Consider the following 101740-nt stretch of genomic DNA (forward strand, 5'->3'; position numbering starts at 1 on the left):
GTTGACCAAACCAGTCACGGCGGCAGTTTTCAAAAAACACCAAGTGATTGGCATGGTAGACTATACCGCCAGCGTCTGTATGATTAATATAGACATTGTAGTCTTTGGCAAATAATGGTGTAGTTTCATTTGCTGCCGTTGATAAGGCGTTGGTAGTTTTGCTAATAGTGGTTGTCATAACAATGCTCAATAATTATTTTAATAAGTGTTCCGTGATAGCCATGATTCGATACACAAGATTTGATAGCAATCATACGAATAACAACTACTCTAGCGTAAGATATCAGGGCGCGCAACAGCTAGGTCAGTCTGCCTCTGTTATGATAGTGTTTTATGTATGGTCACATCCCAGATCTGTATATTAGCACCGTATTTTCATCAATTAGTATAGGATAATTTATGACCCGTTTTGTCAGTTTTAATATCAATGGTATTCGTGCTCGTCAACATCAGCTGGAGGCGGTACGTGAGGTAATCGATCCTGATGTGATGGGTCTACAAGAAACCAAGGTACATGATGAGCAGTTTCCACTAGAAAACATAGAAAGCCTTGGTTATCACGTAGAGTATTTTGGGCAAAAAGCCCATTATGGCGTGGCACTCTTGTCCAAGGTTGCGCCAATATTTGTACAAAAAGGTTTTCCTGGCGAAGATGTCGAGGCGCAGAAGCGTTTTATTCATGCACGATATGAGTTTGACGGTCGTGAAATCGACGTACTCAATGGTTATTTTCCACAAGGAGAAAGCCAAGATCATCCGACCAAATTTCCCATGAAGCGTGCTTATTATGCAGATTTGATGGCTTATATTGATGCTTTAAAGGCGGAAGGGCGCTCGCTCATTATCATGGGTGATATGAATATCGCCCCAGAAGATATCGACATTGGGATTGGCGAAGTCAATGCAAAGCGCTGGCTTAAGAATAGAAAAACCTCATTTCTACCAGAAGAGCGCGAATGGTATGCAGCCCTGATGTCACGCGAGCTGACTGACACATACCGTCTGTACTATCCAGAGAGTACAGAGTTATACAGCTGGTTTGATTATCGCAGTCGTGGTTTTAACGACGAGCCTAAGCGCGGTCTACGTATCGACCATATCTTGTGCACCTCAGACTTAGTCGATGACTGCGTCGATGCTGGTATCAGCTATGAGCTACGTGCCATGGAAAAACCGTCTGACCATGCACCGATTTGGTCGGCATTTAACTTAAGCAAACCCTAATAGTATTCTGTTTATAACTATGAAAATTGAAAAATAAGGATGTCTCTATGGCTGTTGGAAATATTGCAGTACCGAATACTATTTACCCAATTGACGGTATCAAGTTAAGTGCTACTGCCGCAGGCGTACGCTACAAAGATCGTGATGATTTGGTCGTGATTGAGATTGCTGAGAACGCAACCAGTGCGGTCGTCACCACTAAAAATACCTTTTGTGCCGCGCCAGTGCGAGTATTACGTGAGCATTTTGCTAAGGCTAGCCCACGTTATTTGGTCACCAATACTGGCAATGCCAATGCAGGGACGGGCGCTGATGGCAAGCGCCGCGCTGTTGATATCTGTACAGCGCTGGCTAGTAAAGCTGGCGTGGCTGTCAGTTCTGTATTGCCGTTTTCTACTGGAGTGATTGGTGAGCCATTAAACAGCGAGGCGGTCATCGCTGGTTTAGATGAGGCACTTGCCAGTTTAGCTGCTGATAATTGGCTGGCGGCGGCGAATGGTATTCGCACCACAGATACGATTCCTAAGCTTGCTAGTCAAAAAATCGACGTGGCGGGTGTCAGCTATCATATTACGGGCATGTCAAAAGGCTCAGGTATGATACGACCAAATATGGCGACTATGCTGGGCTATGTGGCAACAGATGCCAACATTGCTGCTGACTTATTACAAGAGATGTTGAGCGCCATCAATGAGCAGTCTTTTAACCGCATCACCGTCGATGGTGATACGTCGACCAACGACTGTTGTGTGTTGATCGCCACAGGTAGAGCTAGCTCAAATATTATCGACAGCTCAGAACATCCACATTATCAGCCTGTTTTTGAGGCATTAACCGAAGTATTTGTTCGTCTGGCACAATTAATCGTGCGTGATGGGGAAGGCGCTACCAAGTTTATGACTGTCAAAGTCACTGGCGGTAAGATGACGCAAGAATGCTGCGATGTGGCATACGCGGTTGCACATTCACCACTAGTCAAAACCGCATTCTTCGCCAGTGATGCCAACTGGGGTCGTATCCTCGCTGCAGTAGGTTATGCGGGTATCGAAGATTTAGATACCGAGCAAGTCGATGTCTATCTAGATGAAGTCATGATTTGCCAAAATGGTGGTGTTGCGCCTAGCTATACGGAAGCGGCGGGCAAAACGGTCATGAGCCGTCCTGAAATTACCATTCATATTGATTTGGCACGTGGCGACGCTAGTGATACCGTTTATACCTGCGATTTGTCTTACGATTACGTCAAGATAAATGCCGATTATCGTAGCTAATTATCGAAATGGACGTTAATTATGGCGTCCTCTTAATCTGAACGAAAGCGATTAAATGGTCGGAGTAATGATTACTTCGGCCATTTTTTTTGCAATGTCAAATATATATTGGATTGGTCTGCTTTTTAATACGTTTGACTAACATGAGTTGCAAAAGCTGACGTTACTTTACAAACCAGTCATAGAGGATAAGTCGCTTTGCGACATATACTAGTCTCAGTAAACAATAGACGATACTGCTGAGAAATTATCAGCTTTGTTTGGTTGTCTAAATTGACTTTGCCAGTATGGTCACAAATGCCTTACGTTTTGAGCGTCTATAAATGATTAAAACGAGTTCAAACGGGCAATAATGAATATTACTTAACTGAGGATTGAATAATGAAAAAATTAGCACTTGCCGCATTGATGACTACTTTCGCCCTGTCAGGTTGTTCTACTATGGGTATGGACAATGAGCGTACCATGGTCGTTGAAGGTCAGACTATGAATGTTAAAGTCATTAACATTCCAAGCTTTGAAGTAGAGATTGCACCGCGTAAAGCAGTTTGTGATCTTATGACTGCGAATGGCACCAAAGTTGAATCAGAGTGCTTACAGTATCGCCAAACTTATCAGAAAAACTATACAACTTTAAACGGTAATATCCAAGGCTTCACTTATGAGCCAAATTACCGCTATGTTTTAGACGTACGTCAAGAAGCGATGATGAATGAGACCACCAACATGGTTAAGCCAGTTTGGATTTTAAACGAAGTGGTTTCAAAAACTGCTGAGTAAATGATGACATGCCCTAGTCAGAATAAAAAAGACCTCTAACGAATTAGAGGTCTTTTTTTGTCATGAGTGTTTATGAAAATCACATCACGACAGTCTATACTGATATTAATTATATTAGCATTGACTATATTTTACACTGACACCATGACTTGCAGTGGGGATGCGGTTATCAGCATAAACAGCAAGACCCCCACGTGAGGTTTCTTTATACTTATCTAGCATATCAGCCCCAGTTACTTTCATCGTTTCAATCACCTTATCTAAAGAGACAAAGTGCTGACCATTGCCACGGCAAGCGAGACGTGCTGCATTGATCGCTTTTACCGCGCCCATCGCATTGCGTTCAATACAAGGGACTTGAACCAAGCCGCCAACAGGGTCACAAGTGAGACCTAAGTTATGCTCGATACCAATTTCAGCAGCATTCAAGCATTTGGCAGGATCGCCGCCCATAATCTCAGCCAATGCAGAGGCGGCCATTGCACATGCCGAGCCAACTTCACCTTGACAGCCAACCTCAGCACCAGAGATTGAAGCATTTTGTTTGATAAGGCTACCGATGGCAGTGGCATTTAATAAAAATTTATAGACGCCGCTTTGGCTGTAGCTTGGTAAAAAATCACGATAGTAATGTAGGACTGCCGGTATGATGCCAGCGGCACCATTGGTAGGAGCGGTCACCACTTTACCGCCATTGGCGTTTTCTTCGTTGACGGCGAGCGCATACAAATCAACCCAATCCATTGCTGCTAATTTATCGGTTTTTGTGATGGGTTGGTTCTTCTCCGCACACAGTTGTGAATATAGATCTTGCGCGCGGCGTTTGACATCTAAGCCGCCAGGCAAAATACCGCCATTTTCACAGCCCTGTTTGACGCAGTCTTGCATCACGTCCCAAATGCTATCTAAGTAGGCAAAAACCTCTGTTTGATCGCGGTAATGACATTCATTCGTGAGGACTAAATCACTGATACTCAGCCCATGCTGGCGACATTGCTCTAATAACTCGGCGGCGCTATTGAAAGGATAGGGAATACTATCAATGGTGGGGCTAGCATGGTCTTCATCTGGATTGGTGGCATTCTCTTCATTAATCACAAAGCCACCTCCAACTGAGTAGTAGGTCTGCTGATAACGAGTACCATCTACCAATAATGCTCGAAGCGTCAGAGCATTAGGATGATAGGGTAGGACGGTATCGTCGTACCAATAGATATCACGCTCTGTGTCAAAAGCAATCGTATGAGCACCTGATATGTTCAGACTTTTTTCTGAAAATATGGGTGCCAAGTAGTTGCTGGTCAGACGCGTATCGATGGTGCTGGGCGTATGTCCGAGTAACCCTAATAAAATGGCGGTATCCGTTGCATGTCCTTTACCGGTCGCAGCCAATGAACCATAAAGCTCAATCTCAATACTGTCTATAGCGGTCAGCTCTGATTGCTTGAGCAAAGACACCAAAAACAAGTTTGCCGCTACCATCGGACCGACGGTATGTGAGCTTGAGGGTCCAATACCAATTTTAAATAAATCAAAAACACTAATCATAATAAGCTACCAAAAATTTTAAGTGCATCAGCATAGGTTATCGATTGGCTTCAGCACTGGCATGAAAAATATAATAAACCGCCCCAACCAACAAGCACCGATAAGTGTTTAGTTTGGGGTGTTGTCTATGAATGTATGTAAACATGGAAGTACATGTGACGAGTGAATAATAACTTTTATTTATTATTAAACTCCGTTATGATGCTTGGAGCCAACGTTTATGTAACATCCTGTAAGTTGGTTGTCGCTGTGAAATACGTCAGGCAAAAATGATTTAGACGGTAGTTCAAGTAGAACATATCCGACCTTATACATCTAGCAAAACATAGCTATCATACCAAATAATACTTTTGGTTTGCTACCTTACAACATAAATGAATGAATTGGGTGACATATTATAAGAGGTATGGTGTTGAGTCTTGGTTTTTTATCATTATCTTTAGCCAGCTACTTCTATTTATTGACGTTCAACTTTAGCTCAGTTTTTATTCATCCAGTTATTTTAGCCTATTATTAGCTCCGCCCACATAGGACAAGCATGCATGACATCTCCCACCGATAACGCCTCTCAATCAGACAAAAGTGCTGAAGCATTACCTGCTCATAATGCATTAGAAGCGGCTGGTATTTCCTCAGCAGCCATGAACTATCCAAAAAATCCAGATTTTGAAAATGGTCGTTGGTTTCCGACTTGGCGACCTTATGGTGGCGATTTAGATCGTGATCCGGTCGGTATCAATGAATATTTGCCACCGTCAAAAAGCATATTACTGGGTGTGCAGCATACTTTTGCGATGTTTGGTGCGACGGTGCTTGCGCCACTGCTAATGGGTTTTGATCCTAACCTCGCTATTTTGATGTCAGGTATTTGTACTGTGATGTTCTTTATGATCACGGGTGGGCGCATGCCGAGCTATCTGGGCTCCAGTTTTGCCTTTATTGGCCCCGTCATCGCTGTGACTGCGTATGCAGGCGTAGGCTTTAATGACAACTTAAATGTCGCCTTGGGCGGTATTATGGCCTGCGGTATCATTTATGCTTTGATTGGGCTACTGGTGATGAAAACGGGCACAGGCTGGATTGAGCGTCTGATGCCACCTATCGTCACGGGTGCTATCGTCATGATTATTGGTCTAAATTTGGCGCCAGTGACCATTCAAGGAGTGTCTGCGAATCAGTTTGATGCTTGGATGGCTACTTTAACCGTGTTGCTGATTAGTGGTGTTGCTGTGTTTACGCGCGGTATGTTACGTCGACTTTTATTATTGGTTGGCTTGATATTGTCATACGTCGCTTATTTTGTGATGACCAATGTGATGGGTTTTGGTACGCCCATTGATTTTAGTGGGGTGTCTGCTGCTTCATGGTTTGGGTTACCAAGCATTCATACGCCTCGTTTTGAGATGAGCGCCATTATCTTGATCGCACCAGTGGCGTTTATTTTGGTCGCCGAAAATCTGGGACATTTTAAAGCAGTAGAAGGCATGACTAAGGCTCGTGTTACCCCTTATATGGGTCGAGCATTTTTAGCGGATGGCTTAGCAACGACTTTTTCAGCAGGATTTGGTGGTACAGGTGTCACCACTTATGCAGAAAACATCGGTGTCATGGCGGTAACTAAGGTGTATAGCACCACGATTTTTGTCGTAGCAGGTTTAGTGGCTATCATATTGGGGCTTTCACCAAAATTTGGCGCAATCATTCAGACGATACCAGCGGCCTTATTGGGCGGTGCTTCTATCATAGTATTTGGACTTATCACTGTTGCTGGGATCAAAATTTGGATAGACAGCCACATTGATTTTAGCAAAAACAGCAATCTCATCATCGCCGCTGTCACTGTCATCATGGGAACGGGTAATTTTAGCTTGCATTTAGGTGGCTTTGATTTGGGCGGTATCGGCACGGCTACCTTGGCAGCTATCGTACTCAATGCATTATTCAATCGTCAAAAAGACTGATTGATTGTCGTTTAAGCATCACGTTTCAAATGATGACACGCCCTCATTAAAGCTATACGCCAAATAAAACGTAAATATAAATAAGTGTACCTGTATAACTATTTATATTTACGTTTATAAAACCGTGAGAAAAACCGATAGCGACGTAGTGCGCGCGGCTTGGGTTTTAATGAGCCTAAGTAAATGGCAAACATCGTCAAGAGCGCGCCGCTCCATTGCAAAGTATTAATCGGTTTGTCCAGCCAAGTATAATCAATGACCAATGCGGCAATTGGTTCAGATAGCAGTAGTAATCCAGTCAGCGCCAAAGACAGCTTGGGGATAGAGTATGCAATCAGACCCCAAGCCAAGCACTGCATGACCGTACCATAAATAAGTACCCAAACAATCTCAGACCAACTGTTGGGCAAGATATTGCCCATGTCAAACAAAAACATCGGAATAATCATCGCCAGCACACCGCCGATACTAATCAATTGCATGAGCATAAATATCGGTGTTGGCTCGGTGTCATGCGTCTTACGAATAAAGGTCATCGACGCAGCCAGCATTGCCCCTGAGACGATACCCGAGATAAACCCCCAAGTTGCGGCACTGTTATGTGCAAACTCAGGGCTACCTATCATCGCCACTCCAGCCATCGCTAGAAATAGACTGATAAGCTGTAATATAGATTGCCGTTCATTAAAATATAAAAACCCAATCGCTGCCAAAAAGAAAATCTGTAAGCTATTAAGTAAGGTTGAAATACCAGGCCCGACAGCATAGATACTCTCGTGCCAAAGCGCCAAATCGAACCCCAAAAATGCGCCTGACAATAAACCATAAAAAATGGCACGTCTTGAGCGTGGCAAATGTTGTCCCATGATTTTTGCCAAGACAGCAAAGACCACTCCTGAGATGGCGAGTCGCCAAAACGACATGGCCCAGCCACCGATATCAACGTGCGCGACGATTAAACTGCCCAGACCAAAGATGATGCAACCAATAACCAAGCCAATAGGTGCAGAGCGTGAAGCGGCAATAGCCATAGGTTGTCCTTAGATTGATCACGTTTAAATGGGTGGCGTTCTTTCTTTAACATTACTGTGTTCACAGTACAATGCACATACCCCGTATTGTCGAGGTTTTAGACTTAAAATGAAATGGTTGAAACATAATTTATTCTTATGATGCTTCTGTTTTTGAAAGAACCAAGTATGGTAAGCGTGTGGGAAAATGGGCGCTGATAGTCAGCTAACGTTAACTATAGTGAGTGAAAAGTAATATCGATACATCACGCACTGCTGATATCCATTTTTCTTGCTTGCTGTGCCTGCGCAGACAGAGGCTACAAAAAATTAATATCAGCAATACCGTCGCGTTTTTAGGATATTTTGACTATATATAATAGTGCTTATATCATCGAGTCGTATCCTTACAGGAATAGCATTGGCGTGAAGGTCGCGATTTGCTAATCTGTCTTTCATTGTTCTCTTAAAGTGTTCAACATAGTTTCTACTACTTTTAGCCTAGGTTTATTTATGCATCGACGTACTCAATCAAAAAAGTCGCTTTCTTTGATATTTGGATCGCAACTAAAAATGGCACGATATGGCATTCCTATGGGCTTATTCGTTAGTGCGCTATTTATGATGCCAACTGCACAAGCTGCCAGCTGTAAAATACCCAAAAGCTATTATAAGAATGTCTCTTGTACCGCGAGTAGCGGTTATTTTTTGGCAACCAAGGACTTCGGTGCGCCAGTGGCGCTACTGAATAGTAAAGGCAAAAAAGTCGTTGATTTATCACGCTATCAAAAAGTCGATGCAGATAAGATAGCTGGTGGCTTATTACCCGTGCTGCGTAATAGCCACGTCGGTTATCTCAACATGCAGGGTCGTGAGGTGATACCGGCGACCTACGACATGCTAAAGGAAAGTCAGGGTTGGGCGCGTCCGGTATCTGATGGACGTATCGTGGTCAAAAGAGACGGCAACTATGGGGTTATCGATACAGCAAATAAGACCATCGTGTCGTTTTCTGCGTCAATCAGTGATATTGATGATTATCGTGGTGGTGTGACGCAAGTACGTAAGAACCAAGCGACCAGTTGGCTGGATAAAAACGGCAAAGCGACTAGCAATCCAAATGGTAGTGACAGTAATAGTAATGAGCCGTCGTCTGCAAAGCAAACCGCCAATAGTAGGTCTGCTACAGCGTCAGCACAATCTAGGCAAGCAGCGCCCAATCGTTTTACGACGTTACAGCCACGTCAGCAAGATGGTCGATGGGGTTTCGTCGATGAAAACAATGTGACGATGATTACTTATTCATTTGATGATGCTCGTCCTTTTTCAGAAGGACTAGCTGGCGTGCGCATCGATGACAACTGGGGTTTTATCAATTTGGGCGGTGAGCTGGTGATTCCTTTTCGCTTTGATAAGATGGGTGTGTCGAGTGGTGACAGTTACCAAGGCAAGCCTGCCTTTACATTTGCAAATGGTAAAGCGTGGATTGGCAATTTAAAAAATGGCAATAAGATGTGCATTGATAAAGAAGGGGTGAGTGTTGGTTGTGATTAAAGCGCTCACTCAAACTAAGAGACAAAAAAGCGTGCCATGCTTATGAGTGATACATAGCATGGCACGCTTTTTTATCGCCAATGATTGACGATGTTAACTGCGTATTAAGCCGATAGGTGATTGCGAATCAAATCAATCATATAAGGCTGATAGTACTCTGGGATATCGTGTGCCATGCCTTCGATTAAATGAAACTTAGCCTTGGGAATGGTCTTAGCGACCACGCGTCCTTGTGAAGGAGGCAATAGCCCATCTGCACTACCATGCAGGACGATAGTTGGTGCTTTGACTTGCTTGCTAAACCGGCTAATAGAGCCAGAGGCCAAGATCGCATTGAGCTGTTGCACGGTGCCAAGCGGATGGAAGTTGCGCTGATAACGTAACTTGGCAATTTCACGCACCATACGAACGTTGACGTGTCCTGGCGTACCAACTGTTTTCATAAACCAGACGCTATGGCGCACAATATCGCGCTCAGAATGACTTTCAGGGCGATTGATAAGCGTGTATAACTGCTTAGGCTTGGGTGGCTTTAGAAAAGCCCGATTGGTGGTGGTAAACATCAAGGCCATGCGTTGTACTAAGCTTGGATAGCGTGCCGCCACGATTTGAGCAATCATACCGCCCATAGAAGCACCCAGCAGATGTGTCTTACCCAGCTGCAATGCTTTAATCAAACGTGCGGTATCTTCTGCCATATCGGTCAAATTATAAGCAACCTGCGTACTCTTATTAGACAATCCGGTTTGCAAACGCATCATCATTTTTAACTGACTGATACGCGGTAAGCCGTCAATTTGTACTTTGGAAGACAAGCCAATATCGCGATTGTCAAAACGAATCACAAAAAATCCTGCATCAATAAGGCGCTTGATAAAATTGTTTGGCCAAAATATCATCTGCGAGCCAAGTCCCATAATCATCAGCAGTGGGGGATGATTGGGATTACCGCCTGCCTCAACGCACAACTCAATGCCATCACCGATATTTATCATCGCTTGATGGAGGTGTTCGCTAAGGTCTGATTCGCGCCATTGGTGTTGACCAAATCGTTGCCAGTCAGGAGTAGGGTATACTCCAGCATCTCCAGAGATTTTAAGCAATGCCGCATTATTGATATTATTGGATTTTGTCATGAAGTGTCCTAATTAGAGAGTCGTCTACTAAATCTCAAGCATCTCAAAATCAAGCTTGCCAACACCGCACTCTGGGCAAATCCAGTCTTCAGGGATGTCTTCCCACTTGGTGCCAGGCGCAATCCCTTCTTCAGGACAGCCAAGCGCTTCATCATATATCCAGCCACAGACGATACATTCATAACGTTTCATAAATAGTCCTATCGATCATTACCAGTGTTACAGGGTGTTTTTAGAGCGTCTACTGAGCATTACCGCTCATATTTGGACGGTAAAAACGCCCGTAGTTTAGCATATAACCGTTGTTTTGATAGTTAAGTTTACACTTGTATGTTGAGATGACTCAGCTTTTATCAAGTCCAAGATTGGCCTTTTATTGATTCAGGCGATTGTATGATTGTTTGTCTCGCCGCTATATTACACCAAATTATGTTATAGTAATCGCCACTAATTTCACGGTGATGTCTGTCATTTATCACCGTCAATTATTACCATCTAAGCCATATGAAATAAGGGTTATTATGAGCGTTAATGCTGCCGCTACATCTGCTAATACCGAAATTGATCTGTCTAATATACTCAATACTGACCACCCGTTTTGGCAGGTTATCCGCACAGTACCAGACTTTCCAAAAGTCGGCATTGATTTTTATGATATCACCCCGTTACTGCGCAGTCATATTAATGCGGTCATTGATGCACTGCTTGCGACTTTGCCAGAAGGGCTGATGGATGAAGTGGACTGCTTGGGTGCTGTAGAGGCGCGTGGCTTTGTGTTTGCAAGCTTGCTGGCGGGTCGCTTGGGTAAAGGCATGATTTTGCTACGTAAGCCGGGTAAGTTGCCACCGCCTGTTGCCAACAAAGCCTATGCGCTAGAATACGGTAAAGACACGCTTGAGATGCAAAATAACTTGCCACCTGAACGGGTATTATTGGTCGATGATATTTTGGCAACGGGCGGTACGCTGACCACCGCTTATGAGCTGTGCCAGTCAGCGGATCATACGGTCGTCGGTGCTTTGGTACTGTTGGATTTGGTTGAGTTGCATGGTGAATTCCCCGTGCCTGTTTATACGGTATTAAAAGCTTAGAGAAATGGTTTTTAGCATAATAAAAAAGCGCGCTGAATAGTTCAGCGCGCTTTTTTGGTATCAATATATTTTATTTGGTATTTTATTGGTCTTGTTGATAACGCTCACAAGTTTGCTCTACTACTTTTCGACCGATTGTTTTTGGCATCGTAACCTTAAAATCCTTGGTGGTCAAGATGGGTTTGTCGGATTGCCAAGATTTGATGACCTTGTTGTCAGTGCCATAATTGACATAGGCTCTTTTATAGTAACTGGCATCTTTGCAAGATATCAATAACTGCTGATCGCTATGATGAATATAGCTTTCTTTTTTGTCCTTTTTGCCTTTTTTATCCGTCTGTTGTAACTGCGGTGGATAGGTTCTGCGAATGGATACCGAAATGTTTTCGACGTTATGCTCGTCTATGATATTGATGTCAGAGCTTTCAATAGAGTCTGAATCTAAGGTGAAAATCGAACCAGAATCAGTCTCAGATATCTCTACCCAGCTGACTGCATGTGCACTAATCGCTAGCGCACTACCTGCTAATACCACTGATAGCCGTCTCATAATCAAGCCTTGCTTCTTGTTATTTGAAGTGGGTTATAATAACGAACTTACTATTAGCAGGCAAATTTCTTTTATTCGACAGTGTTTGACCATCCATTATCGAAACGATTAATTGCGCATCGCTGCCAATGCCTGAGCAAGCTCATCACGCGCATCGATAAAGCCATCAATACCCTTAGGTAATAAATCTTGAGTGACGGTATCTTTTTGATAAGCTTGACTAAATTCTTCATGCGTTAAACTCACTCGGGTCATATCATCTAACGCCATCGACATACTTGGTGACAGCTGACGAGGGACTTCTATATCCATCGCTGCCAACTCATCAATGAGGTTGGGGGCAATGGTCAACAGATCACAGCCTGCTAATGCCAATATCTGCTCAGTAGAGCGGAAGCTTGCGCCCATTACTTGCGTGTTGTAGCCATGCTGTTTGAAATATTGATAAATAAGCTTGACCGACTGCACGCCCATGTCATCAGAGACTGGTACGTTCTGACGGTTTTGCTGGCGTTTTTGCCAATCCAAAATGCGTCCAACAAAAGGTGATATCAGGGTCACGCCAGCATCGGCACAGGCAATCGCTTGATGTTGTCCGAAAAGTAGCGTTAGATTACAGTGAATACCTTGGGTTTCCAGATAACGTGCGGCTTCGATACCTTGCCACGTCGCGGCCATCTTAATCAATACCCGCTCTGAGTCGATACCTGCTTGTTGATAAGCTTCCATAAAGCTGAGCGCTTTATCGATAGTCGCTTGGGTGTCATAAGACAAACGTGCATCGACTTCAGTTGAGACGCGACCCTCAATCAACGATAAAATATCGCAGCCAATTTTTATGGTTAACGCATCAATTACCGCATCGATGTCACCGCGATGTCGACTCATGGTTTCTGAGAGCATGGCTTGATTGTCAGAGTGAATGAGCGCCTTGGTAATGAGACTGGGGTTGGTGGTCGCATCGACAGGTTTTAGGCGGGCAATAGCGCTAAGGTCGCCAGTATCAGCGACAATGGTGGTCATGGTGCGAAGCTGTTGTAATGCGCTCATCAGGTATCCTTGTGTGAATCAATTGACATGGTTATATTCTAAAGACTGGATCTGTTGTTAAACGTGTTTATATTTTTAAACATGCTTATGAAAGGTGCTTTTGACCATTAGTTTTGAACTGTAACATAGTTTTGAGGCGGTGTTCTCTCATAGTTGTGCCGCCTATCGCTGCCATATCAGATAACTGTGCTAATATTTATAGCCGTTAGCCAGTTTACACGCATTTACGAATGGGCACTGAGCGTAGTTTTTGCTATAGTAGAGCCGGTCGTGTCGTTGTCTGCTGTATTGGCTGATGAATCCAAGAATCGTGTAGGCGAGTAGGACATGATATTTTTGATAAACTGTTTTATTGAACAGTGACTAGTAATATGGTCAGAGCTAATCTCAAATAAGCTTAAGTATAGATAAAACCAAGTATAGATAAACCTAAAAGTCACACCAAATAGTTATAAAACTCAGCAATAATATTAGAAAAAGGATGGGCGGTAATGAGTGAGCAGTCACCAGAGCAAAAAATGGACAATCTAAATCAAACTAACGTAAGCGACCACTCAAACGAAAAAGAGTTTTTAGATCAGCTGCGTCATAGTATTGATAGCGTAGACTGCGAAATCCAGACATTGATTAATAACCGTGCCAAACTGGCTCAGCAAGTGGCGACGGTCAAAAAAGAACACATCGCAAAAAGTCCTACTGCTGAAAAAACCAATCCTATTTTTTATCGCCCAGAACGTGAAGCGCAAGTCCTAAAAGCGGTCATGGCGCGCAATACTGGTCCAATCGCTGATGAAAAAATGGCGCGATTGTTTCGTGAAATTATGTCGGTATGCTTAGATCTAGAAGCACCGCAACGTATTGCCTTTTTGGGTCCAGTGGGTACTTTTACTCACGCCGCTGCCCTCAAGCATTTTGGTAAAGCCGCTGATACAGTACCGATGACCACCATCACTGATGTGTTCCGTGAAGTCGAAGCGGGTACAGCGATGTACGGCGTTGTACCGGTTGAAAACTCTTCAGAAGGCGTGGTCAATCACACGTTAGACGGTTTCTTGTCTTCTACCTTAAAAATAATTGGGGAAGTTGAGTTACCGATTCATCAGAATTTCTTGGTTGCAGAGCATACCAAGCTTGACGGTCTCAGCCGTATTTATTCGCATCAGCAGTCGCTTGCTCAGTGCCGTCATTGGCTCGATGTCAATTATCCCAATGTGGAGCGCGTTGCCGTATCTAGCAATGGTGAAGCTGCACGTCGACTCAAGAATGAATGGCATTCGGCTGCGATTGCAGGGGATGTCGCTGCCGCAGAGTATGATTTGCATAAACTTTACTCAAATATTGAAGACAATCCAAGCAATACCACACGATTCCTTATCATCGGTCACGAAGCGATTGCGCCGTCAGGACAAGATAAGACCTCTATCGTCGTCTCAGCACATGACAAAGCGGGCGCGCTTATCGAAATCTTAAAACCATTGTCTTATCATGGCGTGTCGATGACCAGTATCGAGACGCGTCCTGAACGTCCTAATAAGTGGGCATACGTGTTCTTTATTGATATGGATGGTCATGTTAATGATCCAAATGTTAGCGCAGCCATTAATGATATTCGCCCATTGGTAAAAGATTTACGTGTACTGGGTTCATATCCCAAAGCGGTACTGTAAGCGTTTTAAAAGCTACACCCTTTATAGCAGATAGCTGTCATAAGCTCTTGTTATTATTAATAATAGATGGTTCATTACATCTAAGGATACAATATGCAGACAACGCCATTGACCGAATCAAGCTTATTACCACTCGTGCCAGCGTACGACAGTATATTAGAGCTGGCTCCTTATCAAACGGGCAAGCCGATTGAAGAGTTGACTCGCGAGTACGGCATCTCAGATGTGGTAAAGCTTGCTAGCAACGAGAATCCAATGGGCTGCTCACCGCGAGTGACGTTGGCAGTGACAGAGCAGCTCGGTCAGCTGGCGCGGTATCCTGATGGCAATGGTTACTATCTAAAGCAAGCACTGGCTGACTTCAATGATGTCAATATCGATCAGATTACGTTGGGCAATGGCTCTGACGACTTACTCGATATCTTGGCGCGTAGTTTTGTGGGTGCCAATGATGCTATCGTTTATAGTCAGTATGCCTTTGTGGTCTATTCGATGCTGGCAAAAATGCAAGGTGCTACAGATGTCGAAGTGCCCGCCCATCGATTCGGTCATGATTTAAAGGCCATGAGTCAAGCGGTTCAAGACAACCCTAATACCAAGATTGTCTTTATTGCCAATCCTAACAACCCAACTGGGACACAGCTTGAGCATAAAGAGCTGCGCCAGTTTGTTGCCAGTGTGCCAAGCTCGGTATTGGTGGTATTGGATGAAGCCTATATCGAATACAGCCCTGAAAGTAATAATAGGGCACTCATAGATGAGTTTGACAATGTGATCATCGTCCGTACTTTCTCTAAGGCTTATGGACTAGCAGGTCTGCGGGTTGGCTATGCGTTAAGCTCGGTAGCAGTGGCGGATTTATTAAACCGTATTCGTCAGCCATTCAACGTCAGTCGTATTGGGTTGGCGGCAGCAGCGGCGGCACTTGCTGATCAAGATTTTATCGAAAAAACTCGTCTGATGAATGATGAGCAAATGCGCTGGTTAGAGAAGCAGTTCGACGCATTAGGATTGGGTTTTATTAAGTCACATGCCAACTTTATAATGGTAGAGATGGATGATGAAGATGCGCTATTGATTAACCAAGCGTTGCTCGAGCAAGGAGTCATCGTACGGCCACTGTTAGGTTACGGCTTACCCACTTGGTTGCGCATTACGGTAGGCGTCGCAGAAGATAACATGCGCTTGATTGATACCTTGCGTTCTATCTTGACCGATGATTAAGCGCATCAATAGATGTTTTTTTAGTCAAGTTAATGATCTTAATTAGCCATTAAATTTTATAACGCTAAGATTGGCTTTACCCAAACTTGTCCTAGTGTGTTCAACGAGAAAAGCCGTGAGTAGTCAGAAAAAAAATAAAATTCAACCGTCTCCAAATATTCAGCTACCTATGTTTAGACAAGTTTGTGTGATTGGGCTTGGTCTTATTGGCGCCAGTTTTGCGCAAGCCATTAAAGACAGTGGCTTAAGTGAGCGTCTAGTAGCGGCAGACAGGCATGTACCCAGTATTACTGAAGCCATTGAACATGGTTTGTTAGATGCTGGTAGTGCTAACTTACAAGACGTCGTTGGTGGCAGTGATTTAATTATCATTGCAGTCCCAGTACAGGCGGTCCAAGCAGTATTTGTTGACATTAAGCAGGCAATGGATGACGGACAGCTTGCCACTGATTGCATCATGACGGATGTCTGTAGTACCAAGGTCAATATCATTGATGCTGCTAAAGCAGTGTTCGGCTCGCTGCCGATAGGACTAGTACCCGCGCATCCAATTGCTGGGGCTGAAAATTCAGGGTATCATGCTCGCCGCGCCAATTTATTTGTCAATCATAGCGTGATTATCTGTGAGCTACCTACCACAAGCAATGTAGCCATCACCAAGCTGCGGCTACTATGGGAAGCGGTGGGCGCAAATGTTATATCGATGGATGCTAATCACCATGATCGAATATTGGCGCACACCAGTCATTTGCCGCATCTGCTTGCCTTTAATTTGGTTGAGCAGTTGGCAAGCCATGATGATAATTTAGATATGTTTCGTTATGCAGCAGGTGGATTCCGTGATTTTACGCGTATCGCTGCCAGCGACCCTAAAATGTGGCATGATATATTTTTTGCCAATCAAAGCGCCATTGTGAGCGCCCTTGATGAGTATGGTGCCTATTTACAGACGATGCGCCAGCTTATCATTGATAAAGATTCAACCGCCCTGATGGGACTTTTGGGCCGCGCGCAAGCCGCACGGCGACATTTTGGCCATATGTTAGCCAGCACCCCTTATACGGATACTTCTGCCATGTCAGCTTCTTATAATATTACGCCTAGCAATACTGTCTCTGGCACCATTGCCATCCCTGGTGACAAATCCATCTCGCATCGCAGTATCATGCTGGGCAGTCTTGCCACAGGCGTGACGAATGTCACTGGATTTTTGGAAGGGGAGGATGCGCTTGCCACGTTGCAGGCGTTTCGTGATATGGGTGTGAGCATTGAAGGCCCTGATAAAGGAAGATTAACCATTCATGGTGTTGGTATGAATGGCTTAAAGCCAAGCAAAACACCTTTATACATGGGCAATTCAGGCACCAGCATGCGCCTGCTGTCAGGTATCTTGGCGGCACAATCATTTGATAGTGTGTTGACGGGTGATACGAGCTTAAATAAACGCCCGATGGAACGTGTGGCAGCGCCGCTACGCGCCATGGGCGCAGTTATTCAGAGCACTGGTCATAGTGGCACGGCACCGCTCAGTATCACTGGTCGTGATACGGTCGGCAAGCCACTCAAAGGCGTTGAATATGATATGCCAGTCGCGTCTGCACAGGTGAAGTCTTGCTTGCTATTAGCAGGTCTATGGGCAGAAGGTACGACAACGGTCACACAGCCTGAAGTCAGTCGCGACCATACCGAACGTATGCTATCCGCCTTTGGTTATCCGGTGACCGTTGATGGCAATCGTATCAGCGTTGAAGGCGGCGGTACATTGACAGGTGGTGATATCGCTGTGCCTGCTGACATATCCTCTGCGGCCTTCTTTATGGTAGCCGCTGCTATCAGTCAAGGTAGTGAGCTGACCTTGACGCAAGTGGGCATCAACCCGACACGTACGGGTATTATTGATATCTTAAAGCTCATGCAAGCAGATATTAGCTTGAGTAATGAGACGCATGTCGGCGGCGAGCCAGTCGCTGACATTACGATTCGTGGTTCAAACTTAGTTGGTATTGAGATACCAGAGCATCTCGTACCGCTAGCGATTGATGAATTTCCTGTATTGTTCATTGCTGCCAGCTGTGCGCAAGGTCGCACAGTATTGACGGGTGCCAAAGAGTTGCGTGTCAAAGAATCTGATCGCATTGCGGTGATGGCAGAAGGGCTACATACGCTCGGCATCGACTGTACTGTTACGGATGATGGACTAATCATCGAAGGTCAAGGTATTGGAAGTGAGAATGGTGATGTCAATAATAGCCAGCCTGTATTCGGTGGCGGTCACATTACGTCTCACCATGACCATCGTATTGCCATGAGTTTTTCTGTTGCCAGTCTGCGTGCCTCCAAGCAAATTACCATTGAAGGAGTTGAGACGGTCAATACCAGCTTCCCAGGATTTGCTGAACTTGCCAACCAAATCGGTATGTCTATCGAAGTGGATGCTGGCGCTGAATAAATCATTGAGTGCTGATTAATGTTCTTCTATGATTTGCACTGTAAAATATAAACAGATGGTGGCTAGCTGATCAAATAGCCACATTAGCCTAAAAATCTAATCTAACATCGTTAGCAATGTACTCATGTCACTATTGGCATGAGTACATTGCTTTTTAATTTATAATCTCACTGTAGTAACCCTGTGTTCTCGCCACTAAATCGATAATAATACTCAGAATTAGGTGAGGGCGCGCTTTGCTCTAAAAAGTTGTCCTATATTATGACTACCCAAAATGTCATCAAAAAACCCGTTGCCCCGATAACCACAACCAGACGCGGCATTATCACTGCGCTTATTGCGTTTTTTATCTGGGGCGGATTTCCGTTATACTTCAAACAATTATCCGATTATGATGCGACTGAGATCATTGGTCATCGCATCATATGGACATTCCTGTGTCTATTGATCGTGCTAGTAGTCACTAAGCGCTGGCAATGGATTGAAACGCTCAAACAAAACCCAAGATGGATAGCGCTGTCATTGATATCTGGTTTGATTATCGCAACCAACTGGCTGACCTATGTATGGGCGGTCAATCATGACCGTATTCTTGAGGCCAGTTTGGGATACTTTATAGGGCCATTGGTAGGTGTTGCGCTATCGATGATTCTATTTAAAGAGCGCTTACGACCTTTGCAGTGGGTGGCTATTGGATTTGCACTCTTGTCTGTCGTGATTCAAGTGGTGATGATTGGCAGTCTGCCATGGATATCATTGATTTTGGCATTTAGCTTTAGTACTTATGGCACTATTCAACGGCAAACCCCGTTGACAGCTGTCGATGCGATGTTTGTCGAAACAGCGATGCTAGTACCTTTATGTCTTTGGTGGTTTTGGCAGTCCGATGTGGTCAGTCATCAACTGAGCTTTTGGTTTAGCTCAAACATTTGGCTACTGATGATCGCAGGGCCGATTACTTTGATACCGTTATTGTTGTTTAATAAATCTACCAAGCTCGTCGCTTATAGTATTCTAAGCTTTATGAATTACCTGACGCCGACCTTTATTTTCTTCTTGGCAGTGTTTTATTATAACGAGCCATTTGATTTAAAACGCTTGGCAGTCTTTGGCTTGATTTGGCTAGGCTTGCTATTATTCAGCATTGACTTATGGCGTCATCGTCCAAGTAAAGCGTTAAAAGCCGCGCGTCTGCGTGAAGAGGCTTTGAAGCAAGTTAAATAAAGTTTAAATTGAATCTCTGAATTAAAAATGTAGCAAACAAGGATGGAAGCATGTTTCATACTGAATCTGATGTGGTATTTGTAAAAGGTTTAAAAGTCGAAGCCGTCATCGGTGTTTACGCGTGGGAGCGGGCGATCACGCAGCCGCTGCTGATTGATATTGCGCTTGAAACCGATATTAGCCGTGCTGCTGTATCAGATGATGTCAATGATGCGCTAAATTATAAAGCAGTCTGCGATGATGTCAGCGCGTGGTGCAAAGAGATTCAAGCAAAACTGCTTGAGCATTTGGCTGGGCAAATTTCTGATAAGCTGCTTGCAAAATACGCTTGTCATAAAATAACGTTAAGCGTTGCCAAGCCTACTGCCATTACACAAGCAGATGCAGTTGGCGTTCAAATCACGCGCTATGCGTCAACGTCAACAGATGAGCTAGCTATTAAAGAAGCTGCCGAAGAAGCTAATAATAGCCAAGCCGATGATGTATAAAACATCGATGTATTTGAATTTGGAAATGCTAACACAATGCGCACCTGAGACTTTGCAGGCGCAGCCCGTGGTAGAGATAATAATAGCGCTGGGTAGTAACTATCAAGCCGAAAAATATCTGCCACTTGCTCTAGAGTGTTTGGCAACGCTAGGTCAGATACGGCTATCTACTGCTTTTCAAAACCCTGATTTCACCGCAACCTTAGAACAACCAAAACCTGATTACACCAATCAATGTGTACATCTCATATTAGCAACACCGATGAGTCTGCAGCAACTACAGCAAACCTTTAAAAACCTTGAAGGAGATTGTAATAGATGTCGACAGACTGATTCGAACCAAGTACGGCGAGTGACAATGGATATTGATATTTTGCTAGTCAAGTTGGCTGAAGAAAAAAATAGCCTAAGCAATAAATCGATATCTAAAACAACGTCTAATTGGACTGTAATGGCAGATCGCTATCCATTTAAAGCACATGAGGCGGCAGGGATTGAAGAGCTTGCAGTGACTGGTGTTTGAAGCGGCTGAAATGCTGTTCACGTATGAGGCCTGTTTGCCAATGTAAAATGACTTGCGCTTTTGAGATATGTCGCTTCTTTTCTCCACTGTAGTAGTCGCTTTGGTTTTTTGGTTGTTCAATGCCTACTTATGCATCATCAAACATGCCCTAATATAGGTGGTTCCATTATGGCAGTCTATTTTAGGTGGTCTGTTAATAGGTTTGGAGGTCTGTTTGACTGGTTCCCTTGGGGTATACCTATGGCAAACCAATCAGGTGCTTTCACTTAAGGAAAATAATTCGACAGTTTGCCCAGCTTTAATAAGCTTTGGCTAAATATTCAAAGCAAAACTCAATAGCACGCGTTTACCAGACTGAATTCGTGACACACTGTGCTCATACTTATCGGGACGAAATAAATAAACTCTGTCAAACAGGTTTATAATGCAGTTTGAACACCTGAACACACCACCGACTTTAGGCTGAATTAAGATAAAGTTTAATTTGTAATAACGGCCTTTTTGCACGGGGTCACAGTGCTTCATAACGCTGTGGTTAGTAGGGTAGGTGACATAATTAATTGAAAAAATTCTACTACTGAAAATTGCTTTGTTGGTTACTCTTTCGGTCATATCTAATCCATTGTTTTACGTGTATTAAACGTCGCTTAACGCATCTCAAGCTAACTGTATTGGTTGTAATTTAGTTAAATACTAGCGCGAATAATGTAATGAAATGTTCTATTGAATCTGAATTTTCGACAATGAATACTTGATAGGCAAGCGAATCAGCAACTTATGGATAATTACATTAGTTTTGCCACAAAGAGATTATGAACCGCCCCAAATATATTGGAGAGTAGCTCTTTTAAAAGGTAATGGCAATTTGGGTATACTCTATAGAAAATTATATAACTAACGTTATTTCAGAAAAATTGATAGGGAAATAAAATGTACATCTTTAGAATAAAAGAACGACATTTTTTCCCTATGATCAAAGTCTGTGGTCAATTAATTTCGTACAATTTAGGAGGATAGACGAAGGAATGCTAATTATATAGCCACTACCTTCTGCTTTTTAGCATGAATTTTATCCATTACGCCAAAATATCTCAAAATAAAAGCTGGACAATATAAATGCCCAGCCTACATCATATCAGTTAATACAACTTTAGCGCCTTTCTTGATGTATGACGCGCATGAACACACGCCCGTACCTTTTATGTTTTCAGCAACTGTCTCAGCTATTTTTTCTCATCACTGATGTCATCTACATCAGCACGATCAATAACATCTAAATCTTCTAAGCACAGTTTATCGTATTGTTTTTTGCAAAAATCAGGATCGATCTGGCACATCGCTGATTGTAATTGGTCTAGGCGGTTCTCTGATTGCTGAATATGTTCGAGCATTTTAGCAAAGGCTTCAGCGACAGGGTCTTGTGAAGAAGGGTCGATACCATAAGCTTGAAAGGCTGTGGCACGTGCGGCACTGGTCGTATTGCTTTCAATATTGTCTTTATTTATCTGACCCGTTTGAGCCGCTTTTTCTTGTTGTTTGGCATCTTGCACTTTGGTCGCAATAGGATTGCCTTTTTCATCATGATAGTCTGAAATCATACGAGCCGCACTACCGACCATCGTGGCGTTTGCTGGTACGGGTTTGACGACCACGGCATTGGAGCCAATTTTAGCATTTTTGCCAACAGTAAACGGTCCCAATACTTTTGCCCCAGCACCGACCGTCACGCCATCTTCTAGGGTCGGGTGACGCTTGCCGTTATTTTGTGAGACGCCGCCGAGGGTGACGCCATGATAGAGCGTGACATCATTGCCGATTTCTGCCGTTTCACCAATGACCACACCAACGCCATGATCAATAAAAAAGCGCTTACCGATTTTGGCAGCCGGATGGATTTCAATACCGGTGATGATGCGCGAGCCGTAAGAAATAACGCGAGCTGCCAGCTTTTGGTCATGTTGCCACAGATAATGCGCACCGCGATGCAAAATAAGTGCATGGATGCCAGGGTAAGTCAGTAATACTTCTACGCTATTACGCGCTGCAGGATCACGGGTAAATACCGCATCAATATCTTCTGTTAGGTCTTTTTTGATGCTGGCAAGAGATTTGAACAGTTTGGCTGGCAATGACATAGAGCGTCCTATCTATTCGTCGGTAGAGTGTCGTTGCTAAAACAGCGATGCCTCTAATCTGTGGTCGTAAAGTTCGGATAATAAGGAATACATGTTTTCGCTAAGCTTCTGTAAGTTATAACAGCTTTATACTGCAAAATATAGTAAAAAGCTGTCAAATGAAGGCGAGCTGATAAACAATAACAATGACTTGTTTTAGTCTTTTGAGAGCTTGGCAATCAAAGCGCTCAATAGCTGATACTCTTTTTGATCAAGCTGTAAACGTGAGCCAAGTCTAGACAGTCGTGAGGGTAACGATTTTAAATGCTCGCTATTTGCTAGACCACGGTGCACCATCAGGTCAGTGGTACGCTGAGTAAGCTGTTGCAACTGCTGCTGAGTAATAGCAGGCTCATCCCATTGCTGACGTAAATGCACATCAAGCGTTGGCTGAGCAGTAGCACTCAAATTATTATCTAAATCATCTGCTGTCTGAATGTGCGTTTGGGCATAAGCAAAAATAAAGCTGGCAATCACTTGGACGGCTGAGGCGACATTTAAAACAGGATAAGCAGGATTGGCATCGATTTGGATATGATAATCAGCACAAGCCAACTCTTCGTTGGTTAGACCACGATCTTCACGTCCAAACAAGATAGCGATGTTTGGTTTATCGTTTCTATGAGCGCTTTGGTTATCGTCGGTATGGTTGCTTATAGTAAAAGCGGATTGTTTATCAAGAAAATCGAACATGATTTTGGCGGCTTGCGTGGGTGTCACCACAGGGCGCGGTAAGTGACGGCTGCGACTGCTGGCCGCGAATACCAACTGACAGTCTCCAATAGCAGACTCTAGTGTGGGCGCTATCAAAGCTGATGACAGTACCTCACTGCCGCCTGCTGCATGAGAGACACTGGTTTCATCGATTGGCAGTTTGGGATTTACAACGGTTAAACGCGACAGACCCATAGTATGCATTGCCCGTGCTGCCGAGCCAATATTGGCAGGCAAAGTCGTATTGACCATAACCACTTGTAGGCAATCAAGGTAGTCATTTACTGCTCGTGCAGAGTCGTTACTCATTATTGTCCCAATCTCTGATTAATTTCTTGTTCAGCACGGTGTAATGCAATGGCAATCTCTTCAATAAGCACAGCTTGCTCACCGACACGGCGTTCACGGCAGCGCTCTTGCAATTGACAGCTCAAGTTTATCAGTTGAGTGGTGCCCAAGTTGGCACTAGCGCCTTTTAGGGCGTGAGCTATCTCAAACCCAGCGGCATCATCGTTTTGTTGTTGAGCCGTTCGCAAGTTTGTGATGCGCTGTTTACTATCAGTGATATAAACCTGTATCAAGTCGGCAAAATCTTCTTCTAGCAAGTCACGCATGTCTTCGAACTGTTCGTGATTGATAATTTCTTCGTCAGTTTGTCCAATCATATTATTATTTGTAGTTTTGTCCATGGTTACTGTCCAATTTTTAAAAGTTAAAGCAATAAGATTACTATAATGAAGTTTCGAAAAGTAAGGTACGTCTTAGCTGTAATGGAAATGTAAGTTGTCTTCGCTCAGCATGTTCTTTAACTGCTGCAAATTATCATCGTTAGGGTAGACGCGCCAATGCTCGGATAGCCCCACATTAGCGATGCCAAATTCCTCATAAATGCTCAGTCCCAGTGGCAGACAATTATCATTAATGGAGGCGTCGGTATTGCTCAAAGCATTATTGGCATAACTTTGACTAGCACTATTTTGATTCATGTCATTTTCTAGCGCCAATAAATCATTGCCATTTTCATCAAACAGACTTCCGCCCATTGCAGCATCGTAACCACTATTGCCATTGAAGCTGCCACTTGGCTCGTCTTGCTCGTTGTCATAAGACATTTTTGGTGCTGGAATAATACTGGCTTGTGCAGACTTAAGTAATGGTTGCAGACGTGTCAGCAAATTAATATCGCTACCATGAATCTTAATACTGATTTTCTTCATCCATCTTAAACGGGCATCTACCATACTCATCGCATTATCAAGGCGCGCAAACAGGCGTCCATCACGCTCACGGATGCTGCCTTTAATGATGACGACTTCATCGATTTTCAACTGTTCTTTGACACGATTAAAGCGCTCTGCATAGCAGCTGACTTCCAGTCTTGAGGTTCCGTCATCTAAGATAATCACATTACGATTGCCAAAGTTGGCGATATCGATAATCAAACCTGCAAAATAGCAGCTGCCGTTATAGCCGGTATCCGTTAGCTTATCGAGACGTGTACCTGAGGTATAGCGTTTAATTTCCTCTAAGTATTCATTGATTGGGTGTCCAGTTAAGTACAATCCTAACGTGTTCTTTTCCGCTTTTAGACGGTGCTTGTCACCCCAGATCAGCTCTGGGGTCATCACCAACGGTGGCGCGGCGACGACACCATCCATTTCACCAAACAAATCCATCATACCAATTTCACGGTTTTGACGGTCTTGTTCCGCAGCTTGCACGGCACTTGGCAATTGACTCATTAATGCACCGCGAATCTCGTAAGCTTCATCGGCTGGCAAGTCAGGTCGTAAAGTTGCCGCAAAGTCATCAAAACAGCCAGCGTTTATCAGTCCTTCAAGGGTGCGCTTGTTGACCTTTTTGATATCGACGCGGCGGCAAAAGTCATACAAGTCTTTGAATGGGCCTTCACGTCTTCGTGCATCAACGATAGATTCGACCGCCCCTTCGCCAACGCCTTTAATCGCCCCCAAACCATAAATAATATTGGTCGGGGTATCAGCGACAAAATGCCACTCACTGCGATTCACCGACGGATTAACGACGGTTAACTCAAAGTTTTCACGGCAGTCATTGATAAAGAACACAACGTTGTCGGTGTTGTTCATATCTGAGGTCAATACCGCCGCCATAAACTCAGCAGGATAGTACTGTTTTAGATACGCGGTCTGATAAGCAAGCACGCCATATGCCGCAGAATGCGAGCGGTTGAAACCATAACCGGCGAACTTTTCCATCAAGTCAAACACGCCACCAGAGGTAACTTCATCAATACCTTGTGCCGTAGCACCCGTGACGAAAATATCGCGCTGTTTGGCCATCTCTTCAGGTTTTTTCTTACCCATAGCACGGCGTAGCATATCCGCACCGCCCAAGCTATAGCCTGCCATCACCTGTGAGATTTGCATGACCTGTTCTTGATAGACAATAACGCCATTGGTGTTTTCTAAAATTGGCTCAAGGTTGGGATGGTCATAAATGACTTCTTCGCGACCATGCTTACGGTCGATATACATCTCTACCATGCCTGCATCGAGCGGACCTGGGCGATACAGCGCACACATGGCGATCACGTCTTCAATGTTGGTCGGTTGTAATTTCGCCAGATACTTTTTCATACCCATACTTTCTAACTGAAAGACGGCAGTAGTCTTAGCGTCTTGCAATAGCTTGTAGGCTTTTTTGTCATCTAGTGGCAAATCTTCTAAAACGAGCGCATCTTTGCCTTCTTTTGCACGGCGCAGGTTGATATTTCTGACAGCAGCATCAATCACGGTCAAGTTACGTAGACCCAAAAAGTCAAACTTTACCAGCCCAACGGCTTCAACGTCATCTTTATCAAATTGGCTGACGCGGTGACCTTCATCATCACAATAAATGGCGCTAAAATCCGTGATTCTGTGCGGTGCAATCAATACGCCGCCGGCATGTTTACCCACGTTCCGGCAAATACCTTCAAGCTTGATAGCCATCTCCCATACTTCGATGGCATCTTCATAATCCATATTATCAGGATTGGAAATTAAGTCTTTCAGCTGCGGCTCTTGCTCAAGCGCTTGACTGAGGGTAATCCCCGGTGTTTTGGGAATAAGTTTAGACATTTTACTGGCAAGGAAGTAGGATTTACTTTGCGCGCGTGCCACATCTCGTACCACTGCTTTTGCCGCCATGGTACCAAAAGTGATAATCTGCGAAACCGCTTCACGGCCATAAGTTTGCGCGACATAATCAATAACGCGGTCACGACCTTCAATACAAAAGTCAATATCGAAATCGGGCATTGAGACACGTTCAGGGTTTAAGAAGCGCTCAAATAATAAGTCGTAATGAATAGGGTCGAGGTCGGTAATATTGAGCGAATAAGCAACGAGCGAGCCAGCACCAGAACCACGACCGGGTCCAACGGGTACACCATTGGCTTTTGCCCAACGGATAAAGTCCATTACGATCAGGAAGTAACCGGGGAAGCCCATCGATAAGATAACTTCCAGCTCGTATTCTAGGCGCTCATCATATTTTTGGCGAAAGTCACTCCAGTTATCAGTACGTGCTTCAACGGGAAACAGCTTGTCCAATCGATTATTAAGCCCACGTACTGACTCCGCGCGGAAAAACGTTTCAATCGTCTCACCTTCAGGCACAGGAAAATCGGGTAGTACGTTAATACCCAGCGTCAAGGTCACATTACAGCGAGTTGCTAAGCGCAAGGTATTATCAATCACCTGCGGAATATCAGCAAATAACTGCTGCATTTGCGCTTGGGTTTTTAGGTACTGTGCATCGGAATAAGTTTGCGGACGATTTTGGTCGGCAAGCACGTAGGAGCCTGCGATACAGACACGTGCTTCGTGGGCATCAAAATCATCTTGCTTTAAGAAGCGCACGTCATTATGCGCAATGATGGGGATATTGTGCTTAGCACCTGAGTGAATAGCCTCCCGAATAAAAGTGTCTTCGCCTGAGCGATTGGTGCGCTTGATGGCAAAATATAAGCGATTAGCAAACTTTGCTTGCCACTCTGTCAGCAGCTCGTCGGCTTTTTCTGGCATGGAGCCGACCAGTGCCTGACCCACATCTGACTTTTCGGTGAGGAGCACAATCACGCCAGCGGCATGCTCTAAAATATGACTACGCTTAACGACCGGCACCCCATGATTGGCATCGTCGGCGCGACCTTCGGTAAAGCCGAGCGAGACGATACGAGTGATGTTTTGGTAGCCCTCGTTGTCCATTGCGAGCAGGGTGAGCCGTGTGTCTTCATTTTCCATGATGACTTCGCTGCCGATAATTGGCTTGATACCAGCACCTAGGCAGGCACGATAGAACTTTACCGTGGCATAGAGATTGGACAAATCAGTTAATGCGAGCGCGCGCTGATTATCAGCCGCAGCGGCTTTCACTAGCGGCTTGATGCGCACGATAGAATCGGTAATCGAATATTCGCTGTGAATGCCAAGGTGTACAAATGCCATAGAGGACTCTTACTAGTACGATCAAAGGGGAATTAGCTACTAAGGAAATAAATTTATTATTATCAATGCTTTATGTTGACTTTTGGAAGAGGATAAGACGTCGATAGCCATATTTATTCATTTTAGATTTAGCTGTTAATAATAGCATTATTTGGCACAGACAACCACTGATTCAGGGGTATCAAATTGAATTGAGTGTTTTTGACAAGGGGTTTCATCATACAAAAAACCCTTCTATATCATGGTGATATAGAAGGGTTTTTTGTATGGGATAGCACTGATAGTTTAATTAACGCTTATCATATTTATCACTATAGGCTATCCAGAAGTCTGCGTTTTCAACGCCTGCTTTTCTAGGGTCAAAGATAGGATCGAGTCCCAGCTTCATTTGCTCGTCGTAGTCTTTTAGCACTTTTAGCGCCGTTTTACTGAGTAATACGATGGCGATGAAGTTAAGGTAACACATGCTGCCAAAACCAATATCACCTAGCGCCCACATCACGCCAACAGATTGCATGCTACCAGTAAAGCAAACTATTAAGAATATTATTTTTAATAATGGTTTTAAAACAGGGTAGCGCAATTTACTGTCTAAGTATACTAGCGTGGTCTCAGCAATATAGTAATAAGCAATCAAGCAGGTAAAGGCAAACAAGAAGATGGCGATAGCGACAAAGCCACTTCCATATTGGCTAAACACCGTCGAGACAGCGGCTTGGGTAAATGCCGTGCCCGCTTCGATACCTGGCATATTTTCGACCAGAGTCAAGCCCTCTTCTGGAATGACATTATACATACCAGTAGATAAAATCATCAATGCAGTAGCGGTACAGACAACAACCGTATCGATATAGATAGAAAAACTCTGTACCAAACCTTGCTTGGCAGGATGAGAAACCTCTGCAGCTGCTGAGCTGAAAGTAGCTTCGCCTGCACCAGCAACGTTAGAGAATACCGCACGGCGAACACCCCAAGATATGGCTAGACCGACGATACCGCCAAACACAGCATCCATACCAAACGCACTTTTGAAAATAAGAGCGAACATAGCAGGTAAGTTTGAGGCATTGAAGGCTAAGACGATAACCATCATCAAGATGTAACCAATGGCCATGAAAGGCACAACTTTACCAGCAAAACTGGCGATTCGTTTCACACCACCAAAGATAATAACAGCTAGCATAGCGACGATAATTAACCCTGTCACAGCAGGTGAGATGTTAAAGGCGGTATCGAAAGAATCAGCGATGGTATTGGCTTGTACGCCGGGCACCAAAACGCCATAAGAAAGACAAGTCACCGTAGCTACTAAAATAGCAAAGGGTTTCATCTTTAGGCCGCGCTCGATATAAAAGGGTGAGCCGCCACGATACTGGTCATCAACGGTATGCTTATAAACCTGTGCAAGGGTAGACTCAATAAAGGCGCTAGCACCGCCAAGCAGACCCATGACGATCATCCAAAAAACGGCACCAGGACCACCCGCTGCGATAGCGGTGGCAACCCCTGCAATGTTACCAACACCAATGCGACCTGATAACGCCATACAAAAGGCTTGGAATGAGCTAATGCCTTGGGTTGAGGTTTGTTTGTCAAACAACAGCCTAACCATTTCTTTGAGATAGCGAAACTGGACACCGCGAGTCATCACGGTAAAATAAATGCCGACACCGAGTGCCAAATAAACTAACGCATCGCTCCATATATAGCCGACGATGGTATTAATAATCGCTTCCATGGCCTTACTTCCCTGTAAATATGTGACTAAAGGCTTAAATCATTTAAGCTGTTGTTTTAATCGATGACTGTACTGACTGAATACGTTTGCTAATTAACCAGCCAAATGGTTTTGGTCTGTGCGTATTGTGCTAAGGCTTCTAAACCATTGTCACGACCGCCAAACCCTGATTGCTTATAGCCGCCAAATGGCGTGGTGATATCACCTTCTGAAAAGCCATTAATAGAGACCGTGCCTGCTTTAATGGACGATGCCACACGATAAGCGCGCTTGATGTTCTGTGTATAAAAAGAAGCGGCGAGTCCATAGTTGGTTTCATTGGCTAATTTGATGGCTTCTTCCTCCGTCTCAAAGCTTGTCACCGCAAGCAAGGGTCCAAAGACTTCTTCTTTAAACAAAGTCATATCGGCTGTAACATCATCAAAAATAGTCGGCTCGATATACCAGCCACTGCCCATGTCGTCATGAATGTTGCCACCTGCAACGATCGTTGCACCTTCCTCTTTAGCTGTCTTAAGATAATGACAAACCTTGTCAAAATGCGCTTTTTCAATCATAGGACCAATAGCCGTGTCGACATCGTAAGGTGAGCCGACTTTCCAACCTTTCAGACCGTTTTTTAGTTGCTCAAGTAACGCTTGTTTTTGACTGCTGTGGACTAATAAGCGTGAGCCGCAGCTACAGTTTTCACTCATATTCCAAAACGCGGCCGATAAGATATCGTTGATCGCAGCATCATCAAGTACGGCATCATCAAAGACGATTTGTGGGCTTTTACCGCCGCATTCTAAGACGATTTCTTTTAGATTGCTTTGCGCCGAATACTGTAAGAACAGACGTCCGACCTCAGTCGAGCCAGTGAAAGATACCATGTCAACATCCATATGTTGACCAAGCGCCGCGCCGACATTTTCACCAAGACCGCAGACCATTTGCAGCGCTTCTCTGGGCACGCCAGCTTCATAGGCAAGCTCAGTTAAACGGTAGGCAGATAAAGAGGTCAGCTCAGCAGGTTTAACAATAACGGAGTTGCCCATAATAAGAGCAGGGGCGACTTTCCATGCGTACATTTGGGCTGGGAAGTTCCAAGGTAATACCGCACCAACGACACCAATGGGCTCTTGTACGATAAGTCCTAAAGCTGCGTTACCTGTCGGTGCGACTTTGCCAAATACCTTATCAGCGGCCTCGGCATACCATTCAAAGGTCTCAATAGTCGCTGGCATGTCAGTGTTTAAGCATTCGGTAATTGGCTTACCTGCATCCACACAATCTAATGCTGCCAGCTCCTCGACGTGCTCATGCATGAGTGTACACCAGCGCTGCATAATAGCCTTGCGCTCAGCAGGAGCCAGACGACGCCATTCACCGTTTTCAAAAGCATCGCGAGCGACTTGCACGGCAGTATCGACATCATCGCTAGTACCTGACGCAATTTGACCGATAATACTATTATCAATGGGCGTGTAATTGTCTAAAGTAGCTTCTGATAGGCCATCCGCTGCTATTAAGTGACCCACCCATAATTGCTGCTGTTTTGCTGCTTCAAATACTTGTTGTTTGGTGGCTTGTTCTTTAGTGCTCATTTTTCTAATCCTTATCTGCTAAGTTTGATGCCATCGATTCGAGATTTGAATACGGCATCAAATTTAGCATTGGTTATCCTTAACATTGTTTTTACTAAGCTGAGCTGAGTGCTATTTAGACAGTAGGGCTAAAAACTCTGCTTTTTCATCTTCTGGCATGTCAGTTAGAGGCACGCGAACTGAACCAACATCCATGCTGCCGTTTAAACATCCCGCTTTGGCTTTTTGATTGTAGTTGCCAGATTCCATAGAATGGATAGCAGGATAGATCTCACTCATAATTTGCTTGGCTTTATCCCAGTCGCCTTGCTGGGTGGCGTTAAATAATGCGACTTGCTCTGCTGGGAAAACGTTCGCTGCGCCTGCGATCCAGCTTTTCGCACCCCAAAAGAAGAAATCAACCGGCTGATCATCACAGCCACAAACCACCTCAAAGTCATCAAAATTAGCTTGTAGCATGCGTAGCGCATGACTAAAGTCGCCGCTGCTTTCTTTTACACCGACGATGTTAGGATGCTTAGCTAGATGAGCAACAGTGTCAAATTCAATGGCAACGCCAACACGAGCAGGGAAGTTGTACATAATAATCGGCAGCTCACTAGCATCCGCGACTTTTTCGAAGTGAGCGATGATGCCATCTTGCTCGGGCAAACTATAAGGGGTGGCAGACAGCATCAGGCCGTCATAACCTAAGACTTTGGCTTGTGCGGCAAGCTCAATAGAGTGATCAGTCGATAAGCTGTTGATACCAGCAATCAGAGTGACTTTATTTTCAGCGCCTTTATTTTTTGCGGCTTCAGCGATAGTGGTCAATACCAGCTCACGCTCCGCTGCCGAAAACGTATAGTACTCACCTGTAGTACCGCAAGCAACGATACCAGCTACGCCTTTGTCGATAAAGGCTTCGACCAGTGTCGTTAATTTTTGCGCATCAACGTCGCCGTTATTGTCGAAAGGGGTGACGATTGGGACTAAAATTCCATTTATGTTCATGAGACTATCCTTATTGGGGTTGATATTGTTGGTGATTTAATGGGTAATGATTCAATGATGAATCGGTTGATTTTTACTTGGTTCATAACCGTTCGATAAGCACCTTATTTAAAGCGGGCCAGTTGATACGGTTTTGGATCGATCGTATGGTCTTCATCAAAATAGTATTCGGCAATCATTTGCGCACTAACGACAGCTTGCGTTAAGCCTAAATGCTGATGCCCAAAGCTTAAAAAGACGCGCTCGATTTTGTCGATGACTGGCAAGGAGTCTGCGGTCGATGGACGAAACCCCATCCATGACACGCTATCGCTAGCATCTAACGGCGCTTTTAACATAGGCTGCGCTTGTTGTAATAGCATATGTGCACGCTGCATATTGGCAGGCGCGTCAAGTCCTGCGTACTCCACCGTACCCGCCAAACGTAGGCCGTCTTGCATCGGAGTCATGACAAAGCGTCGATCCAAACTCGATACGGGGATCTGTAAGCGCGCGCCTTCATGAGGTAGCATTAAGTGATAACCACGTTCGGTATCTAAAGGGATGTTGACGCCCGTTAATTGCTTGGCCAAGGCTTTAGAGTGGGCGCCTGCTGATAGCATCACTTTGGACGCTGTCATGTCACCTTGACTGGTGGTCAAATGAATACCATCTGCATCATTGGTCGCTGCAAGGACGCTACAATGTTCAATGACATGACCGCCCAATTGCCTAAAGATATCGTGAAGTTGATTGATAACGGCTTTTAAATTGGTGATATGTCCTGTATTTGGGAAAAATAATGCTGCTAACTGGTTGTCTTGTAAGGCAGGCTCACGCTCTAATAAATCCTCTTTGCTCAGCAGCTCATTGCTCACATCAATGTCATTGAGACGCTTACCGTGTGCTGTTAGTAGCTCAAGACTACTAGGCTTTTCAACCGTTAATAATGAACCTTTCACCTGCACCCAATCGCCCAATTGCCACTGATCAGCAAAACCTTGCCATGCTTGCAGGCTGTTTTGATTTAAGCTTAACAACGCTTGATGAATCCGCTCAAATGGCTCAGGGCGCATATTCATGAGCAATTGCATTGCCCAAGGCATCAAACGCGGCAGATAGCGCCAGTCTATGCGCAGCGGTCCAGTCGGATTCAATAACATGGCGGGTACATGACGGAGCATGCTCGCATCAGCAATGGGGAATACTTGCTCGGTAGCGATATGACCGGCGTTACCTAATGATGCGCCTTGACCCACTTTATTGGCGTCCAGCAGTGCGACCTTTACGCCTCGCGCTTGCAATGTCACCGCAGCCGCTAGACCGATAATGCCGCCACCAATGATATGCAAGTCGACGTTTGAGGTAGTCATAATTTTTCTCGCTTACGTTCGTCGATTAAGCACTCTTGATAGTGTTTACGCGTTTATCAATAAATATGTCACTTAATAAGTTAAGCCACTTCATAAATCAGGTCATTTCATAAATCAGGTTATTTCATAAATAATGCTACGACCTCGTTAAGACGGGATGCCCCATTTAAAAGGATCGTCTTCTTGCACAATGAGTGTGGTCTCGGCACAAACATAAGCATGACCACGAATCGTTGGGATAATGGTCTGTGCAGGATAAGCCGTACCAGCTGCATTATTGAGCTTAGTACTAAGATCGGTATTCAACTCAGTATTAAGCTCAGTTGCATGCTGATAACTGCCAGTGAATACGCTGCCGACTATGCCTTGTTGCTGCCAAAGTTGTTCAGGTGCTAGACGGTTATCAGCCGCTAAGCAGGCAAGCTTGGCACTAGTACCGGTACCACAAGGAGAGCGATCGTAAGCTGAACCTGGGCATAAAACGAAGTTTTTACTATCGACTTGGTCATCATCGCTATCGGCAAACAACTCGATGTGGTCAATCTCGCCGCCGTTTTTGCCGGTGATATTAGCAGCGATTAGTGCTTGCTTAATTTGCATGGTTACTTGAGTCAATTTTTCGACATTATTTGCTTGAATGTCTTGTCCATGCTCACTGACTAAAAAGAACCAGTTGCCACCCCAAGCGATGTCGCCACGGATAAGCCCTAATTCAGGAACGTGAACGTCAACTTGCTTTTTATAACGGTAAGAAGGGACGTTTTGTACACTACAGCTGCCATCATCATGTAAGGTTGCTTTAACCAGACCGACAGGAGTCTCTAGCCAGTGCACGCCTGCCGATATCTTTCGTTGATAAGCCAATGAGACGATAACGCCAATCGTGCCGTGTCCGCACATGCCTAAATAACCAGCATTGTTAAAGAAAATAACGCTCGCTGTGGCTTTAGGATTGGTAGCAGGGAAGAGTAACGCACCGACAAGAACATCATTGCCGCGTGGCTCTAAGATGATACTTTGGCGCAGATGATCGAAGTTTTGTTTGAAGTATTGCAGCTTATCTTGAAGAGTGTCGCCGACGAGTTCAGGAAAGCCGTCATAGACCATACGAGTGGGCTCACCGCCCGTATGCGAGTCAATAATTTTAAAATTAAATAATATAGAAGACATGACCGACGCCCTAATTCATCCGTGAAAAAGTTATATTCCGCTTTTTATGCATGAGACCTAATGGTTTTAATTTAACAGCCAATAGTTGGTTGTTATTTGCTGAGGTCTATATATAGAGTGGACTTTTTTAGAGAGAGCGTCTTGCTGTTTTTTCATGGATAAATGCGTATTTCTGCATAGTGGCTCGGTGTACACTAGAGAAGTCTGTGCCTAAAAATTGGTAATAAAATAGTCAGTTCGAAATAAAGTCGATACGTTAATAGCCACGTGCTGCTGCGGTAAATTTTTCTTGCGTGCTGTTCGCCAGCGTGACATAGCCTGCGAGTTATGGATGTTTGGCTGAATGTAAAATTGATATGACAGGGATGAGATGCGATGACTGAGGTAATAACAGATATAATAGAAGATACCGCGCTTGCTATGCTTACCACATCATTGCAGCAGAGTATGACTGTCTATCGTCCCGATAGTCGTGAGGCTTTTATCGGTAATGTCTCATTATTACTGCCGCTGCTGAATACTTTGACCAATGTGGTGTTTTTTGTGAAAGATGAGCAGGCACGTTATCAGCTGGCAAACAAAACTTTGTTAAAACGCTGTCAGTTGAGTCAGCACGAAGATATCGTAGGGTTTACCACAGAAGAGGTGTTTTCGCATCGACAGAGTAGGGATTATATTTTGCAAGATATGAAGGTATTGAGAGAGGGGAAGTCTATCGTTGATAACTTAGAGCTGCACAGTTATGCATCCGGTCAGTTAGGATGGTGTATTACCGATAAACTGCCTATCTATAATAAGAGCCAACAAGTGGTCGCCATGGTTGGGATATCGGTCGATATTGATGAAGATAACGAGCGCGTTTTACGTAAACACGCGCGCTTGGCAGAAGTCGCTCAGTTTGTACGAGCGCATCTTGATCAAAAAATAAATATCGCACAATTGGCCGACTTGGCTAATTTGAGCGTGTCGCAGCTAGAGCGTACCTTTAAGGCCGTACTGAATATGTCGCCATTACAGTTTGTGCAAAAGCTGCGCTTGGAGTATGCGGTGAAGTTATTGGCTAGTCCTGAGGTGTCAGTGACTCAGATATCGTTGAACTGCGGCTACAGCGATCACAGTGCTTTTAGCCGTCAGTTCAAACAATTCACGGGTTTGTCACCCAGCCAATTTCGCCAAACGCATTTATCATAAAAAAATCAAATCAATACCCAACCACTGCCGCATCGACGATACGTGGATCAGAAGAACCGTAAACACCATTTGGAGTCAACATAATCGATTGCGTCGAACCCATGGCTGCTTTTGGACTGACCGTATGACCCATTGATTCAAGCTTTTTAACTGTATCAACATTCAGTGCCTTTTCCACTCGAATTTCATCAGGCAGCCATTGATCATGAATACGCGGTGCGTGAGTGGCCTCAGCGATATTCATATCATGATCGATGACATTGGATATGATTTGAGTAACGGTGGTGATGATGCGACTACCACCGGGGCTACCCGTGACGATATATGGTTTACTGTCTTTAAAGACCAGCGTCGGGCTCATCGAGGATAGCGGGCGTTTATTGGCTTCAACGGCATTTGCTTCACCGCCTAATAAGCCATAACCATTCGGCACACCGGGTTTGGCAGAGAAATCATCCATCTCATTGTTGAGTAAAATGCCCGTACCTTCAGCGACAAGGCCAGTTCCATAAGAGAAGTTGAGTGTATAAGTATTGGCTATCGCATTGCCGTCTTTATCCACGATAGAGAAATGCGTGGTCTGATCGCTCTCGTAAGGCAGAGGGTTGTTGGCTTTAATCGTCGAAGCTGGTGTGGCTTTGTCTGGATTGATTAAGGTGCGTAGTTTATCCGCATAAGCCTCTGAGGTTAAGCCGCTGGCAGGCACATCGATAAAGTCAGAATCACCTAAATACTCTGCGCGATCCGCATAAGCCAACTGCATGGCTTCGGCCATTAGGTGAATGGTTTGCGCGCTGTTTTGACCATAGTCTTTTAGCGGGTAGCCTTCTAAGATATTTAAAATCTGCACGATATGGATACCACCAGAAGACGGTGGCGGCATCGAGACAATCTCATAACCACGATAGTCGCCTTTAACTGGCTCGCGAGCGATGGCTTCATAACTAGCCAAATCCTGCAAACTCATGCTACCGCCAGCCTCATTGACCGCTTTGACCAACTTACTCGCGGTTTCCCCTTTATAAAATCCATCTGCGCCTTTTGCAGCAATTAATTTCAGCGAGCGAGCCAGTTCAGGCTGTTTTAAACGCTCACCGGGTTGATAGGCGCTGCCGTCAGGTTTAAAAAATATCTTTTTGGTGCTTGGCCATTTTTGTAAACGCTCGCTCAAGGCAGTGAGCGACTCGGACAAGCCAGCCGTGACTTCTATACCGTCCTCAGCCAGTGCAATCGCAGGTGCCATCACTTGCCCGCGACTCATGGTGCCGTGATCTTCTAACGCTTTAAGCAATCCTGCGACCGTCCCTGGCACACCGATGGCTAAACCATGATAACGAGACAAGTCGCTGACTGCATTACCATCTTCATCAAGATACATATCACGCGAGGCGCTACTCGGCGCTTTTTCACGGTAATCGAGTGCCACCGTTTTGCCTTGTTTGGCGTCATAAATCATCATAAAACCACCACCACCGATATTCCCAGCACGCGGCAAAGTCACTGCTAAGGCAAAGCCAACCGCGACCCCAGCATCAACCGCATTACCGCCGTCTTTTAAAATCTTGAGTCCAATATCAGAGGCGAGGGCTTCTTGGGTGGCGACCATACCGTTCTTTGCCCAAACCGGATGATGAATCGCATCTTCAGAATAAATGGCTTGATCGGCATTGGCGTTGTTCATCGTGGAAATGAGCGTATTGGTTTTGGCTCGTGTAACACGTTTGGTTTCAGACAACACAGTAGGATTATCAGCCATAATAGCGAGATTGATGGCGCTGGTATTAATAGATGTTGGGTTGATGGTAGTTGATTGATTGGTGGTTGGTTCAGCCGCATGAGCAGATAGCGATACTAAAAAGGTACTACTGATTAATAGAATAGCGGTTTTAATTTTTGCTCTGTTTTTAAAGTTATTTTGAGAAGCGTTAATTTCATCTTTTGATATTGAATGTTGCATTGTAAATTCCTTTTTGAGCAAGTGATGACACGTTTGGTCTGTAAAAATAAGACTGTAAAAATAAAGAGGCTTGAATGTTAAGGCGTGTCCTAATTGACATAATAATTGGCGCCACGTTTTTTAGATAAACAGTCTTATCAAAAATGCTGAAAATTTTTAAGAAATACGTTCTAATCTTACTAAATTGTAACTCATTGTGATATAAATAATAGTGCTAGAATTTATTCATTATTGTCTGTCTATTTATAAGAAGAAATTACTATGTCATCCAACCATACTCATAAACGCGACCAACAGCGTCACTCTGGCATGGCTCATCATCAGTCATCTGCCCATAACCATAACAATCATAACAAGCATTCATATCAGTCGCGCAAATTAACCTCTATTGCAGGCTGCGCATTACTGCTTGGCAGTACGTTTGGGTTGGTAGGTTGTCAATCAAGCCCGGCGGTATCATCGTCTACGGCATCAAAAAGTATGATTGATTTTAGTACCGTCGATAGCGCGCAGAGCCAAGCACAAGGACGCGCGTTTAATGCTAGCCGCACTGCCCAATCTGAGCGTTATCAACAATTATTTAACCAAGAAAAATATCCCAATACTGACAATCAAGCCAAATCACATTTACTGGCGGCTATTCGTCAGCATCTGGCAACAGAACACGTAGCAGTTGCGCAAGCCAATTATCAAGCCGCACCTTTCATTGATCCAGATAGCATCGATGCAGGCTCTAGTAGCTTGCTTAGAACGATTATAGAAACTTATGCCTATGAGCCTGACGGCGATTATGATGAAAGTGCTTATGATGAAAGTGCTTATGATGAAAGTGATCATGAGGACAGGCAAACTGAGGCTATGGCAGAGTTAGCAGCGGTAAGTATAGAGTCGAATAAATGCAATAAAAATGATGACGATGACGCTTATGAAGTTTGTGTTGTAGAGGATATTAATTATGATGAAGACGGTTACAGCGAATATGGCTACAATCGAGATGGTTACGACAGAGATGGCTATAATGAATATGGCAATGCAGAGGGCGGCATTCTCTCAGGGGTCTCGAACTTAAAGTCTAAAAATCTGTTAAAAAACTATGAAGCCATACAAATGGCAAAACAACAATCAGAGGCTGTAGAAGGTAGCCAATCATCAATGCCATCTACGGGCGTCATTGGTCAAATGCTGAGTATGTTCCATCGCACGCCGGAACAGATAGCTGCGTCAAATGCCTATCAATATCAAAATTTAACGTTTAATAGTGTCAGTCAGTACAAACCCAAACAACGACAACTACAGAGCGTTTATAGTTATGATTATGTGACTCCGACAATTAGCTCATCTGTACAGATACCGCTAGCGTTCGATTTTAATAACAGCAGCATCACGGTAGACCCATCGGCAATTATGCCTATCGTGGCGCTTGTCAATCCTGAAAACACCCCTTTACCTAACCAAATGACCTCACATACCGTCAGTTTTGGTTTGCCTGAGAGTATTACCGCGCAGCTACCGCCAGCAGTGCTTTATGATGCCGCCATCGCTGCCATACAGAGCAGCATGGCAGAGCTTGGGCCCGAGCACTTTAGCGCGGTAGATATTCGCAACGATGCCTTTGCCAAAGAAGTCGGGGCGAGCCGTGCGGTAAAAGTCTATTTTGGCAGTAAGCAAAGCGGTGAGATGATCGGCAAGACTTTAAAATACATGACAAAGTCGCTACAGGATTATGTCGATGCCAATCCACAGAAATATCCTGATGGCGCTATGCTAAAAACCGCGCTGGCGAAAGTGCAGCTATACAATAAAGGCTATCAAAGTGCGGATGTAGGTTCGCTGTTGCAGCTAATCGAAGCCATTGGTCCGATATCTTTCAATCAGATAAATTACTATTATTTAGACAGCTCAGATCGCCTGCTTGCCAAGCAGCAGCGGATAAATATCGGCGGCGATTTGATGGGCTCTACGACCAGCGTGCTAAACCAAATACGCTATGATAAAAGCAGCTTTAATAAACATGCACTAACGCCTTTATTGACCGAGTCTTTTGGTACAAATGCTAAAGCGGCTATCGATGGCAATGCATGGATGGCAGAGCAACGCCAACAAAAAGACAGGCTGAAAACGGCACGTTATGCTCGCTATGATTATAGTGGTCGCAGTGGTGATTACGATAACTACAATGATGACTACGATGATGATTATGGTAGCGATTATGCGGATGGTGATAGCAGCTATGAGGCAGCAGAATATGACAGTGTTGATCGTCAAGATGATAATGATATAGAAGACGATGTCACAGATGATGCTGACAACAGGGTAGACGATCAATAACGCTATCTTGTCATGTTCAAGCCAATATTTATTAAGGATAAAAAATGAGAACAGTACATCAAATCATTGCAAATCATCTTCCGTCAGCGAGCGCTGCGTCAGTTTTTAATGGCAATCATTTATTTGTTGGTGCATTGGTCACAGGGGCGCTATTGTTAACGGGTTGCCAATCTACCAGTCTTGACCAATCTAACGCGATGACTGCCAAGCAAACGCCAGTGGCAGCCAAGACAGCATTGGCAACGGCGTTACAAAAAAAGCGCCGCCAGTCTTTTAGTTACCATAGCAATCTGGAGATTAGTAATGAGCAGCAGTTTAATAATATAAATACTGAAATAAATGCCAAAGCGCCAGTCGCCTCAGGCTATATCGATGAATACTGCGAAGACACACACGATCAAGCATATACCGCCTTACTTACTCAAGCAGCAGCGCAAAATAAAGATATTTTGGTGGCAGATTATGACGCTGAGCGAACGACGCTGAAAGACCGCTACCTTGAGTGTACAGATGCCTATGAGGCATGGGTAGATAGCAATTATGATAGTGAGATCACTGTGCCAGTGTCTTACCAACAGTTATTTGACAATTATGATGACCGAACGACAGCGCAAGATGTCAAAAAGGCAAAGCTGCTAGATGCTTATGTGCTAAAGCCATTGTCTCTCAATGCACAAGGCGTCTATCAACCAATGGCTGGCAAGGCGACGATGTTGGCGAGCGTTCAGTATCACGCGCGCAATCATCAAAGCAGCGTTAATCAGCCTATTTATTTAGATTTGAAAAACGGTAATATTTATCTGTGGGCAGATAATTTTGCGATGTTTAATTCAGAAATGTTAGACGATAAGCTCGGTACAAAATGGCGCAATAAATGGCTAAAGTTAGCCATTGATGATGGCACCTTACCCAAAGGCTTTGGCAGTGAGTTGATAAAAAGTCACTTTGCAGCGTTAGATGCCACAGTTGATGCCGCACCTATTAGCCAGTTTGATTATGTCACCCCTAATACGCTAGCTTCGCTCTCTCCCAAGTTACCCGCGCATCAGCTACCAGCAATGCTGGCAAGTAACCAAGTTATTCGCCGTGTACAAAATACTGAGAGTTATGAGCAGTTTTATCAAGATTATATGCGCATCGTTTACGAGCGGATTAGCCAGCGATATCCAGAGCTAATCAAAGAAAGCGCGGCTTACGAGGTAGGCACCGCAGATGCTGATAAATTTACCAGTAAAGCGTTAATGCAGCAGATGCTAGCAATGATAAAGAGTGGCATGGATAGTGGCAGTGAGACAGTAGAGGAAACAATGGCAGAGGCAAAGGAAAAGACGGCAGAAAGTGCAATGCTAGTGAAAGCAGAGACGCAGCAGTTGTATGGATTTGATAAGCGTGGTCAGCTCAAATGGCAGCATCTGCGTAGTGAGCTTCCGAGCGAGACTGCTTCCAATAAAAACATGGTCATAGATGTTTTGCAGCAGTATTCTGCTATAAGCGCTACAGACATGGCATTTCCGAATTTACGAAGCGATGTACAAGTGCCCAATGCCAGTAATAGTATTGATATGCGCGAGTATGGTAGCGAGTTGATGCAGTATTATCGTGATGGCAATGGTACTGCGATAGGAAAGATGATGTTTAATGTCATGCCAATGGCTAAAGAGAAGTTCGGGACGATTGAATAAAAATGGATTAATCGTAGGTAAGTTTAGTTAGTCGTTATTGAAATTGAAAACTAAAAAGCGCACCGTTTATACGATGCGCTTTTTTATGTGTTCATAATCAGTCTTATAGGACATTCAGCATGAATGCAAAATAGCCTATTAATGACGAATTACATGCCTTGATGTGGTTTGCCATGCATTTTACCGTGCTCTGAGCCTTTATGACCTTTCGCCATTTTTTCAGCCTTCAATGTAGCAAGTTTGGCGCGTTGCTCAGCAGTCAATACCTGAGAGATAGCGTGTTGAGTCTGTACGCGCTCAATGAAGCGTTGCTTGGTTTTAGCCGCTTGCTGATCAGCTAAGCGGTTGACTGCTGCTGTATTTAGAGTGTTAGCATTGGTCAATGCTTGCATTTGTTGATGCATCTGCGCCCGTTCTGCTTTGTTTTTTGTGCGGTCAGCTTTACGGTCACCGTGTTGTGCTTGCATGATGGCTTTGATTTGCGCTTGTTGCGTTGCTGTTAGATCTAGTTGCGACATTGGACCTCTCATACCGTCTTTTTTCATACTACCTTTTTTCATGCCATCTTTATGCTGCATTTTGCTGGTCATTGTTGTGGTATCAGTAGTTGCATTAACACTGGTACAAGCCGTTACGGTGAAAATACTAGACATTGCTAATACTGAGCCCATTAATAATTTTTTCATCATCATTACCTTAATTTATGGTGCATACATTATTGGTTGCGAAAAAGTCAGTTTTTATCTGATCAGCTTATGAATGTTAAGTGTCCCGGATAGCCACTATCCATCACAGCTTGTTATCAGTATTTGTCGCTGATAGACGCTATATTACGACAGTTAAAGGTTACGAACATTTATGAAGTATTAAGAAAGGTAACGTTTATAGCGAATCGATAAGCAATTGACTGATAATATGGCTAATAAAGCGATCCAACGCTCAAGGAGAAAGATGTGCCACACATACTACTAGGCGATGATGACGAAGAATTGACCCAGTTATTACAAGAATACTTGCACAATCATGGGGTGACATGCGACTGCGTTCACGATGGCGAGGCTGTCATACAAAAACTCAAAACCGCGAGCAATAATGTGCTCAATGGCGCTGCTGCTTATGACTTGCTGGTGCTAGATATTATGATGCCAAAAATCGATGGATTGAGTGTCTTGCGTCAATTGCCCAATATCAGTGATATCCCTGTCATTATGCTGACGGCAAAAGGGGAGGAAATTGATCGTATTATTGGTCTGGAGCTTGGTGCTGATGATTATATTACCAAACCCTGCAATCCTAGAGAACTGCTGGCACGTATCAATGCCGTCATCAAGCGCACCAATGCGGCGGCATCAGAGCATACGCCGTTACCAGAGAGTCGTTTGCATTTGGATCAAAACCAGCGGCTTTGTCAGATAGATGGCATAGAGCTACAAGTTACTGGCACAGAATTTGATTTGTTGGTTGCGCTACTGAAACAAAAAGGCGAGGTGGTAAGCAAAGCATGGCTGTCAGAGCATGTCTTACAACGTGAATTACAGCCGTTCGATCGCAGCCTTGATGTGCATGTCTCGCGACTGCGCAAAAAACTCCAACCTTTTCACGAAGAGCCGATCAAGGCAGTTCGTGGTAAAGGTTATCAGCTGGTGTTGTAATGACGGACTTATCGATGAAGCCTCCAACATTTAAGATACGTATGACCCTGTTTTGGCGTCTGTTTTTAAGCTTATTAGTGACGATTCTGATAACCTCTATTTTATCCATTATGGTGGAGCGTTGGCTGGTCGAAAAAGCGCTAACCGCTCGTATGGATGTGCAAATTGATAGTTTATTGATTAAGCGCCAAGAAATGATTGAGGCGTTACAAGTGGGTGATTTAACCACTGTCAGGGAGATGTACCGTCAAGATCGGCGGCTTATGAATCAGATCAGAGTCTATGATGAGCAAGGTGCCATTATATTTCCACGTTATCGTGATAGAGATGGGCGTAGGCAAAAACCTATGAATAGCGATCGACAGGTCATGGGGTATTCATCAATGCTACCAATACAGTCAATGCCTAATGCGGATAATAAAAAACCTGATAATAAAATGTCTGGTAATCACGATGATAGAGTATCAAATAATGAACCGTCACTTTTAAATCATATCCTGTCACCGATGACCCCGAATCGCGCGAAGATGGCTGATCCTGATAGTCGTCCTGAACTGGCGGACATGACGGTCGTCTTACCAGATGAGCAGGCTGTGATCATACAATTGCGTCCGCATCTGCGCTTTTCAGACGTCGTAGCGCTGCAACGTGGCAATTTTCCCATACGTTTACTGTTGATTATTATCTTTAGCGTCTTGGTTTGTGTTTGGCTGAGTCGTACATTGACCCAGCGTATTCGCCGTGTGCAAAACACCGTACATCGTATGATTGACGGCGACTATCAAGCCCATCCAAATCTATCAAAAATGGGCGATGATGAATTGGGTTTGCTGGCTAAAGATGTGGCCAAACTCTCAACGCGGCTGGCTGAGAGTGAGCTGGCACGCAAGCAGATGCTCAGTGATATCTCGCACGAGCTACGATCGCCATTGGCGCGTCTTGACGTTGCGACTGAGTTGACTCGCGACTTTGCACCGAATGCCAGTCGTTACCTCGACCGTATCGATAAAGAGTCGGCGCGGATGAATGAGTTGATTGAGCAAATCATTCATATTCAGTCTCTACAAATGCAGCAATATACGATCGATAATATAGAAAACGAAGCGGTTGATCTCTCTGATATTATCAGTGAAATTGGTCAAGACGTTTGCTTTGAGTTTCAGCATAAAAACGTGCGCTGGCAATGGCAGCCGAGTCATACACGCGTGATAGATTCTTTATCAACGGCTTACTCAGCCACTCCTTGGACTGTGCTTGGTAACCAAGAGCAGCTACATAGCGCGCTTGAAAATGTCATTCGTAATGCTTTTATGCATACTGCCTCTGATTCAATAGTGATTGCTGATATTAAAGAAGTGGAGATGGAGGATAAGAAACCCGCGATTCAAATCAGCATAATGGACGAGGGCGGCGGCGTCGCGGATAAAGATGTAGAGCGTATTTTTCAGCCCTTTGTACGGCTGGATTCGGCTCGTCATCGTGAAACAGGTGGCTATGGTTTGGGATTGGCAATTGTCCATGCGGTTGTGATGGCGCATAAGGGTCAGATTCATGTCTACAATCGCCAAGATGGCTTACAAGGGCTGGTGGTACAGATAATTTTGCCTATTAAATAAATACCCTTTAAACACAAGGAGCTGACATAAATAAGCGTTACGTCAAATTGCCTTTATGAAGATAACTCGTTGTCAATTCATTAAAGCATAGTGGTTTGCCGTGCCTTGACTGAATGTTTGATATGCTTTGGTTATTTATTGAATAAATCGATATACAGGTTTGTTTTTAATGAGTATTCTAATCATCATGATACTACCAAATCCATTCACTCGTCCTCTCAATGCTTGGGTCACCATTTTTGTGGTTGCCTTGCACGGTGCCACGGTATGGGCAATGATGTCTATCGATACCCCGAAACCTCCCGAAATAAAAAATAAACCAGAGACCATTCAACTAGAGCTAATCACATTAGCGTCACCTCCTACCAATAGGCCAAGTACAGAACATCAATCCAAACCTGTCTCAGAAAAACAACCCGTCTCTGAGACTCAACCAATCAAACCATTAGAAAAAGTGGTAGCATCTGCTCAGACGTCATCAGCTGCAACATTAAAAGCTGAAACAAAAGAAGCGCCAATACCTTCAACAGCAAACACTGACGTGGCTAAAAAATCACCCAATTTAGAAAGCAATCCTGAAAATTCTCTCGAAACCCCCTCATCAGCGTCACCATTGACGACAGTAGAATCAAGAAAAATAGCGAATGTATCAGACGACACAGAGCAAGATCTATCGGCGATGATTCGAGCTGTGACAGCGCAGTTCAACCGTGATCAAGCCAGACAGAAACGTGAACTAGGAAAACAAATCAACCGAAAGCTCGCCGAACAAGAGCAATGGCGCATACAAGCAGCCAACGAAGCAATTGCCAACATGCTGAAGTTAGCCGCTGCCCAAGCCGAAAAGCAAGTCACTGATCAGGCCGCTATAGATGAGAAGGCTGATAAAAATGATAAGGTTAATAAAAGTGACGAGACTGCCACGTTTTTGGCAGATTATGGCAGCTGGCTCGATAAGCACGAACCGACGACTAGCTTACCATTGCTAATATGGCGTAGCATTGATACTGAGCTCGGTGATGTATTTATCGTCATGCTAGAGTTGCATGTCAATAAAGAAGGCTATATTACTGAGGTGCAACTGCTTGAACCCTCAGGCAGTCCAATAATCGATGCAATGGCAACCACGCAAGTCAGGACAGGGCAACTCAATCCACTGCAAAAAGATGGCAAGACAGTTGATGCGATTGTGCCGATGTCATTGGTATATGAGAGACCGACATTTAATAATTAACATAGAATTTGTAAGGTCTTTCACCGATGATAATGATAGCAGCTGTTTTTAAATGAACAATACGGTCTATCATCAGATCAATATAAAAAAACGGCAAGCGTAACATCCAGCTGGTATAAATTTCCTTGCTTGCTGTGTGCTTGGCACTTCAGAGCCTTAGAAAAACTCATCCCAGCAGCATGGTATTTTTTAAAGTGAATCTACTATAATTACGTCAAGATAATTACATTAAGATAGTCACGTCAAGTCACGTCAAGATAGTTACGTTAAGGAAGATGTATGGATCTTATGGATTATTGGCAATACACAGATATTATTACCAAGGCTTTATTTTTTGCACTTTTTGCGTTATCGGTTGCCTCTTGGGTCACAGGGATTTTGCGGCTGTATTATAGTCGCCAACTGGCCAAAACTGTCGCGGCTGATTTAGCGCAGCAATTACAAAAACAAGTACCGCCTAGTTTGCAAGCCAGTGCAGAGGAGCGCAGATTGATGACCGAGCAGACTTTATTGCAACTGATTGGTCGCTATCGACATCGGAGTGAGCAAGGATTGCCGCTACTAGGTACGACTGCCGCTATTGCGCCCTTTATTGGATTATTTGGCACGGTATGGGGTATATTTCATGCGCTACGCAGTATCGGTATGAGCGGGCAGGCAGGGCTTGCGCAAGTGGCAGGTCCAGTAGGTGAGGCGCTCATCATGACGGGGCTTGGTCTTGCCGTTGCGATTCCTGCTGTGATTTTTTATAACATTATTGCGCGTATGAATCGTCGAACGTTATTCTTAGCCAATGATATTGCTCACGGTCTCTTAGGTGCATCGATGCGTCCAGCGGTGACGACAGATAAAACGAATACAAATGTTTAGATCCTTGCAATTTATTGGCTATAAAAAAGGAGACACGCATGGCGTTTCATCTAGGAGATGATGACACTCAAGGTTTGAGCGAGATGAACCTGATACCGCTCATCGATATCATGCTGGTGCTGATGATTATCTTTTTAGTGACGGCGACAGTGATGAACCCAACTGTGCCATTGGATCTGCCCAAGACCAGTGCTACGATTAATGATTTGCCTGATGACATATTACAAATCAGTATCAATCAAGACAATGAGCTGTTTTGGGATGAAGAGTCGCTGTCATTGCCGCAACTACAGACACGGTTTGCGCAAGCAGCAAGTGATGGGCTAGATCCTAGTATTCATCTGCGCGCAGACAAAGACACTCGCTACGATATGGTAGCGCAAGTTTTGGCTGCTGCGAGCAATGCAGGTCTTACTAAAGTTGCTTTCGTCAATGAGTAAGCTTTTGGAATATCACCGTAAAAAATACGCCCTACCATCAAGAAGATGCTAGGGCGTATCATCAATCAGCACATTAATACATTTAGCCATTTCAAACTTCACAATCTAAATGATGACACGCCCTAGGGTTTATTTTTTGAATCAGCTTAAAAGGAAGAAAACGGCAATCATCTAAAATGCCCGTTCAAAAAACCACCACAGTGCCACTAAAATACTAATCAGCGAACCGATATAAAATATAATCCATTTATAAAATTGTGTGTGACGTAATAGTAGCGCTATGGGAAATACCAAAGCGATAAATACTAACTGTCCCATCTCAATGCCTACGTTGAAACTCAACAACGCTAATACACGTGCACTGGTAGCAAGTGGCAAATCTACCAATACATTGGCAAAACCAAAACCGTGAATCAGTCCAAAAACAAAGGCCAGATAGACCGCTCGTACCCGTAGTAATGGCACGACATTATTGAGCGCGGCAAAGGCAATAGACAGTGCAATCAAAGATTCGATAAAGCGTGGCGGTATGCTAACGATTTGCAGTGCCGCTAAGCTGAGTGTAATGGAGTGAGCGAGTGTGAACGAAGTCGCAATCCAAAACACTTCAAGCAGCGCCGCTTTTGGTTTAGTGACAGCAATCAATTGTTTCTGTTTGCGCACGTACACCGCAGGAATGAGCAGTACAAATAAGAATAACAGATGATCCCAACCAATCAGCAAGTGGTGTATACCGCTTTTGAGAAAATTAGTCGCGGTAGACATCCAGCCAGTATTTGCCTGCGACCCTAATGGGCTTTGGCCTACTGCCAGCACTTGTAGGGCGGTGTCATCATTAGCCTGAGTCAGAATCAATCGGTGGTTGGCATCAATACCTGCCAATATCTGGTAGTCAAGATTATCGATGGGCTGAGTACAGCTTAAGGCAAAATTGCTATATAAATAATTAAACCCGCCACGTGTATTAATGGCTAATGGCGCAAATTTTGTAATTTGACACGCTTGTGCGCTACTTTCTAGTTTTATTTTGGATTGAATCAGTTGCTCTATCAGCGATGTCTGTAACTTTACTTCTGCCCAACTGACTTGACTGTCTTTGTTTGGGTCTATATCAATCAGCAACGCTAAGTCGCGCAGTGAAAGCTCATATTCTGCATCATATTTACTCTCTGCCGTACTCTCAGAGTCGCTTAGATTGAGGTTTAAGTAGGCGGTACTAGACTCATGCGCTTGTGCCACTGAACACGTCAGCGCCAGTAACAGCAGCGTCAGGTAACGATAAGTATGACTTCCAATAAGTCTGCGAAGCGCATTCATAAAAGCTTCTCCTTATTCATACCTTGCGTGTTTACGGTTTGCGTGCTTTTGGCTTGAGTGTTGGACGTTTGCATAGTGGCAACTTGGCAATTTAGACAATCACTGATTTTACCTGAGCGTAGCGCTTGCTCTAGTGCAGGATATTCGAATTGCGTGTCTGTCATAAATTGGCGTATTAGCTTAATGTCTGCTTGGCTGCCAGCTTTGATAGCTGCGCTCGCATAGAGCACGATATCAGCCGTTTCACGCTGCTGTTGCCAATTATCTTGAGCCAATTTTAGTGCTGAGTCCACTTGATTGGCTAGCAAAGCATAAGTCGCTTGTTCGCGCATATGAGCATTTTCTTTACGTATCTGCCACACCTCAATGCGTTCTTTCATCAATGCTAAGTTTTTCTGTGCTTGAGGGTCGCCTAATTCCATTTGAGCAGTGATAAGGCGTAGTAGCAAGGCGTCTTTATCCGTATGCGCTTGGAGCATATCGCGCACCTTTTCATACTCGCCGATACTCAATAGCCAGTCAGCGCGAGCCATCAGCGCCGGTACGGTTTGATCGTCCATCACACTAAAAATCTGATTGGTAAGTGAAGTATCTTGGCTACGTAATGCGGCATCTGCTTGCATCAAGTATATCCAGCGAGCAGTTGATGCATCTAACCCAGGTGCGATCGCCGCCAGCCCACTGAGTGTTTGTTTTGCCTGTTCAAGCTGCCCAGTCATGCTCTGTATCTGAGCCTGACAAGCCAACTCATAAACACGCAATTCAGGATCATCAAGTTTGTTGCAGTAGCTCAAAGCGTCTTTAAACTGACCTTGGACGACCAGTAACGAAGAAAGAGTCAATAAAGCATCTGGATGAGTCTCTTCTTGTTCTAATATCTGCGTTAATAACGCTTTTGCTTGAGCAAATTTATGATCTGACTGCAATGCTCGTGCTCGTAGCATTAGCGTATCTATACTCTGGTCTGTGCTCTGATCTAACTGCGCGCGTGCCTGACCCAATGCTCGAGGATCGCCTTGTAGATAGGCACGCTCTAACAATTGACTGGTTTGTGCTGGGTTATTTGTGTGTGTGTCAGTTCGAAAGTCAGCAGCGTTTAGATAGCGCGGCGCTGGGGAATCTGTAGGCAGGGTCGCTAGAATTTGTTGATCGTCTTTTGGTATAAAGGGGGCAGCGTGAAGCAGTTGGCTGCTGAGAGGTAATAACAGTAATAATCCGATAGGGAATTTAATCCAATGCATAAAATATCTCGGCTCAAAACATAAAGAAACACCCAATCAGTAAACTGATTAGGTGCTTGGATAACTTCAGGTCAAACTACAGCGAGGCATTGGCGCCTGATACTGCGACAGGTTCTGCCAAATTGGCTTCAGGCAGCATCACCCGATCAATATCTTGAGGCTCATCAGTGTCGACATTATTACTAGCATCAATCACAGCAGAGGTATTATCAACGGCTAACTTCGCTTTCGCTTGGTCTGCCGCAACAGCATTATCAACCTGATTTGACGAGTCAAAGTCATTGTTGTCATTATCATTGAAACAACCAGAAAGTGCAGCTGATCCAGTGATCAATACGGCTAACATTATATAGCGCATAGTATTTCTCCTTGGGTTAGATTCAGCTTATCGGCTACCTGGGGTTGGGGTGGTTAGATAAGGGAATACTGAGTCAAATTCGGTCGCAGGTTTTAGCGCACCATCAGTGAATAGACCTTTACCGGCTTTAGCATCCTCAGGCACACAAGTGACGTCTGCAGGCAATCCAGCATGACATAAAGCACCCATAGACACTCTCAACGCAATGTCAGTGACATCATCACCAGGACGTCTACCGTTTGGAAAACCTGCCACATCTTTAGCATTAGCACTTGGGCGACCATCGTTCTGACCTGGAATAATACTAATCACACCCAAATCGTTTTGATTGGCAGCTGCAACAGCAGGCGTGCTAGTGTTAAGTCGTAACATATCTGCCGGCACTTGTTTTGGATTAGCAGGTTTGTTGATCGTAGGAACACCCGTTAAAAAGGCAGTGATTAAATCTTGACGAGGGAAGTTCGTTGGCGCTACTGCACCCGCATCTCCATACAAAGTTTCAATCAATGCTGGAAGCGTGGGGTACTGGACGTAGGGAGCAAATTTCGCTAAATCGTCTTTTGGCTCTGACGCATTGAATTTATCTTTATCTTTAAGTCCAATAACCACTTCATTGACCAATGGCATACCTAGTCGTGACACCTGAGTCCATGCACCGCCTTTTTTGGCTGTTGTACTGATGCCTGAAGCAGGATTGCCATTTACCAAGGTTGCTTGACGCACGCTAGCCGTTGTCCAAGCACCGATGACAGGATCGTTACCAGTCGCGTTGACTAAGCAAGCTTTAGGGACTTCCATGGCGATAGAGGTAATGTTTTTATCTGCCAGAATGTTAGTACCACCATTACGTGCACCTAATGGGTTTAGGTTGATTAAATCAAACACTCTACCCAAGTCAATTGCAAAGCTCTCAGCACGTTGACCAACGAATACTTTACCAGTACCACAGCTACCCAAGTTTAACGGCTTAATAAAGCTGCGTGCATAGGTAGGGTAGTCAGCAAACGATTTGGTACCGATATAGTCAAATGGTTTTTTGAAATTGCCCAAATCAGTGCGTGAGCCACTACGGCGATCGCCTTTGACCATAGTGACGTCATAGCTCTCACTGGTTTGTACGTTAGCAGCAACCGAAGCATCACCAGCGTTGGACAAAGGAATGGCGACCTTTTCTGTCGATGGGTTGCCATCTGAGTCGATTTCGATACTGTTTAAGTTTTGGGTAAAGTCGAACTGGAAGGTAATATCTTCGACCGCATCGCCGTTGTTATCGATATGGATTTCATACAAGGCATCGTCGTCTAATGCGAAGTAATTAGGTCCACCGTAAGCGTCTTGTAGCGGTAGATAGTTAGCAATAATCGTGACGTAATCGGCTCGATTATTTTCATAACTATTGAACATATAAAAGTCAGTGGCATCGACTTTAGGGGTTTTGGTAATTGAAGGGGCTTCACGGTGACTAGAGGCGACGGCGCTTGCGCTAACGCATAGAGTCATGGCGGCTATTAGAGCCTTTGTGGTGTGTTTCATACGGATCCTTGTAGAAAAACTTAAGTGATAGAGGCTGTGAAAATTTTATAGCATATGAACTTTGATGAATTCAATTAAATTCTAAAGTTTGATTAATTAAATTAAATAGTGTCCTTACCAAGTTCATTTAAACTATACACTGAATTAGCTCAAATTATTAGAACTTTTATCGGTTTTATCATACCAGTCGTCGGTTTTTTACAAAAAACTGCTTTGAAAACAATATCAAAGCAGTTGTACTAAAGTCAGTAACTATCGCCTATAATCAGTTCAAAATCAAGAGGGTGTATTAAAATAAGAGGAGTAATCAGTAAAAAGTAATATCGATACATCACGCACTGCTGATATCAATTTTTCTTGCTTACTGTGCCTGCGCAGACAGAGGCTTCGAAAATCAATCCCAGCAATGCTATGTTCTTTTTAAGCTGTGTTCTTTTTACATTGAATCGACTATAGAACCTATTTTGCAACGTGCTTATCCTTTCAATAACGGGTTCGTGATTTATTGAGGCTTAGGGGCATCGGGTTGCATCATAGGGTCAGCATCTGCAAAGGCTTTTAGCGTGCGGCAGTGGGCATCAATAGCGACGACGTTGGGATAAGCGCTGAGGTCTACTTTAAAACGGCGAGCGGAAGAAACTTGAGGAATCAAATAACAATCTGCAAAAGTAGGACTGTCACCATAGCAGAATTGTCCGCGATTTTTATCCGCCGCCAAACGTGTCTCTAAAGCGGCAAATCCTTCACTGATCCAGCGATTGCACCATGCAATCACATTTTCCTCATCTACTGATAACTCATTACGTAAATATTGTAAGATACGGCGATTGTTAAGCGGATGAATGTCGCAACCAATCATGGCGCTCAACGCGCGCACATGCATACGTCCAGCAGCATCTTTAGGCAATAATGGCTGCTCAGGGTAGACGTCTTCTAACCATTCCAAGATAGCTGGACTTTGGTATAATAGTAAGTCATTAACTTGTAGGACTGGCACCAATCCTTGCGGGTTAATCGCTTTAAAGGCAGTCTCTAACTGCTCATCTTGTGCCAAATTGATTGCGATATCGTCGTAATCTAAACCTTTTAGGTTCATAGCGATACGAGTACGGTAAGAAGTGCTACTGCGAAAGTAGCCATAAAGTGTCATCATTATTAATTCCTTTTATTATGATATGTTGTGAATGTTCAACACGCCTTAAAACAAGCGTGATGATGTTAAATCTTCATTCCAGCTTTAAATTGACATTTAACTAAGTAAATTATTCATTGAGCAAATCATGCCAGCAGCCAAAACCCTTTTAGATAGTTCTGTCACCAGTAAAAACCAAAGTGGCGTCCAGTCGCTTGAGATTGGGCTATCGATTCTAGATGTGCTGATCGATCGCAATGAGCCTATGATGCTAAAGGATATCGCTGAAGCCATGCAAATGCATCCGGCGAAGTGTCATCGCTATTTAGTCAGCCTCATTCGTAAAGACTATGCTCGTAAGCTCGATGATGGTCGCTATGGTCTTGGCGATAGAGTCAATGCATTGGCATCATTAGGACATACTGGAGTCAACCAAAACAATCTTTTGGCGCGTCTCACGCAGGTTGCTAATGAGATTAAAGACGCCTTAAATTGCGGGGTACAAATCGCCAAATGGTTTAGTGAAGGCCCTATTATCATTCAGTCGGTTGAGCCAGACAGTCCAATCAGTATCATTACTCGCATCGGTTCACGTATGCCACTGACGACATCGGCGACAGGGCAGTTATTTGCCAGTTATCAACCTGATGCCGTCATTCAGCCATTGGTCACAGCTGAATGGCAGACAGACAATGAAGCAATAATTACAGAAAAATGGCAGAATTTCAGTCACTTGCAAGCCAAAATTCGTACTCAAGGCTATGCAACAGTGACGGGCGATATGCTCATGGGCATTAATGCCATTACGATTCCTGTTATCTTACCGCAGCTTGCCAGTAGTGCTGCTAAACCATCTACGAGTAGTGACAAAGTTGCTAGTGAAGGTTTACCGTTAGAGTATGCCATTACTATTATTGGCACCACAGAGCAATTACCGATGAGTGAGCAACATAACGTGGTTGAGCAAATACTGGCGATAGCACAGCGTTATCAAATAGCGTAGCCAGTATGTGATTCTATAAGCTAGCTGACTATCGCATCAAAAGATTTATTTTCGAACATCCTCTAAACCATACAGGCACTACTGGCCGCTTTTGCTTTTTCGTATACGTTGTCAGCGTCTAGACCAGTGGCATTCACTTCATCAAGGTAATGTTGAGAGCCTTCTATTAATGGGCCTCTCCAATCTGGGTCATTGAGTGGATCAGGGATATCAATCATGATATCGCCTTTTTCTTTGGCAGCGGCCATCGCTTTGGCATTACTTACGTCAAATACTTTAGAGATATGTGCTGCCAGCTCTGCGCCAGAATTGTCATCAATCACTTTTTTGAGGTCATCAGGCAAGCTGTTATATTTCTCTTTATTCATACTGATAACAAAGGTAGAATTATAAAAAGGAATGTTGGTGTGCGTATTGATCAACTCATCAAGGCGAAACGCTTGAATGGGCTGCCAAGTAAAGCTGAGCCCGTCAATGACACCGCGCTGAAGCGAGGTATAAGTATCACTGGCAGGCATGCCGACAGGTGCAGCACCAGTAGCTTCGATAATATGGCTCGCAACCGCAGAAGGTTGGCGAATACGTAGGCCTTTCATGTCTGCTGGCGTGCGAATCGGTTTATCAACGGTATGAAGCGCGCCTTGTCCAGTCCCTATCAGCGCTAACAAGTGAGTGTCTTCGTATTCGTCTTTAATCACACCCTCGTCATATAGTTTATGAAGTATACAGCTCTGCTGCTGTGCAGTATTTGTGATACCTGGCAACTCTACGATTTGAGTCAAAGGGAATCGTCCTGCTGTATATCCTTGCGCTTGCATACCAATATCCACACTGCCTTTCGCCGTAGCGTCATAGGTAGCACCTGGTTTGCTGAGCGTCGCAGAAGGGTATATCTCAACCTTTAAGCGGCCGTTTGAATCGGCTTCAATTTTCTTCGCCCATGGCTCTAATGCTTCGGTGTTTATGTTGTCAGTGGCAGTCATAAAATGCGAGAATCGCAACGTTGTCACTTCACCTGCATCCGTAGATGCGTTGCCCGCTTGATCGTTATTGGAGCAGCCAGTCATCGCAAGCGAGGCAGCCAAGAGTATTCCTAAAGGAGTTTTTACTTTCATCATCGAATCCTTTCATGATGGTTAGATATGGTTTGCTATTCACCGACAGGCGCTATTTCGCGTGCTTCGGCCAGCTCTTCACTATGCAAAAACTGCGTATGTGCTGGCGCGCGTTTGGTACGAGACCACTCATCTAGCATGTCTTGCTTGATGGCGTCTGTAATCATAGAAACCTTGTCTTCTGAGGTTGGGTCATCATAGGTCAGCTCTAGACGATGACCATTAGGATCAAAGAAGTAAATAGAATGGAATATACCGTGATTGGTTACGCCAATGACATCAATGCCGCCTTGTTCCAAATGCTCTTTGGCAATCAATAGCTCATTACGGTCTTTGACCTTTAGCGCCAAGTGTTGCACCCAATTCGGGGTATTTGGATCAAAGCCCATTTCAGGTTGGTTGGGTACTTCAAAGAAGGCCAAAACATTGCCACTGCCAGCATTTAAGAAGACATGCATATATGGATCAAAGGCTTTGGTTGAAGGCACGTGATCTTCTGCGAATGCCAAAATAAAATCCATATTCAAATGCTTTTGATACCATTCGACGGTTTCTTTGGCATCTTTGCAGCGATAAGCCACATGATGGATTTTCTCAATTTGAAAGCTCATATCAAACTCCTTTTGATAGGGCGTAAATTTCATATTAATAGACAAACTGTCAGTACTTATAGACGGTACATCATTGTTGTCTGACAGTTTGAATCTACTTTTACGCCTTTTTTATATGCAGTTATTATTTATCAAAATCAAAGCTAAGCGCGGGTAGTACTTTGCCGCGTACTTCACCAAATCCAACACGAATGCCGTCTTTTTCGCTATAGCCTTTCATAATGACGGTGTCGCCATCTTCGATGAAGCTGCGCGTCTCGCCACCATCAAGCGTGACAGGTTTAGTCGCATTCCAAGCAATCTCTAGCATCGAGCCATAAGAGTCTGGCGTTGGCCCTGAAATCGTACCTGAGCCCATCATGTCGCCGACTTCGACTTTGCAGCCAGTGATAGTGTGGTGTGTCAATTGCTGTGCCATTGACCAGTACATATATTTAAAATTGGTCTCACAAATGACAGTAGCTGTCTCCGCATTTTCAGGTAGTAACTCAACCGAAAGATTGATGTCAAAGCTGTTATCGCTCGCTTTTTCATTTAAATAAGCAAGTGGCTTAGGTTCTTGTGTTGGGCAAGCCGTTTTAAACGGTGCCAATGCATCCATCGTGACAATCCAAGAGGAAACCTCAGAAGCAAAGGTTTTGGCATTGAATGGGCCTAAAGGTACGTATTCCCACTTTTGTATGTCACGGGCTGACCAGTCATTGAGCAGTACCATACCGAAGATATGATCAGAGGCTTCATCTACAGCGATTGGTTGACCGATATGATTGCCTTTGCCAACGACAAATGCAGTCTCTAACTCAAAATCCAAGCGCTTACAGGCAGAAAAAATAGGACGGTCATCAGGGTTGGGCTTTAGCTGGCCTGATGGACGTACGATATCAGTCCCACTGACGATGACGGTGCTGGCGCGTCCGTTATAACCAACAGGCATTTCAGTCCAGTTAGGTAGTAGGGCGTTGTTTGGATCACGGAACATGGTACCGACGTTGGTCGCGTGTTCTTTAGAAGAATAAAAATCGGTAAAGCCGGGCACTCGAACAGGTAAATGCATGGTGACATCTGCTTGTTTAAACAGCGCCTTTTTTTGCAAGTCTGCATTGTCACGTAAGGTGTCATTGTTGCTAGACAACAGCGTCTGAATGGTGGTACGTGCCTGCGTCCAATTGTCTCGACCAGAATCAATAAAAGCATTTAGCGTAGATTGATCAAAGTATGGTCCACCATCTAAGCTCAATAACCCTTCTGTCTCCAGTACGGACAAATCCAGTACATGTTCACCGATGGCAACACCAGCGCGGCGCTTGTTATTAGCAGCGTCTTTGGTATCGCTAAAAATACCGTAGGGGAGATTGTGGATTGAAAAGTCAGAATCGTGGGTAATATCGATAAATGAGGTGAGGCTTGCGTCAATCATTGACATGATTTGCTCCTTGCTAATATAAATTTATGATTACGTTATAATTAACTACTTACGTATAATGTAATTTATTGATATGTGGATTGCAAGTTTTTTGTGCAATGGCTTGGCGATATATCAGCTATAAAACTAATAGGCTTAGCATGATTGCTATTATTATTTTTACTAATTACACCAAAATGGAACACAAAAAAAGGCTGAGCAAGTGCTCAGCCTTTTTATCAAACCACATTTTTAGTTGTGTGATTTAATCAGTCTTTTAAAACCTTTACCATGGCATTGGCCACGTAATCAATGTTGTTGACATTTAAGCCTGCCACACACATACGTGAGTTAGATACCATGTAGATACCAAATTCGGTTTGTAATTGCTCGATTTGCTCAACTGTCAATCCGGTAAAGCTAAACATACCGTTTTGACGAGTAATATAATCAAAACTACGCTCAGGAAGTTTAGACTCTAATACCGACTTGAGCTTTAAGCGCATGGCTTTTATACGGTCGCGCATGCCATAAACCTCACTAACCCACTGCTGGTATAGTGCGTCATCATTCATGACGATATCGACCACACGTCCGCCATGCGATGGGGGACTGGTATAAATACGGCGAACGATGAAATTTAACTGACCAAAGACGCGTTCGGTTTCCTCTACGGTAGGGCAAACAACGGACAAACCGCCGACACGCTCTCCATACAGAGACAAGTTTTTCGAGTAGGAATTGCTCACGAATAATATGAGATCCATATCAACCGCTTTACGGATAGCATAAGCATCACTGTCCATATCCTCGCCAAACCCTTGGTAGGCAATGTCCATAAAGGGAATCAACTCACGCTGTTTTATCACCTCTAAGACTTTATCCCATTGCGCTTTGGTCAAATCCATACCGGTTGGATTATGGCAGCAAGGGTGCAACAACACGATATCTTGTTTATTTAAAGTTTCAAAAAAACCGATCATCTCATCGAATTTGATGCTACTGCTGGCTTTATCGTAGTAAGGATAAGTGCCAACTTCTACATCGCAGCCTTCAAAAATGGCGATATGGTTGCTCCATGTCGGGTCGCTGACATAGTACTTCGACTGCGGGAACCACTGATGGATAAACTCAGCCCCAACTTTTAATGCACCTGAGCCACCGAGGGTCGCTATCGTAGCCACACGACCATCAGTTAACACTTGAGCATTTTTACCAAACAGTAAGTTTTGGCAAGCGCTACGATGACCAGGCAAACCTGCCATTGGCAAATAGGGACGCGCAGAGATAGGGTCAGCAATGCGCTCTTCGGCTGTTTTTACACAGTCCAGTACGGGCAGTACCCCTTCTTCATCGTAGTAGATACCGATGCCCAAATTGACTTTATTGGGATTGGGATCAGCAGAAAACTTGTCCATAAGCCCTAGGATAGGGTCACCAGCATAATATTCTACACTTCTAAACATTCTGTATCCTTACAAAAAATATGAGTCGCGAAGCCAAAAAGCATAAATCAAATGGATAATTAACTCAACGTAAGATTTAGTCACATTGACTGACGACAAGCCAAATAATCTATAAAACGCTTAAAAAACACCAACATGCCCTATTTATTTTTTAACTATATTTATGGTTTCCGTCAAGGATTGAATAAACTTGGCTTACGTACTATGTAAATTAAGTACCGTGCAAACTAAGTATTGTGCAAACCATCAAAGTGATCGTTAAAATACGTTTGTAAGAATTTCTTGAAAGCAATAGTGGCAGGGGATAGCGCGCGTGAGGAGCGTTGATAAATAAAGAACTGTCGCATCTTAACAGGCTGAGACAAAGGTCGCATTTGCAAGCCGTTGGCACTGACCCAATCGATAACCTCAGGCATGTAGGGCAGGCAAAGCGTAATGCCAAATCCTTGACGGGTCATCTCAAGGGCGGTAGACATAAAATTGACCTTATATCGTGCCTGCTGGATATGGCTGGCGATCTGATCGTCCAGTTCTGCTGTCACTTGTTCAATGAAAGGACCTTGCAGTGTGATGAGCGGAATGTCTAATAAATCTTGCCACGTTATCTCACGTTTTCGCGCTAACGCATGGCTGTCAGGCATCACCACACAAAATGGCAGCTGATATAACAAATCAGCGTTGACATCGTCATCAGTCTCCATAAAACCAAGCTCAGTACCGACACCCAAATCGACTTCGATGTCTTGAATATGTCTAAGTAAGTTTTCTGCTGAACAGTCCAATAATGACACGCCAATCTCAGGGTGCTGTTTGGAAAACTGAGCGATAACTGCTGGCATGGATGAGGCTGCGAACTGCGAAACGGCTAGCCGTACTTGACCTTGCGCCAAGCTAGTCAAACTACTCGCCTCATTTTCGAAAAGCTGCATTTCATTCAAAATACGCCGTGCTTGCGGCAACAAATGCCGTCCAACTACCGACAAAGACAGCTGACGGGTAGTACGGTCGAATAACACAATACCGAGGCCAGATTCTAATTCTTTAATCAATCCACTAACGGCAGATTGGGTCAAATGCATTTGATCGCTGGCACGAGTAAAGCTACCGTTGTCAGCGACTTGGATAAAAGCGGTGAGTTGGCGAATGCTGATATTCATAAGTAAACCTGATAAATAAATCATAAAAAACAATTAGTCTTATAAATAAACCTAATCTAATATAAATGCATCGTCAATAAGAATTATTGATTGAGAGTGCTTTCTCATGATTAAGAGTGTTTTCTCATATTGTTTTTATGATTTTTAGACCACCAATTGAAATTAAGGATGATTACAATGGCAGATTTATTTGAAAATCCAATGGGCTTAAATGGGTTTGATTTTGTTGAATTCGCCTCACCTAAACCGGATGCTGTTGAAGCATTGTTTAAACAGCTTGGCTTTGCACACGTGGCCAATCATCGCTCAAAGGACGTTGCGCTATACCGTCAAGGTGACATTAACCTTATCCTGAATCGTGAGCCAAAAAGCCAAGCCAGTTACTTTGTAGAAGAGCATGGCGCGGGCGCTTGTAGCATGGGTTTTCGGGTACAAGACTCCAAAAAAGCCTACGAGCGTGCCATCGAGATGGGCGCACAGCCAGTAGACGTGCCAACGGGTGTGATGGAGCTGCGCCTTCCTGCTATCAAAGGTATTGGCGGTTCATTGATTTATCTGATTGACCGTTATAAAGATGGTGAATCTATCTATGACGTCGACTTTGAATTTTTTGCTGATGTAGACAGAAACCCTATCGGACATGGTTTTAAAGTCATCGATCATTTAACCCATAACGTTTACCGTGGTCGCATGGCTTATTGGGCAAACTTTTATGAGCGTGTCTTTAACTTCCGCGAAATTCGATTTTTTGACATCAAGGGTGAATATACGGGTCTGACCAGTAAAGCCATGACCGCACCTGACGGTAAAATTCGTATCCCGCTAAATGAAGAAGCGAAGCAGGGCGGTGGTCAGATCGAAGAGTATTTGATGCACTTTAACGGTGAAGGTATTCAGCATATTGCTTTGGCTAGCGATGACTTGTTTGCTAGTATCGATAAGCTAAAAGCGGCTGGTATTCCGCTCATGACCGCACCAAATGATACTTATTACCAAATGCTGGGCGAGCGTCTACCGGGTCATGGCGAGACTGTCTCTGAGCTACAGATGCGCGGTATCTTGCTCGATGGCACGACTGAGGGTTCTGTCCCACGTCTGCTGTTACAGATTTTCTCTGAAACTATTTTGGGCAGCCCAGTGTTCTTTGAATTCATCCAACGTAAAGGCGATTACGAAGATGGTTTTGGCGAAGGTAACTTCAAAGCCTTGTTTGAATCTATCGAGCGTGACCAAGTGCGTCGCGGCGCGGTTGGTCAGCCACAGACTGAAACGCCATAATTTACGCTACATTTAGAAAAGCTCATAAAAAAACGGGCAGGATGAAAGTACTTTATCTTGCCCATAATGAGCTCTGCACTTTGTAATGTCGTGAAGCCAATGTGATGGTTTAATCATAATTGAAAGCGACTGACAACATTTAAAGCGCTAACTGCAATAAAAGGAACGCAGGCATGGAACGCCTATCACATATAGATTCTCTTAATACTACCATCGGTGCCAATAGTGTCGCTTCTAAAACACTGAACAATGATGCTGCTAGCCACGATGACACTGCGCATAGAAAGAGTGATTCTACTCCTAAAAAACAACCTTATGTGTCGCATCAGCCAGACAGTCATGGTCATATTCACTATAGTGACGATGAAAATGGCATGTGGCAAGCGTTACTTGAGCGTCAAGCCGAGCAAATACCCAATCGTGCCTGCCCAGCCTATCTAGACGGTTTGAAAAAACTGGATTTGCCCGCCACCCGTATTCCACAGTTGCATGATATCGACGAGGTACTGCAAGCAACCACTGGTTGGCAAACTGCTGCTGTCCCCGCGTTAATAAGCTTTGGTAAGTTTTTCAAATTGCTTGCCAATAAGTCCTTTCCCGTTGCAACTTTTATTCGTCGATTTGATGATATGGATTATATCGAAGAGCCTGATATTTTCCACGAAATCGTTGGACATTGTCCACTACTGACTCATCCTGCGTTTGCGACTTTTAATGAGACTTATGGCAAGCTGGGTCTCAATGCCAGCAAAGAAGAGAGATGGTTTTTGGCACGGCTTTATTGGTTTACCATCGAGTTTGGTTTGGTTGGACAAAATCAAGATAACCGTCGAATCTATGGCGGTGGCATCTTAAGCTCACCGTCTGAGACCGTTTATGCGCTTAGCGATGCTTCTCAAAATAAATCAGAACATCAGTCTCAACATAAACCCCAGCCCCAACCAGAGCACCGAGCGTTTGACTTGCTTGATGTGTTACGTACTCCTTATCGTATTGACCATATTCAGCCGATTTATTATGTCATTGATGATTTGGATACGTTATTCGATATCGTTAATAGCGACATCATGGGAATGGTCAAACAAGCGATGTCACTGGGATTGTTTGAACCGGCTTATGCGACAAAAAATGCTTAGGGCGTGTCTTCAATTCACTCGATAGTCATCTGAATGGGCTAAAAATGGCTAAATCTTGCCAAACATCGTCAAATAGCTGGTTAATATCCCGATATTATCTGCACTATTTTTCTTGTTTGACGGCAATTTATCTCATTTTTATCACCATTTTTGAAATGAAGACACGCCCTAATGCATGGTTGGGAAGCACAGCATTATTTAAATCATATAGCAATAAGAACAGCGTCAACACGGACGTATATTTACTAAAAAAACAACGATCAACATAAAAGGAAATTATAATGACGACATTATCACAAGCCAGCTGCGAAGCCTGCCGTATTGGTGCACCAACAGTTGAGGATGCTGAGGCAAGCGAGCTATTACAGCAAATTCCGGATTGGTCATTGATTGACGTTGATGGCATCAAACAATTGCAACGCCAATATAAATTTAAAAACTTCGTCAAGGCGATGGCGTTTGCCAATCAATTGGCAGACATCGCTGAAGCAGAAGGGCATCATCCTGGCATCTTGGTAGAATGGGGCAAAGCCACTGTCACGTGGTGGTCGCATAGTATTAAAGGGTTGCATCGCAATGACTTTGTTATGGCTGCAAAGACCGATAGCCTATTTGGTAAGTGATGAGGGTAGCAATAAGCATTGCAACTCATTAAACTTGCCACACTCAAAGCCAACCTCTATGCCAGATATAGCTGGCAAGCTAAGGACGTGTGATGCCGCCAAAAATATTAACCCAAATTTCGCCTCAACTTGCTTTTATGATTTCTGCCATTGTCATCGCCATCATGGGTGTCACCATGATTGGCTTTGGCTGGGTACCACATTTATCATTGATTCTCGCTATCTGTGTCTTGCTGGGCATAGGTCTGTTCAAAGGATTAAGCTTTGATGATATGCAGTCGCAAATGGCATCAGGTGTCATGCGTGGTATCGGTGCCATTTATCTGTTTTTCTTTATCGGTTTAATGGTCGCCGCCTTGATGATGTCTGGTGCCATTCCAACGCTGATGTATTTTGGCTTTCAGCTGATTTCACCTGAGTATTACTATATCTCTGCCTTTGTGCTGACTTCTATTATCGGTATTGCCTTAGGCAGTAGTTTGACCACTGCCGCGACATTGGGCGTGGCTTTTATTGGGATGAGTAATGCGTTTGATGCCAACGTGGCGATTGCGGCGGGTGCTGTGGTATCAGGCGCATTTTTTGGTGATAAAATGTCGCCATTATCGGATACCTGTACCATTGCTTCATCGGTGGTGGGTATTGATTTGTTTGAGCATATTCGCAATATGATGTACACCACGGTACCAGCATGGATACTGACAGTCATCATTTTTTGGTTTTTCTCAGGTCAGACTGCTGGCTCTGATTTGAGTCAAGTGACTATTCTACAAGGGCAGTTGATTGAAAGTGGACTGGTACAAGGCTATGCGGTATTGCCTTTTGTCGTGCTGGTTGGATTGGCTATCTTTCGCGTCAATGCTATCTATACGATTATCTGTACCATTATTGCGGCATTGATTATTACTTATTTGCACAGCTCACCGAGCTTTGGACAATTAGGTGGGTATCTATTTGCAGGATATGCGCCCGCTGAATCATTAGAGCTGGGTGAAGTAGGGGGCATGCTATCGCGCGGCGGTGTGCAGAGTATGTTCTTTACCCAAGCGATTGTGATATTGGCACTCAGTCTTGGTGGACTACTAACGGCATTGGGTATTTTGCCAGCATTGTTATTAGGAATCAAAGACACATTAACCACATCAGGACGCGCCATATTTGCCGCTGCCATGTCTGCTTTAAGCATCAACGTACTGATTGGTGAGCAGTATTTAAGTATTTTATTATCTGGTACTGCCTTTCGTCCGACGTTTGAGCGTTTGAATTTACATCCTAAGAATCTGTCTCGTACGATTGAAGATGCCGGTACGGTTATTAATCCGCTAGTGCCTTGGAGTGTGTGCGGTGTGTTTATCAGTCAGGCGTTAGGCGTGCCCGTGCTTGATTATCTGCCTTATGCGTTCTTCTGTTATTTGTCGCTACTGTTGACGATATTATTTGGCTTTACAGGGGTGACTATCAGTCGAATAGAGAAGCACTAAATCGATAAGAATGTAATGACGTCAGGTTCTATTTTTATGAGCTGACTGCTTATGACTATCTCGACATTACATCATAATATCATTGATGACACGCCTCAAATATAGCCTCGTAGTGCAAGCTCACGAGGCTTTTTGCTAAGTTTTGGGCTGGTGTAGTCAGTGAAAAGTAATATCGATACATCAGCAATATCGTAGCTTTTCTGGGGTATTTTTACTATATATCGTGTTTGAGTGCAATGATGAATAACTCATAAAATCGTTTTGTTAGTGACAGCAATATGCATACAAAGGGATGCAGGTTTTTTGATCTTATATTGAGTTCACTTTTTGTCGTATTTTATATTTTTCGTCTATAAGGACACGCCCTAGGGTGAGTCTGCAATTTTAGAGCTTGGTTATGTTATCGAGGTTCGATAGTTTTGCTATGGTTAATGTGGTAAATTGCTTGGGCAGCTAAAATAATAAAAGTGGATTATTCATATCAATAAACAGCCATAGGTTAAGCAACTAAAATCATAATTTTACTATGTTACTCAATCATTGGTACTCACTCATTTAATAAGAAGGTTAAGGATGATACTAGATAATAATGTACTACGTAAACGCACCAGCTTGCTGGGTTCATTGCTTGGCAATGCCATCTCTCGCCAATCTGGTGAACAGACGCTAGATACGATTGAGACGCTGCGTAAAGGCTTTATTCAGCAGCGCCGTGAGCCTAACGAAGCCCATAAGCAGCAGCTCATTGACTTCATTGCTTCTTTGGACAATCAAACCTTAAAAAACGTCATACGCGGGTTTTCTATCTATTTTTTCTTAGCCAATTTAAGCGAAGAGAATTACTTGCGAGAGCAACGTCACGCGCAGCGCATGCAGTCTGAGCAAAGCTGGGAAGGCTCGTTTCGTCGTACGTTGCTTGAGTGTCGTGAGCGTAATATTGAGCCCGCTCAAATGCAAGAGCTGATTGATCAGCTGAAGTTTACGCCTGTATTCACCGCGCATCCTACTGAAGCTCGTCGCCGTACCACGATGAACATCTTACAAAGTCTATTCACGCATAGCGATGCCTTAAATAATTTGACCGAAAACAGTTTCGCTTACGAGCAGGCCAAAGAGCAAACGGCGCAAACGATTGACTTGTTATGGTCTTCTGATGAAGTGCGCACCCGTAAGCCACTGGTATATGACGAGATTAATAATGGCTTACACTATTTTAACGCCAGCTTGTTCAATGCCATCCCAAAAGTATATCGTAATATCAAAAAAGCCATCGTCGATATCTACCCAGAGCTGACAGACTATCCGTTACCTGCATTTATGAGCTTTGGTTCGTGGATTGGCGGAGATAGAGATGGCAATCCTTTCGTGACTTTTGAGACCACAGAGCTTGCCGTCTTAATGCATGCTGATACTGTGTTGCGTCACTACCAAGTACTATTAAAAAAACTGCGTCGCCAGCTCATCCATAGTGATACGACTGTCACCGTTTCACCTGACGTATATGCCAAAATCACCAGTTACGGTGAGCTTGATCAGCGTGTGTTTGATTACAATCTCGATGACTATGGCAATGAGCCTTATCGTCGACTGCTCTCTGTCATTCTTACTAAAGTCAAAGCGACCAATCGCCGCATTCAGAGCAAAGGCACTGATGTTGAGGCCGAGAAGGATGCTTATCGCAATCCAGAAGAGTTACTAGAGGACTTGCGCATTATCCGTCATAGCGTGAATACACACGATACGGCACATGCAGACGGGTTGTTGCTCGATATGATTCGTTTGGTCAAAACCTGTGGCTTTCATTTAGCAGCGCTCGATATCCGTCAAGAGTCCTCATACCATAGCGAGGTTATTGCTGATATTTTTGCCAGTGCCTCCAACCTACCAGATTATCAAGCGCTAAGCGAAACCGAACGTCAAGAGTGGCTGACACGCTTACTAGAAAAACCCGGTACGCCACTTATCTATACCGATAACTTAACAGACAAAACACGTGAGCAATTGTCACTGATGAATTCAGTCGCAATGTTACGAAAACTTGTTGGCGCTGACACCTTCGGCAGTTATGTAATTTCGATGACCAATAATGCCAGTCAGCTATTAGAAGTATTGCTATTAATGCGGTTTGCAGGCCTATGCAGGCTCGATGATGAAGGTCAATTGTCTGCTGACTTACCAGTGGCACCGTTGTTTGAAACCATTGAAGATCTTAAAAATATCGATAAAATCTTGCCTGCCGTGTTAGACAACCCACTGTATCGCGGCTTGCTGCAACACTCAGATAACACCCAAGAAATCATGTTGGGTTATTCAGACTCATCGAAAGATGGCGGTATTATTACCTCTGCGTGGCAGCTTTATAGCGCACAGCAAACCATTAATAGCATTGCTGAAAAATATGGCATCAAAACCCGCTTGTTCCATGGTCGTGGCGGTTCAGTGAGCCGTGGTGGTGGGTCAACGCACAAAGCCATTGCTGCGCAACCAGCGGGCACACTGCATGGTCAGATTAAAGTGACTGAGCAAGGTGAAGTTCTCTACGCTAAGTATGCCAATACCGATACCGCAGTATTTGAGCTGACCATGGCGATCACGGGCACACTCAAAGCCTGCTCCTCAAGGTTCGTGGTGCAACCCACTGAGCTGCCAAATTATGAAGACTTGTTTGCACGCTTAGCAGACGCGGGCGAGCAACGTTATCGTGAGCTGACCGATCATACTGAAGGGTTTTATAAATTCTACTCGCAGGTAACCCCAGTACAAGAAATCTCTTTATTAAATATTGGCTCACGCCCAGCCCATCGTAAAAAAGGCCTGCCAAGTAAGACGACTTTGCGAGCCATTCCTTGGGTGTTCGGTTGGTCATTGGCGCGCTTTACTTTACCTGCTTGGTATGGCGTAGGTAGTGCGCTGCATAGTGTCAAAGCTGACGAAGCACTAATGAAAGAGATGAATAAACACTGGCCATTTTTCAGCGTATTTATCAGTAATATCGAAATGGCTTTTACCAAAGCCAATATGAATATTGCACAGGCCTATAGCCAACTATGTGATGATGAACCGTTACGCGAACAGATTATGACAGCAGTCACCGATGAATACACGCTGACCAATTCAGGCTTAAACTCCTTGCTTGAACAAGACTCTTTGTTATCCAATCAACAAAACCTTGCGGCATCCCTGCAATGGCGAGACGCTTATCTAGACCCTATTAACTATATACAGATTGAGCTGTTAAAGCGTGCCAGACAACAAGATACGATGGAATATGCTGATCATGAGGATATTAACGTAGAAGACCCATTAATCCGTAGTATCAATGCACTGGCAGCGGGCTTACGCAATACCGGTTAGCACTGCTAAGCATTGATTAAGTTTAGGGTCTGTTGCGTTGATCTATGTAAAAAGCCCCTCAAACTATAAAGTTTGAGGGGCTTTTGATGTTTTAAGATATTATCTTTTTTTGCTATCGCGTTTAGGGCGTGTCCTTATTTTAAAATGAGAATATGCCCTAGTAGTAGCCGTGGTATTTTTATGGCTATTAATGCGTGCCGCGAATCGGGTAGTCATTTCCTCGAATATAAGACAACCCACTGGCAAGCGATTCAAGCTCAGGGCGCGCAAAAGGCGCGTTAGAGATGTCAATAATGTGGATGTCTCCTTTGGCATTGATAACGAATACACCAGGCTCTGCAAAAGGATGATCGGTCTCTTTTTCTGAGCGTGGATCAGAGATGTAAAGCCCTAGCGTGTTCATCTGCTCAACTGTCAAACCGTAAGCGATCGGGAAGTTAATGTTTAATTCTTCTAGATGGGTTTCTAACTGCTGCTTACTATCAGCTGATACGGCAATGATATCGACACCAGCGTCGGCAAATGACGTTTTGACCGTTTCTAACTGATTAAGATATTTAGTACAAATCGGGCAGTGCTTGCCTCGATAGACAACCACTAATTTCCAATCGTGACCATTTTCAGGCTTACCCAACGATTGCATTTCGCCATCTCGCATTTGTACCTGTAGATCAGGAAATTGAGAACCGGCGCGAAGCTTTTGAGAGTCATTTGATTGCATATTTTTATCCTTTGAATTTTTATAATAATGTGAATAACGAAAGCTAAAAGATTCGATTATTAAATCAAGCTTCTTATAGTCAGTCAATTATGATTTGTTTAGTGTTTATGAACGAGCTTTACATAAACCCCACCTAACGCTCCATTGGAGGCTAGTTGCCCTTACTTTAACTGGACTTGAGCAATCATTCAAGTTAAAATTGAATAATTACTCAAACGATACGATATAGCCATATTGACTTCATATAGGAGTCATGGCTTTGAGAAATTGGAAAATATTATGTCACGTACTACGCTATATAATCGTCAAGAAGCCTTAGAGCGCGCTATACAGCTGTTCTGGCAAAAAGGCTTTCATGCCACCTCTCTAAAAGATATCGAGCAAGTCCTCGATATGCGCCCGGGTAGTATCTATGCTGCATTTGGTAATAAGAATGGACTGTTTCAAGAAGCGCTAGAGCATTACGCCCATGCCGCACTGATGGAGCTTGAACGCGTACTAGCTAGCCATGAGTCACCTTTATTAGGTTTGGCAGCTTATATGCGTCAACTGGGTGGTATCCGCGACCAAAAAATACCAAGTCGGGCCTGTATGTTGGTCAAAAGCTTACTGGAGCTTGGGGCTCGAGAGCAGTCAGCATTAGATAAAGTAGAAAAACTATTGGCTGGCTTGGAGACACGCTTTACGGAATGTTTCATTGAGGCGCAGCGGCTGGGGGAGATTGATAGTGAGCTTGATGCGGTTAGGCTAGGACGTCGTTTGCAGGCAGAAGTCATGGGACTACGTGCCTTTGCTCAGCGTGATGTCGATAGTGCTGCGGTGCATGCGCTGGCGGAAGACATGGCATCTTCTATAGAAGAGATGCGCAATGACTCGTTTGCTAGCTGAGTATGTTTGCTAGGCTAAAAATCAATCAGCATTGTCCATTCATTTTATAAATGCATAAAACCTAAAAAGGGCTACTCGAAGTTTAAAGCTTCAAGTAGCCCTTTTATTTTAAATGAGGATACGCTCTAGTAGCTACGCTTTAAAAAAGACTTTAGCCCTAACGAGAAATACCAATTAATCTGGCAGTTCTGCTAGTTGCTGCAAGATGTTTTTGAAATTCTCAACGCCTTGTGCGCCGCTCACCAAATGTTTTTGATTAAAAATAACAGAGGGTACGCTTTGAATACCTTGTTGACGCCACTGCTGCTGGGATTGACGTATGTCTTCAGCAAAGCGTTGATCTGTTAGCACCGCTAAGGCTTCGCTACGATCCAAGCCAATCTCCGCTGCAATATCTGCCAGCACTTCTGTGTCAGCGATATTTCTAGCGTTGGTAAAGTGAGCGGCAAATAGAGCTTGCTTTAAATCATGCATTCGACCTTGTTGATTTGCCCAATGCAATAACTGATGCAAATCAAAGGTATTATAAGTGCGAGTTTCTTCGGTGAAATTAAACTCAAAACCTACTTCTGCACCAGCCTTAGTCATCATTGCGCGGCTAGCATCAGACTCTTCTTTACTTGATCCATACTTTTTAGCGATATGCTCACGCAAGTTTTGGCCTTCAGGTGGGGTGTCAGGATTCAGATCAAATGGATGCCAATGAATTTCATGGGCGGTGTTCGTTTGCTTGAGCGCTTCAGCCAATTGTCGATAGCCGATGACACACCAAGGGCAAACCACGTCCGATACGATATCTATTCGTAATGGTCTTTCTGAATTATTCATAGTGATTCCTTATCTTTTTAGTTTTTAATTAGGGTCTGTTGAGTATTCAAATGTGGAACTGGCAGTGGCTATTTTTTAGACAATACGCAGTGAAATTTTTGACGCCTAGTCGTTCTAGGTTAGACAATTTCGCCATGTATTGGCAAAAAATAGCTCTGCCCCTGCTTGTATACTTGGGGCTGATGCTAAAATCACCCCAAACGTTGTTGCAAACCTAGCTAAGGTCTCGACATTATCGTAAGTCTACGCCTGATTTGATAAAATGTTTGGGGTGATTTTAGCATCAGCAGTCCTAATATTTGAATGTTCAACAGACCCTAACCAGCTTTGTGCCATGCATATGTTTGAAAGATACTGTCTATTGGCATGTTAGCCAAATAGTTGGTGTATTTTCCGTGACTTTTTGAGCGGCAACAAAGACCGCTTCTAAAATTTGACGTCTGATGAATACGGTATTAAAGACTGCTTGTATTGCCTCGTCATTGACGTTACCACGATCACTAACGACCGATAAAGTAAATCATTTACTTTTAAGTGACTTATTTTTAAGTGAATTACTTTTAAGTGATTTATCTCTGAATGGCATTGCTAACAATTCCCATAGCGAGGCGTTTTGTTTGGGTGATAGATATTCTTTTAGCCCAATATCGAGCTCATTGTCCGGCTTCTGAGCGTCGCTCTTGTAGCTACCAAAGATCTTATCCCACCAAATCACGCTAAACCCATAGTTTGAATTAGTCTCAGACACGCGTTGGCTATGATGGATACGATGTAAAATTTGCGTCATTAATATTAAACGCGCAGGCTTTTCAATGGCAGGCGGCAGACGAATATTGGCATGATTAAACATCGCCAAGCCATTTAAGGCGATTTCAAATATCAATATGGCTACGGCAGGCACACCCAGCGCACTGACGACGAAGAGTTTAACCAATATACTTAAGACAATTTCAATAGGATGAAACCTAAGCCCTGTGCTGGTATCTACGTGAGCATCAGCATGATGGACTTTATGCAAGCGCCATAGAATGGGCACTCGGTGGAACAATCGATGCTGCCAATAAATAATGATGTCGAGCACGAGCAAGCTCAATACGATAGACACTAAAATGGATAAATCGAGCATATTGAACAAGCCAATTCCGTGCTGCTGATTATACAGCGCAACCGCCGTTAGACCTATTGGTACGGCCAAACGCGCCACAATTGATGATGCTAGCACCAAGCCAAAGTTAGCTAGCCAGCGCTTGTTGCTTTTGATCAGGGCTTTACGTGCTGGCATGCGCCATTCAATCAGCATCATAATCATTAATATGCTGAAAAAGAAGCCCAGTCGCCACCATATCTCATTCGTCATTGGCTACCTCTTTACTTATTCTGTTTATATGCTGTTTGAATGGCTGTCTGCTTCTAAACGTTTGAGGGTCTGGTAACCGCCATATATACGGGTAAAAATAGTAACAGCGCAGGCAGCCGCAAAAATACTGGCCAGTAAGACAAACTGCTGTGGCCAAATACAAAAGGCGACAAACAATGCGATGGTTTCAGTGCCTTCTGTGAGACCATTCAAATAATAAAAGCTTTTGTATTTAAACTGCGGCTTGTCTAATGCAAATTTTTCAGCAGCAATGGCAAACGCTAAAAAGCTAGAGCCAGTACCAATAAAGGCGGCGAGTAATAATGCCCCTGCAATAGCGTTTTGTTCAGGATTTGCCAAGATAAAGCCAAGCGGCACGGCAGCATAAAATAAAAAGTCGAGGGTAATGTCTAAGTAGCCTCCTGCGCTTGAGCTTTGATTGGCATGACGTGCGAGTGCGCCATCTAAGCCATCAAAAATACGATTCAGAGCAATAGCGATAAGTGCGCCAAACCAGAGCTGATTAGCCAGTAGTGGTAAAGCTAGCATGCCGATAATAAAACCGACCACTGTTAATTGATCAGCAGTAACGCCGCGCTTATGTAACATGATGACTATGGGCGTTAATATAGGCTTGATGACAGGTGTAATAAACTTATCTAGCATGCAACCACCTTTTTATGTTACCGCTAAAAACTAAAGTTAATAACTAAGATTAATTACCAAGATTAATGACTTTACCTTCTGCTGCTTCAGCATCACTATGATCGTGGGTGACCATGATAGCCGGAAGTTTATGGGTACGGATTTGATTGAATACTAACTGTTGGGTCTCGGCTCTAAGCTGGGTGTCGAGCTTGCTAAAAGGTTCATCGAGTAGGATGGCTTTTGGCTCACTCAATAGAGTGCGTAGTAGGGCAACACGTGCTTGCTGACCGCCAGACAGATTGTCAGGATGGCGATTGCTCATACCTGCTAAACCCACTTGCTCAAGGGCGTGTTCTATTTTTTCGAGGCGCTGTCCTTTATTACGCTGCTTATTGTCTTTGGGCATCGCAAAGGCAATATTACCCGCGACTGATAAATGCGAAAACAGTAGCGCATCTTGATAGAGCACGCCGATATGACGTAAGTGTGTCGGTAGATGGCTTACGTTTTGCTCATTTAGCCAGACATCACCAGTCGCGGTAAAGCCGTGTGGTAATGTGCCTGTCAGCCAATTCAATAAGCTTGATTTACCACTGCCAGATGGGCCCATAATAGTGAGTATCTCACCGCCTGCAATCTGCTCATCTAAGCTCAGTAATAGCGCGTCTTTTCGATACAATTGCAAATTTTTTATCTGTAAAGATGATGGCATCAAGAACCCTTTATCTGCGTTTTTATAGTGAGTTGTTGTTCAAAACCAGCGTTTTTCGAAACTATTTTTATTCAAAATAAACCATTTTAACGACTGCTATTTCTACCACTTTTAAAGAAATATTTTGGCAATACCCACGCCAATATAAAACCAATTAACGGTAAGGCCATTTGAATGATGGCATACACCGCACTGGTGCGCCTACTGGCACCATTGGCGAGAGTCACAGCTTCTGTGGTGATAGTGGCGATACGTCCGCCGCCTGCTAATAACGTCGGTAAGTATTGTCCAAAGCTAATCGCTAAACCAAGCGCGATAGCAATTAAAAGAGGCGCAAACAGCTGCGGTAATTTGACCTGCAAAAATACTTTGGCTGGCGTCGCGCCAAGACTGGCTGCCACATGAGCAAAACGAGGGTCTAGACGTCGATAGCTGCTAGCAAGCGATAAAAACACATAGGGCAGCACGAACAATAAATGCGTAAACGCCACATTAAAAAATGCCGTTTGATTATTGACCAATTGTTGCAACCATACCAAGCCAAATAAAAAGGCAATGCTGGGTACTAACAGCGGTAAATAGATGATTAAACTGGTAAATTTTGAAAGAGGCTTGCTACTTAGCTGTTCGGCTTCTAAGAACAATAAAGCAAGGACGATAGCAAATAAGGTACTTACGATACCGATAGTAAGGGTGTTAAATAGTGGTGTACCCATTTGCACAAAGGCGCTTTGAAAATGTAACAACACAAACTGCTCGGGCAATACGGCTGGAAAGCGCCAGAAGCCCGCCACTGACCACATAAACAGACCCATGAGTGCCAGTAATATAAAACCAATGACCACAGTGGTCAAAACTGCGGTCATTTTTTGCATTAAGGCGTCGGCATAGTTGCGCTTGCCATTAATCAATGACGGATTACAGCAAATTTTTACGGCTCTCTCAGCAGCAAGCCACAAAGCGATTAATCCGCCCGTCAAAGCCAGTTGCAATAACGCGCCTGCCGAAGCCCGTATACGTAGGTTTAGATCAACATCATTAAACCATTGCATAATTGTGACCGCGAGTGTGGGCGGTGTGTTTGGACCCAATATCAATGGCATCTCAACACTGGCACTGGCATAGGCAAGGACGGCTAAAATAGGCAGACGTAATACGGGATAGAGGATAGGGAGGACGGCTTTAAAAAAAGCAGTGATGGGGTAATAGCCGAGATTGAGCGCGACTTTATATTGCTGATGCAGCTTTTTACCCAGCTCAGGTTGTGCCAAAGCACCTAGTGCCATTAATAATAAAAACGGTAGCTCTTTTAAGGTTAAACCCAAAATGATACTAATACCATAAGGGTCATGTGGAAACATACCGTCCGGTGCCAACTCCCAACCGCTTAGCCACGGTGAGATGAGCCGTGAAAACATGCCAGAAGGCGCAATTAAAAACCCCACCGCAATGGCTGCCGCTGCATGAGGAATAACCAAAATTGGACTCAGCAAACGCTCAATACGAGTGAGCCAAATGCTGTTAAAAAACGCTGCCAATATCATTAAAGTCATGACGAAAGCGAGTAGCGTGCTTAGCAATCCAGTAGCGATGCTTAGCGCAGCCATTTGAGTAAGACCAGGCGTCTGCCAAAGATCGTTAAAGCCTTGTAGGCTAAAAGTCGTTTGCTCAAGTGCAGGCAGCCAACTAAACGCAGGCAGCAGTACGCTGACCAAACCACCGAGTACCGGCAATATCAGCAGCAGCAGCAAAAATTTTGGACTAAAAGATACGATACGCGTAAAGAGGTCTGTCTTATAAGATGCAGGCATTCTAGCGCTTGCATCAGTGGTTTTATCGTTAGAAACGTCACTCATGGGCTGACCCCATAACGTGTCTGCCAGCCTTGCATAATGGCATCAACCCAGCTTGGATGTGGTTCACTGACAGTGCGTTTGATACTATCAAAGGGCAGGGCACTAGGGTGTGGTTGTTTATTTTTAAATAAAGCTTGTTGTTCAGGGTCGAGTGTAGACTGGACGAGTACCGTTTTATCACCCCATATAGAAGGCGTTTGTTTTTTGGCCTGTGCTTCTGGGCTCATCAAGAAATTTGCGACTAACTGCGCCGCTTTCGGATGGCTAGCATTATATGGAATGGCCACAAAATGTGTGTTACTTAAGCTGCCATCACTCATTGCATAGCTACGAATACTCTCGGGTAAATCATAACGCTGCACGGCAGCTGGCACTTCAGGTGCAGAAAAAGTAAAGGCCAAGCTCAACTCGGTATCATCGACTAAGCGCCGCATCTGCGCGCCCGTTTGTACAAATTGCTCACCTTTGCGCCATAGTGTTGGATGCAAGTCATCCAAAAATGTCCATAGCGGATCTAATACCAGATCGGTATTTTGCTCAGTGGCTGGCAGGTTGAGCTGTGCCTTGGTATTTTCACCTGTTTGAGCATCATGTTGTTCGTGCAGCATGACTAAGGCGTATTTTAAAAAGCTCATTCCTAAAAAGTCTGGTGGCTTTGGGTAGCTAAAACGTCCAGGATTTTGTGCTGTCCAATTGACCAGCTCATTCAGCGTCGTTGGTGGGTTATCAGTCGATAAACGGTCGTAGTAGAAAGTCAGCGAGGCTTGTCCCCATGGTGCTTCCATGCCATTGGTGGGTACACCAAAATCAAAGTTCACCGTAGGGTTATTTTCTGGATTAGTAAGGGAAAAATTAGGTAACTTATTCGCCCATTGCTTGAGCAATAATGAGTTTTCACTCATGGTGGCAAAGTTTGCGCCATTAATCCAGATGAGATCTACACTGCCTTCATCATTGTTATTGGCTGATTTTTCCGCCAGCACGCGACTGACCGCTTCACTGGTGTCGCTTAATTTCACATGGACTAAATTGATATTATATTGATCATCTACTTGCTCGGCTGCCCACTGTAGATAGGCGTTGATCTGTGGGTCGCCGCCCCACGCATAGAAATAAACGTCTTGGTTTTTGCCAGTTTCTTGCACTTGTTGCCAGTGCGATAGATTCTTACTATCTGATACATTGGTAGTAGAGGCGGTACTGGCAGAAATACCCATACAAATACCAAGCGCCATAGCATAGATGATGCTATAGCGGCTTAGGTTTTTTAAGGTCGATGAGGCTTGCAAGGACTTGATAACGTGCATTTGAGTTTCCGTTATGATGATATATTCTCAGCACAGTTGATAAAAACCCAACTAACCTCGACGCCATGTATGGTACTTTTCAAGCAAGTTTAATACTTTTTCAGGCGCATGATTACGTTTCCACTCACCAGCTGCATACTTATTACCTTCCGCCCATGTCGGGTACATGTGAATGGTGCCGAGTATTTTATTCAGCCCTAAACCATGCTTCATGGCCAGTATAAACTCAGGCATGATGTCTCCAGCATGCTCAGCGACGATGGTCACGCCGAGTATTTTATCTTTGCCTTTAGGCGTAATTATTTTGATAAAGCCGACATTGGCGCTTTCAGTCACCGCACGATCTAAGTCTTTAAAGTCGTAGCGGGTAATCTCAAAATCGATGCCTTTTTCGATAGCTTCTTGCTCATTTAAGCCAACACGTGCGACTTCTGGATCGATAAAGGTTGTCCACGGAATCACGCGATAATCGACCTTGAATTTCTTTAGATGTCCAAACAAACCGTTTACCGCGGCGAACCATGCCTGATGGGAAGCCACATGGGTAAATTGATAAGGGCCGACGACATCACCTGCGGCGTATATATTAGGATAAAGAGTTTCTAGGTAATCATCGGTATTGATAGTACGATCCGTTTCGATGCCCAACGCTTCTAGGCCGAAGCCTTCGAGGCGAGCACTACGCCCAACGGCACAAAGCAACTCATCATATTCAATAGCAATCTCTTGCTTATTTTGACTGTCTTGCTTATCTGTATCGTCGTCTAATTGCTCAACGATAATGAATTTTTTACCATCGCGAGTCTCACAGCGAATCGCTTGATGCGAGGTTAAGACATTCACGCCACTCTCGACGAGCACTTGCTGTGCAAATTCAGAGACTTCCACGTCTTCTTTTTTCATCAGACGCGCGCCTCTTTCGATCTGGGTCACATCGGAGCCTAAGCGGCCAAAGGCTTGCGCCAGCTCAGAGCCGATTGGTCCGCCGCCAAGTACGACGAGCTTTTTCGGTGCTTCTTCCAATTCAGTAAACTTATTCCATAGCGTATCGCTCGTCACATAACCCGTCTCTTCCAAACCTGGCAAGTCTGGGATAAATGGACGGGCACCAGTGGCGACAACAATGGAACGTGCGGTGAGTCGCTGCGTGCCGCCATCGTTTAGCGCAATTTCTACCGTCCATGGGTCGATAAATTTAGCATAACCTTTTAATACTTCGACACCCAATTCCGTATAACGCTCGACGCTGTCATTTGGCGCAATATCAGCGATGACTTTATGGATGCGTGTCATGACATTTTTGAATGAAAATTCTGGTTGAATATTATTGAGACCATAGCGTTCGCCATTGCGCATCTGTTCTGCGACTTTCGCGCTTTTGATAAGGGCTTTACTGGGTACGCAGCCGTAGTTTAAGCAGTCGCCGCCCATCTCACCCGCTTCAATCAGCGTGACTTTTGCTTTGACGGTGGCCGCGATATAACTGGTGACTAGGCCGCCAGCACCTGCACCAATGACAATCATATTGCGATCGAATTTCTTTGGTTTGGTGTAATTTTTATAGACGCGGCGTTTTTTTATCGTATTTAAGATGCCTTTAGCTATCAACGGGAAAAACCCTAGTAGCGCGAATGAGGCAATCAAATTGAAAGATAAGATGCCTGACAAGCTCTCGATTTGTGCCAACTGCGTACCTGCATTGACATAGACGAAAGTACCAGCGAGCATACCTACTTGGCTGACCCAATAGAAGGTTCTTGCCTTAATCGCGGTGACACCCATCAATAGATTGATTAAGAAAAATGGGAAGATTGGAACGAGGCGTAAGGTAAATAGATAAAAGGCCCCTTCTTTTTTTACGCCTGCGTCAATAGAGTCGAGACGCTCAGGGAACCGCTGCTTGATAGAATCGCGCAGTAAATAGCGTGAGGTCAAAAAGGCCAGTGTGGCACCAATACTTGAGGCAAAAGAGGCGACCAATAAGCCTTGAACCAAGCCAAACAACGCCCCAGCTGCCAAAGTCATAATGGCAGCGCCAGGTAAAGATAATGCCGTGACTAATATATAGACTAAAAAGAAGCCACCAATAACCAACCATGGTGACTGCGCTTTATATTGGTCGAATTGATTCATCGAGCCCTTTAAACCCTCAAGTGTCAATAATTGGTTGAGGTCAAAGTAAAAAAAGCCAATGACTAACATCAATACGGCTAATATTAAAACTATTTTCTTAATCATGGATTATCCAGCTAAATAATAATGCAAAGGGGTGTGTGAGTGATAGGATCTAAAAAAGTCTTATATACAAACACATAGCGATGTCATCAGTCCTACTATAATCTACTTTTTCGTTGTTCGTAGCGATATATTCGTTTTTAGTAAACTATAGTGATATTCAGACTGATTATCAACTTTCTTAGGATAAAGTCGGTGACGTCTTTTTGCCTAAGCTTAAAGTATCCCAATCTCTCATCAAAAATAAGGCGATGCATGCTGCCAACATCGGCCAAGCAGCAAAGAATAACAAATTGTCAAAAGGCGTGAGGTATAGTCCAAAAGTCGAAAAAGTTGACATGGCATGGAGCAATAAAATTGCACCATAAGTCCAAGTTTTGAATAGACCGACAGCAAACATTAGAATAAGCATCAATTGAGCGACACCGATAGCAATGAATATTGTCTCACCCATCGCTTCGAGACCATAGAATTTTGAGAAAACATTTGCCGCGTGATCGGGGTGAAAAATCTTATCTAATGTCCAAAATAAGAAAACAATAAAAATGCCTATTCGAAGCAACAGTAAAGACAAAGGGAGATGTTTTGGCATAAGTTATTTCTTTTTAATAAAGTTTGAAAGCGAGTTCAAAATAGGGTGGGTTAAAGTGAGGTTTTTACGCCTGTTATTAGAAGGTTTTTATGTGACAGACATGAGTAAGAAGTGTGTGTTTTATGTTGAGTGATTGCTCAATTATAGCTGTCAGATGTTACAAAATAATGCGAGGGCGCATTGTGATGGTTTTTGAACGCTTGTTTTAATTTATCTATATTATATAGGGCGTGTCATCGATTGAATTGAGGACACGCCCTAGTTAAGGTCTCGACATTATCATCGGTTTACGCCTGATTTGATAAAATGTTTGATGCGATTTTAGCGATCAGCAGTCCTAATATTTGAATCATCAAACAGACCCTCAACATAACAAACAACAAAACAGCCTTTAAATCTTAGATCTAAAGGCTGTTTAAGACTATCGAGAGAACGATAAGATATATAGCTGGCTCACCATAAAAGTGCTACGGCGCTAACCTAGCTAACCCTGCAAATTATATTTGACCGTCACATCGCTCCCATCATGATCAACCTTATAAGTGTTGAGTATGATACTTTCATCATCTAAACATTGGCCTGTTACCAGATTAAAGCGCTGCTTATAAATAGGTGAGGCTACATACAGTACTGCTTCACTAAGGCCAGCCGCATTGGTAATGGTAGTGCCACCGATTAAACCTCTAGACAATACATTGGCCTGACTAAAAGGGTCATAATTATCAAGCGCGAACAGCTTAGTTTCTTTGGTGCGAAAGATAGCCACTTGTTTGCCATCTATGAGCGCACAAACACCAGTCTCAGGGAGAATGTCTTCTAATCTACAAACCGTATATTGAGTCATTGGGTTATCCTTATTCGTATATTATCGGAGAGTATAGGCAGTCCTAGATAAATCAGAGACGGTGTTAGGCTAGCTCGATCGACTATTGATAGTGCTGTCATTCGCCTTCCTAGTTTATTAATTGTCTCTTCATTATCTTAAACCGACTATCTTGGGCGTTGATTAAGCCAGCTCAGTCACTAGGATTTGAGTTTTTTCAGTATCGGTTGCGGGGCGAATTTGCTCGCGCTCGGTGACAAAGACCACATTGTCATCTCCTTGCTCACTATTGACGAAATGACGGAAACGTTTGAGCTTTTCGCTATCGGTGATGGTGGCTTTCCACTCACACACATAGTTGTCGATCAGCAGCTGCATCTGCGCTTCTAGCTCGTCAGCGATGCCTAAGCTGTCTTCAATAATGACTGCTTGTAGATATTCTAATCCACCTTCTAAGCTCTCGCGCCATTTTGAAGTTCGTTGGAGTTTATCTGCTGTTTTTATATAAAACATAATAATACGGTCGATGTATTTGATGACCGTGTCGCTATCAAGATCGGTGGCAAACAACTCGCCATGACGCGGGGTCATACCACCATTACCACAGACAAATAAATTCCAACCATTCTCGGTGGCGATAATGCCAAAGTCCTTGCTTTGTGCCTCTGCACACTCGCGTGTACATCCGGACACGCCCATCTTTATCTTATGCGGTGAACGTACTCCTTTATAACGATCTTCTAAGGTGAGTGCCAAGCCGACACTGTCATCGACGCCGTAGCGACACCAATTATTACCCACACACGATTTAACAGTTCGCAGTGACTTACCATAAGCGTGACCAGTCTCAAAGCCAGCTTGCACCAATTGTGTCCAGATATCAGGCAATTGGTCTAAACGTGCCCCAAATAGATCCACGCGTTGACCACCTGTGATTTTGGTATACAAATTAAACTCTTTGGCGACTTGTCCGAGGATGATCAGTTTATCGGCGGTGATTTCACCACCCGGCACACGAGGTACGACAGAATAGGTGCCGTCTTTTTGTATGTTGCCCAGATAATAGTCATTGCTATCTTGCAACGGTGTCAGTTCAGGCTTGAGCACATAGTCATTCCAGCATGAGGCCAAGATGGAGGCGACCGTAGGTTTGCAAATCTCACAGCCATGACCATTACCATGCTCATCCAACAGAGCATCAAAGGTTCTAATACCATGGACACGAATCAAGCTATAGAGCTCTTGACGAGTATAAGCAAAGTGCTCACATAAGTCGTTATTGACCTCAAACCCAAGGGTCGTTAACTGGTAGCTTAAAGTGTCTTTCACCATAGGCGCACAGCCACCACAGCCTGTACCTGCACTGGTACAAGACTTCACTTCGGCAATGGAATACGCACCGTTCTCGACCGCCGCGCAAATATCGCCTTTGGTGACGTTGTAGCATGAGCAAATCGTGGCACTATCTGGTAAATTTTCTATACCCATTTTCGGTTTTTCAACGTTGGGTAGTATGAGGCTTTCAGGGTGGGCAGGTAGGTCGATGTCGTTGAGATATAGCTGTAATAGATTATTATAGTCTTCGGTATCGCCGACCAATACCGCGCCAAGCAAGCGTTTGTTATCAGGCGTTGTGACCAGTTTCTTATAAATGCCCTCAGCAGGGTTTTGGTACAAATAGCTCAAGCTGTCCGCGCTGTTGCCATGGGCGTCGCCAATACTACCAACATCGACGCCCATCAGTTTGAGCTTGGTGCTCATATCAGCGCCCGTAAAGGTTTGCGACTGATCTCCTGTGATTTGTGCCGCGCAAATACTCGCCATGCTGTAGCCTGGTGCTACTAAGCCAAATATCTTGTTATCCCACACCGCGCATTCGCCAATAGCGTAGACATGCGCAGCATTGGTGCGGCATTGTTCGTCAATTAAAATACCACCTCGTGCACCTATCTCAATGCCGCACTCAGGATTGTTTTTGATAATGCCATCTTGCGGACGAATACCCGCACTAAAAACGATCATATCGGTATCAAGCGAGGTATCATCGGTGAATTGCATGGTTAAATGGCATTGATCTTCACTGGTGTTATTCCTGTTTTTAGACAGGGCATCGGTATTGTCAATAATGGCTTGGGTATTCTTGCCAGTTAATACTTTGACCCCAAGGGCTTCAATTTTTCGTTTCAAAATCTCACCGCCAGCAGCATCAAGCTGAACACCCATCAGTTGTGGGGCGAACTCTACAACATAAGTCTCTAACCCTAAAGTGACCAGTGCTTTTGCTGCCTCAAGTCCCAGCAGTCCACCACCCACGACCACGCCCTTTCTGACTGTTGGGCGCTCAGCAATGGCAAGAATGTCATCTAAATCGGCAATGGTTCGGTATACGTGGCAATGCGGATGTTCACGCCCTGGAATGGGTGGTACAAATGGATAGGAGCCTGTCGCCAGCACCAGCTCACCATATTCAATCTGCTCGCCAGCTTCAGTGATGATGTATTGATTGGTTGCATCGATATCTACAATGCGCTGATTCAGGTGCAATTGAATTTGGGCGGCGGCATAGGCGCTCAAATCAACCAAATTTAGCTTACTGATATCTTTATGCTCAAAATAGCTCGATAAATACACACGATCATAAGCCGGACGGTCTTCTTCTGCAAACACATGAATCTCAAATTTATCATGTAGCCCTTGCTCTATGGCTCGCTCAACGAAATGGTGCCCGACCATACCGTTACCAATCACCACTAACTTAGCTTTATTTGTCGTACTCACTATAGTGCTGCTCATGCGCTTATCCTTAGTAATGGGGTTGTCTAAATATCGTGATCTAAACGTTATGATGGTTAGCAATATTTAGTGCCTACACCAATTACACCTTCAATAACTGTGCCAAGCACTGTTATATAGCGCTTTGTATTAAAGGGGATTGCTAAAAAATTCAGACGAATACGTATGACGCTCATCGCGTATTTACAAGGTCGCAAGGCATTTATGAGGAGGTTGATGATGATGGTAAATAAAACATTAATCGATCATTTGGCAATGAGGTGATAAGTATTGATGCACTAAAGTGGACAGAGTCATGCACCAATTTGATTACATTTATAATGAGTGGCATTTTTTTATGTTTCTCAATGATACAAGGGCATCATGTTTTTTAAGAGATGAATAGGCTTGTGATAGTCGCCTGTAAGTCTGCTATTACAAAGCATTGACGCTTTCACCAAAGACAATGGTTTGCCTCCACAATGATTTTTATGACGGCAAATGGCACAGCCATTGCACCCCCTTAAGTGTTCTAACTGATCATTCTGTTTAACATAACTTGTTCTTATAACTTTTTATGTTGGCCCTAAAGTTTGCCATTTAAGGAAATCGCTTATGTCGTCATCGCCACCATCGAACCCCGCTGTGCCAACTAAAAACAAGCTTAATATTTTATCTTTTACAGGTAAGAATAAAATTCTCCATCTTGGTTGGATGGCTTTTTTTCTGACCTTTTTTGTGTGGTTTAACCACGCGCCTTTTTTATCCGCGATTGGGGAGACGCTTAACCTTACTAAAGATCAAATCAAAACCTTACTGATACTAAACGTCGCCTTGACGATTCCAGCTCGAGTCATTATCGGTATGCTAACCGATCGTTTTGGCCCGCGCCTCGTCTATACCGCCATTTTGGCGATTGGCGCCATTCCCTGTTTTACTTTTGCCTTTGCGCAAGATTACAACACGCTAGCGTTGTCTCGGTTCTTACTGGGTTTTGTGGGTGCAGGGTTTGTGGTGGGTATTCGTCTAATGAGTGATTGGTTCCCTGCAAATGAGCTGGGTACGGCTGAAGGTATTTATGGCGGTTGGGGCAATTTTGGTTCCGCTGCTGCTGCCTTGCTATTACCGACAGTGGCTATCATTGCTGCCGCTATAGTTGGTGGTGATGAGGGCTGGCGTTATGCGACGGCTACTTCAGGGGTGGTCATGATGCTCTACAGTGTGATTTTTTATAAGATGGTGCGAGACACGCCAAAGGGTGCAACGTATTTTAAACCCAAAAAGTCTGGTGCCATGATGGTGACTTCAGCAGGTGACTTTTGGCTGATGATGGCGTTTAAGCTGCCAATGTATTTGGCTTTGGCTCTTTTGGGATGGAAATTATCGCCCGCTGGTGTCAGCTTGCTTAGTCAGGACAGCGTGACTATCGTCTATATCGGATTGGTCGTTTTATATATTTATGAGTTTGTGAGTAGTTATCGCTTTAATAAAGAGATATTTACTACGCCAGTTCCAAAAGCACATCAGTATGATTTTAAACAAGTCGGTATCTTAAATATTCTCTACTTCGCTACTTTTGGCTCAGAGCTGGCGGTGGTGTCTATGTTGCCGCTTTTTTATCAAGAGACATTTAGCCTATCGATTGTGATGGCAGGGGTATTGGCATCAAGCTATGCGTTTATGAATTTGATGTCACGTCCGGGCGGCGGTTGGCTCAGTGACAAGTATGGACGCAAGATCACGCTGCTGATTTTGACTGCGGGTTTAGCCGTCGGTTATTTATTGATGGGAATCGTTGATTCAACATGGCCGATTGCGTTGGCATTGTTAATCACGATGTTTTGCTCATTCTTTGTACAGGCAGGCGAGGGCGCAGTGTTTGCGGTCATTCCACTGATTAAGCGTAGTATGACTGGACAATTCGCTGGCATGACTGGTGCTTATGGCAATGTTGGTTCGGTCGTTTATTTAACCGTACTGAGTCTCGTCTCCTATCAGGTATTTTTCTTTGTGATCGCTGCCACCGCAGTGGTTGGCTTCTTAGCACTATTCTTTTTAAAAGAGCCTGAAGGCGTTATCATCGAAGAGATGCCAGATGGCAGTTTTGCCCAAATTAAAGTGAGCTAAGTATGAAAAAGGGCGACACACAAGACTTTAAGACCACTGACAAAACCAGTCACCATAGTGCGGATAATGCACTATGGTTGCTTGATTTTTATACCATGCAAGGGCGCAAATCCGAAAATCAAGACAGCTTGCTGATAACAACATGCTTGCCGTATGGACAGTCCACAGCAACCATCAACGGCAGCGTTCAGTGTCCTCATGCGCCTTTATTGGTGCTGATGGCGGATGGTGTCAGTGCCTGTCAGTTCCCTAAGCAAGCCAGTCAATTGGTCGTCAATACCATCACGCATCACCTTACTTTAGCGCTTGAAAATCTGGTGAGGACAGAGTACGAGTCGGCATCAGAAAATGAGTCACAAGCCAATGGTCAAAAGGCACTGATAAGCTTTGATGATAATCAAATTGCTATATTAATTAAGGAGGCGGTAAACAGAACCAATGATGTGCTCTATTTCCCGCAAGTCTACGAGCGAGTACCACCGCTGTTATCGACCCTATCAGGCCTACTGTGTATCGGTGACCGTATCCATCTGTTTCATACGGGTGATTCACGTATTTACCGTATAGGTATGGATAGCATGGCGGTGCTCACTAAAGATCACCGCATCCATCGTGGGCAAGATAAAGGTGCGCTGTCGGCTGCTGTTGGCGCTGATACAAGAATTCAGTTACAGCAATCGGTATTTACATTGCATCAAAACGAGTGCTTAGCGCTAATGACTGATGGCGTCTATGAATCTATTACCGCCTCAGAGCTTCAGTTTGAACTGTGTGCCGCCGCAAGCGCGCTAGTCCAATCGACGACTATTATTGATCAAGATCCTGTTGACCAACAGAGAAGTGATGTTGGTATCGGTGAAAGCTCAGGTGTCGGTGAAAGCTTGGATATCAGTAAAAGCTTGGATATCAGTAAAAGCTTATGCGAGCAAGCGTTTAGCGAAGGCAGTTACGACAACTTAAGTATGATGATGCTCGGTATGAATACGCCAATGCTCCATAAGCAAACGTTTAAGGCACAAATTTACAAGACAGATGACAATGCTAGCTCTCACGATATTCATCGTTATCAGTTGCCAACGGGTTTGGAGATTGGTGCGCAGATTGACGGTTTTACTGTCAAAAACATTATAGCCCGTACTGCTCGTAGTGAAGTGTACTTGGTAGAAGATAGCAACCATCATGCCTTTGTCATAAAGTCGCCAAGCCTTGATACGATTACCGATGGGTATTATCTGCGCGAGTTTTTAAAAGAGCGAAAAATAGGGTTGAGCTTATCTAAGCACAGCCGTGCTGGCGAGCCTGCTTACAATCAAGCGGACCCTAATGATTTGTCGAGCGATAACAGCCTTATCAGCATCAAAACCAATCAAAGCGCGAGCTCAGCGCTTAGTTCTTCAGGATTGCTACGTTATTACCCCGTACCAGCGAGTAGTACTTATTTATACCATCTGACCGAATATATTGAGGGCGAGAGCCTCAGAGATTTTATGGATCGCCATGCCCCTTGCGACGTATGGCAGACATATGATTTATTAACCAAAATAGGCATGGCGGTTCGGGTGATGCATCGCAACTATCTATTGCATCAAGACATCAAGCCAGAAAATATCCTATTGACCACCTCAGGCGCGGTCAAGTTAATTGATTTTGGTTCGGCCAGCTCTTTAATACTCAAAGACAGCACTCGACCACCGAACGGTGATTTGCACTACGCTGCACCAGAATATTACAGCGATGCACCAAAAGGAGTTTATTCTGATTTGTTTTCCATAGCCGTAATCGGTTATGAGCTACTAACCAATGAGTTGCCGTTTAGTTCGCAAGATTTGATGAGTTCGCATCAAGCAAGTCATACGTTGACGCTGCCTGCTCAATCATTACGTCAGCACCGCGTACCCACTGCTAGCCAGCAAGCGTTAATGCGTGCGCTGCATTCCAACACCCAAGCTAGATACCAAGCAATTGGTGAGTTTTTACAAGATTTTAACCCTGACAACACCAGCAATATCCGCGACCCTGAGCCGCTTATCATACGCCATCCGTTACTGGTATGGCACAGCATTTGCTTCATTCAGTTTGTCATCATCTTATCATTGCTGGCTTATTTTCTATAAGTTTGCTTCAACAAAAACATGATATGACACGCCATTTATTTAATGCTGCACGTTGCGGCTAAGGGATGCTCTTCTTATGTCGCCTTTTGTACCACACCTTAATGCACAGTCAACAGTAGTCAATAGCCAAAATCCTAAAATAGCGTCAATGCTACCTTTGAGTGCTGGTATCGTCATTATTGGTGCTGGCATGGCAGGCAGCCGTTTTGCTATTGAGTTGGCTCGTGCCCAACAGCAAGGCAGACCGGAAAACCCTCACATCCATCTGCCAATTACGCTTATTAGTAAAGAACCACAAGTCGGCTACAACCGAATTATGCTATCGCCTGTACTGTCAGGAGATTCTATATTTGAAGATACTTATCTATACGAGCAATCAGAGTATCAACAGCTGGGTATCACTGTATTGGCTGGAATTTCGGTTGACACAATAGACATCAAACAGCAATCCATTGAGCTGAGCAATGGACAAACGATCGCTTATAGCAAGCTGGTTATTGCGACGGGCTCCAGTGCTCGAATCATTCCTTTTCCTAATTACGATGCTAAAGGCGTGCACGTGTTTCGAGAAGTAGCCGATGTAAATGTGCTAACCGCATATGCACATCAAGGGAAAAAAGGTCTGGTGATTGGGGGCGGGGTATTGGGGTTAGAGGCCGCGTGCGCTTTGGCTTCTCAAGGAGCAGATATGACGGTTGTTCATGTGGACAGCTATGTACTGAACCGACAGCTTGATTTGCCCGCCGCTGAGCTATTGCAAGCAGAGCTCAGCTGTCGAAATGTCGGACTTGAGGTATCAGCGATCACTGAATGTATAGCGGTCAACAACCAGCATGAAGTATGCGGATTATTGCTAAAAGATGGGCGCACGTTGCCAGCAGATTTCGTGGTCATGGCAGTGGGAGTGGTACCTAATATCACACTGGCAAAAAATAGCGGACTGACGGTCAACCGTGGCATCATCGTCGATAATTATATGCATACCAGCGCTGCCAACATATACGCTATTGGCGAATGTGTGGAGCTAGACGGTGAGCTGTTCGGTATGGTGGCGCCCGTCAATCAGCAAGTTGATACCTTAGTTTCTGTCCTAAAAGATGCGAGGATATCAAACGATGGCTTAGCATCCAGGAATAATTGGCACCCTTTTACTAGCAAACCGCTGTCTTTAAAGCTAAAAGTATCTGGCATCAGTGCCTTTTCAGCAGGGCAAGTCGACTTTGATGAGGAGGAAGCGGCAGCTATCGAAACCATCACTTATCAGCAGACCAGTATAAATCACTATCACTGCCTCTATCTTAGAAACAATAAACTGATCGGCGCTGTACTCTACGGTGAGGTCAATGAGGGCAGTTTCTATAGCCAGCTGATCAACAGCAATAGTGATATCGCACCTATAAAAGCGGATTTAATATTTGGTGAGGCTTACTGTGATTTAGAGAAAATAACGACAGATAGTGAGGCTAACGGAGACATGGATAACGATAGCGATCTGGATTTATTAAGCGCAGCAGACATAGTAGGAGCGGCGTCATGAGTGAAGTGATCTTGAGTAATAAATCGAATGCTAGTCAAGAATTAGAAATTGGTATACGCCGATCTGATGACATGGTCAGTCCTTCAAAAACGGCTCTTATTGCCACTTATACTGAAGAAACGACGTCCACCATACGCACCACTTGTCCTTACTGCGGGGTAGGGTGTGGCGTCCTAGCCAGTGTCGATGCGACAGGGGTAGTGAGCGTAAAAGGAGATCCTGAGCATCCTGCTAACTTTGGTAAACTATGCTCAAAGGGCAGTGCGCTGGCGCAAACCTTAGGCAGTGAGCGACGCTTAACTGAGCCTTACTATCAAAACAAGCAAGCGGTAATGCAACAACATCGACCTATACAATTGGGTAATGATTTTAACACTATCGACATATCTGATGAGCCACTTACAAAGCCTACCGATTGGAATAACGTCTTAGATGATATTGCCACGCGCTTAAACGACACTATTGCTAAGCATGGTCGCGACAGTATTATGTTTTATGTCTCAGGACAGTTACTCACTGAGGATTATTACGTCGCCAATAAGTTTATCAAAGGCTTTATCGGTAATAATAATATTGATTCCAACTCACGCCTATGTATGTCTTCTGCAGTAGCAGGGCACAAACGCGCCTTTGGCGCTGATTTGGTGCCTGGTAATTACGAGGATTTAGAGTCCTGCGATTTATTAGTGCTGGTGGGCTCAAACATGGCATGGTGCCATCCTATTTTGTTTGGACGATTTTTGGCCGCCAAAAAAATTGATCCCAGTAAAAAGCTTATCGTCATTGATCCGCGTCGTACGGATTCCTGTGAGTTCGCAGATTTGCACTTACCAATAGCAGCGGGCACCGATACGCATTTATACAATGGGTTGTTGCACTATCTTGAGCAGCAAGGTTGTTGCGATGAGCGTTATCTCAAGCAATGTAATGATGTCGATCTCGCTTTGGAGGCTGCCAAGACGTGGAGCATCGACAAAGTCGCTCAAGCATGCAAAATCAGCGCTGACCTCATACGCCAGTTTTATCAGCTAGTCGCTGCCAATGACAAGACAGTGACCGCGTTTAGTATGGGTGTTAACCAATCAAAGAGTGGCACCGACAAGGTCAATGCCATTATTAATAGTCATCTGTACACCGGACGCGTAGGAAAAGTAGGCGCCAGTCCGTTTTCACTCACTGGTCAGCCAAACGCTATGGGTGGCCGTGAAGTCGGGGCGCTGGCTAATTTGCTGGCGGCACATTTAGATTTGAGTAATGGTATTCATCGTCAACTGGTAGCTGACTTTTGGCAGGCACCGCAGTCTATTGCACCAGAGGTTGGCATCCAAGCTTGTGATGCTGCCGATGCTATCTTAGATGGGCGTATCAAAGCCATTTGGATTATGGCGACCAATCCAGTCGTGAGCTTACCTGAAGCGGATAAATTTCGCCGCGCACTAGCGGCTTGTGACTTGGTAATAGTCTCTGACTGCTCGGTAGACAGCGATACGGTTAAGTGCGCAGACATTGTATTGCCAGCCCAAGGTTGGGGTGAGAAATCAGGCACAGTTACCAATTCTGAGCGACGAATATCAAGACAACGGGCGTTGAAGCCTGCATTAGGACTCGCTAAGCCTGACTGGTGGATACTGTCTCAAGTGGCTACCCGCATGGGGCTAGCTGGGTTTGATTACCAGCATCCTAGCGAGATATTCAATGAGTATGTGGCATTGACTGCTTATAAAAACGATCCTAGCCAAGTTCCCTCTATTAGTAATCAACCGCGCTATCTGAACTTGGCTAAAGACCTACCAATGCCAATCCTAAACCGTGCTGACTATGATGTGATGACTCCCTTTCAATGGGGCGACCAGCGAATCACGATGGCGCACTCAAACTTTATCGCTATTACACCCTCGGATAGCGCCAGCTTACCTAATAGGCATCAGCGTCGCTCAAGACCGGAAGCTAATGACAATACAGAGAGCGATAATAGAGAACATGATAACAGGCGCGATAAGCCACATAACGGTCACTCATCAACCGTGCATCTACGCCTGATTACCGGTAGATTACGTGATCAATGGCATACCATGACCCGCACAGGACTTGCGCCGCAGCTTAACCAACATGAGTCTGCGCCGATGCTGACCCTCCATCCCGATGACGCCAAGCAACTCGGTGTTGAAAAGGGCGACTATGTGCAGCTACATCCTCGCTATGAGCAAAACCTACCAAACAAGCAGCAGCAAAAACAGCGTCAGCCACATAATGGGGCGGCTGTTGATTCAAATACAGATATTGAAGTGTTAGAGCAAAAAGTGATAGCACAAGTTGCCATCAGTGATGGCATGCGTGTTGGTGATGCATTTATGCCCATGCACTGGAGTAACGCCTTTGCCAGCGGTGCAAGAGTAGGTACGCTCATTCCAACCGTTGTCGATCCCCATTCAGGACAGCCTGAGCTAAAAAACTCAGCGATTAGTATCAGCGCTTTACCCATGCAGACGTTTGGCAAGATTTTGGTGCATCCTGATTTGCAAGACACCATACTAGTGCACTTTCGTGCTATGGCGGCTAGCTTTAAAGAGCAAATGACAGACAATGAGTTGCAAGCAGCCTTTTCGAGCTTTGATGTGGCTAGTGAGCAGTCGACTCAAACACTACCAGCACTGACATGGAGTATTAGCCGCCAAACCAACAGCGTTCTAATGACTCTTGCTAGCCCAGTCGACAGCATCGCTAAGCAATTGCTTGATCCTGAGTTTTGGCAGCAGTTTATCGATACCTATCAAAGCTCTGTATCGGATAAAGGACTGACTGATGACGCTGCCAATACTGTAGGGGTTAATAGTGCTTTTACCCTTAGTAAACCGGAGCAACAACTACGCTTTATTTTGACTCAGTCGGAGGTGAATGAGGCAAATGAGGCAAATAATGAAGAGGTCGATCGCACGTTACCAAGCACTTCTATCTCTACGACACCGAGTGAGCGGCTACTATTAGCTATTTATTTCGCGCCGCAAGTGACGCAGTTGCCCAGCAGTCATTGGCTTGATAGCTGCTTTACCAATACCGATGCGATACCCGCACAGCAGCGCTATAAATGGTTGCTGGCAGGTCGTCCAGCCACAGGTTATATCGATCCAGGCCCGCTGGTGTGTTCGTGCATGGCGGTGGGGAAAAATATCATCATCAATGCTATCACCAAACAGCAATGTACCAGCGCACATGCCATTGGTAAAGCGTGCCGAGCGGGCACCAATTGTGGCTCATGTGTGAGTCAAATTAATGCACTTATTGAGGAATATGCGTCCTAAACGCCTGTTGAAAGAGGGTTAAGTTATCGATATGGCATGAGGCTTGCACCGTATCTTGTACTATCTTTTGTTCTTATGTATTCCATTATGAAGTGCTGATCTGCACGGCGCTAGTAGTGTTATTAGGAGTGACCATTATGACTGATTCATCTGCTTTTATCGCAACCCTACCTTCGAATGACTTGTCCAATAAAAAATGCAACGTCAATGTGCTAAACACACCACCAACGATAGCAGAAGGTGGGAAAGTGGGCACTGTGCATTTAGTCGGTGCTGGTTCTGGTGATCCTGAGTTGTTGACTCTCAAAGCGTTACGAGTCATGCAGCGAGCAGACATAGTGCTTTATGACAGCTTAGTCTCAGAGGATATCTTAGATATGTGTGCGCTGACAGCAGAGAAAATATTCGTCGGTAAGCGCCGTGCCAATCATGCTCTGCCGCAAGAAGGCATCAATGAGCTGCTAGTCAAACACGCGCTGGCAGGCAAAACAGTGGTTCGTCTAAAAGGCGGCGACCCCTTTATTTTTGGGCGCGGCGGAGAAGAGCTGCAAGAAGTTGTGCGCCATGGCATTCGTTTTGAATCCATTCCCGGCATCACAGCCGCCAGCGCCGCTGCTAGCCGTGCAGGGATTCCACTAACGCACCGTGATCATGCGCAAGCCGTCAAGTTTGTGACAGCGTGCAAAAAGTCAGGCGCAGCCAATAATGACTATGACGAACACTTGGACAGCAAACAAACCGTAGTGTTTTATATGGGACTACATCGGCTAGGTGAGTTGACCGAAGGGTTGATAGCAGCGGGGCGCGACAGCGAGACTCCTTTTGCCGTGATTAGTCATGCAAGCTTACCCACGCAGCAGCTGCTCATCGGTACGCTTGGTAGTATCGCTAATCAGCAAGCGATAGCGAAATTGCCAACACCTGCACTATTGATTATGGGTGATGTTGTCACTTTATATCATGAGTTTGCAGACTATAATCTTGGTGCTGTGGGTAAAGGTGCATTTGTTGATGTTAATAAAGTTATAAGCAGTAATCACTTAATACCCAATTTGGAAAGTATGACGTAGGAACGTTACTTATTATAGATTTCGTAATTGCTCAATTAACCAACGATGTATGCCACTGTCAGTAGTACGTGGGTGCCATGCCGCGATGACTTTAAAAGTAGGTGGCAAGGCTTCAACCTCAAGCTCTTTGACCTTACTGCTCGGCAATAACCGCGAAGGATAAAACGCAATCATATCAGTCGTGTGCAAAATATTGGGTACAGCCGAAAAGCTAGGAACTGACATCACAATATTTCGTTTTAGACCTTTTTCTGCAAACCATTGGTCATGAGAGCCGCGCAAATTAGCACGCGAAGGCGACACCACCAACTGCGGGTGCGCAGCCACTTGCGTCAGTGTTAATGGCTCTGTGGCAAAAGTATTTTCACAACCCGTCACGCATAAATGTTGCTCTTCAAATAGAGTGACATACGATAAGTTGTCAGGGATGAATTCGGGAAAGGTAATCAATAAATCAAGCTCGCCTGCTGCAATAAGTTGGTTAATATTGTCTGAGGCAAAGTCACGCACGATCAACTTCAAATCCGGTGCGTCGCGGCGCGTAATATTAAACAACTGCGGTAATAATGCCTGCGTCGCATAGTCGGTTGCGCTAATCGTAAAGACGCCTTTATATGTTTGCGGCATAAAAACCTCTGGCTCTAACAAATCTTCCAACTGCTTTAATATATGGTCAATAGGTTGCTGCATCGATAGCGCCTTTGGCGTTGCCACCATGCTATTTCCTTGACGAATAAATAAGCGATCATCAAACACTTCACGTAACTTGCGCAGCTGCTCACTGATGGCTTGTTGGGTTAGCCCCATTTTACGCGCGACTTGTGAGAGGTTTTTTAGATCAAGCAGCGCCTGTAATACTCTAAGTTGCTTAATGTCGAGCCGATTCATACCATTCATAACTCATACCATTAATAGTTGTATCTTAAACAATAAGTGGTTGTTTCTAATTGTACCCTCAAAACGCTATGCTGACCAACATTGCTTAAGTAGCAACTAAATGAGCTATTAAGCATCAAAACAGGCCAAATACATTTAATAATAAGCCATCAGCTGCTTTAAAAGAGATATTTATGACACAAACCATTCTAAATACAAGTACACTATTTTCCTCTGTAGAACTTGGGCCTTATACGCTCAAAAACCGTATCGTAATGCCGCCATTGACACGCTCTCGTAGCACGCAGCCTGACAATATTCCTAATGACTTAATGGCCAGCTACTATGCACAGCGTGCGACAGCAGGCTTTATGGTGACTGAAGGTACGCAGATTGAGCCAAGAGGCCAAGGTTACGCTTGGACGCCAGGTATCCATTCACCAGCCCAAGTTGAAGGCTGGAAAAAAGTTACGCAAGCAGTACATGATAAAGGCGGTATTATTTTTGCTCAGTTATGGCATGTTGGGCGTGTGTCTCATACCAGCTTGCAGCCACAAGGTGCTCAGCCTGTAGGCCCATCAGCGATTGCTGCTGACAACGTAAAAGTATTTATTGAAATAGGCCCAGGTGAAGGTGCATTGGCCGATCCAAGTGAGCCACGCGCACTCAGTACCGATGAAGTTGGTGAGCTGGTAACGATGTATGCGGCAGCCGCACGAAATGCACTGGAGGCGGGTTTTGATGGGGTAGAGCTGCATTGTGCTAATGGTTATTTGGTCAATCAGTTTATTTCTGAGCATAGCAACACACGTGATGACCAATATGGTGGGTCGTTGACCAATCGTCTACGTTTCTTAAAAGAAATCGTCGCTGCTGTCAGTGATGTGGTTGGTGCGAATCGTTTAGGCGTACGCTTTGCGCCTTTGTTTGCGAGTACGGATGAGACGCGCGTGTATTTAGGATTGGTAGAATCAGACCCTCATCATACGTATGTTGAAGCGGTCAAATTGCTTGAACAAGCGGGTATTGCTTACTTGTCAATTGCAGAAGCCGATTGGGATAATGCGCCTGATTTGCCAGACACTTTTTATCAAGCGGTAAGAGAAGAGTTTTCAGGACGTATTATTTATGCGGGTAAATATACCGTAGAAAAAGCAGTCAATATTTTAGCCAAAGGCTATGGCGATTTATTTGCGTTTGGTCGTCCTTTTATTGCCAATCCTGATCTACCTGAGCGTATCGCCAATAATTGGCCACTCAATGAAGTAGATCCTGCCACGATGTATGGTGGCACTGACGTTGGCTACAGTGATTATCCTTATTATCAAGCATAGTTAAAAAAACAATAATAATAAATGAAATAAGGCCATTTTTGGCCTTATTTCTATTTATAAATTTAATCATCAGTCGGTATCATATAATGAATAAAAATTCTAAAGACAGACTTATACGTATATTAGTAGGATATGTCGGACTCTATCCAACACTCCTAATTGTATTAACGTTATTGAAGCCTGTGACTCAAGGATTAAGCCTGCCAGTGGTGGTATTAATTGAAACGATCATACTCGTTCCGTTGACACAGCTGGTGTCCTTCCCACTAGCAGGCTGGGTCATTGAGCGTCTAAGCAGAAAAAAGTGATCGTTTTTCGCAGTGTTCACTGGCAAACCATCATATTATTCCAGCTCTTCAATCAACTGCTTCATCTCAGCGATTTCACGTTTTTGCGCCTTTATAATATCGTCAGCAAGCTGTTGTACACGCGGATCTTCAATATCAGCGCGACTACTGGTTAAAATAGCAATCGAGTGATGCGGTATCATGGCTTGCATCCAATCGACCTGATCGACAGTTGCTTGTGATCGCACACCCCAAATACCGACGGCAAACATCAATACGCTCAGACCATAGATCATCAAATTGACCTTGGTCTTCTTATACATATTGGTCATAAATGCCAACATGACCACTGCCATACCGGCACCCATGTAGAGCGCCATATAAGCTCGGGTTTCACTAAAATAAATATGATCCCATTCATAAGTATTGAAATACATCATGATGTACATCACAATCGTAGACGTCACAATCATCAGAGTGAACTTTACATACGGGTTCATGCCCTGTTGATGATCCATGTTGTTTTGATCTGAAGCATTCATAGTATATCCCCTATTATTTTAATAAAATTAGAACCAGAATTTGACCCCCGCAGTCAAACTACTGCTATCAACCGATTCATTTTCTTGACGTCGTTGACCACGAGCCTTGCCAAGCGCTGTCTCATAACTGACACCCACATAAGGGGCTAGCTGGCGACTGAACGTCTCGTAAGTCAGCCTGACCTCAGCTTCCATCTCATTAAAGCCCTTGGTAATACCATTATCATGGTCATCTTTACTAAAGGCAGTTAACCCCACCTCTGGTATGACCACCCAATGCTGATCCAAACGCCATTCGTACTCTGCCCCTAAATCAAGACGAAGTTGACCATCGGTATATAAATAGGCTCTCGCATCTGTTTCGATGAAATACGGCGCGGTGCCGACAATACCTGCCATAAGGGCAGCGTTATCATTCTCAGTATCGTAAGCGACACCAGCTTCACCATTCCAGAAAATGCTCAGTGGTTTCCAATAAGCAAGCGAGCTCAAGCTATCGATTTCTTTATCATCTTTAGTCTGAGCACTACCTTCCGTGCGTAGCCTGATACGATTGCTATCAGTCCCATACCAACCCGTCGCCTCGAAGTTGATTTGATCCTCATCAAACTGATAGCCCAAGTCGTCTACTGAGACTCCCCATAATGGCATGCTGCCCATCATCATTGGCTTACCATACTGCCCGTAGGGAACTCCGTTTGAATAGTCTGGACTGCGAGCATCGGCTGGTGGCTGCCCGCCTTGCATCCCCGACATATCCATGCCACTGTGATCCATACCAGACATATCACCTGACATATCCATGCCACTGTGATCCATACCAGACATATCACCTGACATATCCATACCGCTGTGATCCATATCAGACATATCGCCTGACATGTCCATGCTGCTGTGATCCATACCAGACATATCGCCTGACATATCCATGCCGCTGTGATCCATACCAGACATATCGCCTGACATATCCATGCCGCTGTGATCCATATCAGACATATCGCCCGACATATCCATGCCGCTGTGATCCATATCAGACATATCACCCGACATATCCATGGCACTGTGATCCATATCTGACATATCCATACCGCTATGATCCATACCAGACATATCGCCTGACATGTCCATACCGCTGTGATCCATACCAGACATATCAGCAGCCGTTGCAAACGATGAGGTGAGCAAGACTAGCGATGACAAACCAATGAATGGCAGATTTTTCTTAGATACTTTCATAATAAGCCTCATATTCGAAGGTTTGTTAAACGACGGCAACTTCTCTGAACATACCGGCTTCCATGTGATAAAGCAGATGGCAATGCCACGCCCATCGTCCAACTTCACCCGTCACATCGAAGCTAATTTTTTGCGCTGGCTGCACCACAATCGTATGTTTACGTACCTGAAAGTCTCCAGATGGGGTGCGCAAGTCGCTCCACATACCATGCAGGTGCATCGGATGATTCATCATGGTGTCATTGACTAAGGTGATGCGCACGCGCTCGTTAGGTTTAATATTAACAGGCGTTGCATCCTTAAACATGACACCATCTAGCGCCCAAATATAGCGTTCCATATTGCCCGTTAAATGTAGCTCGATCTCTCTAGTAGGTTTGCGCTGCTCTGCCAATACTTGCTCATCCACGGAGCGCAATTGATCATAAGTCAAAACCTTTCTATTAATATCACGCAGGTTAATACCAGGATCATCGAGGTTCATACGTGGACTGTCGACGCGCATATCACTCTTGAAGTCATACTCGGTCTTAGCATGTTTTGCTTTGTAGCCTTTGTCACCCATAGCCCCCATCATATCAGCCATGGTCAGCCATTCGATCTTGTCCATAGCCGGTATGGCAGCTCGCGCGCCTTTTTTGGTCGCAAGCGTGGTCGCGACATAGCCCGAACGATCGATATTTTGGGCAAATATCGTATGTGCATCTTTGGTCGGCGTGACGATGACATCATAAGTCTCAGCTACGCCAATGCGGAAATCATCAATCGCAACGGGTGCGACATCATTGCCATCCGTTGAGACGACGGTCATCTTCAGACCCGGTATACGCACATCAAATATCGTCTGTGCTGAGGCGTTAATAAAGCGTAGTTTGACGGGCTGTCCCGCTTTCACTAGCTGTGTCCAATTGGCGGCGGTGGTCTTACCATTCATAAGGTAAGTGAATGTCTTCTCACCAGACAGATCGGTAAAATCTGTCGGCATCATGCGCATCTTATTCCACATTTTGCGCTTGTCATAAGCGGCTTCTAGATCTGTTGCGGCAATATCAGACAATAGCTTTTTAAAATCTGGCAAATGGTAGTTATCAAAGTCAGCGCGCTGCTTTAATAGCTTTAGCAAGTTATGCGGATCGCGGTGTGTCCAATCACTCAATAAAATCACGTGATCTTCGGCGACTGGATGGCGTTCGCGGCCTTTAGGCTCAATGACGATAGCGCCGCGCATCCCAGTTTGCTCTTGAAAGCCAGTATGGGAGTGATACCAATATGTACCTGATTGAATGAGTTTGAATTTATAGGTAAAGGTACTGTTCGCAGGAATACCATCAAAGCTGATACCTGGCACACCATCCATTTCAAATGGGACGAGCAAGCCATGCCAGTGAATAGAGGTCGACTCATTCATCTGGTTATGGACACGGATGGTCACGGTATCGCCTTCTTGCATCTTTAGCGTTGGCGCTGGCAGTGAGTCATTGATGAGGGTTGCCATACTCGACTTGCCATTGACAGTAACGGGCTTCTTGCTGACATACAGGTCAAACTCATTACCGGTTAGGATAGGTACGATATGGTCAGATTTATCACTGTTGACGGCTACGTTTTGTTGACCTTTTCCTAGCGCACTATTGGCAATAGACGGCAGTGTGGATAGCATGGAGGCCCCTAATAGAGTAGAGGACCCTGTCAAAAAACGCCTACGGTTAAGCATATTCTTGTTCATAATTATTTACCTAACTTAATCCATGAAATGGGAGTTGAGTCTATATATTTATCAGTCAAGCTTATGTCTGCGACAGCCCATTAGTAGCGCTGGATAAGCTATTTAAACGTCACTCAAACTATAATTGCTGCTGCGGTGAGTCAATGGTTGCATAAATGGCTGTTGAGCCGTCTTTGTTAAGTTGCATCACTTTATACGGCATAAATTTATCTTGATATTCCATACCAGGGCTACCGACTGGCATGCCAGGTACGGCAAGACCGATCGCATCACTTGGTGGGTTTTTTAGGAACTGTGCCATATATTTGGCAGGGACATGACCTTCAAATACGTAGCCGTCAGTAGTGACGGCGGTATGACAAGAGCGCATCTGCTGCGGTACGCTGTAGCGCTCTTTAAACAAGGACAAATCTTCAACGTTCTGTGCGGTTGCATTTAGGCCATGACCTTCGGCATAACCGACCCATTCTTTGCAGCAGCCACAATTGGCGTCTTTATAGACGGTGGCTGAGATATTTTTTAGGATAGTTGGCTGGGTGTCTGAATGAGCACTGACAGGCATTATTTCCGCTTTTGGTTGCTCTGTTTGCGCGGTTTGCGTAGCGGTCGTTGGCTCAGTCGCTGGTGTTGAGTCAGCAGCAGCGTTAGGTTGACTACAAGCCGCTAATAATAGTGAAGATGTCATCATCACTAAAAGAACACGACCAGATAACCGGTTGTGTTCACTAGAAAATATATTGGTATAGCGTCTCATAAAATCACTCCTGAGCGTTTATCTGACGATCAAATTTATAAAAATTAAAGCCGTAACACTGACCAAAGTAGTATTGGTAAAGCTTAAATCGCAAAAGGCAGCACTATTTAGTACTGCATTTCTTACGAATAATCAATGTTGCATGCCGGATCCATTACCAGACATATCCATCTCACCATCACCAGACATATCCATCTCACCATCAAATGACATGTCCAACATATCATCGTCTATCCTAGTCGTTAGCATGGTGTATTGATTTTCATCTAAGTCAGGTAACGATCTGATAAAAGCGACCATTGCCCACATTCTATCGTCATCGTGCGAAGCGCCCCATGCTGGCATACCTGATGCCATAATGCCGTGTTTGATGGCCCAAAAAGCTTGCTGAGCACCGGCATCGGTCTTATAGCGTTCAACCAAGTCAACATTGGTAAAACTTGGCGGCTTAGGATATAAACTGGCGCTAAAATCAGTGCTTTCTACCCCAGGAGACAAGTGACAACCTGCACACATATCTTTGTAATCGGCACCGCCCGAGCTGATCATTTCTGTCTTTTCTAAGTTGGGAACCGTAATGTCCTTACTAGCATTCGCTATTGAACGCGTGCGGGCAGTCTCTAAGAGTTTATACATTATTGGGTTATGCGCTTGATCTGCTCCTATATTGACAATGCCGCTAGTAACAACTGCAAAAACCCCAACGACTGCCACAAGTGTGGCAAAAAGCGCACCCAATAAAAATTTCATATATCCGTCCTACAATTTATTGCTGTCAAAATGAGATTGTCATCTGATGTTAGGTTAGGCAATATTTGTCGTTGAACCTGACTCTTTACCTAGCGAGCGCGACTAGATTTACTTAGAAGCACTGTCATTAGTAACGCAATGCTTTTGATACATCGCTTTCATTTTGCTCATGTTGGTCATCATGGCTTTCATAGCAGGATCGTTCATATCCATTTTGCTATGATCCATTTTTCCCATCATATCCATATGCTTTTCCATCTTTTCGCAGTTCATCTGATCTTTCTGCGCATGCATTTTTGGGTCATGTGCCAAAGCTGACGTTGAAACAACTAAGGCTATAGCAGTGGCTACGATTGATTTAGATAGTGGCATTGATTTGAATAATGACATGGTAAATCCTTATTTGATTTGGTATAAAGTCAAAAAATCTTTGGGATGTTAAGTTATTTTAAAGCATACTTCATTGATTCTGACAGAGAGATGACAGCAAGATTACAATATTGTCATCTTGCTGTTTTTAGTTTTTAATGTTGCTTGTATTCATTTAGTATTGAGGCAGCATTAGAATCACGATCACGTCCATACTTATCTACGAAATACTTTTCAGACTGTAGATGCTGATCTTTGTGTTCGATCTCACAAGCCACTCGTGCATCATTATAGCGCTTCATTTGCGTACTAGAAACTTGCGCATCGTTGTGATCCAAGTTTTTTGCAAAGTCAGTAACCGCATCACAGTTATTGATGACTGACGTACTTAGCTCGGTAGTGTGCGCATTAGCCGCAGTAATACCAATAAGTACAGAAGCCGATAGCAGTACTGCTTTTTTGAATGAACCATATGTTTTCATGTAAAACCTCTTTTGTAAGTTGTTAGATGTTTGAATTGATTACCTGTGAAAATAATTCATAGTCGCTAGGTATGAACAACTATGTTTCATTCATACAGATTAGCAAATGAAGACTGACAATCTGATTACGAACAGATGACATCTTTGTCAGCTACCAGTCAATTTTGTCATCTGTGTGGGTTAAAACATTAAATAATTATAATCGTACTGAGGAATTACCATGAAAGTACTGCTGGTAGAAGATGAGTTGAAGCTTGGCGAGTACATAAAAAAAGGCTTAACGGAAGCTGGGTTTATTGTGGATCATCACATAACAGGTTTAGATGGCTATCACGCATTGATGACGGAAGAGTTTAGCGTGATACTGATGGA

General features: G+C 44.3%; 81 protein-coding genes (1 of these 81 only partly in view). 34 read left to right on the forward strand and 47 right to left on the reverse strand.

The features are described from left to right. On the reverse strand, positions 1–178 hold the 5' portion of the coding sequence (locus IE130_RS09450) for a hotdog family protein (RefSeq protein WP_189585035.1). 419 nt of this gene lie to the left of the window's left edge; the window shows 178 of its 597 coding nt (coding positions 1–178); the start codon lies at positions 176–178; its stop codon lies beyond the left edge, outside the window. A gap of 221 nt (positions 179–399) precedes the next feature. Here IE130_RS09450 and xthA point away from each other — a divergent pair, with 221 nt between their 5' ends. From xthA to IE130_RS09465, 3 genes are all read left to right on the forward strand, one after another. Further along, positions 400–1224: an exodeoxyribonuclease III gene (xthA, locus tag IE130_RS09455; RefSeq protein ID WP_189585038.1), complete on the forward strand. Its 825-nt coding sequence runs from the start codon at positions 400–402 to the stop codon at positions 1222–1224. Between the two features lie 47 nt (positions 1225–1271). Then, positions 1272–2495 carry a bifunctional glutamate N-acetyltransferase/amino-acid acetyltransferase ArgJ gene (gene argJ / locus IE130_RS09460; RefSeq protein ID WP_189585041.1) on the forward strand — a complete coding sequence of 408 codons (1224 nt, stop codon included), beginning with the start codon at positions 1272–1274 and terminating at the stop codon, positions 2493–2495. Between the two features lie 381 nt (positions 2496–2876). Then, positions 2877–3275 carry a DUF4377 domain-containing protein gene (locus tag IE130_RS09465; protein ID WP_010202007.1) on the forward strand — a complete coding sequence of 133 codons (399 nt, stop codon included), beginning with the start codon at positions 2877–2879 and terminating at the stop codon, positions 3273–3275. Between the two features lie 114 nt (positions 3276–3389). Here the strand turns inward: IE130_RS09465 and IE130_RS09470 are convergent, their stop codons facing one another. Continuing rightward, positions 3390–4823, reverse strand: a complete 1434-nt coding sequence (locus tag IE130_RS09470; RefSeq protein ID WP_189585044.1) for an L-serine ammonia-lyase — start codon at positions 4821–4823, stop codon at positions 3390–3392. A 542-nt stretch (positions 4824–5365) separates the two neighbouring features. Here IE130_RS09470 and IE130_RS09475 point away from each other — a divergent pair. Further along, on the forward strand, positions 5366–6784 hold the full coding sequence (locus tag IE130_RS09475; protein ID WP_189585047.1) for a solute carrier family 23 protein: 1419 nt from the start codon (positions 5366–5368) through the stop codon (positions 6782–6784). Between the two features lie 98 nt (positions 6785–6882). Here the strand turns inward: IE130_RS09475 and IE130_RS09480 are convergent, their stop codons facing one another. Continuing rightward, the gene (locus IE130_RS09480; protein ID WP_189585050.1) at positions 6883–7815 is read right to left on the reverse strand and encodes a DMT family transporter; all 933 of its coding nucleotides are present in this window, start codon (positions 7813–7815) and stop codon (positions 6883–6885) included. A 492-nt stretch (positions 7816–8307) separates the two neighbouring features. Between IE130_RS09480 and IE130_RS09485 the strand changes: the two genes are divergently transcribed. Beyond that, a complete protein-coding gene (locus tag IE130_RS09485; RefSeq protein ID WP_189585054.1) occupies positions 8308–9348 on the forward strand; it encodes a WG repeat-containing protein in 1041 nt (346 codons plus the stop codon). A 104-nt stretch (positions 9349–9452) separates the two neighbouring features. Here IE130_RS09485 and IE130_RS09490 read toward each other — a convergent pair whose 3' ends face one another. Both IE130_RS09490 and IE130_RS09495 read right to left on the reverse strand, forming a co-directional pair. After that, on the reverse strand, positions 9453–10484 hold the full coding sequence (locus IE130_RS09490) for an alpha/beta fold hydrolase (RefSeq protein ID WP_189585057.1): 1032 nt from the start codon (positions 10482–10484) through the stop codon (positions 9453–9455). A 27-nt stretch (positions 10485–10511) separates the two neighbouring features. After that, positions 10512–10676, reverse strand: a complete 165-nt coding sequence (locus IE130_RS09495) for a rubredoxin (RefSeq protein ID WP_010201990.1) — start codon at positions 10674–10676, stop codon at positions 10512–10514. A 329-nt stretch (positions 10677–11005) separates the two neighbouring features. Between IE130_RS09495 and IE130_RS09500 the strand changes: the two genes are divergently transcribed. Next, positions 11006–11575, forward strand: a complete 570-nt coding sequence (locus tag IE130_RS09500) for an adenine phosphoribosyltransferase (protein ID WP_010201988.1) — start codon at positions 11006–11008, stop codon at positions 11573–11575. Positions 11576–11657: 82 nt separating this feature from the next. On the opposite strand, the gene IE130_RS09505 is transcribed toward IE130_RS09500, so the two are convergent. Both IE130_RS09505 and IE130_RS09510 read right to left on the reverse strand, forming a co-directional pair. Further along, positions 11658–12125 carry a hypothetical protein gene (locus tag IE130_RS09505; protein WP_189585060.1) on the reverse strand — a complete coding sequence of 156 codons (468 nt, stop codon included), beginning with the start codon at positions 12123–12125 and terminating at the stop codon, positions 11658–11660. A 108-nt stretch (positions 12126–12233) separates the two neighbouring features. After that, positions 12234–13175, reverse strand: a complete 942-nt coding sequence (locus IE130_RS09510) for a transaldolase (protein ID WP_010201983.1) — start codon at positions 13173–13175, stop codon at positions 12234–12236. A gap of 491 nt (positions 13176–13666) precedes the next feature. Between IE130_RS09510 and pheA the strand changes: the two genes are divergently transcribed. The 6 genes from pheA (at position 13667) to IE130_RS09540 (ending at position 20750) form a co-directional block, all read left to right on the forward strand. Continuing rightward, a complete protein-coding gene (gene pheA, locus IE130_RS09515) occupies positions 13667–14842 on the forward strand; it encodes a prephenate dehydratase (protein ID WP_189585062.1) in 1176 nt (391 codons plus the stop codon). Positions 14843–14935: 93 nt separating this feature from the next. Further along, complete coding sequence (hisC, locus tag IE130_RS09520) at positions 14936–16066, forward strand: histidinol-phosphate transaminase (protein WP_189585065.1); 1131 nt, start codon at positions 14936–14938, stop codon at positions 16064–16066. Between the two features lie 169 nt (positions 16067–16235). Then, positions 16236–18515 (forward strand): bifunctional prephenate dehydrogenase/3-phosphoshikimate 1-carboxyvinyltransferase, encoded by a 2280-nt coding sequence (locus IE130_RS09525; protein WP_189585295.1) that lies wholly within the window; start codon positions 16236–16238, stop codon positions 18513–18515. A gap of 261 nt (positions 18516–18776) precedes the next feature. After that, complete coding sequence (gene rarD, locus IE130_RS09530) at positions 18777–19739, forward strand: EamA family transporter RarD (protein ID WP_189585068.1); 963 nt, start codon at positions 18777–18779, stop codon at positions 19737–19739. A gap of 50 nt (positions 19740–19789) precedes the next feature. Next, entirely contained in the window at positions 19790–20227 is a 438-nt protein-coding gene (gene folB / locus IE130_RS09535) for a dihydroneopterin aldolase (RefSeq protein WP_189585071.1), read from the forward strand. 25 nt (positions 20228–20252) lie between these two features. Continuing rightward, on the forward strand, positions 20253–20750 hold the full coding sequence (locus tag IE130_RS09540; protein ID WP_227676182.1) for a 2-amino-4-hydroxy-6-hydroxymethyldihydropteridine diphosphokinase: 498 nt from the start codon (positions 20253–20255) through the stop codon (positions 20748–20750). A gap of 1223 nt (positions 20751–21973) precedes the next feature. Here IE130_RS09540 and cysE read toward each other — a convergent pair. The 9 genes from cysE to IE130_RS09585 form a co-directional block, all read right to left on the reverse strand. Beyond that, entirely contained in the window at positions 21974–22885 is a 912-nt protein-coding gene (cysE, locus tag IE130_RS09545) for a serine O-acetyltransferase (protein WP_189585074.1), read from the reverse strand. Positions 22886–23080: 195 nt separating this feature from the next. Next, complete coding sequence (locus IE130_RS09550; protein ID WP_189585077.1) at positions 23081–23947, reverse strand: RNA methyltransferase; 867 nt, start codon at positions 23945–23947, stop codon at positions 23081–23083. After that, on the reverse strand, positions 23947–24327 hold the full coding sequence (locus IE130_RS09555; protein WP_010198455.1) for an Hpt domain-containing protein: 381 nt from the start codon (positions 24325–24327) through the stop codon (positions 23947–23949). The genes IE130_RS09550 and IE130_RS09555 overlap by 1 nt, the downstream gene beginning before the upstream one ends. A gap of 72 nt (positions 24328–24399) precedes the next feature. Continuing rightward, positions 24400–28110, reverse strand: a complete 3711-nt coding sequence (gene dnaE, locus IE130_RS09560; RefSeq protein WP_189585080.1) for a DNA polymerase III subunit alpha — start codon at positions 28108–28110, stop codon at positions 24400–24402. 289 nt (positions 28111–28399) lie between these two features. Next, positions 28400–29848 (reverse strand): alanine/glycine:cation symporter family protein, encoded by a 1449-nt coding sequence (locus tag IE130_RS09565; protein WP_189585083.1) that lies wholly within the window; start codon positions 29846–29848, stop codon positions 28400–28402. A gap of 89 nt (positions 29849–29937) precedes the next feature. After that, positions 29938–31434 (reverse strand): aldehyde dehydrogenase, encoded by a 1497-nt coding sequence (locus tag IE130_RS09570; protein ID WP_189585086.1) that lies wholly within the window; start codon positions 31432–31434, stop codon positions 29938–29940. Between the two features lie 111 nt (positions 31435–31545). After that, on the reverse strand, positions 31546–32427 hold the full coding sequence (gene dapA, locus IE130_RS09575) for a 4-hydroxy-tetrahydrodipicolinate synthase (RefSeq protein ID WP_189585089.1): 882 nt from the start codon (positions 32425–32427) through the stop codon (positions 31546–31548). A 104-nt stretch (positions 32428–32531) separates the two neighbouring features. Continuing rightward, positions 32532–33779 (reverse strand): NAD(P)/FAD-dependent oxidoreductase, encoded by a 1248-nt coding sequence (locus IE130_RS09580; RefSeq protein ID WP_189585091.1) that lies wholly within the window; start codon positions 33777–33779, stop codon positions 32532–32534. 147 nt (positions 33780–33926) lie between these two features. Then, positions 33927–34949, reverse strand: coding sequence for a proline racemase family protein (locus tag IE130_RS09585; protein ID WP_189585094.1), 1023 nt, complete (start codon positions 34947–34949; stop codon positions 33927–33929). Positions 34950–35324: 375 nt separating this feature from the next. Between IE130_RS09585 and IE130_RS09590 the strand changes: the two genes are divergently transcribed. Next, positions 35325–36140 carry a helix-turn-helix domain-containing protein gene (locus IE130_RS09590; RefSeq protein WP_227676184.1) on the forward strand — a complete coding sequence of 272 codons (816 nt, stop codon included), beginning with the start codon at positions 35325–35327 and terminating at the stop codon, positions 36138–36140. A 10-nt stretch (positions 36141–36150) separates the two neighbouring features. Here IE130_RS09590 and ggt read toward each other — a convergent pair whose 3' ends face one another. Continuing rightward, complete coding sequence (gene ggt, locus IE130_RS09595) at positions 36151–38097, reverse strand: gamma-glutamyltransferase (protein ID WP_227676185.1); 1947 nt, start codon at positions 38095–38097, stop codon at positions 36151–36153. 261 nt (positions 38098–38358) lie between these two features. Here ggt and IE130_RS09600 point away from each other — a divergent pair, with 261 nt between their 5' ends. Further along, on the forward strand, positions 38359–40425 hold the full coding sequence (locus IE130_RS09600; RefSeq protein ID WP_189585098.1) for a hypothetical protein: 2067 nt from the start codon (positions 38359–38361) through the stop codon (positions 40423–40425). A gap of 44 nt (positions 40426–40469) precedes the next feature. After that, complete coding sequence (locus tag IE130_RS09605; protein WP_189585101.1) at positions 40470–42107, forward strand: hypothetical protein; 1638 nt, start codon at positions 40470–40472, stop codon at positions 42105–42107. A gap of 149 nt (positions 42108–42256) precedes the next feature. Here IE130_RS09605 and IE130_RS09610 read toward each other — a convergent pair whose 3' ends face one another. Continuing rightward, positions 42257–42793, reverse strand: a complete 537-nt coding sequence (locus IE130_RS09610; protein ID WP_189585104.1) for a Spy/CpxP family protein refolding chaperone — start codon at positions 42791–42793, stop codon at positions 42257–42259. 267 nt (positions 42794–43060) lie between these two features. On the opposite strand from IE130_RS09610, the gene IE130_RS09615 reads away from it, so the two are divergent. From IE130_RS09615 to IE130_RS09635, 5 genes are all read left to right on the forward strand, one after another. After that, positions 43061–43759: a response regulator transcription factor gene (locus IE130_RS09615; RefSeq protein WP_189585106.1), complete on the forward strand. Its 699-nt coding sequence runs from the start codon at positions 43061–43063 to the stop codon at positions 43757–43759. Positions 43760–43773: 14 nt separating this feature from the next. Further along, on the forward strand, positions 43774–45375 hold the full coding sequence (locus tag IE130_RS09620; protein ID WP_189585109.1) for a sensor histidine kinase: 1602 nt from the start codon (positions 43774–43776) through the stop codon (positions 45373–45375). Between the two features lie 169 nt (positions 45376–45544). Next, entirely contained in the window at positions 45545–46609 is a 1065-nt protein-coding gene (locus IE130_RS09625; RefSeq protein ID WP_189585112.1) for an energy transducer TonB, read from the forward strand. A gap of 279 nt (positions 46610–46888) precedes the next feature. Continuing rightward, the gene (locus tag IE130_RS09630) at positions 46889–47479 is read left to right on the forward strand and encodes a MotA/TolQ/ExbB proton channel family protein (protein WP_189585115.1); all 591 of its coding nucleotides are present in this window, start codon (positions 46889–46891) and stop codon (positions 47477–47479) included. A 38-nt stretch (positions 47480–47517) separates the two neighbouring features. Beyond that, on the forward strand, positions 47518–47919 hold the full coding sequence (locus IE130_RS09635; protein WP_189585118.1) for an ExbD/TolR family protein: 402 nt from the start codon (positions 47518–47520) through the stop codon (positions 47917–47919). A 171-nt stretch (positions 47920–48090) separates the two neighbouring features. On the opposite strand, the gene IE130_RS09640 is transcribed toward IE130_RS09635, so the two are convergent. From IE130_RS09640 to maiA, 5 genes are all read right to left on the reverse strand, one after another. Then, positions 48091–49236, reverse strand: a complete 1146-nt coding sequence (locus IE130_RS09640) for a HupE/UreJ family protein (protein WP_189585121.1) — start codon at positions 49234–49236, stop codon at positions 48091–48093. Then, positions 49233–50477: a tetratricopeptide repeat protein gene (locus tag IE130_RS09645; RefSeq protein WP_189585124.1), complete on the reverse strand. Its 1245-nt coding sequence runs from the start codon at positions 50475–50477 to the stop codon at positions 49233–49235. The genes IE130_RS09640 and IE130_RS09645 overlap by 4 nt, the downstream gene beginning before the upstream one ends. A 76-nt stretch (positions 50478–50553) precedes the next feature. Next, positions 50554–50835 carry a hypothetical protein gene (locus tag IE130_RS09650; RefSeq protein WP_189585127.1) on the reverse strand — a complete coding sequence of 94 codons (282 nt, stop codon included), beginning with the start codon at positions 50833–50835 and terminating at the stop codon, positions 50554–50556. A 27-nt stretch (positions 50836–50862) separates the two neighbouring features. Beyond that, positions 50863–52368 carry a DUF4331 domain-containing protein gene (locus tag IE130_RS09655; protein WP_189585131.1) on the reverse strand — a complete coding sequence of 502 codons (1506 nt, stop codon included), beginning with the start codon at positions 52366–52368 and terminating at the stop codon, positions 50863–50865. Positions 52369–52870: 502 nt separating this feature from the next. After that, complete coding sequence (gene maiA, locus IE130_RS09660; protein ID WP_201574482.1) at positions 52871–53518, reverse strand: maleylacetoacetate isomerase; 648 nt, start codon at positions 53516–53518, stop codon at positions 52871–52873. Between the two features lie 130 nt (positions 53519–53648). On the opposite strand from maiA, the gene IE130_RS09665 reads away from it, so the two are divergent. Beyond that, positions 53649–54503, forward strand: a complete 855-nt coding sequence (locus tag IE130_RS09665) for an IclR family transcriptional regulator (RefSeq protein WP_189585137.1) — start codon at positions 53649–53651, stop codon at positions 54501–54503. A 62-nt stretch (positions 54504–54565) separates the two neighbouring features. Here IE130_RS09665 and IE130_RS09670 read toward each other — a convergent pair whose 3' ends face one another. From IE130_RS09670 to IE130_RS09690, 5 genes are all read right to left on the reverse strand, one after another. Further along, positions 54566–55618, reverse strand: coding sequence for a TRAP transporter substrate-binding protein (locus tag IE130_RS09670; RefSeq protein WP_189585140.1), 1053 nt, complete (start codon positions 55616–55618; stop codon positions 54566–54568). Between the two features lie 35 nt (positions 55619–55653). Further along, a complete protein-coding gene (locus IE130_RS09675) occupies positions 55654–56229 on the reverse strand; it encodes a VOC family protein (RefSeq protein WP_189585143.1) in 576 nt (191 codons plus the stop codon). Positions 56230–56353: 124 nt separating this feature from the next. Continuing rightward, the gene (gene fahA / locus IE130_RS09680) at positions 56354–57652 is read right to left on the reverse strand and encodes a fumarylacetoacetase (protein ID WP_189585146.1); all 1299 of its coding nucleotides are present in this window, start codon (positions 57650–57652) and stop codon (positions 56354–56356) included. 248 nt (positions 57653–57900) lie between these two features. Beyond that, entirely contained in the window at positions 57901–59097 is a 1197-nt protein-coding gene (locus IE130_RS09685; protein WP_189585149.1) for an amino acid aminotransferase, read from the reverse strand. 227 nt (positions 59098–59324) lie between these two features. Continuing rightward, a complete protein-coding gene (locus IE130_RS09690) occupies positions 59325–60254 on the reverse strand; it encodes a LysR family transcriptional regulator (protein ID WP_189585152.1) in 930 nt (309 codons plus the stop codon). A 177-nt stretch (positions 60255–60431) separates the two neighbouring features. Between IE130_RS09690 and hppD the strand changes: the two genes are divergently transcribed. From hppD to ppc, 5 genes are all read left to right on the forward strand, one after another. Beyond that, on the forward strand, positions 60432–61532 hold the full coding sequence (gene hppD / locus IE130_RS09695; protein WP_189585156.1) for a 4-hydroxyphenylpyruvate dioxygenase: 1101 nt from the start codon (positions 60432–60434) through the stop codon (positions 61530–61532). A gap of 173 nt (positions 61533–61705) precedes the next feature. Continuing rightward, the gene (phhA, locus tag IE130_RS09700) at positions 61706–62668 is read left to right on the forward strand and encodes a phenylalanine 4-monooxygenase (RefSeq protein ID WP_189585159.1); all 963 of its coding nucleotides are present in this window, start codon (positions 61706–61708) and stop codon (positions 62666–62668) included. A gap of 281 nt (positions 62669–62949) precedes the next feature. Continuing rightward, complete coding sequence (locus IE130_RS09705; protein WP_189585162.1) at positions 62950–63291, forward strand: 4a-hydroxytetrahydrobiopterin dehydratase; 342 nt, start codon at positions 62950–62952, stop codon at positions 63289–63291. Between the two features lie 92 nt (positions 63292–63383). Further along, complete coding sequence (locus IE130_RS09710; RefSeq protein WP_189585165.1) at positions 63384–64772, forward strand: Na+/H+ antiporter NhaC family protein; 1389 nt, start codon at positions 63384–63386, stop codon at positions 64770–64772. A 573-nt stretch (positions 64773–65345) separates the two neighbouring features. After that, complete coding sequence (gene ppc / locus IE130_RS09715) at positions 65346–68126, forward strand: phosphoenolpyruvate carboxylase (protein ID WP_189585168.1); 2781 nt, start codon at positions 65346–65348, stop codon at positions 68124–68126. A gap of 187 nt (positions 68127–68313) precedes the next feature. On the opposite strand, the gene IE130_RS09720 is transcribed toward ppc, so the two are convergent. Continuing rightward, positions 68314–68847, reverse strand: a complete 534-nt coding sequence (locus tag IE130_RS09720; protein WP_189585172.1) for a peroxiredoxin-like family protein — start codon at positions 68845–68847, stop codon at positions 68314–68316. A 279-nt stretch (positions 68848–69126) separates the two neighbouring features. Here IE130_RS09720 and IE130_RS09725 point away from each other — a divergent pair, with 279 nt between their 5' ends. Continuing rightward, positions 69127–69735: a TetR/AcrR family transcriptional regulator gene (locus tag IE130_RS09725; RefSeq protein WP_010197537.1), complete on the forward strand. Its 609-nt coding sequence runs from the start codon at positions 69127–69129 to the stop codon at positions 69733–69735. 174 nt (positions 69736–69909) lie between these two features. Here the strand turns inward: IE130_RS09725 and IE130_RS09730 are convergent, their stop codons facing one another. From IE130_RS09730 to nirB, 10 genes are all read right to left on the reverse strand, one after another. After that, positions 69910–70563 (reverse strand): DsbA family oxidoreductase, encoded by a 654-nt coding sequence (locus IE130_RS09730; protein ID WP_189585175.1) that lies wholly within the window; start codon positions 70561–70563, stop codon positions 69910–69912. Positions 70564–71083: 520 nt separating this feature from the next. Next, positions 71084–71920, reverse strand: coding sequence for a sterol desaturase family protein (locus IE130_RS09735; RefSeq protein ID WP_189585178.1), 837 nt, complete (start codon positions 71918–71920; stop codon positions 71084–71086). A 24-nt stretch (positions 71921–71944) separates the two neighbouring features. Next, the gene (locus IE130_RS09740) at positions 71945–72586 is read right to left on the reverse strand and encodes a CDP-alcohol phosphatidyltransferase family protein (RefSeq protein WP_189585181.1); all 642 of its coding nucleotides are present in this window, start codon (positions 72584–72586) and stop codon (positions 71945–71947) included. Positions 72587–72635: 49 nt separating this feature from the next. Then, positions 72636–73280 (reverse strand): ATP-binding cassette domain-containing protein, encoded by a 645-nt coding sequence (locus tag IE130_RS09745; RefSeq protein ID WP_189585184.1) that lies wholly within the window; start codon positions 73278–73280, stop codon positions 72636–72638. An 86-nt stretch (positions 73281–73366) separates the two neighbouring features. After that, complete coding sequence (locus tag IE130_RS09750) at positions 73367–75136, reverse strand: ABC transporter permease (protein ID WP_201574464.1); 1770 nt, start codon at positions 75134–75136, stop codon at positions 73367–73369. Continuing rightward, on the reverse strand, positions 75133–76443 hold the full coding sequence (locus tag IE130_RS09755) for an ABC transporter substrate-binding protein (RefSeq protein ID WP_189585187.1): 1311 nt from the start codon (positions 76441–76443) through the stop codon (positions 75133–75135). Before IE130_RS09755 ends, IE130_RS09750 begins: the two co-directional genes overlap by 4 nt. 51 nt (positions 76444–76494) lie before the next feature. Further along, positions 76495–78681, reverse strand: a complete 2187-nt coding sequence (locus IE130_RS09760; protein WP_189585190.1) for a dihydrolipoyl dehydrogenase family protein — start codon at positions 78679–78681, stop codon at positions 76495–76497. Between the two features lie 178 nt (positions 78682–78859). After that, positions 78860–79270, reverse strand: a complete 411-nt coding sequence (locus IE130_RS09765; RefSeq protein WP_189585193.1) for a hypothetical protein — start codon at positions 79268–79270, stop codon at positions 78860–78862. A gap of 484 nt (positions 79271–79754) precedes the next feature. Then, positions 79755–80114, reverse strand: a complete 360-nt coding sequence (nirD, locus tag IE130_RS09770; protein WP_189585196.1) for a nitrite reductase small subunit NirD — start codon at positions 80112–80114, stop codon at positions 79755–79757. 162 nt (positions 80115–80276) lie between these two features. After that, complete coding sequence (gene nirB / locus IE130_RS09775; RefSeq protein ID WP_189585199.1) at positions 80277–82886, reverse strand: nitrite reductase large subunit NirB; 2610 nt, start codon at positions 82884–82886, stop codon at positions 80277–80279. Between the two features lie 594 nt (positions 82887–83480). On the opposite strand from nirB, the gene IE130_RS09780 reads away from it, so the two are divergent. From IE130_RS09780 to cobA, 5 genes are all read left to right on the forward strand, one after another. Next, the gene (locus tag IE130_RS09780) at positions 83481–84992 is read left to right on the forward strand and encodes a NarK family nitrate/nitrite MFS transporter (protein WP_149408266.1); all 1512 of its coding nucleotides are present in this window, start codon (positions 83481–83483) and stop codon (positions 84990–84992) included. A gap of 2 nt (positions 84993–84994) precedes the next feature. Continuing rightward, positions 84995–87106, forward strand: a complete 2112-nt coding sequence (locus tag IE130_RS09785) for a bifunctional protein-serine/threonine kinase/phosphatase (protein WP_189585202.1) — start codon at positions 84995–84997, stop codon at positions 87104–87106. Between the two features lie 76 nt (positions 87107–87182). Then, positions 87183–88643: an NAD(P)/FAD-dependent oxidoreductase gene (locus IE130_RS09790; protein WP_227676186.1), complete on the forward strand. Its 1461-nt coding sequence runs from the start codon at positions 87183–87185 to the stop codon at positions 88641–88643. Next, complete coding sequence (locus IE130_RS09795; protein WP_189585205.1) at positions 88640–91942, forward strand: molybdopterin-dependent oxidoreductase; 3303 nt, start codon at positions 88640–88642, stop codon at positions 91940–91942. The genes IE130_RS09790 and IE130_RS09795 overlap by 4 nt, the downstream gene beginning before the upstream one ends. A gap of 137 nt (positions 91943–92079) precedes the next feature. Beyond that, positions 92080–93012 (forward strand): uroporphyrinogen-III C-methyltransferase, encoded by a 933-nt coding sequence (gene cobA, locus IE130_RS09800; RefSeq protein WP_189585208.1) that lies wholly within the window; start codon positions 92080–92082, stop codon positions 93010–93012. A 12-nt stretch (positions 93013–93024) separates the two neighbouring features. On the opposite strand, the gene IE130_RS09805 is transcribed toward cobA, so the two are convergent. Beyond that, complete coding sequence (locus tag IE130_RS09805; protein ID WP_189585211.1) at positions 93025–93909, reverse strand: LysR family transcriptional regulator; 885 nt, start codon at positions 93907–93909, stop codon at positions 93025–93027. 173 nt (positions 93910–94082) lie between these two features. On the opposite strand from IE130_RS09805, the gene IE130_RS09810 reads away from it, so the two are divergent. Continuing rightward, positions 94083–95222, forward strand: coding sequence for an alkene reductase (locus IE130_RS09810; protein WP_189585214.1), 1140 nt, complete (start codon positions 94083–94085; stop codon positions 95220–95222). A gap of 86 nt (positions 95223–95308) precedes the next feature. After that, the gene (locus IE130_RS09815) at positions 95309–95530 is read left to right on the forward strand and encodes a putative antibiotic biosynthesis monooxygenase (RefSeq protein ID WP_081501601.1); all 222 of its coding nucleotides are present in this window, start codon (positions 95309–95311) and stop codon (positions 95528–95530) included. A gap of 35 nt (positions 95531–95565) precedes the next feature. On the opposite strand, the gene IE130_RS09820 is transcribed toward IE130_RS09815, so the two are convergent. From IE130_RS09820 to IE130_RS09850, 7 genes are all read right to left on the reverse strand, one after another. After that, positions 95566–96051 (reverse strand): DUF305 domain-containing protein, encoded by a 486-nt coding sequence (locus tag IE130_RS09820; protein ID WP_189585217.1) that lies wholly within the window; start codon positions 96049–96051, stop codon positions 95566–95568. A 27-nt stretch (positions 96052–96078) separates the two neighbouring features. Next, positions 96079–97287 carry a copper resistance protein B gene (locus IE130_RS09825; protein WP_189585220.1) on the reverse strand — a complete coding sequence of 403 codons (1209 nt, stop codon included), beginning with the start codon at positions 97285–97287 and terminating at the stop codon, positions 96079–96081. Positions 97288–97312: 25 nt separating this feature from the next. Further along, positions 97313–99013 (reverse strand): copper resistance system multicopper oxidase, encoded by a 1701-nt coding sequence (locus IE130_RS09830; protein WP_308430269.1) that lies wholly within the window; start codon positions 99011–99013, stop codon positions 97313–97315. Between the two features lie 118 nt (positions 99014–99131). Continuing rightward, complete coding sequence (locus tag IE130_RS09835; protein ID WP_189585223.1) at positions 99132–99767, reverse strand: DUF411 domain-containing protein; 636 nt, start codon at positions 99765–99767, stop codon at positions 99132–99134. Positions 99768–99899: 132 nt separating this feature from the next. After that, on the reverse strand, positions 99900–100517 hold the full coding sequence (locus IE130_RS09840) for a c-type cytochrome (RefSeq protein WP_189585226.1): 618 nt from the start codon (positions 100515–100517) through the stop codon (positions 99900–99902). 108 nt (positions 100518–100625) lie between these two features. Continuing rightward, positions 100626–100907: a hypothetical protein gene (locus tag IE130_RS09845; RefSeq protein ID WP_189585229.1), complete on the reverse strand. Its 282-nt coding sequence runs from the start codon at positions 100905–100907 to the stop codon at positions 100626–100628. 134 nt (positions 100908–101041) lie between these two features. Continuing rightward, positions 101042–101368 (reverse strand): hypothetical protein, encoded by a 327-nt coding sequence (locus tag IE130_RS09850; RefSeq protein ID WP_189585232.1) that lies wholly within the window; start codon positions 101366–101368, stop codon positions 101042–101044. Positions 101369–101740 lie beyond the last annotated feature (372 nt).

The sequence above is a fragment of the Psychrobacter glaciei genome, from assembly GCF_014652895.1.
Lineage (GTDB): Bacteria > Pseudomonadota > Gammaproteobacteria > Pseudomonadales > Moraxellaceae > Psychrobacter > Psychrobacter glaciei.

Excerpts from the sequence above, each read along its gene's own strand:
- xthA (WP_189585038.1), top strand. The coding sequence starts at position 400 with ATGACCCGTTTTGTCAGTTTTAATATCAATGGTATTCGTGCTCGTCAA.
- argJ (WP_189585041.1), top strand. The coding sequence starts at position 1,272 with ATGGCTGTTGGAAATATTGCAGTACCGAATACTATTTACCCAATTGAC.
- IE130_RS09465 (WP_010202007.1), top strand. The coding sequence starts at position 2,877 with ATGAAAAAATTAGCACTTGCCGCATTGATGACTACTTTCGCCCTGTCA.
- IE130_RS09470 (WP_189585044.1), bottom strand. The coding sequence starts at position 4,823 with ATGATTAGTGTTTTTGATTTATTTAAAATTGGTATTGGACCCTCAAGC.
- IE130_RS09475 (WP_189585047.1), top strand. The coding sequence starts at position 5,366 with ATGACATCTCCCACCGATAACGCCTCTCAATCAGACAAAAGTGCTGAA.
- IE130_RS09480 (WP_189585050.1), bottom strand. The coding sequence starts at position 7,815 with ATGGCTATTGCCGCTTCACGCTCTGCACCTATTGGCTTGGTTATTGGT.
- IE130_RS09485 (WP_189585054.1), top strand. The coding sequence starts at position 8,308 with ATGCATCGACGTACTCAATCAAAAAAGTCGCTTTCTTTGATATTTGGA.
- IE130_RS09490 (WP_189585057.1), bottom strand. The coding sequence starts at position 10,484 with ATGACAAAATCCAATAATATCAATAATGCGGCATTGCTTAAAATCTCT.
- IE130_RS09495 (WP_010201990.1), bottom strand. The coding sequence starts at position 10,676 with ATGAAACGTTATGAATGTATCGTCTGTGGCTGGATATATGATGAAGCG.
- IE130_RS09500 (WP_010201988.1), top strand. The coding sequence starts at position 11,006 with ATGAGCGTTAATGCTGCCGCTACATCTGCTAATACCGAAATTGATCTG.
- IE130_RS09505 (WP_189585060.1), bottom strand. The coding sequence starts at position 12,125 with ATGAGACGGCTATCAGTGGTATTAGCAGGTAGTGCGCTAGCGATTAGT.
- IE130_RS09510 (WP_010201983.1), bottom strand. The coding sequence starts at position 13,175 with ATGAGCGCATTACAACAGCTTCGCACCATGACCACCATTGTCGCTGAT.
- pheA (WP_189585062.1), top strand. The coding sequence starts at position 13,667 with ATGAGTGAGCAGTCACCAGAGCAAAAAATGGACAATCTAAATCAAACT.
- hisC (WP_189585065.1), top strand. The coding sequence starts at position 14,936 with ATGCAGACAACGCCATTGACCGAATCAAGCTTATTACCACTCGTGCCA.
- IE130_RS09525 (WP_189585295.1), top strand. The coding sequence starts at position 16,236 with ATGTTTAGACAAGTTTGTGTGATTGGGCTTGGTCTTATTGGCGCCAGT.
- rarD (WP_189585068.1), top strand. The coding sequence starts at position 18,777 with ATGACTACCCAAAATGTCATCAAAAAACCCGTTGCCCCGATAACCACA.
- folB (WP_189585071.1), top strand. The coding sequence starts at position 19,790 with ATGTTTCATACTGAATCTGATGTGGTATTTGTAAAAGGTTTAAAAGTC.
- IE130_RS09540 (WP_227676182.1), top strand. The coding sequence starts at position 20,253 with ATGCTAACACAATGCGCACCTGAGACTTTGCAGGCGCAGCCCGTGGTA.
- cysE (WP_189585074.1), bottom strand. The coding sequence starts at position 22,885 with ATGTCATTGCCAGCCAAACTGTTCAAATCTCTTGCCAGCATCAAAAAA.
- IE130_RS09550 (WP_189585077.1), bottom strand. The coding sequence starts at position 23,947 with ATGAGTAACGACTCTGCACGAGCAGTAAATGACTACCTTGATTGCCTA.
- IE130_RS09555 (WP_010198455.1), bottom strand. The coding sequence starts at position 24,327 with ATGGACAAAACTACAAATAATAATATGATTGGACAAACTGACGAAGAA.
- dnaE (WP_189585080.1), bottom strand. The coding sequence starts at position 28,110 with ATGGCATTTGTACACCTTGGCATTCACAGCGAATATTCGATTACCGAT.
- IE130_RS09565 (WP_189585083.1), bottom strand. The coding sequence starts at position 29,848 with ATGGAAGCGATTATTAATACCATCGTCGGCTATATATGGAGCGATGCG.
- IE130_RS09570 (WP_189585086.1), bottom strand. The coding sequence starts at position 31,434 with ATGAGCACTAAAGAACAAGCCACCAAACAACAAGTATTTGAAGCAGCA.
- dapA (WP_189585089.1), bottom strand. The coding sequence starts at position 32,427 with ATGAACATAAATGGAATTTTAGTCCCAATCGTCACCCCTTTCGACAAT.
- IE130_RS09580 (WP_189585091.1), bottom strand. The coding sequence starts at position 33,779 with ATGACTACCTCAAACGTCGACTTGCATATCATTGGTGGCGGCATTATC.
- IE130_RS09585 (WP_189585094.1), bottom strand. The coding sequence starts at position 34,949 with ATGTCTTCTATATTATTTAATTTTAAAATTATTGACTCGCATACGGGC.
- IE130_RS09590 (WP_227676184.1), top strand. The coding sequence starts at position 35,325 with ATGACTGAGGTAATAACAGATATAATAGAAGATACCGCGCTTGCTATG.
- ggt (WP_227676185.1), bottom strand. The coding sequence starts at position 38,097 with ATGCAACATTCAATATCAAAAGATGAAATTAACGCTTCTCAAAATAAC.
- IE130_RS09600 (WP_189585098.1), top strand. The coding sequence starts at position 38,359 with ATGTCATCCAACCATACTCATAAACGCGACCAACAGCGTCACTCTGGC.
- IE130_RS09605 (WP_189585101.1), top strand. The coding sequence starts at position 40,470 with ATGAGAACAGTACATCAAATCATTGCAAATCATCTTCCGTCAGCGAGC.
- IE130_RS09610 (WP_189585104.1), bottom strand. The coding sequence starts at position 42,793 with ATGAAAAAATTATTAATGGGCTCAGTATTAGCAATGTCTAGTATTTTC.
- IE130_RS09620 (WP_189585109.1), top strand. The coding sequence starts at position 43,774 with ATGAAGCCTCCAACATTTAAGATACGTATGACCCTGTTTTGGCGTCTG.
- IE130_RS09625 (WP_189585112.1), top strand. The coding sequence starts at position 45,545 with ATGAGTATTCTAATCATCATGATACTACCAAATCCATTCACTCGTCCT.
- IE130_RS09630 (WP_189585115.1), top strand. The coding sequence starts at position 46,889 with ATGGATCTTATGGATTATTGGCAATACACAGATATTATTACCAAGGCT.
- IE130_RS09635 (WP_189585118.1), top strand. The coding sequence starts at position 47,518 with ATGGCGTTTCATCTAGGAGATGATGACACTCAAGGTTTGAGCGAGATG.
- IE130_RS09640 (WP_189585121.1), bottom strand. The coding sequence starts at position 49,236 with ATGAATGCGCTTCGCAGACTTATTGGAAGTCATACTTATCGTTACCTG.
- IE130_RS09645 (WP_189585124.1), bottom strand. The coding sequence starts at position 50,477 with ATGCATTGGATTAAATTCCCTATCGGATTATTACTGTTATTACCTCTC.
- IE130_RS09650 (WP_189585127.1), bottom strand. The coding sequence starts at position 50,835 with ATGCGCTATATAATGTTAGCCGTATTGATCACTGGATCAGCTGCACTT.
- IE130_RS09655 (WP_189585131.1), bottom strand. The coding sequence starts at position 52,368 with ATGAAACACACCACAAAGGCTCTAATAGCCGCCATGACTCTATGCGTT.
- maiA (WP_201574482.1), bottom strand. The coding sequence starts at position 53,518 with ATGACACTTTATGGCTACTTTCGCAGTAGCACTTCTTACCGTACTCGT.
- IE130_RS09665 (WP_189585137.1), top strand. The coding sequence starts at position 53,649 with ATGCCAGCAGCCAAAACCCTTTTAGATAGTTCTGTCACCAGTAAAAAC.
- IE130_RS09670 (WP_189585140.1), bottom strand. The coding sequence starts at position 55,618 with ATGAAAGTAAAAACTCCTTTAGGAATACTCTTGGCTGCCTCGCTTGCG.
- IE130_RS09675 (WP_189585143.1), bottom strand. The coding sequence starts at position 56,229 with ATGAGCTTTCAAATTGAGAAAATCCATCATGTGGCTTATCGCTGCAAA.
- fahA (WP_189585146.1), bottom strand. The coding sequence starts at position 57,652 with ATGTCAATGATTGACGCAAGCCTCACCTCATTTATCGATATTACCCAC.
- IE130_RS09685 (WP_189585149.1), bottom strand. The coding sequence starts at position 59,097 with ATGTTTAGAAGTGTAGAATATTATGCTGGTGACCCTATCCTAGGGCTT.
- IE130_RS09690 (WP_189585152.1), bottom strand. The coding sequence starts at position 60,254 with ATGAATATCAGCATTCGCCAACTCACCGCTTTTATCCAAGTCGCTGAC.
- hppD (WP_189585156.1), top strand. The coding sequence starts at position 60,432 with ATGGCAGATTTATTTGAAAATCCAATGGGCTTAAATGGGTTTGATTTT.
- phhA (WP_189585159.1), top strand. The coding sequence starts at position 61,706 with ATGGAACGCCTATCACATATAGATTCTCTTAATACTACCATCGGTGCC.
- IE130_RS09705 (WP_189585162.1), top strand. The coding sequence starts at position 62,950 with ATGACGACATTATCACAAGCCAGCTGCGAAGCCTGCCGTATTGGTGCA.
- IE130_RS09710 (WP_189585165.1), top strand. The coding sequence starts at position 63,384 with ATGCCGCCAAAAATATTAACCCAAATTTCGCCTCAACTTGCTTTTATG.
- ppc (WP_189585168.1), top strand. The coding sequence starts at position 65,346 with ATGATACTAGATAATAATGTACTACGTAAACGCACCAGCTTGCTGGGT.
- IE130_RS09720 (WP_189585172.1), bottom strand. The coding sequence starts at position 68,847 with ATGCAATCAAATGACTCTCAAAAGCTTCGCGCCGGTTCTCAATTTCCT.
- IE130_RS09725 (WP_010197537.1), top strand. The coding sequence starts at position 69,127 with ATGTCACGTACTACGCTATATAATCGTCAAGAAGCCTTAGAGCGCGCT.
- IE130_RS09730 (WP_189585175.1), bottom strand. The coding sequence starts at position 70,563 with ATGAATAATTCAGAAAGACCATTACGAATAGATATCGTATCGGACGTG.
- IE130_RS09735 (WP_189585178.1), bottom strand. The coding sequence starts at position 71,920 with ATGACGAATGAGATATGGTGGCGACTGGGCTTCTTTTTCAGCATATTA.
- IE130_RS09740 (WP_189585181.1), bottom strand. The coding sequence starts at position 72,586 with ATGCTAGATAAGTTTATTACACCTGTCATCAAGCCTATATTAACGCCC.
- IE130_RS09745 (WP_189585184.1), bottom strand. The coding sequence starts at position 73,280 with ATGCCATCATCTTTACAGATAAAAAATTTGCAATTGTATCGAAAAGAC.
- IE130_RS09750 (WP_201574464.1), bottom strand. The coding sequence starts at position 75,136 with ATGAGTGACGTTTCTAACGATAAAACCACTGATGCAAGCGCTAGAATG.
- IE130_RS09755 (WP_189585187.1), bottom strand. The coding sequence starts at position 76,443 with ATGCACGTTATCAAGTCCTTGCAAGCCTCATCGACCTTAAAAAACCTA.
- IE130_RS09760 (WP_189585190.1), bottom strand. The coding sequence starts at position 78,681 with ATGATTAAGAAAATAGTTTTAATATTAGCCGTATTGATGTTAGTCATT.
- IE130_RS09765 (WP_189585193.1), bottom strand. The coding sequence starts at position 79,270 with ATGCCAAAACATCTCCCTTTGTCTTTACTGTTGCTTCGAATAGGCATT.
- nirD (WP_189585196.1), bottom strand. The coding sequence starts at position 80,114 with ATGACTCAATATACGGTTTGTAGATTAGAAGACATTCTCCCTGAGACT.
- nirB (WP_189585199.1), bottom strand. The coding sequence starts at position 82,886 with ATGAGCAGCACTATAGTGAGTACGACAAATAAAGCTAAGTTAGTGGTG.
- IE130_RS09780 (WP_149408266.1), top strand. The coding sequence starts at position 83,481 with ATGTCGTCATCGCCACCATCGAACCCCGCTGTGCCAACTAAAAACAAG.
- IE130_RS09785 (WP_189585202.1), top strand. The coding sequence starts at position 84,995 with ATGAAAAAGGGCGACACACAAGACTTTAAGACCACTGACAAAACCAGT.
- IE130_RS09790 (WP_227676186.1), top strand. The coding sequence starts at position 87,183 with ATGTCGCCTTTTGTACCACACCTTAATGCACAGTCAACAGTAGTCAAT.
- IE130_RS09795 (WP_189585205.1), top strand. The coding sequence starts at position 88,640 with ATGAGTGAAGTGATCTTGAGTAATAAATCGAATGCTAGTCAAGAATTA.
- cobA (WP_189585208.1), top strand. The coding sequence starts at position 92,080 with ATGACTGATTCATCTGCTTTTATCGCAACCCTACCTTCGAATGACTTG.
- IE130_RS09805 (WP_189585211.1), bottom strand. The coding sequence starts at position 93,909 with ATGAATGGTATGAATCGGCTCGACATTAAGCAACTTAGAGTATTACAG.
- IE130_RS09810 (WP_189585214.1), top strand. The coding sequence starts at position 94,083 with ATGACACAAACCATTCTAAATACAAGTACACTATTTTCCTCTGTAGAA.
- IE130_RS09815 (WP_081501601.1), top strand. The coding sequence starts at position 95,309 with ATGAATAAAAATTCTAAAGACAGACTTATACGTATATTAGTAGGATAT.
- IE130_RS09820 (WP_189585217.1), bottom strand. The coding sequence starts at position 96,051 with ATGAATGCTTCAGATCAAAACAACATGGATCATCAACAGGGCATGAAC.
- IE130_RS09825 (WP_189585220.1), bottom strand. The coding sequence starts at position 97,287 with ATGAAAGTATCTAAGAAAAATCTGCCATTCATTGGTTTGTCATCGCTA.
- IE130_RS09830 (WP_308430269.1), bottom strand. The coding sequence starts at position 99,013 with ATGAACAAGAATATGCTTAACCGTAGGCGTTTTTTGACAGGGTCCTCT.
- IE130_RS09835 (WP_189585223.1), bottom strand. The coding sequence starts at position 99,767 with ATGAGACGCTATACCAATATATTTTCTAGTGAACACAACCGGTTATCT.
- IE130_RS09840 (WP_189585226.1), bottom strand. The coding sequence starts at position 100,517 with ATGAAATTTTTATTGGGTGCGCTTTTTGCCACACTTGTGGCAGTCGTT.
- IE130_RS09845 (WP_189585229.1), bottom strand. The coding sequence starts at position 100,907 with ATGTCATTATTCAAATCAATGCCACTATCTAAATCAATCGTAGCCACT.
- IE130_RS09850 (WP_189585232.1), bottom strand. The coding sequence starts at position 101,368 with ATGAAAACATATGGTTCATTCAAAAAAGCAGTACTGCTATCGGCTTCT.